This window comes from Tistlia consotensis USBA 355 (genome assembly GCF_900177295.1).
In the GTDB taxonomy this organism is placed as follows: domain Bacteria; phylum Pseudomonadota; class Alphaproteobacteria; order Kiloniellales; family DSM-21159; genus Tistlia; species Tistlia consotensis.
This window is the reverse complement of record NZ_FWZX01000001.1, coordinates 628,039-740,364: the sequence shown is the minus strand read 5'-3', so window position 1 is coordinate 740,364 and position 112,326 is coordinate 628,039. Positions and strand designations below refer to the sequence as shown.

Genomic DNA, 112,326 nt, shown 5'->3' with positions numbered 1-112,326 from the left:
CCGAGGTGGCGATCACCAGGAGGCCGAGGTCCGGCGTCGCGGCGAGCGCCGCGATCCTGGCGATCGAGCTGGTCGCTCCGCTGCCGCTCGGCCTGCGTCTCGACCGGCTCCTGGCCGAGGGTCTCGGGGTCCCGCGCGGACGCGTCGCCGCGCTGCACGACGCGGGCCGCCTGCTGCTGGAGCCGGCCGGGAAGCGGGGCCTCCGGCGGCCCCTGCGCGACCGCCAGGGCGTGACGCTGGATCTCGCCGCCGAGCCGGACGGCGCCGAGATCGCGCGGGCCGCCGCCGGGGCGGCGTGACGAATCGAAAGGGGCCTCACCCGGCGGGGTGAGGCCCTTTCCAGTCACCGGACGTCGGGGTCGGCGGCTAGGCCTTGGTGCCCTTGGCCTCGGTGGTCAGCATGCCGGCCTTGCGGTCGATACCCCATCGGAAGCCCCCGAGCGCGCCGTCGTCGCGCAGCACGCGATGACAGGGGATGACCAGGCTGACCGGGTTGGTGGCACAGGCCCGTGCCACCGCCCGCTGGCCCTTCGGCAGGCCCAGGCGCTCGGCCAGCTCGGCGTAGGTCATGGTCTCGCCGTAGGGAATCGCGACCAGCTCGTTCCAGACCCGGCGCTGGAAGGCGGTGGCCCGGACGTCGAGCGGCAGGTCTAGGTGCGGCGTCTCGCCGGCGATGAAGGCCAGCACCGCCTCGACCGACGGCTTGATCGACAGCTCGTCGTGCTCGATCGAGGCGGCCGAGGGGAACTCCGCCTTCAGCTCGGCGACCAGCCGCCGCTCGTCCTCGCCGAGCGCCAGGAAGCAGAGCCCCTTGGCGGTCGCCGCGACCAGCAGCCGGCCGAGCGGCGAGGGCGTCACGGCATAGACGATGCGCGCGCCGTTGCCGCCCTTGGCGTAGGTCGCCGGCGTCATGCCGAGGCGCCGGGCGCAGTCCTCGTAGACCCGCGAGGAGGAGCCGTAGCCGGCACCGTAGGTCGCCTCGGCGACCCGGCCGTGCTCGCGCAGCTCGGCCCGGAAGCGCGCGCTGCGCCGCGCCTCGGCGTACTCGCGCGGGCTGACGCCGAGCAGCTTCTTGAACAGCCGCTGCAGGTGCCAGGGGCTGAGCGCGACGCGCTCGGCCAGCTCGGCCAGGGTCAGCCGCTCGCTCTCGGGGTCGTCGAGCAGGCGGCAGGCCTCCTCGACCGCGGCGACCTGGCGGGTCGAGGCGCGCCGGTGCTGGGCCGGCTTCGCCTCGGCCGGTCGCGTCCCGACCGGCCGCGCCTCGACGGGGCGGGCCTGGGCCGGGCGGACCTGGGCCGGGCCGCGCCGCTCGCTCGCGTCGTGCCGCCGCGAATCGCGGCTGTCCCGGTCTATGGGCTCTGGGGTCAACAAGCCTGCGTCCATCGTCGCTACTCCGCTCTCTGTCCAGTGCAGGGCGGATCCTGCCGCCCTGGGAAGGTCGCGACTATCCGTTCCTTGCGCAAGCCCGGCGACCGGCGTCCGCACACCCGGCGCGTGCCGGGACCGGAAAGAGCCACCCCGGAAAAGGGTCTGTCACAAAAGCATCATATAAGTGCAAGATAGCCGTTGCGGACGGCCCTTACAGAGGCGGCAAGCCAGTCGCGTCCGGCGACCGGCAAGACCTGCCCGACCGTCCCGCGGGGAAACGACAGGGAGACTTCAGATGTCGCTCCGACACACGTTGCTGGCGGCCGTCGCCGCCGTCGCGATGACCGGCCTGGCCGCCTCGGCCCAGGCCAAGACCGAGATCACCTGGTGGCACGCCATGGGCGGCGAGCTCGGCAAGAAGGTCGAGGAGATCGCGGCCAACTTCAACAAGAGCCAGGACCAGTACGAGCTCAAGGCGATCTACAAGGGCAACTACACCGAGACCATGACCGCGGCCATCGCCGCGTTCCGGGCCGGCCAGCAGCCCGACATCGTCCAGGTCTTCGAGGTCGGCACGGCGACCATGATGGCCGCCAAGGGCGCGGTCTATCCCGTCTACAAGCTGATGAACGACAGCGGCCTGAAGTGGGATCCGAACGCCTTCCTGCCCGCCGTGGTCGGCTACTACACCGACACCGACGGCAACATGCTGTCGATGCCGTTCAACTCCTCGACCCCGGTGCTCTATTACAACAAGGACGCCTTCGAGAAGGCCGGTCTCGACCCGAACAGCCCGCCGAAGACCTGGCAGGAGCTGGCCGCCGACTCGAAGAAGATCATCGACAGCGGCGCCGCGACCTGCGGCTTCACCACCGGCTGGCAGTCCTGGGTGCAGATCGAGAACTTCAGCGCCTGGCACAACATCCCGATCGGCACCAAGTCGAACGGCTTCGGCGGCCTCGACACCCAGCTGACGATCAACTCGCCGCTCGACGTCCGCCACATCGGCGACATGGCCGCCTGGCAGAAGGACGGCATCTTCAAGTACGGCGGCCGCCGCTCCGACTCGGCGCCGCTGTTCTATTCGGGCGAGTGCGCCATGTACATGAACTCGTCGGGCTCCTACGCCGGCGTCAAGGGCAATGCCAAGTTCGCGTTCGGCGTCGGCATGCTGCCCTACTACGACGACGTCAAGGGCGCGCCGCAGAACTCGATCATCGGCGGTGCCACCCTCTGGGTCCTGCAGGGCCACGACAAGGCGGAGTACAAGGGCGTCGCGGCCTTCTTCAACTACCTCTCCTCGCCCGAGGTCCAGGCCGACTGGCACCAGTTCTCCGGCTACCTGCCGATCACCCAGGCGGCCTACGAGCTGACCAAGAAGCAGGGCTTCTACGAGAAGAACCCCGGCACCGACGTCGCCGTGAAGCAGATCACGCTCAACAAGCCGACCGAGAACTCGAAGGGCCTGCGCTTCGGCAACTTCGTCCAGATCCGCGACATCATCAACGAGGAGCTGGAGAACATCTGGGCCGGCAAGAAGTCGGCCAAGCAGGGGCTCGACGACGCGGTCAAGCGCGGCAACGAGCTGCTGCGCCAGTTCGAAGCCGACAACTCCTGATCGGCCGGCCCCGGGGCTAGCGACGGTCGCGTGCCGCCCGCCGTCACGGCGGGCGGCGCCGCCGTCGCTCCCGCCCCGATCCCTTCCCGCACGCACCCGACGGTCCGATGCACAAGCGCGTCACCTTCCGGCACCCGCTGCTGCCGTACCTGCTGGTGCTGCCGCAGCTGGCGATCACCTTCGTCTTCTTCCTCTGGCCGGCCAGCCAGGCGCTCTACTACTCGGTGCTGCGCCAGGATCCCTTCGGCCTGAAGACGAAGTTCGTCGGGCTGCAGAACTTCGAGCGGCTGTTCAGCGACCCGACCTATCTGAATTCCTTCGACGTCACGATCGTCTTCTCGCTCTCGGTGACGCTGTCGGGCATGGCGCTCGGTCTGCTCTTCGCGGTCATGGCCGACCGCGTGGTCAAGGGTGCGGCGACGTACAAGACCCTGCTGATCTGGCCTTACGCCGTGGCCCCGGCGGTCGCTGGCGTGCTCTGGTGGTTCCTGTTCAACCCGACGATCGGCATCCTGGCCTACGCCCTGCGCAGCCTCGGCTACGACTGGAACCACGCGGTCTCCGGCACCGACGCGCTGATCCTGGTCATCGTCGCCTCGACCTGGAAGCAGGTCTCCTACAACTTCCTGTTCTTCCTGGCCGGGCTGCAGGCGATCCCGAAGTCGCTGATCGAGGCGGCGGCGATCGACGGCGCCGGCCCGGCGCGGCGCTTCTGGACCATCGTCTTCCCGCTGCTCTCGCCGACGACCTTCTTCCTGCTGGTCGTCAACATGGTCTACGCCTTCTTCGAGACCTTCGGCGTGGTCCACGCGACGACCAGCGGCGGCCCCGGCCAGGCGACGACGATCCTGGTCTACAAGGTCTTCAACGACGGCTTCATCGGCCTGAACCTCGGCAGCTCGGCGGCGCAGTCGGTGATCCTGATGGTCATCGTCATCTCCCTCACCATGATCCAGTTCCGCTTCATCGAGCGGCGGGTCCAGTACTAGGAGGCGCCGGCGATGGTCGAGAACCGCCCCTGGATGGCCTGGATCACGCACCTGGTGCTGCTCTGCGGCGTGCTGCTGGTCGCCTTTCCGCTCTGGGTCGCCTTCGTCGCCTCGACCCATGCCGGCGGCGACCTGCTGAGCGGCGTCACCCCGCTGCTGCCCGGCGACCGGCTGTTCGAGAACTACCGCACCGTGCTGGGCAGCGGCCTCTCCGCCTCGGGCGGCGTGCCGGTCGGCCTGATGATGTGGAACTCGCTGGTCATGGCGCTGTCGATCGCGGTCGGCAAGATCGCGATCTCGATCATCTCGGCCTACGCCATCGTCTACTTCCGCTTCCCCTTCCGGATGCTCTGCTTCTGGCTGATCTTCGTGACCCTGATGCTGCCGGTCGAGGTGCGCATCCTGCCGACCTTCGAGGTCGTCTCGGACCTGGGGATGCTGAACTCCTACGCCGGCCTGTCGGTGCCGCTGATCGCCAGCGCGACGGCGACCTTCCTGTTCCGGCAGTTCTTCCTGACGGTGCCCGACGAGCTGACCGAGGCGGCGCGGGTCGACGGCGCGGGCCCGCTGCGCTTCTTCCTCGACATCCTGCTGCCGCTCAGCCGCACCAACGTCGCGGCGCTCTTCGTGATCCTCTTCATCTACGGCTGGGTGCAGTACCTCTGGCCGCTGCTCGTCACCACCGACGAGTCCTTCTACACGATCGTCATGGGCATCCAGCGCATGGTCACCGTGGCCGACGCGGAGCCCCAGTGGCATCTGGTCATGGCGACCGCGGTGCTGGCCATGCTGCCGCCGGTGGCGGTCGTCGTCCTCATGCAGGGCCTGTTCGTCAAGGGCCTCGTCGAGACCGAGAAATAGGAAAGCGAGCGATGGCCGAAATCTGCATGCGTGGCGTCCGGAAGCGCTACGGCGATACCCAGGTGATCCACGGCATCGACGTCGAGATCGCCGACGGCGAGTTCATCGTCATCGTCGGTCCCTCGGGCTGCGGCAAGTCCACCCTGCTGCGCATGGTCGCCGGCCTGGAGACGATCACCGAGGGCGAGATCTCGATCGGCGGGCGGGTCGTCAACCAGCTCGAGCCGAAGGAACGGGACATCGCCATGGTGTTCCAGAACTACGCGCTCTATCCGCACATGTCGGTCTTCGACAACATGGCCTACGGCCTGAAGATCGCGCGCACGCCGAAGGACGAGATCCGCGCCCGGGTCGAGGAGGCGGCGAAGCTGCTCGAGCTCGGCGGCCTGCTCGAGCGCAAGCCGCGCCAGCTGTCCGGCGGCCAGCGCCAGCGCGTCGCCATGGGCCGGGCGATCGTGCGCAAGCCGGCGGTCTTCCTGTTCGACGAGCCGCTCAGCAACCTCGACGCCAAGCTGCGCGTGCAGATGCGCCTGGAGATCAAGCAGCTGCAGCGCAAGCTCGGCACGACCTCGCTCTACGTCACCCACGACCAGATCGAGGCGATGACCCTGGCCGACCGCCTGGTCGTCATGAACCAGGGCCGGGCCGAGCAGATCGACACGCCGATGGCGGTCTACAGCGATCCGGCGACGACCTTCGTCGCCGGCTTCATCGGCTCGCCGGCGATGAACTTCCTGGCCGGCACCGTCGAGGCCGACGGACATGGCCTGTTCCTCGGCGGCGACGCGCGAATCTCGGACAAGGGCTCGGACCTGTCCGGCCTCGCCGGGCGGGCGGTGACGCTCGGCGTGCGCCCCGAGCACCTGCTGGCGGTCGGCGAGTCGGAGGCCGAGATCCGGCTTGGCGTCGAGCTGGTCGAGACCCTGGGCGCCGACACCCTGGCGCACGGCCGGCCGGTCGGCGCAGCGGGCACGCCGCTGGGCGATGCCGCGCTGGGCGGCGAGGCGCCGGGCCTGATCACCGTGCGGCTGCCCGGCCTGGCGCCGGTGCGCGAGGGCGAGCGCCTGCCGCTGCGCATGGCCGAGGGCGAACTGCACCTCTTCGACCCCGACAGCGGCCGCCGCATCGCCGACGTCTGAGACGGGCGGCCGGGCCGGCTACTCGGCTGCCGCCGCCCGCCGTTGCGGCGTCGGCCTGCGGCCGCCGACCAGCAGCCAGACCCCGAGCATGACCACGGCGAGGCCGAGCAGGTGGCCGGCGCTCGGCGCCTTGTCACCGGCGACCACCGCCAGCAGCACGCCGAGCATCGGCACGATGTAGGCGTAGAGCGCGGCGAAGTCGGCGCCGGCGCGGCCGAGCAGCAGGTAGTAGAGCAGGAAGGCGAAGCCGATCGAGACCAGGCCGTCGCCGACCGCGCCGAGCAGCGCCAGCTGCGAGGGCAGGCTCTCCGGCGGACCCTCGATGCCGAGCGCCAGCGCGATCATCCAGAGCGCGCCGAAGGCGACCGCCCAGGCGCCGACCGCCAGGGGATCGAGCGTCCGGGTGATGCGCTCGGTGACGACGCCGTTGATCGCGAAGACCAGGCCGCCCGAGGCCATGATCATGGCGCCCCGCACGCTGCTGAGCGCGCCGTCGACGCCGTCCCACAGCAGGAAGATCGCGAGGCCGCCGAGCGCGGTCGCGACGCCGAGGCCGCGGCGGTTGCTGTAGGGGCGGCTGCGCAGCACGAAGGCGGTCAGGAGGAAGGTGAAGACCGGCACGACCGTGCCGACCAGCGCCGCCACGTCGGGGCCCATCTCGGTCTGGCCGTAGACGTCGGAGAGCTGCGGCAGGGCGATCGCCGAGAGGCCCATGGCGGCGAGCGCCAGCGGCCGCTGCCTCAGGGTCGCCAGCAGCGGCCGGCGCAGCGCCGCGACGGCGGCGAGCAGGAAGACCGCCGCCAGGCTGCACATGACGGCCGTGCCGGCGAGCGGCGGCAGGCCATGGTCCGAGTCGGCGATGAACAGGTAGCCGACCGACCAGCAGACCGACAGCACGAGCAGGAACAGGACGTTGACGGCCATCCCGCGGACTCTCCCCCCCCGCGCCAGCCCCCTGGCGCCGCGACCCCGATGCTCCTGCTCTATCAGCGCCCTGTCGCGCCGGCAAGGCTCGCCACGGCGCCGCCCGCGCGGCTATAGGAGCGCCATGCGCGACGCGGGCGGGGCAGGGGCGACGAAGGCGGCGGACTGGCTGCCGCTGGTCCTGCTGCTGGTCGTCGGCACGCTCTGGGGTGCAACCTTCTCGATCGGCAAGATCGCCGTCACCCACGGCATCCCGCCGGCCGCCTACGCCTTCTTCCAGTCGGCCGGCGCCGGCTCGGTGCTGCTGGTTCTGGCCCTGCTGCGCGGCGAGCTGGCACGGCCGCGCGCCGGGCTGCTGCTCTACGGCCTAGTCGCCGGCACCGTCGGGCTGACCCTGCCGAACGTCAACTTCACCGTGGTGATCCAGCACCTCGAGGCCGGCACCATGTCGGTGGTCATCACCCTCTCGCCGCTGGCGACCTACGTCGGCGCCCTATTGCTCGGCATGGAGCGGCGCTCGCTGCCGCGGCTGCTCGGCCTGCTCTGCGGCTTCGCCGGCGCCCTCGTCCTGCTGGTCCCGGGCGCGACCCTGCCGGGGGTCGACCAGAGCGACTGGATCCTGCTCGGCATCCTGACGCCGCTCTGCTACTCGGCCCAGGGCCTCTTCGCCGCCCGCTTCATGCCGCCGGGCGTCGGCTCCCTGCGCCTCGCCCGGCTGATGCTGTTCGGCGCGGCGCTGACCTCCGGCATCGCCATGCTCGCCAGCGATTCGCTCTACGTCCCGCAGGGGCTCGGCGCCGCGGAGATCGCGATGCTGCTGCAGATCGCCGTCTCCTCGATCGCCTACGTCGTCGTCTTCGAGGTGCTGCGCCGGTCCGGGCCGGTGTTCTTCAGCCAGGTCGGCTACGTGGTCACCGTGACCGGCGTGCTGTGGGGCATGGTGATTTTCGGCGAGCGCCCGACCGCGGGCCTGCTGCTTGCCGGCCTGCTGGTGCTCGGCGGCCTGTTCCTGGTCAACCGGCGACCGGCGCGGCCGCCGGCCTGACGACCGGCCCGACCGTGCAGCTGGCCCGGCTCAGCCCGCGTTCTTCTTCACCGTCTGGTCGATCAGCTTCGCCAGGTCGTCGGGCGAGGTCTGGTGGGTCGCGTGGGCCAGGTAGCGCCCGTCCGGGCTCATCAGGAAGATGAAGGAGCTGTGGTCCATCAGGTAGTCGCCCGAGCCCTCCTGCGGGACCTTGCGATAGAACACCCGGTAGGCCTTGGCGGCCTGGGCGACCTGCTGCGGCGTGCCGGTCAGCGCGACCAGCCGGGGATGGAAGCTGGCGGCGTAGGTCTTCATGTGCTCGACCGTGTCGCGCGCGGGATCGATCGTGATGAAGATCGGCGTGACCTGCTTGGCGACCGCCGGATCGCTCTGCGCCAGCTGGTCGAGCGCCTGGGTCATTGCCCAGAGCGCGGTCGGGCAGGCGTCGGGGCAGAAGGTGTAGCCGAAGTAGATCAGCCGGTACTGGCCGGCGAAGTCGTCGCGCGTGCGCGTCTTGCCGTACTGGTCGACCAGGGTGAAGGGCCCGCCGATCGCCGCGGTGCCGCTGCCGGCGCCGCCGTTGACGTCGTAGAAGCGCCAAGCCGCGTAGCCGAGCGCGACGACGGCGACGAGAAGGGCGAAGAGGTAGGTCGTGGTGCGGCGCATGCCGTGAGGTTTAGGCGAGCCGGCCGGCCGGCGCCAGGGGGTCAGCTGTCGCGGCCGCCGGTTTCGGCGCCGCGCCGCAGCAGATGGCGGCCCTCGACGACCTGCCAGGCGGCGAGGGCGGGCAGGCCGAGCAGCAGGTCGCGGACCCGCTTGACCAGGGACAGCGCGAGGCCGGTGCCGGGATCCAGGCCCAGCATGCCGGCGACCAGCAGGTAGCCGCCTTCCTGGGCGCCGAGCCCGCCGGGGATCGCGAAGGCGGCGCTGCGCACCGCGGCGCCCAGGCTCTCCAGGATCAGCGCGTCGACCAGGTCGGCCGGGCGGCCCATGAACCAGAGCGCGAGCCAGGTCTCGCCGGCGCCGAACAGCCAGGACAGGCTGTGCAGCAGGAAGCCCGCGGTCAGGCGCCGGCGGTCGCGGTGCAGCAGGGCGATCGCGTCGTGCAGGCCCTGGGTCCGGCCAAGCGCCTGCCAGCCGGTGCGCCGGGCGATCAGCTCCAGGCCGCGCTCCAGCAGGGCGAACAGCCCGCCGCGCTGGGCCAGCACCAGGCCGGCCAGCAGCACCACGGCGACACCTACGCCGACGACCATCCAGCCGATCCGCTCGTCGTAGCCGTGCCGGACGGCCAGCAGCGCGATGCCGAGCAGGGTGAAGGGCACCTGGGTGATGCCCTCCAGGGTCATGTCGACGACCGCGCCGCCCATCGTGCCGCCAATCGCCGCGCCCTTCTCGTCGCGCGGCGTCGCGCCGTGCAGCGACAGGATGCGGGCGCCGACCAGGCCACTGCCGAGCTGGCCGAGCGGCAGCAGCGCGTCGACCGCCTCGCGGATCCAGCGCGTCCAGAAGAACAGCAGCGGGCCGCCGAGCCGCGGCGAGGGCTGCAGCACCCACCAGCCGAGTGTGGAGAAGACCATCGGGACGAGATGGAACAGGCTGGTCCAGAGCAGCCCCCAGCCCAGGCCGAGCACGGCCCCGGTGACCGCCGCGACGCCCTGGCCGGCGATCAGGGCGATGGCGACCAGCAGGCCGGCCAGGGCGGTGAGCCCGATGCCGAGCCTGATGCGCCGGGCCCGGCGGTCCCGGGCCGGCCCGGGACCGCCTTCCGTCTCTGTCGCCACGCTCGGGCCCCCGCGTCCGCTCAGCCGGCCAGCTCGGCGAAGCCTGCCGGCTGCAGGCCGGCGCGCGCAAGCGCCGCCGCCACCGCCGGCGCGGTCAGGGCGCGCAGCTCGAGCTCGCCTGCGCTGCCGGGCCGCTCGGCGACCGGATGGAAATAGAGCTCAGAGACGCCCTGCCGCGGCACCCGGCCGATCAGCTCGAGGGTCGTCGCCTCGGTCATGCGGCCGGTCGCCGAGAGGCCGAGCAGCCAGTCGTTGTGGGCGAGGCCGGCGCGCCGCAGGCGGCGGCGCATCAGGGCGATCCAGGGGCGCAGGAAGACCGGGCCCGAGGGCTCGGCGGGCAGCCGCAGGGCCTTCATGCCGAACGAGCGTCCGACCTCCAGGATCGTCGCCAGCAGGGTCGGATGCAGGTGGTAGTGGTGGTGGGCGTTGACGTGGTCGAGCGGCAGGCCGGTCGCGGCGAAGGCCTCGAACTGGGCCCGCACCTCGGCCTTCAGCTGGCGCCGCGCCGCCGGGTCGAAGAAGATCCGGACGCCGGCGCCCGCCAGGTTGGTCGGGAAACGCCCGTCCGTCCCGACCAGGGCCGGCACCTGCTCCGGCGGCAGCAGCGGCGCGCCGTCGACGGCGACGACGTGCAGGCCGACCCTCAGCGACGGCAGCCGCCTGGCCCGCGCCACCGCGTCGGCCGCCGCGGGCTCGGCGACCATCAGGCTCGCGGCGCTCAGGATGCCGTCGCGATGGCCGCGCTCGACGGCTTCGTTGACCGCCTCGCTGAGACCGAAATCGTCCGCGGTGACGATCAGCGCCGTCAGGCCTGGTTCTCCCGCTCGCGCAGGAAGTGGAAGAACTCCACGCCCTCGCGCAGGCGCCGCACCATCATCTCGCGGCTGCGCAGCATCTCGCCGGTGATCTCGGCGATCTTGCGCGGCCGGAAGTAGAAGCGCTTGTAGAAGACGGCGAGCGCGTCGAAGATCTCCTGGCGCGACAGCTGCGGGTACTCCAGCGCGCTGACCTGCAGGCCGTGGTCGCTGATCAGGCTGTGGCCCTCGTCGACCAGCCAGCCGTTCTCCTTGGCCTGGCGGTAGAGCTCGGTCCCCGGATAGGCCGCGGCCAGCGAGACCTGGATCGTGTGGGGGTTGATCTCCTTGGCGAAGCGGATCGTCTCCTCGATCGTCTCCTGCGTCTCGCCGGGCAGGCCGATGATGAAGGTGCCGTGGATCGTGATGCCGAGCTTGCGGCAGTCGGCGCTGAAGCGCCGGGCGAACTCCAGGCGCATGCCCTTCCTGATGTTGTGCAGGATCTGCTGGTTGCCGCTCTCGAAGCCGACCAGCAGCAGGCGCAGGCCGTTGTCGCGCATCACCTTCAGCGTCTCGTAGGGCACGTTGGCCTTGGCGTTGCAGGACCAGGTGACGCCCAGCCTGCCGAGCCCGCGGGCGATCTCCTCGACGCGCGGCAGGTCGTCGGTGAAGGTGTCGTCGTCGAAGAAGAACTCCTTGACCTGCGGGAACAGCTTCTTCGCCAGCGCGATCTCCTCGACCACGCTTTCCGGGCTGCGCGTCCGGTAGCGGTGGCCGCCGATGGTCTGCGGCCAGAGGCAGAAGGTGCAGCGCGACTTGCAGCCCCGGCCGGTATAGAGCGACAGGTAGGGGTGCTGCAGGTAGCCGATGAAGTAGTCCTCGATCACCAGGTCGCGCTTGTAGACCTCGGTGACGAAGGGCAGCGCGTCCATGTCGTGGATGATCGCGCGCTCGGGGTTGTGCACCGCCTTGCCGTCGACCTTGTAGCTGAGCCCGTCGATCTCGGCGAGCGGGCGGCCCTCGGCGACCTCCTTGATCGTGTAGTCGAACTCGGCGCGGCCGACGAAGTCGATCGCCTCCGAGGCCAGCACGGAAGGCTCCGGCGAGACCGCGACGTGGGCGCCGACCAGGCCGATCATCAGGGTCGGGTTGGCCTTCTTGAAGGCCTCGGCGACCTTGACGTCCGAGGCGAAGGACGGCGTCGAGGTGTGCAGCACCAGCAGCTCGAAGTCCTTGGCCTGGGGCAGGATCTGCTCGAGCGACAGGTCGCGCGCCGGCGCGTCGATCAGCTTGCTGTCCGGAACCAGGGCGGCCGGCTGGGCCAGCCAGGTCGGGTACCAGAAGGAGCGCACCTCGCGCCGCGCCTGGTAGCGCGAGCCGGCGCCGCCGTCGAAGCCGTCGAACGACGGCGGGTTGAGGAACAGCGTCTTCATCATGGCTTGGAGACCACCGCTTGTGTGTTTTCCTTGGGCTCGACCAGCTGGCCGTGCCCGTCGACGGAGAAGGCCCGCCCCTTCCAGACGACACCCTGTCCGAACAGCCCGGCGGCCCAGACGGCGAAGCCGAGCAGGTCCCGGACCGGGATCAGCCAGGGCCTGCCGACACCGGGAATGCCGAGGGCGCTGCGCACCACATAGTGCAGGCCGAGGCGAAGTGCCAGCGCCAGCAGGGTCAGTGCCGGCAGGGCCAGCGAGAGGCCGGCCGGCAGCGGTCCCGGCAGCAGGGCGCCGGCCAGGTCGGCCAGCAGCGCCAGGGTGATCGGGTAGATCAGGAAGGACAAGGCGAAGCCGGTCGGCTTGACCGAGCGCACGGTGCGCGACCAGCGCAGCTCGTGGCTGAACAGCGCGCCGAAGCTGGGCTCGCGCACCACGTTCTCGACGAGGTAGCGCGACAGCCGGACCTCGTGGCCGTGGGCGGCGGCGAAATGGCCCAGGTAGAAGTCGTCGGCCAGGTAGTGGGCGAGCCGCGGGAAGCCGCCGATCTGCTCCAGCACCTCGCGGCGCACCGCCATGGTCGCGCCGAAGCAGTGGCGCACCGGCGACAGGGCGGCGCCGACCAGGGCGGAGGGCAGGAACCACTCGTTGATCGACAGGCTGGCCAGGCGCGACCACAGGCCGCCCGCCGGCCTGGCGTGATAGAGGCAGGTGACGGCGCCGACCCGCGGCGCCTCGAAGGCGGCGACCACGGCGGCCAGGTAGCCGGGACCGACGTGCATGTCGCTGTCCGCGATGACCAGGAGGTCGTGCTTCGCCAGCGGATAGACGTTGGCGAGGTTGCTGACCTTCAGGTTCGGACCGATCGTCCGGGGGGCGACGACCAGCTGCAGGTCGCGCTCCGGCAGCTCGGCGATCAGCCGCTCGACCAGCGGGATCACCGGGTCGTCGGCGTCGCGCACGCCGAACAGCACCTGATAGGCCGGATAGTCCTGGCAGCAGAAGGAGCGGAGATTCTCGTAGCCGCCCGGCTCCAGCCCGCAGAGCGGCTTCAGGACCGAGACCGGCGGGCAGGCGCCGGGGCGGCCGACGCCGCGGCGCCCGAAGCGGCGGACGCAGACAATCGCCGCCAGCACGTAGGCAAGCGAACAGACGGCCGCGCCGACCGACAGCATCACCAGAGGTTGCACCAGGTAGTGAGCCATTCCGGTCATCCACAGGCAGGCCGCCACTATAGGCCAGCGGCCCGGCCGGCGGTAGGCACCGGCGACTCGCCGGGCGCCTCCTTACAGCATTGTATGGTTTCTTCGGCATACCGCCGACGGCGCTGCGACCTCCTGACGCGTCCTTCCGGGGCACCGCCTGCGCGCGGCCGCCGGAGGATTCCCTCGGCGCGGCGGAGCGGGTAGCTTGCTGCACTGCACTTCACGGGGAGGTAGTTCATGAAAGTCGCCGTGGTCGGTGCCGGGGCCGTCGGCCTGTCGGCAGCCTGGGCTCTGACGCGCCGGGGGCACGAGGTCCTGGTCCTCGATCAGGGCGCGATACCGAATCCGCTCGGTGCCTCGTTCGACGAGCACCGGCTGATCCGGCCGCACTACGGTGCGCTGGACGGCTACGCGGCGCTGGTGCCGGCGGCGCTCGAGGCCTGGCAGCGGCTCTGGGATACGCTCGGCCGCCGCCATCTGGCGCCGAACGGCGCCCTGGCGCTCGGCCTGCCCGGAGACGGCTTCGCGGAGGCGAGCGAGCGCAGCTTCCGGGCGCTGGGCATTCCCTGCGAGCGGGTCGAGGGGCCGGCGCTGGCCGAGCGCTTCCCCTATTTCCGCTGGCAGAGCGGGGTCTGGGCGCTCTATTCGCCGCTCGGCGGCGTGCTCTTCGCCGACCGGATCGTCGGCGGCCTGGCGGACTGGCTGCGCGGCCAGGGCGTGGCCCTGCGTCCGGACAGCCGGGTCGTCGCGCTGGATGCCGGAACCGGCCGCCTGGAGCTCGCCGACGGCGGCCGGGAGCAGGCCGACGCGCTGGTCGTCGCCGGCGGCGCCTGGGCCGGCAAGCTGCTGCCCGAGCTTGCCGGACAGCGGCCGATGCGCCAGATCGTCGCCTTCGTCGAGCCGCCGGCCCGCCTCGCCGAGGCCTGGCGGCGGGCGCCGGCCCTGACCCACCTGGCCTCGGGCCCCTCGGCCTACTGCGCGCCGCCGCTCGACGGCACGCGCCTCAAGTTCGGCCGCGGCGAGCTGCGCCGGCCGGCCGATCCCGACGGCGCGGCGCCGCTCGGCGCCGACGAGCCGGCGGCGGTCTTCGAGCCGTTCCGTCCGCTGCTCGCCGACTTCGACGACTACCGCCTGCTCGGCGGCAAGGTCTGCCGCTATGCGCTCAGCCCGGACGGCGAGCGCTTCCTGCCGCTGGCCCGGGACCGGCTGGTCGCGGTCGCCGGCTGCAGCGGCCACATGTTCAAGTTCGCCGCCCTGATGGGCGAGCGGCTCGCCGAGGCCGCGACCGGCGGGCTCGGCGGCGCCGACTTCGAGGCCTGGGCGCGGGGCGAGGTCCCGGCCGCCGCCTAGCAAGCCGCCGGCGGAACCGCCGGGCAGCCACGTTCCGGTTCCCGCGCGCCCGGCCGGCGATCGGCGGGCGCCGGCGCAAATCCTCCGCAATGTCGCCAGGGCGCCGACCGATTCGCGGCGCGGAGATGGAGTCTGGGGGTGGCCGACCCACCGCCGGAGAGGCGGATGGCGGGCCGGCGCGGGCGGCAGGAGTCGGGAGAGAACGATCATGCGCGACGGCAGAATCCGGTTGCTCGCGTCCACGGGCGCCCTTGCGCTGGCGCTTGTGCTCGCCCCGCTGAACTTCGATTGGCAGGGCTTGACCATCAAGGCCGGGACGGTCCTCGCCGCGGGCGGTGGCGGTGGCGGTGGCGGTGGCGGTGGCGGTGGCGGTGGCGGTGGCGGCGGTGCCGGTGGCGGGAATGGCGGCGGTAACGGCGGTGGCAACGGTGCCAACGGCGACGGCGCGGGACAGGGCGCCGGCGCGGCGAGCGGCCACGGCGCCGCGGGATCTCACGGTCTCGGCAGCGACAGGGGCCGCGCGGCGGCCGATCTCGGCTCGCTCAACGCCTCGCACGCCGCGCCGGAGGCGCTTGCGAACGCGTCGTCCAACTCGGTGGTCGGCCAGCTCGCCGACTACGCCGCCGCCCTGAACCGGGGCGACCTCACGGAGGCTGCGGCGGCGCTCGCCAAGGCGGCCAACAAGGCGCTGACCACGGACACGGTGATGGCGGTGAACAGCAACCTGGCGGCCAGCGGCACCTTGAGCGTCTCGGTCGACCGCAGCGAAGCGGCCGAAGTCTCCGACCTCGCGAACGCCGAGAGGTCCGAGAGCGAGAGCGCCTCGCGGTAGGGGGGCCTGACGGCGCGGTCCGCCGGGACCGGGCGGTCGACCCGCCGCCGTCCCCGGTCGCCGGCCTCGCCCGCTTCCGGAATTGCCCGGCGCGCCCCTCTCGTGTACTGCCTCTCGGCATCTCGCAGGGGAGTCCACGCCATGAGCCAGGCCAGCGCCACGGCCTCGACCCCGGCCGGTGAAACCGGGCTGTCGCCGACCGAGCGGATCTTCGTCGCCCTCGACACCCAGGAGCTGGAGCGGGCCGGCCAGCTGGTCGCGACGCTGCGCGGCAGCGTCGGCGGCTTCAAGGTCGGCAAAGAGCTGTTCACCGCCCAGGGCCCGGACGGCGTGCGCGCCGCGGTCGGCGGCGAGCCGCTGTTCCTCGACCTCAAGTTCCACGACATCCCGAACACCGTGGCCGGCGCCCTGCGCGCGGCGATGCACCTGCGGCCGCGCGTCGTCAACGTCCACGCCTCGGGCGGGCCGGCGATGCTCAAGGCGGCGGTCGAGGCGGTGCGCGAGGCGTCCGAGGACCTGGAGTGCGAACGGCCCTGGCTGATCGCCGTGACGGTGCTGACCAGCCTCGACGACGCCGACCTCGCCGCGGTCGGCCAGGAGGGCCCGACGGAGAGCCAGGTCCTGCGCCTGGCGCGGCTGGCCCAGGACTGCGGTCTCGACGGCGTGGTCTGCTCGCCGCGCGAGATCGTCCCGCTGCGCGCGGCCTGCGGCGCCGACTTCCGGCTCGTCGTGCCGGGCATCCGGCCGGCCTGGTCGGCGAGCGGCGACCAGAAGCGGGTGATGACGCCGGCCCGGGCGATCGAGGCCGGCGCCGACCTGCTGGTCATCGGCCGGCCGATCACCGGCGCCGAGGATCCCGCGGCGGCCGCCCGGCGGATCGCCGGCGAGCTGGCCTGACCGGACCGGGAAGAGACAGCACGGGCCGAAGGTGCTGGAACAGGACGCGTCCGGTCGCCAGATGAGAGGCGGCAGGATCTGCGGAGGGGCTCGGATGGCCGGCAAGGGGGAAGACATCGACTGGAGCCGGGTGGCGCCGCGCCCGGCTGGCGGCCAGCCCCGGCTGAGCTATCGCGAGGTCATGCAGGACGCGCTGGGCCTGCTGCGCCGCCAGCAGACCGAGATCGGCCGCCTGCTGCTGGCGCCGCTGCTGATCGCCTTCGCGGTGCAGACGGTCAATCTCTTCACAGCGCCGAGCCAGGGCCTCGGCCAGCTGTTCGGCGGCCTCGGGCCGATCGCCTTCCTGGTCAGCGTCTACCTCGGCGTCTGGCTCGCCGTCTCGGTGACCCGGCTGGCGCTGTGGGGCCGGGTCGACGGCTACCTGCCGGTCTGGCGCCGCGCCGACTGGCGCTACTTCGGCTACCTGCTGCTGTTCTGGATCGGCTTCGTCACGGTCGCCGTGTTCCTCAGCCTGGTCTTCGGGATCGGCGCCTCCGGGCCGGCCGGCGGCGACATGATGGGCATGATGGCCGGCGCCCTGCAGGCGCTGGCCCTGGCCGGGGCGCTCTGCCTCTACCCCTTCGCCCGCGTCTGGCTGGCCCTGCCGGCGGCGGCGCTCGGCCCGGGCTTCGGGCCCGGCCGGGCCTGGTCGGCCAGCGCCGGCAATGCCGGCACGCTGATCGCGCTGGTGCTGACCCTGATCGGCCTGGTGCTGTTCGGCGGCCTGTTCAACATGATCGTCGTGCTGCCGCTGTCGGGCCTGCTCGGCTCGCCGGTGCCCGGCCTCGCCGCCGCACAGGCGATCAACCTGGCGCTCGGCATGTTCGCGGCGCTGGTCGCCGCGGCGGCGCTCGGCCGCTGCGTCGGAGCGCCGCCAAGAGCGCCGTCGCCTGCCGCCTGATCGCCCGAGACCGGCCGGCCGCTGTCCGCTGGACGCGACTCCCGCGCGCTGGATAGAAGAGAGGGGATCCCGGTACCACCGGGGGCGAGCAACGGGCTTGAGGGGATCGGGGGCGGTGCCCGAACTGGACTGGCAGCGCTACCTGGAACGCCGGGCGCTGGTCTTCGTCGCGCCGCTCCGGGCGATCCAGGCGGTCCTGCTGCTGCTGCTGCTGCGACGCGCCCCGAGGTTGCTGTGGGTCGGGCTGCCGGCCTACCTGCTCGGCGTGCTGTGGCTGCTGTTCCGCGACGACCTCGTCTACCTCGCCGACCGCCCCGGCAGCGTCTTCCTCTGGCCGCTGCTGCTGCTCGCCGGCGATCTCGCCTGCCTCTGGATGCTGGTCGGCTTCGCGACCGGCGTGTCGCGCGGCCTGCTGACCGGCCAGCCGATCGCGGCGCTGCCCCGCTTCGACCGGGCCGAGCTGCGCTGCGCGCTGGCCGGCCTGCCGGCGGTGCTGGCGGCCGGCCTCGTGCTGCTGGTCCTGCGCCTGCCCTTCGCGAACTGGCATCCGATGCTGTTCCTGCTCGGCACGGTCGCGCCGGGCCCCTTCCTCGGCCGGCTGCTGCTGGCCGGGCTGCCGGTCTGCCTGCTGCTGGCCGTCCTGGCGCCCTTGCTGCCGGCCGCGGCGCCACGCTGTGGGCGGTCGCGCGCGGCAGCTGGCCGGCCAACCTGGCGGTCGCCCTGCTCGGCCTCGCGCTCTTCCTGCTCGCGCTGCTGCTGGTCAGCCGGATCAGCCACGGCCTGACCTACGTCGGGTCCCAGCGCCTGCTGATCGCCCTGGCGCTGCCGGCTCTCGCCCTGCTCGGGGTCGCGGTGCTGCAGGCCGGCTTCGCCGTGGTCTTCGCCCGCCGCATCGGCTGGACAAGCGGGCCCGGCGCCGCTACCTGAAGCGTCATGGCGCTCGAAAGCAAGATCTGCGGGGTCTCCGACCGTGCCGCGCTGGCCGCCGCGGCCCGCGGCGGCGCGCGCTGGGTCGGCTTCGTCTTCTTCCCGCCGAGCCCGCGCGCGGTGACCGTCGAGCAGGCCGCGAGCCTGGCCGGCGAGGCGCCGCCGGGGCTCGGCCGCGTCGGCCTGTTCGTCGACCCGGACGACGCCCTGCTGGAACGGGTGCTGGCGGCGGTGCCGCTCGAGCTGCTGCAGCTGCACGGCGACGAGCCACCGAAGCGCGTCGCCGAGATCCGCGGCCGTTTCGGCCGGCCGGTGATGAAGGCGATCAAGGTCGCCCGTCGCGAGGACCTGGAGGTCGTCGAGGCCTACGCCCCGGTGGCCGACCGGCTGCTGTTCGATGCCAAGGCGCCGAAGTCGATGGCCGGCGCGCTGCCCGGCGGCAACGCCCTGTCGTTCGACTGGACGCTGCTCGCCGGCCGGCGCTGGCCGAAGCCCTGGATGCTGTCCGGCGGCCTCAAGGCCGAGAACCTGGAGGAGGCGGTCACGATCAGCGGCGCCCCGGCGGTCGACGTCTCCTCGGGCGTCGAATCGGCGCCGGGCGTCAAGGATCCGGCGCGCATCGCCGCCTTTCTGGAGCTCGCGCGCAGCCTCTGAGGGCACCCCGGGGGCGCCGTTCCGCCGGCCGCTCGCGTTGCTTGCCGGGGCGCTTTGTTGCAGAGTGCCGCCGCTTGAGCGAAGGAGCCCCCCGAAAGGCGATGACCCAGTCCCTCAACACCTACCGTTCCGGCCCCGACGAGACCGGGCACTTCGGCATCTACGGCGGCCGCTTCGTCGCCGAGACGCTGATGCCGCTGATCCTCGAGGTCGAGAAGGCCTATGCCGCGGCGCGCCAGGATCCGAGCTTCCAGGAGGAGTTCGACTGGTACGCCAAGCACTACATCGGCCGGCCGAGCCCGCTCTACTTCGCCGAGCGCCTGACCGAGCACCTCGGCGGCGCCAAGGTCTACTTCAAGCGCGACGAGCTCAACCACACCGGCGCGCACAAGATCAACAACACCCTCGGCCAGATCCTGCTGGCCAGACGCATGGGCAAGACCCGGATCATCGCGGAGACCGGAGCCGGCCAGCACGGCGTCGCGACCGCCACGGTCTGCGCCCGCTTCAACCTGCCCTGCGTCGTCTACATGGGCGCCACCGACATCGAGCGGCAGGCGCCCAACGTGTTCCGCATGAAGCTGCTCGGCGCCGAGGTCGTGCCGGTGACCAGCGGCACCGGGACCCTGAAGGATGCGATGAACGACGCCCTGCGCGACTGGGTCGCCAACGTCGAGAGCACCTTCTACATCATCGGCACGGTGGCCGGCCCGCACCCCTATCCGGCGATGGTCCGCGACTTCCAGTCGGTGATCGGCCGCGAGGTGCGCGAGCAGCTCGCCGAGTTCGAGGGCCCGGGCCGCCTGCCCGACACCCTGGTCGCCTCGATCGGCGGCGGCTCCAATGCCATGGGCCTGTTCCATCCCTTCCTCGACGAGCCGAGCGTCAGGATGGTCGGCGTCGAGGCGGCCGGCCACGGCATCGAGACCGGCGAGCACGCGGCCTCGCTGAACGGCGGCCGGCCCGGGGTGCTGCACGGCAACCGCACCTACCTGCTGCAGACCGACGACGGCCAGATCATCGACGCCTACTCGATCTCGGCCGGCCTCGACTATCCGGGCATCGGTCCCGAGCACGCCTGGCTGCACGACACCGGCCGCGTCGACTACGTCGCGATCACCGACCGCGAGGCGCTCGACGCCTTCCAGCTCTGCACGCGCCTGGAAGGGATCATTCCGGCCCTGGAACCGAGCCACGCCCTGGCCCAGGTCGCCAAGCTGGCCCCGGAGCTGCCGAAGGACCACGTGCTGGTCGTCAACCTCTGCGGCCGCGGCGACAAGGACGTCTTCTCGGTCGCCAAGATCCTGGGGGTCGAGCTGTGACCGCCACCCTGTCCGTGAACGGCGCCGACGGCGGCAGCGCGCAGCGCGCCGGGACGCGCCTCGGCCGTCGCTTCGCCGCCTTGAAGCGCGAGGGCCGCGCCGGCCTGGTCACCTTCGTCACCGCCGGCGATCCCGATCCCGACAGCGCCTTCGAGATCCTCAAGGGCCTGCCGGCGGCCGGCGCCGACGTGATCGAGCTGGGCATGCCCTTCTCCGATCCGATGGCCGACGGCCCGGCGATCCAGGCCGCCGGCCTGCGCGCCCTCAAGGCCGGCATGACCCTGCGCAAGACGCTCGACCTGGTCCGCCGCTTCCGCGAAGGCGACGCCGACACGCCGATCGTGCTGATGGGCTACTACAACCCGATCTACGCGATGGGCGTCGACCGCTTCCTGGCCGAGGCGGTGGGGGCCGGCGTCGACGGCCTGATCATCGTCGACCTGCCGCCCGAGGAGGACGCCGAGCTCTGCCTGCCGGCGCGCGAGGCCGGGCTCGACTGGATCCGCCTAGCGACCCCGACGACCGACGACGCGCGCCTGCCGGTCGTGCTGTCGCGCACCGGCGGCTTCGTCTACTACGTCGCGATCATGGGCATCACCGGCACCCGCTCGGCCGCCGCCGTCGAGGTCGAGAAGGCGGTCCAGCGGCTCAAGCGCCATACCGACCTGCCGATCGCCGTCGGCTTCGGCATCAGGACGCCGGAGCAGGCCGCTGAGATCGCCCGCGCGGCCGACGCCGCCGTCGTCGGCTCGGCGATCGTCGACGTCGTGCGCGGCAACCTCGACGAGGAGAACCGGGCCAAGCCGGGCCTCGCGGCGGCGGTCCACGGCCTGGTCCGCAGCCTCGCCGAGGGCGTCCGGGCCGGGAGGCGCCAGCCCCGATGAACTGGATCACCAACTACGTCCGGCCGAAGATCCGGGCGCTGGTCAGCCGCACCGACATCCCCGACAACCTCTGGGAAAAGTGCCCGGCCTGCGGCCAGATGATCTTCCACCGCGAGCTCGAGGCCAGCCTGCGCGTCTGCCCGAGCTGCGGGCACCACATGCGGATCGGCGCCAAGCGCCGCCTGGAGCTGCTGTTCGACGAGGGCGACTACAGCCTGATCGAGCTGCCCGAGACGATCGCCGACCCGCTGCGCTTCCGCGACCGCGAGCGCTACAGCGAGCGCCTGCGGCGCAGCCGCTCGGCGACCGGCCGGCAGGACGCCCTGCTGGTCGCGCACGGCACGATCGGCGGCAGGAAGGCGGTGGTCGCCGCCTTCGACTTCTCCTTCATGGGCGGCTCGATGGGCATCGCGGTCGGCGAGGGCCTGCTCGCCGCGGCCAAGCTGGCGATCGCCCAGGAGGCGGCCCTCATCGCCGTGCCGGCCTCCGGCGGCGCGCGCATGCAGGAGGGCATCCTGTCCCTGATGCAGATGCCGCGCAGCACCGTCGCCGTCGAGATGGTCAAGGACAAGGGCCTGCCCTACATCGTCCTGCTGACCGACCCGACGACCGGCGGTGTCACCGCCTCCTTCGCCATGCTCGGCGACATCCACATCGCCGAGCCGGGCGCGGTCATCGGCTTCGCCGGCGCGCGGGTCATCGAGGAGACGATCCGCGAGACCCTGCCCGAGGGCTTCCAGCGCGCCGAGTACCTGCTCGACCACGGCATGGTCGACATGGTCGTCGAGCGCAAGGACCTGCCCGAGACCCTGGGCCGGATCCTGCGCCTGCTCGGCGAGCGCCGGCCGGAGGCCGAGGTCGTGCCGCTGCGCCCGTCCGCCGGCGACGAGGCCGGCGAGGCCAAGGCTCGCCAGGAGGCCACGCCGCGCCTGGTCGGCGAGCCCGCCGGCGAGGCGAAGGGCGAGGCGGGCGAGGCGGCCAGGGCCTCGGACAAGCCGGCGGCCGCGAAGACCAAGACTCCTGCCAAGGACGAGCCGGAGCGTGACCCCGCCGAGTGAGCCGGCCGCCAGCGACCGCGTCCTGGCCCGCCTGCTCGCGCTCCATCCCAAGGTCATCGACCTGTCGCTCGGCCGCATCGAGCGGCTGCTGGCGCGCCTCGGCCATCCGGAGCGCCGCCTGCCGCCGGTCGTCCACGTCGCCGGCACCAACGGCAAGGGCTCGCTCATCGCCTACCTGCGCGCGATGCTCGAGGCCGACGGGCGGCGCGTCCAGGTCTACACCTCGCCGCACCTGGCGCGCTTCCACGAGCGCATCCGCCTCGCCGGGGGCCTGATCTCCGAGGCCGACCTGACCGCCCTGCTCGAGGAGTGCGAGGCGGCCAACGGCGGCGCGCCGATCACCTTCTTCGAGATCACCACCGCGGCGGCCTTCCTGGCCTTCAGCCGCGAGCCGGCCGACGTCCTGCTGCTCGAGGTCGGCCTCGGCGGCCGGCTCGACGCGACCAACGTGATCGAGCGGCCGCTGGCGACCTGCATCACGCCGATCTCCCTCGACCACATGCAGTACCTGGGCGACACGCTGGCGGCGATCGCCTTCGAGAAGGCCGGCATCCTGAAGCCCGGCGTGTCCGGCGTGATCGGCCCCCAGCCGCCGGTCGTGCTGGAGACGATCGAGCGCCGGGCCGCGGCGATCGGCGCGCCGCTGACCGTTGTGCAGCGGCACTGGCGCAGCGAGCCGACGCCGGAGGGCTTCGCGCTGTTCGGGCCGCCGGAAGGTCCCCTGGCCGGACGCAGCGACTGGCCGCGGCCGGCCCTGCGCGGCGGCCACCAGGTCGACAACGCCGTGACCGCCCTGGTGCTGGCCGGCACGCTCGGCGCCCTCGCGCCCTCGCCGGCGGCGCGGCGGCGCGGCCTGACCGGCGTCGTCTGGCCGGCGCGCCTGCAGCGGCTGACCCGGGGGCCGCTGGCCGAGGCGCTGCCCGACGGCTGGGAGCTCTGGCTCGACGGCGGCCACAACGCCGCCGCCGGCGAGGTCCTGGCCGCCTCCTTCGCCGACTGGGCCGACCGGCCGCTGCACCTGGTCTACGGCATGCTCAACACCAAGGCCGCCGAGGGCTTCCTCAGGCCGCTCGCGCCCCACGCCGCCGACCTCAAGGGCGTCGCCATCCCCGGCGAGCCGGCGACGCTCAGCGCCGCGGAGGCGACCGCCCACGCCCGCGCCTGCGGCATGACGGCGGAACCCGCGGAGTCGCTCGAGGCGGCCCTGCGCGCCATCGTCTCCGCCGGCGGCCCGCCGTCGCGCATCCTGATCTGCGGCTCGCTCTACCTCGCCGGCCAGGTGCTGCGGCAGAACGGGTAGAATCCTGACGGCATCGTTGCCAGAGCGCTAAGATCACCTCTCCCGCTTGCGGGAGAGGTCGGATCGGCGCTGCCGACCCGGGTGAGGGCAACGGCCGAGGAGCAGCCGAGGATGCCGGCTCCGGGACAGAGCGTCGACACCGCCCGTCGCCTGCGCCGAGACGCCACGATGGTGGAGCGGCGCCTGTGGTACCGCCTGCGCCGGGGCCAGCTCGGCGCCGCCAAGGTCCGGCGCCAGCACCCGCTCGGGCCCTTCGTCGTCGACTTCGCCTGCCTGCAGGCCGGACTGGTCGTCGAGCTCGACGGCGGCCAGCACGCCGGCGATGTCGAGGCCGACGAACGCCGGGCCCGCTACCTGCAGTCGGAGGGCTTTCGCGTCGTCCGGTTCTGGAACCACGAGGTGATCGAGAACATGGAGGGGGTGCTCACGGCGATCGCGGAGGCGTTGGAGGGCCGCTGACAGGCCCGTGCCGCCCCTCACCCGAAACGCTCACGCGTTTCGACCTCTCCCTGAGGGAGAGGTGAGATATGGCGCTGCCCAAAAGCCGGCATTATGCAGCAAACGCACCTTCCGCCCGATAGACCCTAAGTGGTTGAAAATTTTACCATCGGGCCATGGGAGAGCCACACGTCATCTCCGCGCTCATGGACAAGCGCGCCAGGCTGCTTGGCGAGCTGGAAGTCACGCGGGAGAAGCTGGACGTCCTTGAGCGCCAGGTCGCCCACGTAGAGGCCACGCTCGGCATCTTCGGGCACCGGGACGGCAAGCCGGTGAAGGCGATCCGCCCGTACCCCGGCGGCTACTTCAAGCGCGGCGAGCTGGTGCGCCTGATTTTCGATCTTCTGCGCGAGCGCGGCCCGCTGTCCGTCGTCGATCTCCGCGACGCCATCTTGGAGCGCAAGGCGCTCGACCCCGCCTCACCGGCCTACATCGAGGTACGGCGCAAGGTCCTCAAGATGCTGGAGCGGCAGGAGCTGCGCGGTACCGTCCGGCGGTATTGGACGGAGGATGGCGTCGTGCTGTGGAAGCCGAAGCGGTAGGCAGTGCGACGCGGCCTTGCGTGAATCACGCTTGTCCCCTCTACGTTCTCATGCGAGAGGGAGCGCATGGCAGACACCGAGGAAGACCTAGAGGCCCGCGTCCTCGCCAAGCTGGCGGACGGCTACTGGCATTGCCTGATCGATCCGGACGAAGCCAAGCGGGCAGACCAGCTCGTGACGGCCGGAAGGGTCGAGAAGCGAAAGCAGGCGCTGCGGGCTTCCCGGCGCTGTATCGAGTAGTACACGTGCCATATTGTCACAGGTCTTTTGAAAAAACATCGGGAACGGCTTAACTTAATGCCCGTTGACCTGGGCGTACTTTCGTGGTCACACGCACGTCTTAGTAGCGTCGAATCGGTGTGCGAAACACCCGCCGGCGCGTCGGAGCTGTCAAGTGGAAAAGAGGTTTAGCCCTCACTCCTTGTTTGACCTGGCGGGCCGCATGCTGCATATAGCCCGAATAAGCAGCGTTTCGGGACACTCCACGGAGCGCGCGAGGAGGGGTGGTGCAATGGCGAAGCATCAGGGCGTCGTAGGTCGCGGCGAGCCAGTTAAGCGCGATGAGGAGCGGTTTAAGTTCCTCTTCACAAATGGCCGTCCGAGCATTCCGGAGGGCTATAGCGCTCCCCTGGAGACGCGCACGATTCGCGTTTTGATTGGGGAACGTAAGCGGCAGAAAGTGGCCGCGACGAGCTAAAGCGCGTTTCCACCATTGCTTGTTGGACTAGACGCTACACCCTAAAATGGGGTAAGTGGCGTTTATGTCCAACGAAGCATCTCCACACAATCAGCATCTTACTCGGGATTGCCTAGACGAGTGGCTGGGCAATTTTTCCGAATTTAAGTATTATTTCCTCCGCCATTGCCAGATCATGGCAAAGGCTGTTGGTTATTACTTTGATTTTGATGAATCAGCACTGAAGGTGGCCCACGATAATTGGCGGAGCCGCTGCGAGTTGTGGGAAAGCGAGTGGGTCATGTCTGATTCATCTGGACTTTCCCACTTAAAGATGATGGCTATATTGCTATACCAGCTAGCAACAGTGGATTGGGTAAATGATATTTATGAGTATGACCCATCGGCTGATGGCATAATTTTCAATGGAAGCGATTCTGAGAAAGCAGAAGCAAGGCTAGACCTAAATGCAGGACGCGGAACTTACCTCGCATTTCACTTCACAATACACGTTATAAACTGGTTTGAGAGTGTAAGAGACGACAGAAAAGACATTTTTGTCTTTAGAATGACCCCTGAATTATTCCATGACTTGATGGTTTACTTGCTATCTCCCAGACGCGAGGAAATGGCCATATTCCTCGCATTGAAGTGTCTGTACGCCCGAGACTAGCGGGCCCGTTGCCAGTACCCCTTCCACTGCCGCGAAACCGGATGGGCGGCGGCAGCGGCAATCAGCAGCCCGTAGAGCGCCCCATTGGGCTTCCGGCGCGTGTCCTCGCGCCACGCGGCCCCGCCAGCATAGAAGCCGAGATACCGGCCGCTGATGTGGTGGTGCTGGCCCCACTCGGCGCGGCGCAGACGGGAGAAGTAGCTTTCCGCCTGATTGGTGCAGGCGCCGTCATCCGAGAAGGCAATGCTGTGGTTGATGCGGCGGGTCTCGTACCGGGTGTGCAGCTCATCCCAGCTCGGGGCTTCGTCCGCGTGGATCGTGCTGCCCGGCTCGACGCGGGCCAGGATCGACGGCAGGGACTCGCCCTCGCTGCGGAAGACGAACGGCAGCGTCCGGCCGCCACGCTGGCGCATGACGACCACGACGCGGCGCTTGCCGGATTGGTTGGCCTTGAGGCGGAGATCGACGCGATCCTCCTTGCGGTTCTCCGGCCGGACGTAGCCGCCGAAGTAGGCGCCATCAACCTCGACCGTGCCGCTCAGGGTCATGGTCTCGTTCTCGGCAGCCATCGCCTCGCGCAGCTTGTGCGCCAGGACGTAGGCCGTGCGGTACTGCACATCGAGGTCGCGGCCGAGCTGCAGCGCGGACATGCCCTTGGCGGCGTTCACGAAGATCGCGATGGCCAGGAGGTAGTCGCGCACCGGCAGCTTGCGGCTGGCGAAGATCGTCCCGCTGGTGACGCTGAACTGATGGCCGCAAGCCTTGCACTTGAAGATCGGGCGGCTGGCGTACTCGTAGACAGCACAGCAGCCGCAGCGCGGGCAGACGGGGTCGCCATCGGTCGTGGCCCAGCGGATCGCCCGGAATGCGGCCCGAGCCTCTTCCTCGGACATGCGAGCCACCTGGACCACGCTGAGGGTCCGGGCTTTCGCTGAGAGAAGGAAGTGTTGGGTCATTGTCATCGTCTCCAGTGCCTACGCATCAGAGATGATGACGATCTATCACCTTTTCAAGGGCAGAAGCACGCTATATGATGACAAATCGCATCATAGGAGCAGCGACCATGCCAGAAAGGACCGATTGGGAAGCCAAGGCGCGCGGCCTCATCCGCAGCGAGATGGCGCGTCAGGGGATTACCTATTCCCAATTGCAGCAGAAGCTGGAATCAATTGGCGTTCACGAGGATGAACGCAACCTGAGGAACAAGGTCAGCCGTGGAAAATTCACCGCTGCCTTTCTGCTCCAATGCCTAGAAGCGATTGGTACTCGCGAAATGCGCATTGGCTGATTCTCGTCGTCTATCTTGCTTTCATAGCACCGTTCATTTGGTGGTCAGGGGCCAGTCAGCAATACAACCGCGCGTACGAAGATTATGCCGCTGCCAATACACAACAGCGTACTCAGTATGAACTTCAACGCGACTGCCTGCGGCTCAGCGAACCTCAGAAAGCTCTCGATTGCCTTAAACTGAAGGTAGAGGCCAATCGCGAGGCCCAGCGCGCCGAAGAGGATCTGTATGCCCAGAAATCGATGGCTGATTGGACGTATGGCGCCGTCATCGTTGCGGGAAGCGTCGGGCTTATAACGATAGTTCTTACCTTCGTCGGTGTATTGTTTGTGCGAGACACATTGCACGAGACAAAAAGAACTGCCAATGCTGCAGTTGTTTCCATTAAAGAGGCGCGGAAGAACACCCAGAAAGAGATCCGCGCCTATGTTGGCTTTTCGAAAGTAAATTTGGCCCTCCATGATGGAGGGAAATCTGCTAATATTATTGTATCCATTAAAAACTACGGATCTACGCCGGCATACAAAGTAAAATATTTTGCAACTAGCACGGTCTTCAAAGTAGGATCGGAGACTTTCGAGGTTGATAGGGAGCGTGTTAAAAATGTTATTGATATCTTTCTTAATCAAGAGATCTATCATACAATTCCTATAAAGAGTCAATTGCTCTCTATGTTCCTGGGATTCGCAGATAGTAAAACATATAACCTGTATGTTTTTGGCGAAATCAAATATCAAGATGCTTTCAAAGGGCGGAGAACTACACGTTTCCGTTATTGGCTCCCGTTCCACATTGATCGGACTGGCGAGAACGAATTGGTTCCCTGCGAAAAGGGCAACAAGTCCAATTAACGCAAGCGCGGCCCCAGCCGCCTTGGCGAACATCGCCCCGGCCCCTAGCTCATCGTTCCCTCCTTAGCTTGCGGGGTTGGGCCAGAGGCTCGGCGAGGCAGTGCAGCAGCCTTGGTGTGCTTGCTGCATAATGCCGCCAAAAGCAAAACCCCCGCCGAAGCGGGGGCTCGCATCCGATTCTGCTCCGTCCGGAGAGGCCTCAGACGTTGGCCTCGATCCAGGACTGCAGGGCGTTCTTCGGCAGGGCGCCGACCTTGGTCGCGGCGACCTGGCCGTCCTTGAACAGCATCAGGGTCGGGATGCCGCGCACGCCGTAGGTCGCCGGGGTCTTCGGGTTGTCGTCGATGTTCAGCTTGGCGACGACGACCTTGTCGCCGAGCGACGCGGCGATCTCCTCCAGGGCCGGCGCGATCATCTTGCAGGGCCCGCACCACTCCGCCCAGAAATCGACGACAACCGGCTTGTCGGACTCCAGCACGTCAGCCCGGAAGCTGTCGTCGCTGATCTTCGTGGTCGCCATTCTTGCTCTCCTCCAGAACCGTCTACGCGTCTCGGCTCCCGGCTCGCGATCCGGCCCCGCTACCGGGGGCCGACGGGACGTGCCGGCGCGCTTGCATGGTCGAGCGTATATGGTCCGCGGCCCCACGCAAGGTCAAGGCGCGTGGCGGTCGAGCAGCGCGTCCGCGACCGGCATCAGGCGCGGCCCGTCGGTCCAGAGCAGGGCGCAGGCGACCGGCCGGTCGGGGTAGATGCGCCGCAGAATCGCGCGGTAGACCGCCAGTTGCTGGAGGTAGAGCGGCGCCACCGCGGCGGCCTCCGCGGGGGCTGGGCGCTGGGTCTTGAAGTCGAGGACCAGAACCTGTTCCGGCGTGACGCAGAGCCGGTCGATGCGGCCGCTGACCACCTGCGGCCGGCCCCGGGCGTCGGGCACGACGCCGATCACCGGCGCCTCGGCGCGGCTGCCGGGGCCGAACAGCGGCGCCAGCTCCGGCCGCTCCAGCACGCCCAGGGTCGCGGCCAGGATCTCGGCCTGCACCGCCGGCCCGAGGCCGTGCACCGGGGCCGCCAGGAAGCGCTCGGCGGCGGCCCGGCGGCGCCCGGCCGGCAGCTCGGGCAGCGACTGCAGCAGGCGGTGGATCAGCAGGCCGCGGCGAAAGCGGTCCTCGCCGCCCGTGGCGAGCGGCGAGCGCGACGGCGGCTCGGCGGCGGCCGGCCGGGAGGGCGCCAGGGGCTGCGGCGGCTCGGCCTCGGCCGGCGGCGGCTCGCGCAGCCAGTCGGGCAGCACCGCGGCGGCGGCGGCGCCGGCGCTGCGGCGCCGGGACTCGGTCTCGGGCGCGGCGCGCTGGCGGGTCGCGAGGCGCCAGCCCGGCCCGCTCCAGCCCTCCGGCGCCAGCGCCGAGAAGTCGAGGTCGAGCGCCTCGCCGCAGGCCGCCAGCCCGGCCTCGGCCAGCTTGTACCAGCAGTCCTCGGGCGCGCCGCGCCGGCTCTGCCAGCCGCAGAGGTAGAGCCGGTCCTCGGCCCGGGTCATGGCGACGTAGAGCAGCCGCCGGTGCTCCTCGTCCTGGCGCTCGGCGAGGCGGTTGCGGGCCTCCAGCGAGACCGGCTCGCCGAGCTCCTTGCGCGGCAGCCAGAGCGGCAGCGGCGCGCCGGCCGCCTGCTCGAGCCACAGCAGGCGGTCGCGCGGCTGCGGCTTCTGCAGGGTGTCGGGCAGGATGACGATCGGCGCCTGCAGGCCCTTGGCGGCATGGGCGGTCATGACGCGCACCCGGTCCTGGCCCTGCTCCAGGTCGCGCTTGATCTCCTGCTCGCCCTGCTCGACCCAGTGCAGGAAGCCTTCGAGGGAGGGCGTATGCTCGCGCTCGTAGGCGAGGGCGAGGCCGAGGAACTCCTCGATCGGATCGGCGGCCTCCTGGCCGAGGCGGGCGAGCAGCCGGCGCCGGCCGCCCTGCTCCAGCAGCTCGGCATAGAGCTCGTAGGGGGCGACGAAATCGGCGCGCGCCCGCTGCGCCTCGACGAAGGCGAGGGCGCCGGCGCAGTCCGCGTCCTCCGCGGCGGCCCGGCGCAGGCTGTCCCACAGGCTGCCCGGGCGCCGCCAGCAGAGCCGGAACAGCGTCTCCTCGTCGAGGCCGATCAGCGGGCTCTTGAGCAGGCAGGCCAGGGTCAGGTCGTCCTCGGGCAGCAGCAGCACCCGGCCCAGCGCGATCAGGTCCATGACCGCGAGCTGCTCGGACAGCACCATGCGGTCGACGCCGGCGACCGGCACGTCGCGCTGCTTGAGGGCGCGCACCAGCTCCTCGACGAAGGCGTTGCGCCGGCGCACCAGGATCAGCACGTCGCCGGGCCCGACCGGCCGGGCCTTGCTGTCGAGCCAGCCGTCCTGGCCGGGCCCGGTCGCGGCGGGCCGCAGCCAGGCGGCGATGCGCGCGGCGATCAGGCGCGCGAGGCGGGTCTGGGAGGGCACCTGGGCCGAGCGGGCGAGCGGCGGGGCCCAGCCCTCCTCCTCGGCCTCCTCGGGCGTCGGCGCCGGCGGCCAGAGCTCGACCAGCCCGGCCTGGCCGACGCGCACCGGCTCGTGGTCGAGCCAGCGGCCGGCGAGGGCGACGCCGCGATGCACCGCCGGCGGCCGGAAGGTCTCGTCGACCGCCTTCAGCACGGCGTCCGCCGAGCGGAAGGAGTGGGACAGCGCGACCGGCGCCCAGGGCCGCTGCACGGCCTTCACGCGCCCGGCGAAGACGCCTTCCATGCGGCCGAACTCGTGGGGGTCGGCGCGCTGGAAGCCGAAGATCGACTGCTTGGCGTCGCCAACCGCGAAGACCGTGCGCGGCAGGCCCTCGCCGCGCGCCTCGTAGGCGCCCTCGCCGGCGAAGAACTCGCTGGTCAGGCTCTCGATCACCGCCCACTGGTCGGGGTTGGTGTCCTGGGCCTCGTCGACCAGCAGGTGGTCGAGGCCGCCGTCCAGCTTGAACAGCACCCAGGCGGCGAGGCCGGGCCGCGCGAGCAGCGACCGGGTCCTGAGGATCAGGTCCTCGTAGTCGAGCACGGCGTGGTCGGCCTTGCGGCGCTGGTAGCGGGTCAGGATGTCGGCGGCCAGGGTGACCAGGGCGCGCGTCGCCTCGGCCAAGCGGATCGCGTTGAGGCGCTCGCGCAGGATCCGCAGGCGCTCGGCCTCGGCGCCCATGATCTCCGAGAGGCCGGGGAAGGAGGCCTCGGCCTCCTTGGTCGCGAACTTCGCGAAGACCTTGCCGTCGGCGGTGAAGAAGGCGCGCAGATAGCCGGCGAAGCGCTGCGGCCGGCTCTCGACCTCCTCGAGCCAGCGGGCGATCGCCTCGCCCTTGGGGACGTCGCTCTTCTTGCCTTCGAGCAGCGCCCTGGCGCTGAGCCGGAGACCCATCAGGTCCAGGGCCTCGTCGCGGCAGGCCGCCTCCAGCGCCGCCTCGGCGCTCTCGCCCGGCTCGACGCCGAGCGCGGCGGCGACGGCCCGGCCGACGCCCTCGGCCGAGCCGTGCTGCGTCAGCAGGGCCTCGAGCCGGCCGCGTTCCTTGATCAGCTCGCCGAGGACGCTGCGGAAGTCCTCCTCGTTGGCCAGGCCCGTGACGACGGAGAGCGCGTCGAGCAGGCCGTCCCCGTCCGCACCGGCGGCGGCCAGGGTGCCCTCGAAGGCCTCGAACAGCAGCTCCTGCTGGCCGCGCTCGTCGAGCGCGCGGAAGTGCGGCGCGACCCCGGCCTCCAGGGGGAAGCGCGCCAGCAGCGACTGGCAGAAGGCGTGGATCGTCTGGATCTTGAGGCCGCCCGGGGTGTCGAGCACGCGGGCGAAGAGCCGGCGCGCCACGGTCATCTCGCCGGCCTCGGCGGGCCGGCCGAGCAGGCGCCGCAGCCGCTCGGCCAGCGCCTCGTCGTCGAGCGTCGCCCAGTGGCGCAGGCTGTCGGCGAGGCGCTGGCGCATCTCGGCCGCCGCCGCCTTGGTGAAGGTCAGGCAGAGCAGCCGCTCGGGGCGCGCGCGGGCCAGCAGCAGGCGCAGCACCCGGTCGGTCAGCACCCGGGTCTTGCCGGTGCCGGCCGAGGCCCCGACCCAGGCCGAGGCCTCGGGATCGGCGGCCCGCCGCTGGCGCTCGGCTGCGGCGGCGACCAGCCGGTCGGGCTCGGCCGCGCTCATTCGGCCTCGCCTCCGGCGCTCGACCACTCCTTGACCCGCGCCAGGTGGTCGTAGTCGCCGTACTGCGGCAGCCAGCTGCCGCCGCGCGGCCGGGCGTGGTAGGGCGTCCCGGGATCGGCAAAGGCGCGCACCAGCTCCTCCAGGCCGCTCCAGGCCCGCTCGGCGTAGAGATCGACCTTGCCGCTGTGGGCCTTGATCTCGCCGGCCGGATCGCCGCCGCCGAGGCGCCAGACCGCGAGCTCGACGGGCAGGGCCGCCGGCAGGTCCGGGAAGGCGCCGCGTGCCAGCAGCGCCGCCTCCAGCGGCAGCTGCGGCTTGAGGCCGCTCTCCATCTGCCTGGCGGTCGGCGCCTGTCCGGTCTTGTAGTCGATCAGCACCAGGCCGCCGTCGCGGCGCCGCTCGATGCGGTCGGCGCGCGCGGTCAGGCGGAAGCCCTCCGCCCCGATCGCGAGCTCGCCCTTCACCTCGGCGAAGAGGGCGGCGAGCGCCGGCCGGCGGGCCTGCTCGGTCTCGACGATCCAGCGGGCGATGCGCTCGAAGCGCGGCCACCAGAAGGCGCGCACCGCGGGCCGCGCGCGCAGCGGCGCGAAGGCGGCCTCGCCGATCGCCAGCAGCTGCTCCAGGGCGTCGTCCGGCAGGCGCTCCGGCCAGGCCCGGATGAAGGCCTCCAGGGCGTCGTGGATCATGGTGCCGCGGTCGGCCGCGCCGGGATCGGCGTCGATCGCCTCGAGCGGCCGCAGCCCGAGGATGCGGTCGGCGTAGAGCGCGTAGGGATCGCGCATCCAGGTCTCGATGCGGGTCACCGACAGCCGGGTCGGGCGGGCCTCGAGCGGCGGCGTCGGAGCCGGCGGCGGCAGCGGGCGCGCCGCGCGCTGCGGGTGGTCGAGCGCCTCGGCCCAGCCGGCCCAGTCGTTCTCCGGATCGGCGAGGCTGTCCGGCGGCAGGCCGAGCGCCTCCAGCAGGGCGTCGAGGCGCAGCAGCCAGCGCGAGGCGACGGTCGGCGTGCCCTCGACCCGCTCGGCGCGGGTCAGGTAGACGCGCCCGGCACCCAGCGCCTGGACCAGGTCGTGGGCGGCGAGGCCGACGCGCCGCTCCAGCGGCGGCAGGCCGAACTCCCGGCGCATCGGCCGGCTGAGCCAGGGGCCCGGCTCCGATTCGGCCGGCCAGCTGCCCTCGATGAGGCCGCCGAGGACCAGCACGTCGGGCTGCAGCAGCCGTGCCTCGAGCGGCCCCAGGATGGCCAGGCGCGGGTGGCGGTTCCAGCGCGGCCGCACCACCCGGCCGGCGAGCAGCGCCTCCAGGAAGGCCGGATAGCGGCCCGGCTCGACCCGCGCCGCGCCGTCGGCCAGGGCCTCGCGCAGCTCGGCGACGAAGCCGGCCAGGGCCTCGCCGGCCTCGCCGGCCCAGAGCCGGTCCGCGCCCCTGCCGTCCGCGTCGGCGGCGAGGCGCTCGGCGAAGCCGAGGTGGGCGTCGAGCTGCCCGGCCGCTTCCCCGTCGTCGAGAGCCGCCAGGAAGGGCGCGGCCATCCGTTCCAGATCGGAAACGAAAGCGGAGAGCCGGCGGTGGCGCCCGGCCAGGGCGCGGCGCGCCGCCTCGCGCTCCCTGCGCGCCACCTCGCCGTCCCGCCAGCCGTCGAGGGCGGCCCGCAGGCCGTCGAAACCCGGTGCCGGCCGCGGGCCGCGCAGGGCGGTTCGCTCCAGGTCGCGGACCAGGCGGCGGAAGGCGGCCGGGTCCTGGCCGCCGGCCGCCAGCGGATGCTTCAGCGCGGCGAGCAGGCCGAGCGGCGCGCAGCCCTCCGCGGCGAGCGCCGCGGTCAGGCGCAGGAACTGGGCCGGCGGCGTCGCGGCCAGCGGCCGGCCGGCGGAGTCGTCGATCTCGATGCCCCAGCGGCCGAGCGCGGCGGCGACCCGGCGCGCCAGGGCGCGGTCGGGCGTGACCAGGGCGGCGCGGCGGCCCGGCGTCTCCAGGGCCTCGCGCAGGATCAGCGCGACGGCGGAGGCCTCGGCGCCGGCATCGGGCAGGTCGAGGCGGACGACGCCGGCCAGGGCCTCGCGCGCCCGCTCCCGGTCGATCGCGACGATGCGCTCGCGCCAGCGCTCCGCGGCCTCGGCCGGGATCAGCGCCAGCTCGACCAGCTCGGCGCGCAGGGGAGGCGAGTGGGACGGGCTGGCGCCGGACTCCGGGTCGCACCAGTCGGTCACGGCCTCGCGCTCGATGCCCAGGCGCTCGAGCAGCCGCGCCAGGTTGTGCTGCGGATGGCCGGGGTCCTCGCGCACCCGCTCCCAGACCTCGGGCTCGGCGCTGCGGTCGAGGCCGGGCAGCACGACCTCGCCGCCGGGCAGGCGGGCGATGCAGTCGAGCAGCGCCGCCGTCGAGGGGATCGAGCCGGTCGAGCCGGCGGCGATCACCGCGCCGGCCGGCGCCTCGCCGCGCCAGCGCTCGAGCTGCAGCTCGTGCAGCCGGCGCCGGCGCTCCGCCGGGCCGACGCTGCCGAGCTCCTGCTGCAGCGCCGGCAGCGCCTCGCCGACGATCGCCAGGAAGCGCAGCGTGTGCTGCCAGTGCTCGGCATGGGCCTCGGGCACGACCTTCGAGAGGTCCTCGAACCTCAGCCCCTCGGTCTCGACCTCGTCGAGGAACTCGGCGAGGCCCTGGGCGAGGCGCAGGGCCTGGTCGAAGCTCGGCACCTCGAAGCCGCTGCTCCTGCCGCCGCCGCCCTGCCTGTCCTGCGCCACCTCCAGCTCGGCCCAGCGCAGGATCAGCCGGGTCAGCAGCAGCTGGCGGGTCAGCGGTGGCATGACCGGCGGCAGCGCCTCGAAGCCCTCGGCGAGGCGCTCGTCGCCGCTCAGCAGCAGCTCCTCGGCGTCGAGGTCGCCGAGCGGCAGCAGGCTCGGCAGCAGCAGGGCCCGGCCGGCGCTCTCGCGCAGGAAGGCCTCCTGCAGCGCGCGGCAGGCGCGCCGGGTCGGCAGCAGCAGCGTGACGTCGGCCAGGGCCTCGGGGTCGGGAAAGCGGTCGAGCAGGCCGCGCGCCAGGGCATCGACGAAGGGCACCCCCGTCGGAATGGTCGAGACGCGGGGAGCTCCTTCGGTCACCGGCGGGTTCTAGCTCCCATTGCCTTCGTCGCGCCAGCCGCCGAGCTCGAAGGCGAGCTCGCGCTCGACCGCCTTGAGGGCCCGGGGCGTGCCGACATGGTACCAGGCGCCCTCGTGGCGCAGGCCGAACAGGCGCCCGGCCTCGGCCGCCTTGTCCCAGAGGCGGTTGAGCGAGAAGGCCCCCTGCGGCGCGCCTTCGAAGAGCCGCGGGTGCAGCACGTGCAGGCCGGCATAGACGAAGGGCGCCGGCTTGCGCTCCGGCCGGCGGGTCAGGCGCCCGTCGGGCGCCATGCGGAAGTCGCCGAGACCGTCATAGCCGAAGGCGCCGCTGCCCGGCTGCAGCAGCAGCAGGGCGTCCATCCGCTCCGGGTCCCAGGCGGCGGCCAGGCGCTGCAGCGCCGGCTTCGGCCCGTCGAGCCAGACGACGTCGCCGTTGGCGACGAAGAAGGCGGACTCGCCGAGCAGCGGCAGGGCGCGCAGCGTGCCGCCGCCGGTGTCGAGCAGGCTCTCCTCCTCGGAGAACAGGATGTGCGGGCGCGGGCGGCCCTGCAGGTGCGCGCGCAGCTGGTCGCCGAGATAGTGCAGGTTGACCACCGCCTCCTCGACTCCGGCCTCGGCCAGGCGGTCGAGCAGCTGGTCGATCATCGCCACGCCGCGGACCGGGATCAGCGGCTTCGGCCGCTCATCGGTGAGCGGCCGCATGCGCTCGCCGCGGCCGGCCGCCAGCACCATCGCCCGGGTGATCGTCCTGGCCTCGCCGGCCCTGCCGTTCCTGCTCACGCCAGCCTGTCCCTGCTGCCCGTCCACGCTGTCCATCCGTGTCGCCCGTTCGCGCCGCCGCTCGCGCCTCGTCTATGCCGCCTGCTCCGGGGCCGGGACGCGGCGCAGCTCGGGCGGCAGGTGCCGCTCGAACCAGGCGGCGACCGGCGCCAGCTCGGGATGGCTCAGCTCCTCCTCCAGCCAGCGCCAGAGGCGCGGCAGGTGGGCGAGATAGCGCGGCTTGCCGTCGCGCCGGCAGAGCCGGGTGAAGATGCCGATGATCTTGCTGCTGCGCTGGGCGCCGAGCACCCAGTAGGCCGCCTGCAGCGCCGCGCCGTCGAGCTCAGGCAGCGCGGCCCGGTAGTGCGCCAGCAGCTCGGCCGCCAGCCCCTGGTCGACGTCGCGCCGGGCGTCGCGCAGCAGCGAGACCAGATCGTAGGCCGGCGATCCGATCAGGGCGTCCTGGAAGTCGAGCAGGCCGCAGGCGGCGACGCCCTCGCGACCCTTCAGCACCATCAGGTTGTCGACGTGGAAGTCGCGCAGCACCAGGGTCGCGGGCAGGCGCTCGACGACCGGCAGCACGGCGCGCCAGGCCTCGCGGTAGTCCGCCAGCGCCGCCGGATCGGTCGAGTGGCCGGTCACCGCGGGCAGGTACCAGCCGGTCAGCAGCTCGGCCTCGGCCAGGTAGGTGGCCTCGTCGTAGCGCCCGATGCCAGCGCCGAGCTCCGGCCGCCAGGCGCGCTGCAGCGCGACCAGCGTGTCGACGGCGAGGCGGTAGAGCGGCGCCTCGGCGCGGCCGGCCGCGAGCGCCCGGGTGAAGGTCTCGTCGCCCAGGTCCTCGAGCAGCACGAAGCCCTGCTCGCTGTCGTCGGCCAGGATCCGCGGCGCGGACAGGCCGAGGCCGGTCAGGATGCGCGCGAGCCGCACGAAGGTCGCCGGCTTCTCGTGCTCCGGCGGCGCGTCCATCAGCACCGCCCGGCCCTGCCTGCCGACCAGGCGGTCGTAGCGCCGGAACGAGGCGTCGGCAGCCAGCACGCCGCGCTCGGCCTCGCCCCAGCCGGCCTCGGCCAGGAAGCGCTGCAGCGCCGCCTCGCGGGCGCTCACCCGGCCAGCTCCGTCAGGCGCCCGGCCCAGGCCCCGTGCGGCTCCAGGGTCACCCGCCGGCCCGCGCCGGCGTGGGCGAAGCGCAGCACCAGCCGCTCCTCGGGCAGCAGGCCGCCGGCGCGGGACGGCCACTCGATCAGGCTGGCGCCGGCGACCAGCGCCTCCTCCAGGCCGAGCTCCCAGATCTCGCCGGGCCGCTCCAGGCGGTAGAGGTCGAAGTGCCAGACCTCCAGCCCGTCGCGCGGGTAGGTCTGGACCAGGGTGAAGGTCGGGCTCGGGACCTCCTCGCGCGGTCCCGGCAGGGCGTTGATCAGGGCGCGCGCGAAGGCGGTCTTGCCGGCGCCCAGCTCGCCCTCCAGGCAGACCAGGTCGCCCGGCCGCAGCAGCGGCGCCAGGCGCGCGGCCAGGGCCGCCGTCGCCGCCTCGTCGGGCAGCGCCAGGACCATCGGATCGGAAGCGGGGGCGGGGTCGGGCATCGCGGGTGGCGCTGGACGGTCGGACAGCCGGACGGCGGAGGTCATGGAAGGCGGTTCTACACGGGCCGGCCGCGCCCGGGCAACGCCGCCCTGGCGGATCGCGCCACCAGGGCCGCCGGCTGCCTTGCCAAGGCGCCGCCGGCCGGCCATCTTGGCCGCGCACCCCGGCCTCCAGAATCTGCCTTTCCAGGGTTGAGATGACCGAGACACCCCCTCGCACCGACGTCGCCGTGATCGGCGCCGGCCCGGTCGGCCTCTTCGCCGTCTTCGAGTGCGGCATGCTGCAGCTGCGCTGCCACGTCTTCGACGCGCTTGACGCCGCCGGCGGGCAGTGCACCGCGCTCTATCCCGAGAAGCCGATCTACGACATCCCCGGCTACCCGAAGATCCAGGCCGCCGAGCTGGTCGAACGGCTGTTCGAGCAGGCCGCCCCCTTCGAGCCGGCCTACCATCTGGGCGAGCGGGTCGAGCGGCTGGAGGCCTGCAGCCTGGATGGAGCAGACGGCTGGCGCCTGACCTCCTCGAAGGGCACGGTCGTCGAGGCGCGCGCGGTGATCGTCGCCGCCGGGGTCGGGGCCTTCGGCCCGAACCGGCCGCCGCTCGCCGGCATCGAGGCCTACGAGGGCCGGGGCGAGGGCCGCGGCGTGCACTACTTCGTCACCCGGCCGGAGGGCTTCCGCGGCAAGCGCGTCGTCATCGCCGGCGGGGGCGACTCGGCGCTCGACTGGGCGATCATCCTGGCCGAGCTGGCCGACAGGCTCTACGTGGTGCACCGCCGGGAGCGGTTCCGCGGCGCGCCCGAATCGGTCGCCCGGCTGCACGCCCTGGCCGAGGCCGGCAGGATCGAGCTGGTCGTGCCCTTCCAGCTCGACTCGCTGCAGGGCCGTGACGGCGCGCTGGAGGCCGTGGTGGTGCGCGACCTCGACGGCGGGCAGCGGACCCTCGAGGCCGACGTGCTGCTGCCCTTCTTCGGCCTGTCGATGAACCTCGGGCCGATCGCCGAGTGGGGCCTCAACCTCGACCATCACCTGATCGTCGCCGACCCGGCGAGCGGCGCCACCGACAAGCCAGGCATCTACGCGATCGGCGACATCGCGACCTATCCGAACAAGCTGAAGCTGATCCTCTGCGGCTTCTCCGAGGCGGCGATGGCGGCCCATGCGATCCGCAGGCGCCTGCACCCGGACGAGGAGCTGCACTGGGAGTACTCGACGACCCGGGGCGTGCCGGGAGGCTGAGCCGCCATGACGCTCAACATCGGCATCGTCGCCTGCTCGGCCGAGGGGGCCGCGCTCTGCTACCGGACGATCTGCGTCGAGGGGGCCGCGCTGCTCGGCGCCCACGCCCATCCCGAGGTCTCGCTGCACGGCCATTCGCTGGCCGACTACGTCGCCTGCCTGGAGCGCGACGATCTCGACGGCGTCGGCGCGCTGATGCTGTCCTCGGCGGAGAAGCTGGCGAAGGCCGGCGCCGACTTCCTGGTCTGCCCCGACAACACGATCCATCAGGCCCTGCCCCGGATCGAACCGCGCTCGCCGCTGCCCTGGCTGCATATCGCCGATGTCGTCGCCGCCGAGGCCGTGGCGCGCGGCTACCGGCGGCTCGGCATCACCGGCACGCGCTGGCTGGTCGAGAGCGCGGTCTATCCGGAGAAGCTGGCGGCGCGGGGCCTCGCCTGGCTGCGCCCGGAGGAGTCCGAGCGCGCCGAGATCGACCGCATCATCATGGACGAGCTGGTGCAGGGCCGGTTCCGGCCGGAGGCGCGGGCCTATCTGCGGCAGGTGATCGGGCGCCTCGAGGAGGCCGGCTGCGACGCCGTCGTGCTCGGCTGCACCGAGCTGCCGCTGATCGTCGACGACGGCAGCGCGCCGCTGCCGACTCTCGATTCGACGCGCCTGCTGGCGCGGGCGGCGCTGCGGCGAGCCGTCGAGGGGGCCTGAGCCGCCGGCTACTGGCCGGCCAGGCGCTCCGGCTCGCGGGCGACCTGGGGCTTGGCCGGCAGGTGGCAGATCACCTTGGTGCCGAGGTCGACGGCCGACTCCATCTCGATCCAGCCGCCGTGCAGCTCGATCAGGCTCTTGACCAGCGACAGCCCGAGGCCGGCGCCGGGCTGGCGGCCGCGCGAGCCGCTGTAGTCGACGCGCTCGAACTTGCCGAACACCCGGGCCTGGTCCTGCAGCGGGATGCCGATGCCGGTGTCGCTGACCGAGATCCTGACCTCGCCCTCGACCCGCTCGGCGCTGAGCGTGATGGTGCCGCCCTCGGGCGTGAACTTGAAGGCGTTGGACAGCAGGTTGAACAGTGCCTGGGTCATGCGCCGCTCGTCGCACTCCAGGGCGCCGATGTTCTCCGGGCAGTCGAGCACGAGGTCGAGGCCGCGCGCCCGGGCCCGCTCGCGCCAGAGGTTCTGGGCGGCGACCAGCAGGGCATGCAGGTCGACCGGGCTCTGGTCGAGCCTCAGGTAGCCGGCCTCGATCGAGGCGAGGTCCAGGATGTCGTTGATCAGGCCGATCAGGCGCTGCGAGGACTCGACGATCGCCTGGCTGTAGTCGAGCTGCCGCTCGTTGAGCTCGCCGAAGTACTGCTTCTGCAGGATCTCGGCGAAGCCGACGATGGCGTTGAGCGGGGTCCTCAGCTCGTAGGAGATGTTGGCCAGGAACTCGCTCTTCAGGCGGTCGGTCGTCTCCAGGGCGTCGTTGCGGTCGCGCAGCGCGCGCTCGACCATGGTCGAGTCGGTGACGTCGAGGAAGGTGTAGAGGCAGGCGCCGTCGGGCAGCGGCACCTGGGCGAAGTCGATGACCGAGCCGTCGGCGCGCTCGCGCCGTCCGGTGCGCGGCTCGGGCTCGGTGACCCGGCCGACCAGCCGCTCCAGGTATTCCGGCCAGCGCGCCTCGGAGATGTCGTAGAGGTCGCGCGCCGCCAGCACCAGCTCGCGGACGTGCGGCTCGCGGGCCAGCAGCTCGTCGGGCAGGTTCCAGATCCGCTGGAAGGCCGGGTTCGACAGCTTGAGGCGCCCGTCGCCGCCATAGACGGCGACGCCCTCGTAGAGATTGTCGAGCGTCGCGCGCTGGACCTCGAGCAGGGTGTTGTAGGTGCGCTCCAGCTTCAGGGTGTCGGTGACGTCCTCGTAGGTCACCAGCACGCCGCCGAAGGGATGGGGATGCACCGAGACGCGCACCGTCGTGCCGTCCGGCAGGTGCTCCAGCTCCTCGAAGGGCTCGATCAGGGTCTGCAGGCGGCGCAGGTACTGGCGCCGGAACTCGGTGAAGTCGACCTGCTCGGGCAGGCGGCGCTGCTCGCGCAGCCGGTCGAGCACCTCGCCCATGTGCGGTTCGCCGGACAGGAAGGCCTCGTCGAGCTTCCAGAGCCTCAGGTAGGCGGTGTTGTGGAAGCGGACGTGCAGGTCGCCGCCCAGGATCGCGATGCCGACGCCGAGCTTCTCCAGGACCTCGCGCTCGGCCGCGACGTGGCGCGCCAGCTCGCCCTTCATCTCCTCCCAGTCGGTGAGGTCGCGCGCCGTCGCGAGCAGGCCGCCGGCCTCGAGCCGACTCTGGCTGACCTCGAGCAGGCGGCGCTCGCCGTCGATCACGGCATGGAAGCGGGCATGGCTGGTCCCGCCCTCGGCCAGGACGCGCTTGCCGAGCCGCAGGGACTCGCTGAGGTCGCCGCCTTCGAACAGCTCCGCGCTGGCGCCGTTGATGGCCGCGGCGTCGCGCTCGGCGCCGACGGCCCGGCGGTAGGCGCGGTTCGAATAGGTGACGCGCATCGTCTCGTCGCGCGCCCAGATCGGCTGGGGCAGGGCGTCGAGCAGGGCGGCGAGGCGCGAGGCTTCGGCCGCCTGGCGATCGCGCTCGGCGGACAGGGCCTCGTTGCCGGCCTCGCGCTCGGCCGACTCGCGGCCGGCCGCGGCCAGCGCGGCCCCGCTCTCGGCAAGGCGGCGCTCCAGCTCCCCGCTCCGTTCGCCCAGTGCCCGCAACCGGCCGCGCAGCAGCAGGGCGACGGCGAGCAGCACGCAGGCCAGCAGGGCGAGCGCGACAATGACCGGCAGCCCGTCCATCACGTCCCCTGGCCCGCGAGGGCCCGAGCTCCGGGGCGCCTCGCCGTGCCGTGCCTCTGGTGGCCGCTCCGCCTCATGTCCCCAAACACGCCATGGCAGAGGGGGAACGGTAGATAGATCCGTCCGCGTCGGCAAGCGGACGGCCGCCCGGAGGGTTCCGGGCGGCCGTCCGGCCGTCGTCGGGCAGGCCCGGGGTCAGTAGCGGTACTGATCCGTCTTGAAGGGGCCGGCGGTCGGCACGCCGATGTAGTCGGCCTGGTCCTTGGTCAGCTTGCTCAGCTCGGCGCCGAGCTTGGCCAGGTGCAGGGCCGCGACCTTCTCGTCGAGGTGCTTGGGCAGCACGTAGACCTGCTTGTCGTACTGGTTGTTGTTGTTCCAGAGCTCCATCTGCGCCAGCACCTGGTTGGTGAAGGAGGCGCTCATGACGAAGCTCGGGTGGCCCATCGCGTTGCCCAGGTTCACCAGCCGGCCCTCGGACAGCAGGATCATCTTCTTGCCGTCCGGGAACTCGATCTGGTCGACCTGCGGCTTGATGTTGGTCCACTTGAAGTTGCGCAGCCCCTCGACCTGGATCTCGTTGTCGAAGTGGCCGATGTTGCAGACGATCGCCCGGTCCTTCATGGCGCGCATGTGGTCGACCGTGATGATGTCGCGGTTGCCGGTCGCGGTGACGAAGATGTCGGCGCGCGGCGCCGCCGTCTCCATGGAGACCACCTCGTAGCCCTCCATCGCGGCCTGCAGGGCGCAGATCGGGTCGATCTCGCTGACCATCACCCGGCAGCCGGCGCGGCGCAGCGACTCCGCCGAGCCCTTGCCGACGTCGCCGAAGCCCGCGACCATCGCGATCTTGCCGGCCATCATGACGTCGGTCGCGCGGCGGATGCCGTCGACCAGCGACTCGCGGCAGCCGTACTTGTTGTCGAACTTCGACTTGGTGACCGAGTCGTTGACGTTGATCGCCGGGCACTCCAGCGTGCCCTTGCGCGCCATGTCGTAGAGCCGCAGCACGCCGGTCGTGGTCTCCTCGGAGATGCCGCGCACCTGCGCCATGACCTCCTTGTACTCCGGCTTGTGCATGATCGCGGTCAGGTCGCCGCCGTCGTCCAGGATCATGTTCGGGCGCCAGCCGTCCGGGCCCTCGATGGTCTGGACGATGCACCACTCGTACTCCTCCTCGGTCATGCCCTTCCAGGCGAAGACCGGGATGCCGGCCGCGGCGATCGCGGCGGCGGCGTGGTCCTGGGTCGAGAAGATGTTGCAGGACGACCAGCGGATCTCGGCGCCGAGCGCGACCAGCGTCTCGATCAGCACCGCGGTCTGGATCGTCATGTGCAGGCAGCCGGTGATTCGCGCGCCCTTCAGGGGCTGCTTCTCGCCGAACTCCTCGCGCAGGGCCATCAGGCCGGGCATTTCGGTTTCGGCGATCTCGATCTCCATCCGCCCCCAGTTGGCGAGGGAGATGTCCTTGACCTTGTAGTCGGTGAACTCGGCCATACGTCGGGTCCGTCCTGTCGGCTGTTGTTGCGGCTGCGGAGCGGGGCTGGACATAGCAGCCGCCCCGGCCGGTAGCAAGGGTCCGGTCCGGTACGCGCGCCGGCTATTCGGCGGCGCAGACGGCCGCGTCGGGACGGTAGTCGAGGTCGGAGAGCGAGCCGATCGAGGGCCGGGCGCCGCACAGCGGGCAGTCCGGGTCGGCCTTCGCCCGGATCGTCCGGAAGCCGGCCTCCAGGGCGTCGTAGAGCAGCAGCCGCCCGGCCAGGGAGCGGCCGATGCCGAGCAGCTCCTTGACCGCCTCGACCGCCTGCAGGGCGCCCATGGTGCCGGCCAGCGCCCCGAGCACGCCGACGTCGGCGCAGGACTGCTTGGGATCCTCCGGCTGCTCGCCGAACAGGCAGCGGTAGCAGGGGTTCTCGGCGCCGTCGGACCCGTGGCCCCGGTGCGAGCGCAGGGTCGTCAGCTGGCCGTCGAAGCGCATGATCGCCGCCGTGACCAGGCTGCGCCCGGCCAGGTGGCAGGCGTCGTTGGCGAGGTAGCGGGTCGCGAAGTTGTCCGAGCCGTCGCAGACCAGGTCGTAGGCCGAGACCAGGGCCAGGGCGTTGGCGGCGGTCAGCCGCGTGCGGTGCTCCTCGACCCGGACGTCGGGATTGATCGCCTTCAGGCGCCGCGCCGCCGAGGCGACCTTGGGCGCGCCGATCTCGGCCTCGCCGTGGATCACCTGGCGCTGCAGGTTGGAGAGGTCGACCGCGTCGTCGTCGACGACGCCCAGCGTGCCGACCCCGGCCGCCGCGAGATAGAGCAGCAGCGGCGAGCCGAGCCCGCCGGCGCCGATCACCAGCACCCGGCTGTCGAGCAGCTTCGCCTGGCCGGCCTCACCGATCTCCGGCAGCACCAGATGCCGCGCGTAGCGCTCGAGCTCGCCGTCGCTGAAGTCGCGCTCCTCGTCCATGAGGGACAATGTGCCCCCTCGCGGCCTCGATTGCCAGGGGGCGGGCGCGGCGTCAGCCCGGGTATTCCCAGGGCTTCGGATTGGCGGTGAGGAACTGCGCCAATGCCTCGACGGCCTGCTGGGGCAGCGGCTGCTTCTCCTGCCGCGCCGTCATCAGCGGCACCGAGAGCCTGTCGACTTCGGCGAGCCAGTCGGAGATGGCCATCAGCTGATCCTGATCATAGCCCCAGGCGCTCACATCGTTCCGCTGCTGGATGATCTTGCCGGTGATCTCCTGCCAGGCCTCCGGCAGGATGTGCGGGTAGTTGGTCGCGATCAGCACCGCCAGGGCGGTCTGGTCCATGCCGTTGTAGTCGGCGGCGGCATGCTGTTGGAGCCAGGTGATCGCCGGGGTGACCTTGTCGAGCGGAGCCAGGGAGTCCGTCGCAGCCTTCTGCACGAGAGCATAGTCGGCCGCGGGCAGGAGAAAGGTCGAGACCGCGCTGCTGACGGTGCCCATCCAGCTCTGCGCGCGCGCCATCCAGGCGACGAAGAAGTCCGCGTCGAGCGGTGCCGCCTCGCCGAGCGCCTGGTTCATCTCTCCGCGGCGTTGCTCGTACATCTCTCGGTAGGCGTTGCGGGCCGCCGGGGAGAGTGCCAGCAGCAGCAGCGAGGCGCTCTGCCTCAGAGCCCGCGCGCGGGTCTGCTGCTCCCCGAGGACGCCGGTATCCTGCTGGACGGCGGCGACCGCCTCCCGGTAGTTCGCTTCGGCGACCTGGAAGCCGGTCATGGTCGAGACCTGGTTCCTGAAGTCCGCGCCGGTCGCCGCTTCGATCCCGCTGCGCAGCGCGGCGAGCTGGTCCGCGGTCGCCACCGCCTTCTGGCGCAGCGCCTTGGGCAGGTTCGACATTGCCTCGCCGAGCTGCTGCGCGATCTCCTTCCTGGTGAACTGCTCGACCGGCACCGCCTTGTCGCGTAGCGCGAAGACCGCCGCGCCGACCACCTCCAGGCCCCGGAAGCGGTCGGTCTCGTAGAGCTCGTAGGTGGGCTGGTTCCTCTGCAGCAGGTCGACGGCCTGGGTGACGTTGCCGACGAACGCCTGCCCCTGATCGTCCCAGGCCATGCGGGTCGCCAAGCCGAGAACGGTGCCGGTCGGCGGGCCGAAGCGCTGGTTGACGTCGTAGAGCGGCACCAGGGAATCGAGGACCGGCTTCTGCAGGACCTTCGCCGGCCCGATCCGCGTGATCGCGTTGCCGATCTTCTCGGTCAGCGTCGGATCCTGGCCGATGGCATAGACGATGAAGCGCGCCTTGAAGGTCAGCGCCGGGCCCGTCAGCCGCACGAAGATGGCCGGATCGAGACGGCGCAGCGCGACGCCCTGGGCGTCGGGGGAAACGCCGAAGGACCAGTAGGTCTGGCCGTCCTGCGTGACGTCGGGCAGCGTGACGTCGTAGACCTTCTGGCCGTCGCCGTCGGTGCCGGACTCTGCGATCGTCAACCCGATCTGCCTCGCCCTGTCGTCCTGGAAGTTGACGATGTTCCGGTGCGCCTCGTCCCGGAGCGCCCCGAAGTTCGGGTCATAGTGCTCCGTCGCCAGCCAGGCCGGCTTGCTGCCCGGCCGACCCGAGATCAGCCATTTCAGCTTGGCCTGCTTCTGCAGGGCGGTGACGGCGGCATCGACCCCCGCATTGGGGCCGATCACCGCGACGGTCTGGCCTGCGAGCTCCGGACTGGGCTGGCCGACCGAGCCGAAGCGCCGCATGAAGCCGTCCAGGTCCATGACCTGGTCGTCCGCGGTGTAGGAGATCGTGCCGGCCTGGGAGTCGACGAGCCCGGCGGCGAAGCCGGGCACGCGATGCGGTCCGGCGCCGCCGCCGAAGACCACTCTCATCGCCCTGATCCGCTTCGGGTTGGTGGTGTCGCCGGCGCCCGCGTCCTTGTAGCCGATCTCGTAGACGCACAGCCTTGCCCCCTGGGCCAGGTCGAGGGCCGGGGCCGGGCCTCCGCCGGTGTACTTGACACCGCGCTGGATCGGCGCGCCGGCCGCCTCCCTGACCGGAGTGACCGAGACGACCAGGAAGGGGACGCTGCCGTCGAGCGCCACCTGGCTGACCGCGTCCTTGCCGAAGGCGGTCTTCAGGCCGGTCGGCTCGCCGCCCGGCCAGACGATCGGCTGGTTGTCTCCCAGCCCGTCCCGCGCCGCCTCGAAGACCGACGCGTTGCTGGCCAGGAAATCCGCGCGCTTCGTGGCCTCCTGCGTCACCGCCAGACGCTCGGCGAAGCGCGGGTCGACGAGGAACTGGGCGTGGTTGACGATGCCGTCGCCACGCAGCTGCTGGTCCCAGGCGTCCGGCCCGCCCAGGATCGCGATGCGCTGTGCCCAGGAAAGGTCGGCCATCAGCAGGTAGGTCGCGATGCTGTAGCCCCTGCCGATCAGCACCAGGTCGTAGTCGGTGTCGGTGCCGCCGGGGTTCGGGTCGAAGGCCATGGTCTTCCCTCCTCACGCGTCCGATTCGGCCGGGCCGAGCGTCTCGAGCCAGGACTCGAAGCGCTCCAGCGCCGTCTCGTCGAGCTCGGCCGGCGTCTCCGGTTCCGGGCCGGGAGCCGGCGCCGGAGCAGGGGACGGTGCGGGAGCCGGTGCGGGAGCCGGGGCGGGCGCGGGGGCCGGCGCAGGGGCTGGAGCGGGGGCTGGAGCAGGGGCTGGAGCAGGGGCTGGAGCGGGGGCGGGCGCGGGAGCGGGAGCGGGAGCCGGTGCGGGGGCCGGGGCCGGTGCGGGCGCCGGCGCCTGCCAGGCCGCCTCGATCCTTCGGAACTCGGCAGCCAGGCTGTCGATCGTGCGGTCGAGGCTGCCGGCGAAGACGCTGTCGGCTTCGCGCTGGCGGCCGGCGGCAGCGATCATGTCGCCGGCGTTGCCGATCGCCTGGCTGGCCCGCGCCCTCTCGCGCGTCTCGACCGAGTCGAGCGTGCCCTTGACCAGCCCGAGGCTGCTGCGGACCAGACTCAGCTGCGCGTCGAGGGTCTGGGTCAGGGCGGCCCGGCTCGGATAGGTGCCGCCGGCGGCCTCCGCGGCCGAGACGACGGTCGCCGTGAGCGAAGCCAGGGCGCTGGCGATGCTCTGGCTGTCGGCGGCCGTGCGGAACGGCTTGCCGCCGACCGTCACCGCCCCGCTCGCCGTCGCCAGCGCCTTGCCGTCGTTCTCGAGCAGCGTCCGGTAGGTCGCCGCCAGCGTGCTGTCGCCGTTCGCCATGGCCCGGGTCCCGCCTCGTCGCGCCTGAGGAGGAGACGCGTCGGGCGGCGGTGGCGTGACGCGGAAGGGGCGGCGGCTAGGCCGGCTTGATCTCGATGAACCTGCCCGCCAGATGCGTATCGGAGCTGCGTCTCGGCAGGTGGTTGACGGACAGCAGGGCGTCCGCGCCCGTGAGGGCGTTCTCGATCTTCGTATCGCTCAGCCATTTGTTGAGGAGACCGAGCTTGGCGGGGTCCAGCTCATCGAAGGCCGCCGGGGCTTTGGATTGGGCACCCAGCGGCCAGGCTTTCAGCTTGTCCAGGGCCGCAGTGCCCTCGTTGTTGTCGACGACGCCGTCCAATGTCGCCTTCGCCTGAGGGCCCGTCATGGCGGCGAAGGTGTTGAAGACGCTCGAGAAGACCTCCGGGTAGGAGGGGCCACCCATCTGCGCGGCCGAGGCGAAGAGGCGCGGCACGAGCTTGACCCACCAGCTGGCCGGGAAAGCCTTCATCTGCCCGTTCGCCTCGAACAGAGCCTTGAGCTCCCGCACGTCCACGGCCTGCTTGTTGCTGTCGTAGCAAAGCAGCCGGTACGAACCTTCTTCGTACCCGAGAATCACGATCCAGTGCTGCGCATCCGTGTTGGCCTTCGGCATGCCGTCGTCCGGATCGACTGCGATCGGGAAGACCAGGACGGAGCCGAGATCGATCGCCGCCTTCAAGCGTCCGAAGAGGGTCTGGGCGTCTTTGCCGCTGCTCACGAGCCAGGTCTCGAAGAGTTCCTTCGACGACCCCGCTTTCAAGCGCTCGTTCAGTTTCTCGGCCAGCTCGAGCATGTCCTCCGTCGCGAAGATCTCCCCGACATAGCTCATCTTGTTGCCGGGGAAGGCGGCGCTGTCGGCGTCCTTGGCCAGCTGGCGGATCGAGACGCCCGGCTTCTGCAGTTTGCGCGGTGGCGTTGCGTCGAGGATGCCGAGGAAGGTCACCGCATTGTGGAGGGCGTAGATGCCGCAGGTCGGCCCCAGCTGCTGCAGGGGAACGCCCGCCTGATTGGCGATCGTGAAGGTCATGCCCATGACACTCGCCTGCTTGGTCACCCGCACCTCCTTTTCCGCTCGCCGGACACGCGGTCGTCCTGCGTCACGGCGCCCAGACCAGGAGGTCGTCCTCGGCGGCCTCGACCTCCTGGAAGGCGTCGTAGAGGTCGTCGCTGGGCGTGGACTCGACGGCGCCGAGGTCGCTCTCGAACCTGGCGACCAGCCCCCGGAGGCCTTCCAGGAAGGTCGCGTCGGCCTGCGCCTGGCGCCTGGCCGCGGCGAGCAGGTCGGCAGCGTTGCCGAGCGCCTGGCTGGCCCGCTTCTTCTCGCGCGCCTCGACGGCGGTGACCGCGGCCTCGACGAGACCGAGGGCGCTGCCGACCAAGGCGCTCTCGTCGGCGGCCGTCGCCCTGCAGCCGGCCACCGCGTCGGCCGCCGCGACGACCGTCCCGGTCGGCGACTGGAGCGCGCCGGCCACGGTCTGCGCGTCCGCGGCATTGCGGAACGGCTTGCCGCCGATCGTCACGCTGCTGCCGGCGAGCGCCAGCGCCTTGCCGGCGTCGGCGAGGAGCTGGCGATAGGTGCGCGCGAGCGCGCTGTCCTCCTGGGCCATGGAACGCGTCCCCCTGCCGCGGCCTCGACGGCGGCGGCTCGGCATCAGGACGCGTTGTCGAAAACGGCTGTGAAGCCGCGGCGGCAGCCGGCCCCCTCAGCCCGCCTCGGCGGCCTGTCGCTCGTCGAGGCCGTCGCTGGAGGCCCGGCGGCAGAGGTCGGCGACGGTGATCGCGTCGAAGCGGCTCATCATCTCGTTCTGCATCTCGCGCCAGATCGGCCGGACGATGCGCTGGCCGAGCTCGGAGCCGACCGGATCGGCGATCGGGTCGGGCGTGCCCTCGAGCTCGCGCACGATGCGGATGATGTCGCCCAGGCGGATCCTCTCGCCGTCGCGGGCCAGGCGGTAGCCGCCGCGCGGCCCCCGCTGGCCGGTCAGGATGTCGTGGTGCACCAGCTGCTGCAGCACCTGCTCGAGGTAGCGGCGCGGGATGCCCTGGCGCTTGCAGATGTCGGTCGAGCGGACCGGCTCGGATTCGCTGTAGTAGGCGATGTCGACGACCGCCTCGATGGCGAACAGCAGCTTCTTCGACAGCCGGAGCATTCGGGTCTCCCCCGACTCAGCCGCTTCCGTCGGGCGAATGGCCGGTGCTTGTGGCGCCGACGCCGGTCGAGCCGAAGCCGCCGGTGCCGCGCGCTGTTTCCTCCAGCCGATCGGCCGGCCGCCACGCGGCCTGCAGGTAGGGCGCGACGACGAGCTGGGCGATCCGCTCGCCACGCCGTAGCACGAAGGGATCGCGTCCGTGATTGATCAAGATCACCTTGATCTCGCCGCGGTAGTCCGCGTCGATCGTGCCCGGGCTGTTGAGCAGGGTGATGGCGTGACGCAACGCCAGTCCCGAGCGCGGCCTGACCTGGGCCTCGGTGCCGGGCGGCAGGGCGATCGCGAAGCCGGTCGGCACCGCCGCCCAGGCGCCGGGCTCGAGGGTCAGCGGTGCCTCGACCGCGGCCGGCAGGTCGAGCCCGGCCGAGAGCTCGGTGGCGTAGGCCGGCAGGGCCAGGCCCTCGCCGTGCGGCAGCCGCTGGATCGCGACCTCGACCGAGCCGACGGGCCCCCGATGGGTCACGGACGAGGGGCCGTCGGTCATGTCGCTTTGTCTCCCAGGGATTCGGCGATGCGGCGGGCGAGGCGCCGGGCGACCTCGGTCTTGGACAGCACCGGCCAGCTCTCGACGGCCTGCGGGTCGTCGCTGCCGCCGATCAGATGGATCCGGTTGCTGTCGCCGCCGAAGGTGCCGGTGGGCGCCGAGACGTCGTTGGCCAGGATCCAGTCGCAGCCCTTGCGCGCCCGCTTGGCGATCGCCTGCTCGACGAGCCGCTCGGTCTCGGCGGCGAAGCCGACGACCAGCCGCGGGCGCTGCGGGCCGGGCTTCGACAGCGTCGCCAGGATGTCGGGGTTCTCGGCCAGCTCGAGGCGCGGCGGCCCGCCGCCGTCCTTCTTCAGCTTCTGGCCGGCGACGCCGGCGACGCGCCAGTCGGCGACGGCGGCGGCGCAGACCGCGACCTCGACCGGCAGCGCGGCCCGGCAGGCGGCCAGCATCTCCTCGGCCGACTCGACCCGGACGACGCGCGGGCCGGGCGGATCGGCCAGGGCGACCGGCCCGGTCACCAGGGTCGTCTCCGCACCGAGCGCGGCCAGCGCGGCGGCGATCGCGTGGCCCTGCTTGCCCGAGGAGTGGTTCGAGAGATAGCGGACCGGATCGATCGGCTCGCGGGTCGGGCCGCTGGTGACCAGTGCGCGCCGCCCGGCCAGCGGGCGGTCTGCGGCCGCCGCGAAGCAGGCCTCGACGGCGGCGAGGATCTCGGCCGGCTCGGCCATCCGGCCGAAGCCGTACTCGTTGCAGGCCATGGCGCCCTCGTTGGGCCCGACGGTCGCGACGCCGCGCGCCTGCAGCAGGGCGAGGTTGTCGCGCGTCGCCGGGTGCTGCCACATGCGCACGTTCATCGCCGGCGCCGCCAGCACCGGCTTGTCGGTGGCCAGCAGCGCGGTGGTCGCCAGATCGTCGCAGAGGCCGTGGGCCATGCGCGCCAGGATGTCGGCGGTGGCCGGCGCCACGACCAGCAGGTCGGCGTCGCGGCTGAGCTGGATGTGGCCCATCTCGGACTCGTCGGTCAGCGAGAACAGTTCGCCGTAGACCTTGTCCTCGGTCAGCGCCGAGAGCGACAGGGGCGTGACGAACTGCGCGCCGGCACGGGTCAGGATGCAGCGCACCGCGGCACCGCGCTCGCGCAGGCGCCGGATCAGCTCCAGGCACTTGTACGCGGCGATGCCGCCGGCGACGATCAGCAGGATGCGCTTGCCGGCCAGAGGGGACGGCGTCTGCGTGGCTCGGGTGTCCGTCAAGCGGTCGTCTCGCGTGTGGTCGGGCGTTATTTCACTCTATTAACTGGTAAATAGTCCCAAGCGGGCCCGGCGGCAAGCCGCTCCGCTATCGGACCAGCGCTACGGCGGCCAGGGCCAGGGCGGCGCCGGCCAGCGCGCAGGCGGCGAGCGCCAGGCGCGCCGTGCTGCGCCGGCGGTCGAGCGCCGCCAGCACCTCGGGGTGCAGCTTGATCCCCTCGTCGGCGACCTGGCGGGCCGCGGTCTCGAGCTGGCGCAGCAGGTCGGGCAGGCGCTGCAGGCCCTGGACCAGGGTCTCGGCGCCTTCGCGCACGCGCGCCTCGGGCCCGCGGTTGACCCGCACCCATTCGGCGATCAGCGGCTCGGCGAGCAGCCAGATGTTGAGGCTCGGGTCGAGCTGCCGGCTGACCCCCTCGGCCATCAGCATGTTCTTCTGCAGCAGCACGAGCTGCGGCTGCACCGGCATCGAGAAGGATTCGGTCAGGCTCAGCAGCTGGCCGAGCAGCCGGGCGAAGGAGATGCGCTGCAGCGGCCGGCCGAAGATCGGCTCGCAGACCGAGCGCAGGGCCTGGGCGAACAGCTCCTCGGACTGGCCGGGGGGCAGGAAGCCGGCGTCGACGTGGACCTGGGCGAGCCGGCGGTAGTCGCGCGCCAGGGTCGCCAGCAGCATGTCGGCGAGGAAGTAGCGGGTCGTGCGGTCGAGCCGCCCCATGATGCCGAAGTCGACGGCGGCGATCGCCCCGCTCTCGGTGACCATCATGTTGCCGGGGTGCTGGTCGCCGTGGAAGAAGCCGTCGCGGAACACCTGGTTGAAGAAGATCGTCGCCGCGACCTCCAGGATGCGCGGGATGTCCTGGCCGGCGGCGAGCAGGGCGGCGCGGTCGTCCAGCGGGATGCCGGAGACGCGGCTCATGGTCAGCACGCGCCGGCCGGTGCGCTCCCAGTCGACCTCCGGCACGACGTAGCTGTCGTCGCCGGCGAAGTTGCTGGCCAGCTCCGAGGCGGCCGCCGCCTCGAGCCTGAGGTCCATCTCGCAGCGCACGGTCTCGGCGAAGAGGTCGACCAGCTCGACCGGCTTGAGGCGGCGCAGGCGCGGCTGGGCGCGCTCGGCCAGGCGGGCCAGCCAGTAGAACAGGTTGAGGTCGCGCTCGAAGGCGCGCTCGATGCCGGGGCGCAGCACCTTGACCGCGACGGCGCGCGGCTCGGCCTGGCCGTCCGCCAGGTCCTCGTCGCCCGCCGGGCGGGTCAGCGCGAAATGCACCTGGGCGATCGAGGCGGCCGACACCGGCTTCGGGTCGAAGGCCAGGAAGACGGCGTCGAGCGGCCGGCCGAGCTCGCGCTCGATCGCGCGGCGGGCCGCCTCGGTCGGGAAGGGCGGCAGGCGGTCGTGGAGCTGCGCCAGGTCGGCGGCCATGGCCTCGCCGATCAGGTCGGCGCGGGTCGCCAGGAACTGCCCGAGCTTGATGAAGGAGGGGCCGAGCGCGACCAGCGCCCGGGCCAGCTTCTCGCCGGGCCGGCCCGGCACGCCGTGCGGGCCGAGCCGGCGCAGGAAGGCGACCAGGGTCGGGAAGACCTGCAGGTCCTCGACCGCCGCCAGGGCGTCGTGGCGCGCCAGCACCCGGGCGATCCCGAGAAGCCGGAACGGCAGGGCGGCGCTGCGCCAGATCTGCGGCAGGGTCACGGGACCGTTCGCTCTGTTGTTCAGATGCGCCAGGCGGAATGCAGGGCCGCGATGCCGCCCGACAGGTTGGCATAGCGGACCTGCTCCAGGCCGGCGGCGCGGATCCGCTCGACCAGCTCGTCCTGGGGCGGGAAGCGGCGGATCGATTCCACCAGATAGACGTAGGATTCGCGGTCGCGCGCCACGACGCCGCCCAGCCGCGGCAGCACGTTGTCCGACCAGAGGTCGTAGGCGCGGTCGAGGACCGGCAGCACGACCCGGCTGAACTCCAGGCAGAGGAAGCGGCCGCCCGGCTTGAGCACGCGCCGGGCCTCGGCCAGCGCCCGGTCGATGTGGGTCACGTTCCTGAGCCCGAAGGCGATGGTGTAGGCATCGAAGGTGCCGTCCGGCAGCGGCAGCGCCTCGGCATCGCCGCAGACCCAGTCGAGGCCGCCGAGGCGCCCGGAGTCGACGGCGCGGTCGCGGCCGACCTGCAGCATGTCCTCGGTCAGGTCGAGCACGGTCACACTCGCCGCGCCGCCGGTGCGGTCCAGGATCCGGAAGGCGATGTCCCCGGTTCCGCCGGCGACGTCCAGGAAGGCCTCGCCGGCGCGCGGGCGCAGCCGGTCGAGCATGGCGTCCTTCCACAGCCGGTGGATGCCGAGCGACATCAGGTCGTTCATCAGGTCGTAGCGGCCGGCCACCGAGCGGAACACGTCGCGCACCAGTCCCGGCTTGTCGCGGGCGTCGACCTCGCGCTCGCCGAAGGCGACGCGCTCGGCGCCGGCCTCCCTCTCGGCCTTTCCGTCGGAGGGCCCCGCCGTGCCGGTTCCGCCGCGCCGCGGCCGCTGCTCTGCCTTTGCCTTCGTCATGGCGCGGGACGATAGCGCTTGCCCCCTGCTTCGGCTAGCGTGCCGCTCGGCCGGCGCGCCCGCTGCCGGCCGAGCTGCCCGACGGACCTTCCGATGCCCGAGCTGCCCGAAGTCGAAACCGTGTGCCGCGGCCTGAGGCCGGTGCTGGAAGGACGGCGCCTGCGCCGCGTCGAGCAGCGCCGCCCGGACCTGCGCTTTCCCCTGCCGCCGCGCTTCGTCGAGCGCCTGACCGGCCAGCGCCTGACCCGGATCGACCGCCGCGCCAAGTTCATCCTGGCCCAGCTCGAGGGCGGCGAGACGCTGATCTGCCATCTCGGCATGTCGGGCCGCATGCTGCTGGTCGACGACCCGTCGCTGCCGCTCGAGAAGCACGACCACGTCGTGCTCGAGACCGAGGAGGGCCGGCAGGTCCGCTTCAACGACGCCCGGCGCTTCGGCTTCATGGACCTCTGGCCGACCGAGGGGCTGGCCCAGCACCCGATGCTGGCGCCGCTCGGGCCCGAGCCGCTGTCCAACGCCTTCAACGGCCCGGCCCTGGCCGCCGCCCTGGCCGGCCGGATGAGCCCGATCAAGGCGGCGCTGCTCGACCAGCGGGTCGTCGCCGGGCTCGGCAACATCTACGTCTCCGAGGCGCTGTTCCACGCCGGCCTGTCGCCCAGGCGTCTCGCCGCGACGGTGCAGGGCGGGCGGGCCGAGCGCCTGGCCGCGGCGGTGCGCGACGTCCTGACGCGGGCGATCGCCGCCGGCGGCAGCTCGCTGCGCGACTACGTCCAGACCTCGGGCGAGCTCGGCTATTTCCAGCACGCCTGGGCGGTCTACGGCCGCGAGGGCGAGGCCTGTCCGGGCTGCGACTGCGAGCCTGCGCGGAGCGGCGGGATCCGGCGGCTGGTGCAGTCGAACCGCTCGACTTTCTACTGTCCCCGCCGCCAGCGCTAAGCTATCTCTGCCAGTCATGTCGAGCCAGCCGCCCCGCCACTCGCCAGGTCCGGGCCATCGCCTGCGGCGCGGCGCGGTCGTCCTGTCCGCGGCGCTCGCCCTCTCGACGCTCGGTCTCGGTCCGGCGCCGGCGCAGACGGCCACCGCGACCCAGGGGGCCGGCCAGGGTGCCGGCCAGGGTGCCGGGAGCGCCGCGGCCAAGGCCGACCAGCCGCGCTTCTTCGAGGAGCTCGACGACCTGCCGCTGATGGCCGGGCTGCAGGAGATGGAGGAGGCCAACGTCGCCTTCGACAAGCCGGCCGGGCGCATCGGCGAGGTCTACGCCGAGGGCAAGGTGCCGGCCGACAAGGTCCGCGCCTTCTACGGCGAGACCCTGCCGCAGTTCGGCTGGCAGAAGGTCTCCGAGCACCGCTACGAGCGCGACGGCGAGCGGCTGGAGATCGAGGTGAGCGAGGCCAAGGGCGTCACGACGCTGCGCATCTCGCTGTCGCCCATCGACTGATTGCTGGAAGGACGGAGCGACCGGCGCCGCGATCGCGGCGGGCGGCCGCCCGCGAAACCGAGGGAGAGGAAGCCGGATGGCATTCGAGGATATTCTGGTCGAGCGCAAGGGCGCCGTGGGCGTCGTCACCCTGAACCGGCCGAAGGCGCTGAACGCGCTGTGCACGCCCTTGATCGACGAGCTCGGCCAGGCGCTGGCCGAGCTGGAGGCCGACGAGGCGATCCGCTGCATCGTGCTGACCGGCTCGGAGAAGGCCTTCGCCGCCGGCGCCGACATCAAGGAGATGAAGGAGAAGTCCTACGCCGACGTGCTCGACGAGGACTTCATCACCGGCGACTGGGAGGTCGTGGCGCACTGCCGCAAGCCGACCATCGCGGCGGTCGCCGGCTTCGCGCTCGGCGGCGGCTGCGAGGTCGCCATGATGTGCGACATGATCCTGGCGGCCGAGACCGCGCGGTTCGGCCAGCCGGAGATCAAGCTGGGCACGATCCCGGGCGCCGGCGGCACTCAGCGCCTGACCCGCTCGGTCGGCAAGTCGCTGGCCATGTACCTCTGCCTGAGCGGCGACATGATCGACGCCGAGACCGCCCTGCGCGCCGGCCTGGTCGCCAAGGTGCTGCCGGCCGAGGGCTTCCTCGACGAGGTCATGAAGGTCGCCGAGACGATCGCCTCCTACTCCCTGCCGGTGCTGCGGACCTGCAAGGAGGCGGTCAACCGGGCCTACGAGACGACCCTGGCCGAGGGCGTGCTGTTCGAGCGGCGCACCTTCCACGGCACCTTCGCCCTGGAGGACCGCAAGGAGGGCATGGAGGCCTTCGCCGAGAAGCGCAAGCCGAACTTCAAGCACCGCTGAACGGGCGCGCGCCGCGCCGGGGCCCGGCCGATCGCTCCGGGCCCCGCGCGACGCTTGACGGGGCAGGGGCGCATCGCTATAAGGCGCGCCTCCTGCTGAATGGACCGATGGACTAGGACAAGATGGCGAACCATAAGTCCGCCGAGAAGCGCATTCGTCGCAACACCCGGCGCGCCGACATCAACGGGATGCGCCGCTCGCGCATCCGCACCTTCCTCAAGAAGGTCGAGCTGGCGATCGCCGGCGGCGACAAGACAACCGCGCAGGACGCCTTCAAGGTCGCCCAGCCCGAGCTGCATCGCGGCGTGAGCAAGGGCGTCGTGCACCGCAACACCGCGGCGCGCAAGCTGTCGCGGCTGTCCTCGCGCATCAAGGCCATGGCCTGAGCCGCCCGCCCTCTTGCCGAGGGCGCGCAACGGTAGAGTTTCTGGCAGCGCCGTTCCTTGAACGGCGCTGCTTGCTTTTTGTGCAGGCAGCTTGCCCGGGAAAAGTTTTCACAAGAGGCTGACGGGGGAATCGTCCGATTCCGCGGGCCCTTAGCCGAGGGCTTTGAGGTGCGGCGAGAACCGTAATATTTCGTTCGGTTTTTGGTCCAGTTGCCGGCCATCGGCCTGTCGGGTACATTAAATCACCTTGTTAGCCATCTTCGGACGCAACTATTGAATGTTACACTTAAAGATTAAATGCGTCCTTCTTAAAGAAAAAAGCAAAACTTTCTGCGACCAAGGGGGTGGACACTTGACTCATTGCACGGTCTCGCGCTGACTCGGCGGCCCGAGAGCGGCCCCGACTGTTCGTCAGGACGACGGACGGCAGGGGGCCCGCAAGGGTAGGCGCCGGCTTCGATCGGGACGTCAGCGTTCCGGTCCGGGAGGTTCGGGCGTCTTCGTCGATAGCGAAGAGAGGCGGAGACCGCATCTGGCGAGAGGCGGTGCCGCCGGGAACATCCAGGGACGAGGGCAGACTGTGGACGCGACACCAGACGCGAGCGTGCGGACGTTGGCCGGCGAGGACGTGCAGGGAGGTGCACTCGCCGAGCGGTGGGTCCGGGTCAGGAGCCGGCTGCGCGCCGAGGTCGGCGAGGCGGCTTTCAAGAGCTGGCTCAAGCCGCTGGTGCTGATGGGTGTTCGCGACGCCTCGATTCGCCTGGGCGTGCCGTCCCGCTTCATGCGCGACTGGGTGATCGGCAACTACGCCGAGCGGCTGCGCCATCTCTGGAGCGAGGAGGCGCCCGAGGTCCGCGGCGTCGAGGTCGTCGTGCTGCCGCCGAGCGCCGGGCCGTCCACGGCGGCGCGTCCGGCCGCCGCCGGCGCCCAGGGCGATTCCGAGGCCGGCGTCGCGCCGCCGGCCGGCACGGCGTCCGCGGCCGCGATCCAGGCGGCGCGCGCGCAGGATGCCGGAGAGGCGGCGCTCGACGCCCGGGCCCTGGAGATCTCGGCGCCGCTCGATCCGCGCTTCACCTTCGACAACTTCGTGGTCGGCAAGCCGAACGAGCTGGCCTACGCTGCCGCCCGGCGCGTCGCCGAGGCCGAGACCGCGCCCTTCAATCCCCTGTTCCTCTACGGCTCGGTCGGCCTCGGCAAGACCCATCTGATGCATGCCATCGCCTGGCACCTGCGTCTGCACAAGCCCAGGAAGCGGGTCATCTACCTGTCGGCCGAGAAGTTCATGTACCAGTTCGTGCGTGCCCTGCGCACCAAGGACACCATGGCCTTCAAGGAGCAGTTCCGCACGGTCGACGTCCTGATGATCGACGACGTGCAGTTCATCTCCGGCCGCGAGGCGACCCAGGAGGAGTTCTTCCACACCTTCAACGCCCTGGTCGACCACAACCGGCAGGTCGTGATCTCGGCGGACAAGAGCCCCTCGGACCTGGAGGGTGTCGACGAGCGGATGCGCTCGCGCTTCGGCTGGGGCCTGGTCGCCGACATCCACCCGACGACCTACGAGCTGCGCCTCGGCATCCTGCAGGCCAAGGCCGAGCAGGTCGGCGTCACCGTGCCGCTCAAGGTCATCGAGTTCCTGGCCCACAAGATCACCTCGAACGTCCGCGAGCTGGAGGGCGCGCTCAACCGCATCGTCGCCCACGCCACGCTGGTCGGCCGGCCGGTCACCCTGGAGACCACCCAGGAGGTGCTGCACGACCTGCTGCGCGCCTCGGACCGCCGGGTCACCATCGAGGAGATCCAGAAGCGGGTCGCCGAGCACTTCAACATGCGCCTCGCCGACATGACCTCGGCGCGCCGCGCCCGGGCGGTCGCCCGGCCGCGCCAGGTCGCGATGTACCTGGCCAAGCAGCTGACCAGCCGCTCGCTGCCGGAGATCGGCCGCAAGTTCGGCGGCCGCGACCACACCACGGTGATGCACGCGGTGCGCAAGGTCGAGGAGCTGAAGACCAGCGATTCCAGCTTCGCCGAGGACGTCGAGCTGCTGCGCCGCATGCTCGAGGCCTGACGCGGCGGCGCCTCGCCCCCGGCGATGTTGCGGCCGCTCGGGGGCGGCGCCGGCCGGGCCCTCGTGAGCGGGCGGCCGGCGGGTCGCCGCGGCCATGGGCGACGGCCCGAAAAGGCGCGAAAATCCTTACCCTTCAAAGCCGCTATGCTATAGTGCGCCCCCGAATTCCGGTGCCGCCGAGTCGTCGGTGTGCGCTTGCGAAGCCGGGAGCCAGTCCGCATCGCCTTTTCCGATGGGGATCCGAGTTCACCGAGGCGCCTTCCAGCCAGACCGAAGAGTTTCCCGAACGATGAAGCTGACGATCGAACGCGCGGCCCTCCTGCGGTCGCTGGCCCACGTCCAGAGTGTCGTCGAACGGCGCAACACCATCCCGATCCTGTCGAACGTGCTGATCGAGGCACAGGACGGACGGCTCGGCCTGACCGCGACCGACATGGACCTGACGATCGTCGAGCAGACCGACGCCGCGGTCGCGACGCCCGGGGCGACCACGGCGCCGGCGCACACGCTCTACGACATCATCCGCAAGCTGCCGGACGGCGCCGAGGTCGAGCTCTCGACCGGCGGCGACGGCCAGCTGACGCTGCGGGCCGGGCGCTCCAACTTCAACCTCGCCACCCTGCCGCGCGAGGACTTTCCGACCGCCGGCACGACCGACCTGCCGCACTCCTTCGAGCTGCAGGCGCGCGAGGCCAAGCACCTGATCGACCGCACGCGCTTCGCGATCTCGACCGAAGAGACCCGCTACTACCTCAACGGCATCTACCTGCACGCCGCGAAGAGCGGCGAGGTGCCCGTGCTGCGCGCGGTCGCGACCGATGGCCACCGGCTGGCCCGCTTCGAGATGCCGCTGCCGTCGGGCGCCGAGGACATGCCGGGCGTCATCGTGCCGCGCAAGACGGTCAACGAGCTGCGCAAGCTGATCGACGAGGTCGACGGCTCGCTGACCGTGTCGCTGTCGGAGACGCGGATCCGCTTCGCCTTCGGCGCGACGCTGCTGACCTCGAAGCTGATCGACGGCACCTTCCCGGACTACGAGCGGGTCATTCCGACCGGCAACGACAAGATCATGGAGGTCGACTGCAAGTCCTTCGCCGAGGCGGTCGACCGCGTCTCGACGATCTCCAGCGAGAAGAGCCGGGCGGTCAAGATGAGCGTCGCCGAGGGCGCCGTGACCCTGTCGGCGACCAGCCCGGAGAACGGCAGCGCCGAAGAGGACGTCGCGATCAACTACAGCGGCCCGACCATCGAGATCGGCTTCAACTCGCGCTACCTGCTCGACATCGCCGGCCAGATCGAGGGCGACGGCGCCGAGTTCGCCATGGCCGACGCCTCCTCGCCGACCCTGGTGCGCGACGTCACCGACTCCAGCGCGCTCTACGTGCTGATGCCGATGCGGGTCTAGGGCGCGGACGCGCCCCGGCCCCCCGGCGACCGCCCTTGGGAGCGACCGCGACCGCTTTGACCAGCCGCCAGACCGCCCCTCTGTGGCTTCGGCGGGTGGCGCTGACCCGCTTCCGCAACCTGCGGCAGGCGGAGCTGGCGACCGACGCCCGCCCGGTCGTGCTGACCGGCCCGAACGGCGCCGGCAAGACCAACCTGCTCGAGGCAATCTCCCTGCTGACGCCGGGCCGCGGCCTGCGCCGCGCGCCGCTCGCCGAGCTGGAGAGCCGCGAGCCGGCCAACGACGCGAGCGCCGTCGGCTGGGCCGTCGCCGCCGAGCTCGTGACCCCGGACGGGCCGCGCAGCCTCGGCACCGGCAGCGAGCCCGGCGTGCCGGGCAGGTCGGGCGGCGAGGCCGCCGACAAGCGCCTGGTGCGCATCGACGGCGAGCGGGCGAGCAGCCAGCAGGCGCTCGGCGAGCTGCTCTCGGTGGTCTGGCTGACGCCGCAGATGGATCGCCTGTTCCTCGACGGGCCGAGCGCGCGGCGACGCTTCCTTGACCGCCTGGTCTACGGCTTCGATCCGCGCCACGCCGGGCGCCTGACCGCCTACGAGAAGGCGCTGCGCGAGCGCTCGCGCCTGCTCCGTGCCGGCAGCTGGGATCCGGTCTGGGTCGGTGCGCTGGAGGACAGCCTGGCCGAGCGCAGCGTCGCCATCGCCGCGGCGCGCCGCGCGGCCGTCGAGCGCCTGGCCGGTGCCTGCGCGCAGAGCCTCGGCGCCTTCCCGCGTGCGGGCCTGGGCCTCGCCGGCGACGCCGAGACGCGGCTCGGCGAGGCGCCGGCCGTCGAGGTCGAGAGCCGGCTGCGCGAGACCCTGGAGCGCCAGCGCGAGCACGACGCCGAGACCGGCGGCGCCGGCGTCGGCGCGCATCGCGCCGACTTCAGCGTCAGCCACCTGGAGCGCCGCCTGCCGGCGGCGCTCTGCTCGACCGGCGAGCAGAAGGCGCTGCTGATCTCGATCGTCCTGGCGCACGCCCGGCTGATCGCCCTGGAGAAGGGGGCGGCGCCCCTGCTGCTGCTCGACGAGGTCGCCGCGCACCTCGACGAGCCGCGCCGCGAGGCCCTGTTCGAGGAGCTGTTGGCGCTCGGCGCACAGTCCTGGCTGACCGGCACGGACACCGCTCCCTTCGCGCCGCTCGGCGCCGCCGCGCAGCACGTCCTGGTGCAGGAAGGACTGCTCCGCACGCAAGGCTGATTCCACAAGCACTTGGCGTCAGCCGACCCCATATCTGCTAGACTGAGTAGACACCATGACAGACCAGACCCCGACCTCTCCGTCCGACGACCAGGCCGCGAGCGACGCCTACGGCGCCGGCTCGATCAAGGTGCTGCGCGGCCTCGAAGCCGTGCGCAAGCGCCCGGGCATGTACATCGGTGACACCGACGACGGCTCGGGCCTGCACCACATGGTCTACGAGGTCGTCGACAACGCCATCGACGAGGCGCTGGCCGGCTACTGCGACATCGTCGAGGTGACGCTGAACGGCGACGGCTCGGTGACGGTCTGCGACAACGGCCGCGGCATCCCGGTCGACATCCACGAGGAGGAGGGGGTGTCGGCCGCCGAGGTCATCATGACCCAGCTCCACGCCGGCGGTAAGTTCGACCAGAACTCCTACAAGGTCTCCGGCGGCCTGCACGGCGTCGGCGTCTCGGTGGTCAACGCGCTCTCCGAGTGGCTCGAGCTGCGCATCTGGCGCAACGGCAGGGAGCACTGGATGCGCTTCCGCGGCGGCGAGGCCGAGGCGCCGCTCGCGGTGCGCGGCGAGCCGGTCGGCAGGAAGGGCACCGAGATCACCTTCCTGCCCTCGACCGCGATCTTCACGAAGACCGAGTTCGACTTCGCGACCCTGGAGCACCGGCTGCGGGAGCTGGCCTTCCTGAACTCCGGCGTGCGCATCCGCCTGACCGACGCGCGCAAGCCCGAGCCGCTGGTCTGCGACCTGCACTACGAGGGCGGCCTGGTCGCCTTCGTGAAGTACCTGGACCGCAGCAAGCAGAGCCTGATCGACCCGCCGGTCCACATGGTCGCCGAGCGCGACGGCATCACCGTCGAGGTCGCGATGCAGTGGACCGACAGCTACCACGAGACCATGCTCTGCTTTACCAACAACATCCCGCAGCGCGACGGCGGCACCCACCTCGCCGGCTTCCGCGGCGCCCTGACCCGCCAGGTCAACGGCTACGCGACGGAATCGGGCCTCCTGAAGAAGGAGAAGGTGGCGCTGACCGGCGACGACGCGCGCGAGGGCCTGACCTGCGTGCTGTCGGTCAAGGTGCCGGACCCGAAGTTCTCCAGCCAGACCAAGGACAAGCTGGTCTCCTCCGAGGTCCGCCCGGTCGTCGAGTCGATCGTCAACGACAAGCTGCAGCAGTTCTTCGAGGAGAATCCGAACGAGGCGCGCAAGATCGTCGGTAAGGTCGTCGAGGCGGCGACCGCCCGCGAGGCGGCGCGCAAGGCGCGCGAGCTGACCCGGCGCAAGGGCGTGCTCGACGTCGCCTCGCTGCCCGGCAAGCTGGCCGACTGCCAGGAGCGCGATCCGGCGAAGTCCGAGCTGTTCATCGTCGAGGGCGATTCGGCCGGCGGCTCGGCCAAGCAGGGACGCGACCGCAAGTCCCAGGCGATCCTCCCCCTGCGCGGCAAGATCCTCAACGTCGAGCGGGCGCGCTTCGACAAGATGCTGTCGAGCCAGGAGATCGGCACCCTGATCACGGCGCTCGGCACCGGCATCGGCCCCGAGGAGTTCGACCTCTCGAAGCTGCGCTACCACAAGATCGTCATCATGACGGACGCCGACGTCGACGGCAGCCACATCCGCACGCTGCTGCTGACCTTCTTCTTCCGGCAGATGCGCGCGCTGATCGAGGCCGGGCACCTCTACATCGCCCAGCCGCCGCTCTACCGCGCCAAGCGCGGCGACAGCCTGACCTACATGAAGGGCGACCGGGAGATGGAGGAGTACCTGATCGGCTCCGCCATCCGCGAGGCGGTGCTGCGCTTCGCCGGGGCGGACGGCGGGTCCGGCGACCAGCGGGCGGGCGAGGACCTGGCCGACCTGGTGCGCAAGGCGCTGCGCGCCCGCCACCTGATGGACTCGCTGGTCCACAAGGTCGGCTCCTGGGACGTCGTCGAGCAGAGCGCCATCGCCGGCGCGCTCAGCCGGGAGATCCTGGGCGACCCGGCGCGTGCCGCCGAGGCCGCCGAGATCATCGCCCGGCGCCTCGACGCCCTGGCCCCGGAGCACGAGCGGGGCTGGCAGGGCCTGGCCCCGGCCGACGGCGGCCTGCTCTTCACCCGCACTCTGCGCGGCGTGCCGGAGAGCCGGCGCATCGACGCCGCCCTCATCCAGTCCAGCGAGGCGCGCCAGCTCGACGCCATGGCGCGCGACCTGAAGGAGACCTACCTCCGGCCCGCGACCCTGCACGGCAAGGACCGCGAGGCGGCGATCTGGGGACCGGTCAGCCTGGCCGACACGGTGCTCGCCTGGGGCCGCAAGGGCGTCTCGCTGTCGCGCTACAAGGGCCTCGGCGAGATGAACCCCGAGCAGCTCTGGGAGACCACGCTGGATTCCAACGCCCGCTCGCTGCTCAAGGTACGCATCGCCCATGCCGAGGACGCCGACGGCATCTTCGACACCCTGATGGGCGACCTGGTCGAGCCGCGGCGCGACTTCATCCAGACCCATGCCCTCGAGGTCGCCAACCTGGACGTCTAGACGGCCGGCCCGCCCGCGGGGCCTTCTCGTGCCTGCGCGCCACAAGCGCCTTGCAGCGATTCGGCGAGGCCGTCCATGGTTAATCCTCGCTTAACGGGAATGCGCGAGACTCGGCGGGAACCGAGCCTGTGGGGGTGGCGCGAAGGATGTCCTTGGCGGTCGAGGTTCCGGGAAGGCACGACGCCGCGCCTCAGGAGGCGGCGGAGCGCGCGGCCGCGCTGATCGCGGTCGATGCGGCCGGCACGCTGCTGTCGATCAATCCCGCGGCGGCGGCCCTGCTGCGGCTCGACGGGCGCGCGCTGACCGGCCGGCCCGCGACCGACCTGCTCGCCGATCCGGCCGACGGCGGGCTGCTCGAGACGGGCGGGAGCTGCGTCCTGCAGTGCGGCGAGGGGTCGCTGCTGGTCTGCACGCTGCAGGTCGGGCGGATCGAGCTCGACGGCCGGCCGCTGCGGATCGTCACCCTGACCGCGGCGGAGGAGGCGGCCCGCGCCGCCCGCCTCAACGCGCTGCTGCGCTCGGCCCTCGACGAGCTGCCCGAGGCGCTGATCCTGTTCGACGACGACGACCGCCTGATCTACTTCAACCAGGCCTATCGCCGGATCTTTCCCTACATGCCCGGCTTCGACGAGCTGGAGGGCGCGCACTTCCTCGACATCGTCCGGCGCTCGATGGCGGCACCCGGGGTCGTGCAGGACCCGCTCGCCCGCGAGGATCCGGAGGCCTATCTCGCCAAGCGGATCGAGCGGCTGCACCGGCCGCACAAGGGGCCCTTCGAGCAGCGGGTCCGCGAGGGCTGGCACCTGGTCCAGGAGCTGCGCATCCCGGAGATCGGCTTCGTCTCGCTACGCAGCGACATCACCGAGGTCAAGCGGCTGGAGGCCAGCCTGGTCGAGCGCGAGGAGCTGTTCCGCACGCTGGCCGACACCTCGCCGGTCGCCATGGTGCTGACCCGGCTGACCGATGCCCGGGTCGTCTACATCAATCCGAGCGCCTCGGAACTGTTCGGCGTTCCGCTCGCGGAGGCGCCGGACAAGCACGCGCCCGACTTCTACGTCGATCCGGCCGATCGCACGCGCCTGGTCGAGCGCCTCAAGCGCGACGGCGTGGTGCAGGACGCGGAGATCGAGCTCAAGGACGCGCAGGACCACCCCTTCTGGGCGCTGCTCTCGGGCACGGCGACGGTCTACGGCGGCGAGCCGGTGCTGCTCATCTCGATCATCGACATCTCGCACCGCAAGCGCCAGGAGCGTGCCATCGAGGAGGCGAACCGCCAGCTCGCCGAGCTGGCCGAGCGCCTGCGCACGACCGGCGAGGAGGCCAATGCCGCGCGCCTGAGGGCGGAGGAGGCGAGCCGCACGAAGTCGGCCTTCCTGGCAATGATGAGCCACGAGCTGCGCACCCCGCTCAACGCCGTGCTCGGCTTCTCCTCGATCCTGCGCGACCAGCTGTTCGGCGCGATCGACGAGCCGAAGTACGTCGAGTACGCCCAGGACATCTACGAGAGCGGCGCCCACCTGCTGTCGATCATCAACGACATCCTCGATCTGTCGAAGATCGAGGCCGGCAAGATGGAGATCGAGCGCGAGTGGCTCTCGGCCGCCGATCTGGCGCGCTCCTGCCGGACCCTGGTGCGCGGCCTCGCCGACGAGAACGGCGTCGAGATCGACCAGCTGGTCGAGCCGACGGACCTCAAGCTGCACGCCGACCGCCGCGCGGCCAAGCAGATGCTGGTCAACCTGCTGTCGAACGCCTGCAAGTTCACGCCGGCCGGCGGGCAGATCTGGCTGCGCTTCCGGCCGGCCGCCGACGGCGGCGTGCGGGTCGACGTCGCCGACGACGGCATCGGCATGACCGGGGAGGAGATCGCCCGGGCCCTCGAGGCCTTCGGCCAGATCGCCCGCACCGGGGTCAGCCAGAAGGGCACCGGCCTCGGCCTGCCGCTGGTCCAGGGCCTGATCGAGCTGCACGGCGGCCGCCTCGAGGTCTGCAGCCGACCCGGCGAAGGCACGACGGCGACGCTGTACTTCCCGCCGGGCGCCGACTCTCCTCCCGCGAAAGCCTGACCCGTCCCCCGTCCTTCCGGCCTATCCGGCCTTCAGGCGGGCGAAGGCCGCGGCGTCGGTCCAATAGACGACCAGGTCCTCCAGCCCTTCGGCGAGGCTGTCGTAGAAGGCGCGCGCCGCGCGGTTGCCGCGCATCGCCGTCCAGACGAGGTAGCGGCCGTCGCCGGCGGCGGCGCTGCGCGCAGCCGCCTGCAGCAGGGCGCGGCCGACGCCGCGGCGGCGTGCCCACTCGGCGACGAAGAGATCGGCGATGTAGCGGCCGCGCATCCCGTCGCCTGTGTCGTAAATCGGGCAGTGCAGCACGTAGCCCGCCGCACGGCCGTCCAATTCCGCCAGCAGGGTCGCAAAGGCGGCGTCAGGGCCGAAGCCGTCGTTGCGGAAGCGCTCCTCGTCGAGTCCGGGCAGCTCGAGGCCTTCGTGGGCCGACAGTGCCCGGCAGAAGCCGACGATCGTCCCGGCGTCCTCGGGCCGAGCGGCCCGAATGACCAGGGGCATGGTGCCAACTCCAAGATCTATGTTAATCCGGCTCACCCTACACCACATCTCGAAGCATGGCACGCCGTACAGCTCCTCGGGGCACCGCCACTCCGGCCCTGCGCGCCGACATTGAAACCAGCGCCGCCGAGCGGCGGCTTCGCGGGGCGGCGCGCAGCGGCAGTGGCGGTGGCCGCTCGGCCGCGGCGCGCGGCGGCTCGGGCGGCGGCACCGGAAAGCGCGCGGCGGCGAGGCCGCGCGACTGGCGCTGGCTGCGCCGCCTCGCGCTCTGGACCGGTGTCGCGGCGATCTGGGGCGCGGTCGCGCTGGGCGGCCTGCTGGCCTGGTACGCCTACGACCTGCCCTCGGTCTCGGCGCTCGGCGACTACACGCGCAAGCCCAGCATCCGCCTGATCGACGCCGACGGCCGGCCGCTCGCGGCCTTCGGAGACCTCTACGGCGACACCATCCCGGTCGCCGACCTGCCGGCCTACCTGCCGCAGGCGGTCATGGCGGTGGAGGACCGGCGCTTCTACAGCCACTTCGGCATCGACCCCTGGGGCATCCTGCGCGCCCTGGTCGCCGACGTGATGGCCGGCCAGCTGCGCGAGGGCGGCTCGACCATCACCCAGCAGCTCGCCAAGAACCTGTTCCTGACCCCGGACCGCACGATCAAGCGCAAGGTCCAGGAGATGATGCTGGCGATCTGGCTGGAGACCAAGCTCAGCAAGGACCGCATCCTCTCGCTCTACCTCAACCGGGTCTATCTGGGCGCCGGCACCTACGGCGTCGACGCCGCGGCGCATCGCTATTTCGGCAAGTCGGCGCGCGAGGTCGGGCTCTACGAGGCGGCGATGATCGCCGGCCTCCTGAAGGCGCCGTCGCGCTACAACCCGGCGAACGATCCCGATCTCGCCCATCGCCGGGCCTCGACCGTGCTGCACTCGATGGCCGAGGCCGGCTTCATCACCGAGGCGGAGGCCGAGCGGGCGATCCGCGAGCGCAAGCGCGGCCAGCCCCAGGTCGCCGACCGCGGCCGCTACTTCGCCGACTGGGCGCTGAGCCGCGTCGCCGAGGAGGCCGGGCCGCTGGAGGGCGACGTCGTCGTCTCGACGACGCTCGATTCGCGCGTCCAGCGCATCGCCGAGGAGGAGACCGCGAAGCTGCTCGACGGCGCGGCCAGGAAGGCGGGCGCCGGCCAGGCGGCGGTCGTGGTGATGGGCCCCGACGGCGCGGTCAAGGCGATGGTCGGCGGCCGCAGCTACGGCGACAGCCAGTTCAACCGCGCGGTCCAGGCGCTGCGCCAGCCCGGCTCGTCCTTCAAGCCCTTCGTCTATCTCGCCGCCCTCGAGTCCGGCATGACGCCGGACAGCCCGGTGCTCGACGCGCCGATCGAGTTCAAGACGCCGAACGGCGTCTGGCGGCCGTCCAACTTCACCGACAAGTACCGCGGCACCGTCACCCTGCGCGAGGCCCTGGCGCGCTCGCTCAACACGCCGGCCGTGCGGCTCGCCGAGAGCGTCGGCGTCGACAAGGTCGCGGCGGTCGCCCACCGCATGGGCATCACGACGCCGCTCGCCGAGAACCTCAGCCTGGCGCTGGGCAGCTCCGAGGTCAGCGTGCTCGACATGGCCACCGCCTACAGCGTGCTGGCCAACGGCGGCGACGGCGTGCTGCCCTACGGCGTCTCGCGCATCGAGAGCGCCGACGGCCAGCTGATCTACGACCGTCACGGCGGCGGCCTCGGCCGGGTGATTCCGCCGGCGGTGCAGGCGAGCATGGTCGACATGATGCAGTCGGCTGTGGCCTGGGGCACGGCGCGCCACGCCGATCCCGGCCGCCCGGCCGCCGCCAAGACCGGGACCAGCCAGGACTTCCGCGACGCCTGGTTCGTCGGCTTCACCGCCGACTGGACCGTCGCGGTCTGGCTCGGCAACGACGACGGCAAGCCGATGGACGGTGTCACCGGCGGCAGCCTGCCGGCGCAGCTCTGGCGCGCCATCATGACGCGCATCTCCGCGGGCCTCCCGCCGCGGCCGCTGGTCTACGCCGCGGCGGTGCCGAGCGGCGCCGGGCGGGCCGGCGAAGCGCCGGCGAGCGATCAGGGCGGCGGCGGGCCGGGGCTGCTGGAGAACCTGATCGAGCGGCTGACCGGCTCGGGCGGCGGCACGGCGCAGCCGCGCTCGGACGGCGCGGGCCGGAGGCTCACCAAGCCCGGCAACGACCGCTGAGCCGGGCGCGCCGGGGCGGCCCCGCCGGCGGCGCTACTCCGCCAGCACCACGCCCTCGCGCCGCGGATCGGCGCCGCCGTCGTAGACGCCTTCGACCCGCCGGATCGTGTGCAGGCCGCTGACCAGCGGCCGCAGCCGGACCTCGTGGCCGCGTGCGGTCAGCGCCTGGACGTCCCCGCTCAGCGCCGTGCCGGCCTCCAGGTCGGTGACGCCGTTTCGGTTGACGACGTGGGGCAGGGCGACGGCCTGCTGGGCGGTCAGGTGCCAGTCGATCAGGGCGATCAGGTCCTGCAGCACGTAGCCGATGATCGCACTGCCGCCCGGCGAGCCGGTCGCCGCGAAGAAGCGCCCCTCGTCGTCGAAGACGATGGTCGGCGACATCGAGCTGCGCGGCCGCTTGCCCGGCTCGACCCGGTTGGCGACCGCCACCTCGTCGACCTGGGGCACGAAGGAGAAGTCGGTCAGCTGGTTGTTCAGGATGAAGCCGTCGACCATCAGGCGCGAGCCGAAGGCGTTCTCGACCGACGAGGTCATCGAGACGACGTTCCCGGCCGCGTCGACGACCACGAAATGGGTCGTCGAGGGCGGCTCGTACTGGCGCGTGACGGCGGCCTTCTGCTTGATCTGGCCGGGCTCGGCGACGCCCAGGCTGTGGCTGCGCTCGACCAGGGCGGCCCGCTTGCGCAGGTAGGTCTTGTCGAGCAGCCGCGCGACCGGCACCGGCACGAAGTCGCTGTCGGCGACGTAGGCGTTGCGGTCGGCGAAGGCGAGGCGCCCGGCCTCGGCCATCAGGTGGACCGCGTCCAGGGAATTCGGCGCCTCCTTGCCCAGCTGGAAGTTCTCCAGGATGCCGAGCATCTGCAGCACCGCGATGCCGCCGGAGGTCGGCGGCGGCATGCCGCAGACCTTGTAGGACCGGTAGCCGCTGCACAGAGGATCGCGTTCCCTGGCCTGGTAGCCGGCGAGATCCGCCGCGGTCATGCGTCCGGGATCGCCGGGTGCGGCCCGCACCGTCTTCACGATGTCCTCGGCGATGCGGCCCTTGTAGAAGGCGTCGGCGCCGCCGCCGGCCAGCGCTTCCAGGGTCTCGGCGTAGGGCTCGTTGACCAGCCGGTCGCCGGCCTGCTTGGGCGAGCCGTCGGGCCGGTAGAAGTAGGTCTTCGGCGTGTCGAAACGGTTCAGGTAGGGGTCCTCGGCGATCTCCATGGCCAGGCGCGGCGAGACCTGGAAGCCCTCGCGGGCGAGCGCGATCGCCGGCTGGAACAGGCCGGCCCAGGGCAGCTTGCCGTGGTTGCGATGGGCCAGCTCGAGCAGCCGCGGCACGCCGGGCACGCCGACCGCAAGGCCGCCGACGACCGCCTCGTAGAAGTCCATCGGCGTGCCGTCCGCGTGCAGGAACTGGTCCGGGCTGTCCGCGGCCGGTGCCGTCTCGCGCCCGTCGTAGGCGTGCAGCTTCTGCGCCGCGGCGTCCCAGTAGAGCAGGAAGGCGCCGCCGCCGATGCCCGACGACTGTGGCTCGACCAGGCCCAGCATCGCCTGGATCGCGACCGCCGCGTCCATCGCGCTGCCGCCCTGCCTGAGGATCGCCATGCCGGCCTCGGCGGCGCGGGGATTGGCCGCGGCCACCATGCCGGCAGCCAGCTTGCCGCTGCGGGCGGACGCCGGTGCCGCGTCGAGGCACAGCGGCGCGAGGGCGAGCAGGAGGAGCAGCAGGAAACGGTGGGCCATCGGGACTCCCTGGCAGGGGCCCCGGGCGGATCAGGTGGGGGCCAGCCTCTTGCAGAGCGACATGCTCTCGACATGGTGCCCGTGGCTCTGGAGCAGGGCAACCAGCCAGGCCGGGCGCTGCTCGCCCTCCACGACCGGCAGGCAGGTGTGGATCGCCCGGCAGCCGAGTCGCCCGGCCTCGGCCTCCAGCGCCTGGACGATCATCTCGGCGACGCCGCGCCGGTCGAGCAGCTCGAAGGCGAGTAGGTGGCTGACCATGAGCACCCAGCCGTGCACGATGTCCGGCAGGCAGTGGAAGGCGACCAGCCCGATGATCACGCCGCTCTCGTTCTCGACCGTGAGGATCGAGCGCCGCGGATCGGAATGTCCGTCGCCGACGAAGGCTTCCGCGAAGGCCGTCCAGACCTCGAGGGTCGTCTCCGGAAGGGCGTTGCGCACCAGCGGGTAGGCCAGGAACGCACGCTCCCGCGTCAAGGGCCGGGTCGTGAAGCTGCGCACGGGTGTCTTTCCAGTCACGGGGATCGCTTCTGTCAGGGGCGTCATGGTTTCTTGGGCACTTCTTATCGTTCTTCCGCTACGCAGGCCCGTCGCCGGAAAGGGACGGCCTTTGGAGCATGCCGCGTCGCGCCAGCCGCCGGCCTTGACCTACGTCAAACGGTCGCTGCTGGCATGCAGCCGACGTCTCGATTTCACGCGGCGCAGGTGGTAATGTGCGGAAAGCCGAATGCGTGGCCGGCCTTCGGGGCCGGAGCACAACCCAACGGTGGTGGGATGCACCAGACACTTTCTCCTTTCGATATCAGCAGGATCCGCGGCCTGGCGCCGGCCCAGGAACGTGCCGGCGCCGAGAAGGAGTCGCCCTGCGGGGCCTGTTCCGTGCGTCACCTGACCTTCTGCGCCCCGCTCGGCGAGGAAGAGCTGAACCACGTCACGCGGATCGTGCAGAACGTCGAGCTGCATCCGGGCGATCCGCTGTTCGACGAGGGCGAGGAAGCGACCAACATCTACTCGGTCACCGCCGGCGCCATGAAGGTCTACAAGCTGCTGCCCGACGGCCGCCGCCAGATCATCGGCTTCCTGTTCTCCGGCGACTTCCTGGGCCTCGCCGACGACGAGGTCTACGCCTACAGCGCCGAGGCGATCATCCATTCGACGCTCTGCCGCTTTCCGCGGCGCAAGCTGGAGGCGCTGCTCGAGCGCTATCCGCGCATGGAGCGGCGCCTGCTCGGCATGGCCAGCCACGAGCTCGCCGCCGCCCAGGAGCAGATGCTGCTGCTCGGCCGCAAGACCGCCCGCGAGAAGATCGCGAGCTTCCTGCTGCTGCTCGGCCAGCGGGCGGCGCAGCGCGGGCAGACGGCCAATCCGGTCTCGGTGCCGATGAGCCGGAACGACATCGGCGACTACCTGGGCCTGACCACCGAGACGGTCAGCCGCACCTTCACCCAGCTGCGCCAGGGCAAGCTGATCGCCCTGCTGCCGGCCGGGCGCGTCGACCTGCTCGACGTCGAGGCACTGCGCGAGATCGCCGAAGGCAACTGAAACGACGACAAGGGAGGCCTGCGCTTCGGTGCCGGCCGCCCGCGTTGCGCCGCCGCGGGCGGCGCGCTAATGCTGTCCGCCCTGCAGCGCAGCATGAGGAGGCCGCCGTGGTCGAGTACGGGGGAGCCGCCAAGCCGACGCCCGCAATGACGCCGAACCGGATCCGCGCCCGCAAGGGCGGCGAACCGATCGTCTGCCTGACCGCCTACGACTTCCCGACGGCCAGGCGCCTGGACCCGCTGGTCGACCTGCTGCTGGTCGGCGATTCCATGGCCAACGTGGTCTATGGCTTCGACACGACCCATGGCGTCACCCTCGACATGATGATCGCCCACGGCGGCGCCGTCGCGCGCGCCGCCGCCCACGCCTGCGTCGTCGTCGACCTGCCCTTCGGCTGGTACCAGGAGTCGCGCGAGCAGGCGATGCGCAGCGCCGTCCGGGTGATCCGCGAGACCGGCTGCGCCGCGGTCAAGCTGGAAGGCGGGCGCGAGATGGCCGAGACCATCGCCTTCCTGGTCGAGCGCGGCATCCCGGTGATGGGGCATGTCGGCCTGAAGCCGCAGATGATCCGCTCGATGGGCGGCTTCCGCACCCAGGGCAAGACGCCGGGCGAGGCCGAGGCGGTGATCGAGGACACCCGGGCCGTCGACGCCGCCGGCGCCTTCGCGATCGTCATCGAAGGCACGGTCGAGGAGGTCGCGGCCGAGGCGACGCGGGTCGCCGCCGCGCCGACCATCGGCATCGGTGCCTCGGCCTCCTGCGACGGCCAGGTCCTGGTCACGCCCGACATGGCCGGCCTGACGGTCGGCCACGTGCCGCGCTTCGTGAAGCGCTACGCCGAGCTCGGCGAGGCGCTGGAGCGCGCCGCCGCCGACTACGCCGAGGAGGTGCGCCAGCGCCGCTTCCCCGGCGATGGTCAGGTCGTGCGCCTCGCCAAGCCATGAGATGGGCGGCCAGGAGTCGGATGGACGTGACGGGCGGCCGGCCGTGAGCGGCCTCGCGATCGCCCGCGACGTGGCGGCGCTGCGCGGGCAGGTCGCCGGCTGGCGGCGCGCCGGCGAGACCGTCGGCCTGGTGCCGACCATGGGCGCGCTGCACGAGGGCCACCTGACCCTGGTACGCCGCGCCAAGGAGCGCTGCGACCGGGCGGTCGCGACGATCTTCGTCAATCCCAAGCAGTTCGACCGCAAGGAAGACCTGGAGAGCTATCCGCGCAGCGAGGCCGAGGACGTGCGGCTGCTCGAATCGGTCGGCTGCGACCTGCTGTTCGCGCCGCTCGACGTCGCGGTCATCTACCCGCCCGGCTTCGTCACCAGGGTCTCGGTCGCCGGGTTGTCGGCCTGCCTCGACGGGCTGCACCGGCCCGGCCACTTCGACGGCGTCACGACGGTGGTCAGCAAGCTGCTGCTCCAGGCCCTGCCCGACGTCGCCTTCTTCGGCGAGAAGGACTTCCAGCAGCAGACCATCGTGCGGCGCATGGCCCGCGACCTGGACATTCCGGTCGAGATCGCGGCGGTGCCGACGGTGCGCGAGGCCGACGGCCTCGCCATGTCGTCGAGGAACCGCCTGCTGACGCCGGAGCAGCGCGCCCTGGCGCCGCTGCTCGCCCGGGTGCTGAACGAGACCGCCGAGGCCATCGCCGTCGACCCGACCGCCGAGGCCGCGCCCTTCATCGCCCAGGCGCGCCTGAGGCTGGGCCGCGGCGGCTTCGACAAGATCGACTACGTCGAGCTGCGCGCCGCCGACGACCTGGGCGAGCTCGCCAGCCTGGAGCGCCCCGGCCGCCTGCTCGCCGCCGCCTGGCTGGGCCGCACCCGGCTCATCGACAACGTCGCGGTAGGGTAGGGAGCGCCGGTCGGGCTGCCGGTCGGGCCGGTGACCAGCAGGATGCCGTGCGGCCGCTCGACGACCTCCAGGAAGCGGTCGCGGGTCGCGTCGTCGAAACCCAGGGCCGCGAAGTCGAGCTCGATGCCGCCGCGGTCGAGCAGGCGCAGCACGACGCTCTCGCCGCGCACCGCCGGCAGGATCGAGACGCGCACGTCGACCGTGCGCCCGCGCACCGCCAGGTCGAGCCGGCCGTCCTGGGGCAGGCGCCGCTCGCCGATGTCCAGCCGCGCCATGATCTTGAGCCGCGAGACCACGGCGAGGTGCAGGGCCAGCGGCTGGCTGTCCAGCTCGACCAGCACGCCGTCGATGCGCAGGCGCACCAAGAGGGCCCTGTCGGTCGGCTCCAGGTGGATGTCCGAGGCGCCGGCCTCGACCGCCTCGGCGAGCCAGCGGTTGACCAGGCGGATGACCGGCGCGTCGCTCGCCAGATCGCGCAGCCGCTCGGCGTCCTCGGCGCGCAGCGCCGCCTCGGCGGCCGTGTCGGCGGCGCCCCCGCCCCCCGCTTCCGCCTCGAGAGCGGCGTCGCCGTAGAGCCGCTCCAGCGCCCGCTCGATGTCGCCGGCGACCGCGACCCGGCGCAGCACCGGCCGCCCGAGCGCATAGGCGACGGCCTCCGCCGCCGCGTCGTCGAGCGGATCGGCCATGGCCAGCGCCAAGCCCCCGGCCTCCTCGGCCAGCGGCAGCACCCGCGCCTCCCTGAGGAAGCGCGCGCTCAGCCGCTCCTCGTGCAGCGGGCCGGCGGGAAAGGCCTCGGCGGCGACCTGCGGCAAGCCGAGCAGCTCGGCGAAGCGCGCCGCCAGCTCGGTCTCGGCGATCAGCCCGAGCCGGGTCAGCACCCGGTCGAGCCGCTCGCCGGTCTCGGCCTGCAGATGCCGCGCCCGCCCCGCCGCCGCCCGGTCGATCCGGCCGTCGGCGACCAGGCCGTCCAGCAGGTCGCCGGGCACTACGGATAGCGTCGGCTCGCGTGCATGCATGCAGCCTTCTCCTGCGTCCTCGTCGTTTAGCCTACTGTGCCACTTCAACACTTTCGTGCGCGAATTGTTAGCCCCACCGGGCTTCCCAATGCTCCCGTCCAGGAGCTATTCCCGGTAGGAAATGCGCATCAACCCCCAAATCACAGATTTTCTAAAGACTTGAGCATCTTTGGGATACGTCACCCGCACCTCTTCATCACTAACCCAGCGAACATCAATCTCCCTCCGACCGCGCATGGAGAAAAAATAATCATCTCCGATTTCTCCAATTTTCGCATCTGGTAGTAATGAGATGCTTGTTGCAAAATCTGTTGTTGCACTGCAATCGGACACAGCAACAACTGCTGCGGTGACACCCCCTGGCGACACTACTTTCTTAACTATCTCTTCTCGACATTGTCCTCCCCATATGAGCTGAGATCGCAGGAAGCTCGCTGACGATTACCCCAAAACCACACCGACAGATAGCGCCACCCAAAGAGCGATCGCTATTCTCATCCCTCATGTCCCATATCTGAACCAGTCGATGCCTCGCCCGAAGGTATAGGCGACGGCTTCGGCCGCCGCGTCGTCGAGCGAATCGGCCATGGCCAGCGCCAAGCCCTGGGCCTCCTCGGCCAGTGGCAGCTTCTGCATCTCGGCGAAGCGCGGGGAGGACTTCGGCAGCGACCTGCGACAGCCCCAGTAGCTCGACAGGTGTCTACCCACCCGACCCCATCGAAGCTCTTGTCAACGCTGTAGCAATCGCATCCTCGGGAACAAGGACCACATTCGACTTGTAACCCAGACCCGATTCGCTACCACCTCTCAAGTAAAAGCAAATGTTCTCGGGGCTCCGACGAAGATCAAAAGCGGCTTGCGGTGGCTTGTCTTGCAGACGTTCCTTGTCGGCAACGTTTACGAAAATGTAGTAGGTGATCCTCCCGCTCGAAAGTTCATCCTGTCTCTGAATCGGGTCGATTTCCTGTAGACCAAGCCGCACGCCACGCCAAAAAACATAGGAGAACGATATAGTAAGGCGATCGTCTGGTCGGTTGCAGAGGAAAGCTGTGTTACCGAGATTGTATAAATGCTCCATTGCAAACTGAGACAGATTCGTCGCGCTCGTGAACTCGATCTTAAGCAACAGCCGATGCGGTTTCACTGTTCCGGTGAGTGATTGTCCGCTTCGTTCCAGGTCACTGCTGTTCACCATGCCAAGTACCGGGCTGGCCGCGGGTCCAGGCATCTCATCCTGATCGTACCAATCCACGGCTTGCACCGAAACGAAGGCAAGGTCATCAGGTGTGTTGGCGGTGGCACATCCGCTGAAGAGCGTTGCAATCAGTGCCACCGTACAGGCAACACCCAATTTCGTGATCCTCATTTCGTACAAGCTCCCGGCGTCATGCACGCAAGATCAATATTAGCATGATTCAAGTCAATATTCTTGAATGTCGTTGCAAGTCGTTGAGGGCCAGATCCCCAGTCTCCACCAATAACGGCGATGAAATTGACAAAACTTCCTGCACCCCCCACTGCATTGAAGTCGGTCCACGTACCAGCGTTCGCAGCGACATCAGCATAGTTCGGCCGAATCCAACTCACCGGATCTACCGTGATCAACGAGTCTACCCGATGCCCAGCGGCAACAACAGATGCAGCTGTATCACCACCATAGCTATGACCGCTTACCGTAACCGCTCCGCCGTAGGAATCGATCCAAGAGGCGAGCGCACCACCTTGATCCCATGTGAAGTAGGCAGCGCCTGCTTCAGGATTGCTCTGGATGTAGTCATTGTAAGCCGTATAGGCTGGCCCGTTGATCGTGTGGTCGAAAAATCCACCGACAAAAGCCGTGGCCCCCTTCCCTGAGTGCGACAGCGTCGGTTCACCACCGCGGCTGTCGGCACCTGCGTGACTAGCCAGGTACGTGAAAGCCCCGCTCGCAGCACCGTTCTGGAACTTTCCACCACCGATCAGTGCCGTTGTGCCGCCAACGGCAGCCGAGGCGGCAATCCCAGCGCCAAAATCACCCTTCGTTGCTACATCTGCATAGTGCCCGGCGACGACGCTGAAGCCTGCGGAAAGAGCGGCCGTCTTGAAGTCCCCGCCTGTGGCCTCCGCCAGTGCACCCCGGAAAGCGGCGTTCGCGACAACACGCTGCAGGAGCTGATCCTTGGGGAAGGCGTCGCCGATGCCGTAGGTGACGCCGGCGCTGATGCCGCCCAGGATCGCGCCCTTCGGCCCGCCGGTGATGCCGCCCACGACCACGCCGCTGACGACCGCGGCCTGGGTCGCGTTGAGCAGGCCCGTGCCGATCGCGAGCGAGCCGCCGGCCGGGCCCAGGACCGCCGTCAGGCCCACGGCCAGGGCGACCTGGGCGATCTGGTTCTGCTGGACGATCTCGATGCCCTTGCTGATGATCGCGACGTGCGGCTCGATGATCGTCTTCTCGACGACGTGGACCACCGCCGAGACGATGCTCTTCACGATGTGCTTGAAGAAGCCGAAGAAGAAGCCGGTCGGGTCGGTGTAGGCGAGCGGGTTGTTGAGGACGTAGCTGTAGGCGTTGAAGGCCTGGGAGTTGGTCAGGTCCTGGATCGCGATGTCGGCCGACAGGAAGCGGCCGATCTGCGCGTCGTAGAGCCGGCCGTTCATGTGCACGAGCGCGACCTCCTCCAGGTGCTCGTGCTGGGTGAAGCCCCGGTTGGTCAGGCTGGTGATCGTCTCCTGCGGGTCGTCCGTGCCGTCGGTAAAGCGCCGCTTGCCCCAGGCGTCGTAGCTCAGCCGCTCGACGACCTGGCCCGCCTCGTCGGTGATGACCGAGATCGAGCCCAGGTTGTCGGCCTGGAAGTAGCGGGTCATGGTCGAGATCGTCGTGGTCCCGCCGCCGCCCGCCTCCTCGATCTCGTAGAGCGTCGCCACCGTGCTGCCGCCGGCGTGGATCAGCGCCTCGTAGCGCGCGAGACCGGTGACCGCGTCGACGGTCTTCTCCAGGTGCGCACTGGCCGAGAGGCCGATGTAGTAGGTCATCGCGCCGGGCGCCGACTGGGTCACCCGCTGGTGCTCCGGGCCGTAGCCGAAGATCAGCGTCTGGCCGTTGCGCTCGACCGTCGCCGGCTGGTCGAAGGCCGTCCAGGTCATCACCCGGCCGTTGCCGGAGAGCATGTTGCCCTTGGCGTCGTAGCTGAAGCTGGTGGTCAACGTGCCGCTGATCGAGGCGACCGCATGGGGCAGCGCGCCGCCGGCCGGCGCGTAGGAGTAGGTGCCTACGTCCGACTTGTAGGTGATGTTGCCGACCGCGTCGTAGTCGACCGTCTCTGATCGTGACCTCGGCCTCTTTGCCGATGCCCTCGGCTGGCGTGGGCCGGCGCTGCCTCGAACGTCCCCTTAGCGCCGCGCGATCGGCGCGACCTCCTGCATCTCGGCGTCCCAGGGGAAGAGGATCCAGGTGTCCTGGCTGACCTCGGTGACGTAGCTGTCGACCAGCGGCCGGCCGGCCGGCTTGGCGTAGACCGTGGCGAAGTGCGCCTTGGGCAGCATCTCGCGGACCTTGCGGTAGGTCTTGCCGGTGTCGACCAGGTCGTCGACCACGACCCAGCCCTCGCCGTCGCCGGGCACGCCCTTCAGCACCGTCAGCTCGCCCTGCTTCTTGTCGTCGTAGCTGGCGATGCAGATCGTGTCGATCGTGCGGATCTCCAGCTCGCGGGCGACCACCGCGGCCGGCACCAGGCCGCCGCGGGTGATCGCGACGACGCCCTGGAAGGGCCCCCGCTCCATCAGCCGCCAGGCCAGGGCCCTGGAGTCGCGGTGCAGCTCCCACCAGGAGACGGGGAAGGTCTTGGTGAAGGGATGGTCGCTCATCGGGCCCTCGTGCGCTGTTCGACCAGGGCTCTAGCCGAGCCGGGCCATCGCCGCAAGCCGGCGCGCGCTCTTCAGGCCGCCGCGTCCCCGCCGGGCGCCAGGGCGCAGAACTCGCGCTCGGCGGCGGTCACCGAGCGGCGGCGGTGGCGCAGCAGCGAGAAGCGCCGCGACGGCAGCGCCAGGTCGAGCGCGACCAGCGTGCCGGCCTTGAGCGCCGCCCCGGCGACCAGGCGGGACATCACCGAGGCGCCGCCTCCCGCCTCGACGGCGGCGCGCACCGCCTCGTTGGAGGGGAACTCGAAGGCGACCGGCAGGGCCTCCGGCGCCAGGCCGGCGGCCGCGGCGGCGGCCTCCAGCGCGGCGCGGGTGCCGGAGCCGCGCTCGCGGATCACCCAGTCGGTCGCGGCGAAGTCGAGCGGCCCTGCCGGCGTCGCCCTCGCCCAGGGATGGCCCGCGCCGACCACCAGGACCAGCTCGTCCTCGGCGACCGGCCGGGCCTCGAGCTCCGGCCCGTCGACCTCGCCCTCGACGAAGCCGAGGTCGGCGACGCCCTCGCGCACCCAGCCGGCGACCGTCTCGGTGTTGCCGATGCGGACCTCGAGGGCGATGTCGGGGAAGCGCGCGCGGTAGCGCTGCATCAGCGGCGGCAGCCAGTAGTTGCCGACGGTCTGGCTGGCGGCCAGGGAGAGCGAGCCGCGCTTGAGGCCGGCGAGGTCGGCGAGGGCGGTCTCCGCCGAGGCGGCACGGGCCAGGACGGCGCGGGCCTCCTCCAGGAAGATCCGCCCGGCCTCGGTCAGCACGATGCGGCGGCCGACCCGGTCGAACAGCCGGGTCTGGTAGCGGGCTTCCAGCGCGGCGACGGCGGCGCTGGTCGCCGACTGGGTCAGGCTGAGGTCGCGGGCCGCCCGGGTGACGTGCTCGCGCTCGGCGACGGCGACGAAGATGCGCAGCTGCTCCAGCGTCATCCCGGCTTCATAGCACGACCTCGACCAGCAGCAGGCTGAAGCTGGCGATGAACAGGAAGGCGCCGAGGCCGAGCAGCGCCGGCCTGAGGCCCTTCTCGCGCAGCTTGCGGAAGTCGGTCGCGAGGCCCATGGCGGCCAGCGCCATCGACAGCAGGAAGGTCGTGACCGGCACGATCACCGACTTCGCCTCGGCCGGCACGGTGACCAGGCTGTTCAGCACGACCATGGCGATGAAGCCGAAGGCGAACCAGGGGATCGGCGCGCGCGCGTGGCTGTGGCCCCGATCGCCCTGGGCACCGCCCGCGGCGCGGGCCCGGCGGGCGGCCAGCAGGCCGAGGCCCAGCACGACCGGCGCCAGCATCATCACGCGCGACAGCTTGGCGACCGTGCCGAACTGGCCGGAGGCGGGGCCGTTCTGGAAGGCCGCGGCGACGACCTGCGCGATCTCGTGGATCGAGGAGCCGGCCCAGAGGCCGAAGGCCTGCGGGTCGAGGTGCAGCAGGCCCGGCAGCAGCGGATAGGCGAACATCGCGACGGTGCCGAACAGCGTGACGCAGGCGACGGCGTAGGCGACGTCCTCGTCGGAGGCGCCGGTCACGGTGTTGGTCGCGATCACCGCCGAGGCGCCGCAGATCGAGGTGCCGGCGGCGATCAGCTCGGCCAGCTTGCGCTCGACGCCGAGCCGGCGGCCGGCCCAGGTCGTGAAGACGAAGGTCGAGAACAGCACGACGACGATGACCGCGATGCCCGGCGCGCCGACCTCGGCGACCTGCGCTGCGGTCAGCTGCAGGCCGAGCAGGATGATTGCGAGGCGCAGGATGCGGCGCAGGGTGAAGGCGATGCCGGCCTTGGCGCGTCCGGGGGTCCCGACCAGGTTGTGGAAGGCCATGCCGACCAGCGTCGCCAGGATCAGCGGGCTGAGCGTCCCGATCACCGGCAGGCGGTGCAGCCCGAAGGCGAGCGCCGCCACCAGCCCGGTCAGGACGAGGCCCGGCGCGATGCCGGCGAGGCCGCCGAGCGGCGGGACCTTCTGGGACTGCTCTCGGGCGATCGCGGACATCTCTTCTCTCCTGCTGCGTCGCGGCAGGACGGTTTTCTCTCCTGCGGCTCGCCGGGAGAATGACAGCGCCGGAACAATCGATCCAACGCATGTTATTTGTCAAATCGTTCGATAAAAACGAACGGTATGGCTTTTGAGAGATCTCGGCCGGTCGCCGGCTGCCTCAGGAGATCGTCTCGGGCAGCGCGACCATGCGCACGCCGTTGATCCGCCAGCTGCCGTCCGGCTGCCGCTCCATCAGATAGAGCGCCAGCGCGGCCTTGCCGTCGGCGCCGACGAAATAGACCTCCTGCACCGCCTTGCCGTCCTCCAGGCTGAGCTTGCGGAACTCGACCTCGAGCGGCCGGTAGACCGCCGGATAGCCGGCGCGCACCATCTCCATGAAGGTCGCGGCGTTGCCGAAGCGGGCCTGGATGCCGGGCGAGGCGTAGGAAAAGGCCGCGCCGCCGTCGTCGCGCCTGAAGGCGTCGAGCTGCTGGCCGATGACCGCGCGGATCGCCTCGGCGTCCTGGGCGCGGGCCGGCGCCGCGGCGAGCAGGCCGGCGACCAGCAGCAGGATGGGCAGCAGCAGGACGGGCGACCGCGGGACGGGCAGGGCGGCGTGGCCGGGCAGGGAGCGGGGATTGGCCATGGCTGGACTCCGTGCTTTCTCCTAATACTGTGGCCGGCCGGACGCGCGACCAGTCCGGCAGCGCTACGCAGGACGAAAGGATCCGGATGCTGCAGAGCCTCATGGCCTATCGCGGAATGGCCACCGCGCCGCATCACCTGGCCGCCCAGGCCGGCCTCTCGGTGCTGCGCGAGGGCGGCAACGCGGTCGAGGCGATGGTCGCCATGGCCTCGACGATCGCCGTCGTCTACCCGCACATGAACGGGCTCGGCGGCGACGGCTTCTGGCTGATCGCGGCGCCCGGCAAGGCGCCGGTCGCGATCGAGGCCTGCGGCACGGCGGCGGCGGCGGCGACCCCGGCGCTCTACGAAGGCCACGCGGCGGTGCCGACGCGCGGGCCCCTGGCCGCCAACACCGTCGCCGGCGCGGTCGACGGCTGGCGCGTCGCGCTGGAGGTCTCGAAGGGCTGGGGCGGCCGCCTGCCGCTGGGCCGCCTGCTCGAGGAGGCGCTCTGGCACGCCCGCGAGGGCGTCGCCGTGACCGAGAGCCAGGCGCGCCTGACCCTCGGCAAGCTGGACGAGCTGCTCGGCCTTCCCGGCTTCGCCGAGACCTTCCTGCTCGACGGCCGCCCGCCGGCGCCGGGCGAGCGCCTGCGCCAGCCGGGGCTGGCGGCGACGCTCGAGCGCCTGGCCGAGGCCGGGCTCGACGACTTCTACCGCGGCGAGCTCGCGGCGGCGATCGGCGCCGGCCTGCAGGCCGCCGGCAGCCCGGTCGCCGCGGCCGACCTCGCCGGCTATCGCGCCCGGCGGGTCGCGCCGCTCACGGTCGAGCTGGCCGCCGGCCGGCTGCACAACCTGCCGCCGCCGACCCAGGGCCTCGCCTCGCTGGCGATCCTGGCGCTCTACGAGCGGATGGCCGCCGAGGCGCCGGAGGGCTTCGACTTCCTGCACCGGCTGGTGGAGGCGACCAAGCGCGCCTTCCTGATCCGCGACCGCGTCGTCGGCGATCCCGAGGCGATGACCGAGGACCCGGCGGCCTGCCTGACCGACGCGGCGCTGGATGCCGAGCTGGCTGCGATCGACCGGCGCCGGGCCGCGCCCTGGCCACAGCCCCTGCCGGGCGAGGGCGACACCATCTGGATGGGCGCGATCGACGGCGAAGGCCGGGCGGTCAGCTTCATTCAGAGCCTCTACTGGGAGTTCGGCTCGGGCGTCACCCTGGCCGACCTCGGCCTGGTCTGGCAGAACCGCGGCGCCGCCTTCCAGCTGCAGCCCGGCTCGCCGCGCAGCCTGGTGCCGGGGCGGCGGCCCTTCCACACCCTGAACCCGGCGCTGGCACGCCTCTCGGACGGCTCGACCCTGGTCTACGGCTGCATGGGCGGCGAAGGCCAGCCGCAGACCCAGGCCGCGGTCTTCGCCCGCCACGCGCTGCACGGCATCGGCCTGCAGCGTGCGGTCAGCCGGCCGCGCTGGCTGCTCGGCCGGACCTGGGGCGCGGAATCGGTGACACTGAAGCTCGAGAGCCGCTTCGACCCGGCGCTGATCGAGGCGCTGGCCGCGGCCGGCCATGCGGTCGAGCCGGTCGGCGCCTACGACGAGGTGATGGGCCACGCCGGCGCGATCCGGCTCTATCCCGACGGCCGCCTGGAGGGCGCCGCGGACCCGCGCAGCGACGGCTCGGTGGCCGGGTTCTGAAGCGGGGGGCGTGGGGGGCGGGCCCGGCCCTACTTGAACTCGATCTCGACGAAGACGAACTCGCCCTCGTTGGGATTGAAGACGTCGTGCTCGACGCCGGCCTGCTTGAAGTAGGAGACGCCGGGGGTCAGCTCGGCGAAGCTCGCCTTGCCCTCGGCGTCGACCAGCTTCAGCCGGCCCGGGGTCATCGGCACGACCACGTAGTCGTAGTCGTGCCGGTGCCAGCCGGTCGCCGCGCCCGGCGCGAAGCGCCACTCGGTGACGCGGGTCCGCTCGTTGTCGACCTGGACCGTCGGGACCGCCGCCTTGCCGGGCTCAGCCATGGTGCGCTCAGCGGACGTAAACGTGGACCTCGCCGACGGTCGCCGACGGGTTGGTCACGGAGGACAGCGAGACGCGGTCGGCCGGCAGGCCCATGTTGGTCAGCGAGCGCAGCACCTTCTCGGCGTTCTGCCGGGTCGTCTGGGCGGCCAGGTTGACCTCGCCGGCCGGACCGCTGCCCGGCGCCACCGCGACCAGGTCGAAGCCGGCGTTGGGCTTGCGCTCGAGCGCCGCGCTGACCGCCGAGAAGAGGGCCGGCTCGTAGTCGACGTTCTGGCGGTCGAAGCGGATCACGACCAGCGGGCGGACGCGGCCGACCAGGGGGGCGGCGCCCTGCGGCGGCGGCGGCGGCGGCACGCCGTAGGCCCGGTTGGCCAGGGAGACGCCGACGTACTCGCCGTTCTTGATCGCGACCGAGGTCGCGGTCAGGTTGGCGCGCTCGGTCGAGAGGTAGGCGCTCTGGCGGGCGACGTCCTCGCTCAGCTCGCTCTGCAGCCGGTCGACCAGCACGACGGTCTGGTTGGTCTCGTCCTCCAGGACCGCGAGCTGGCGGTGGTCCTCGTCGACCGCGCCGGAGATGCGCAGGGTCGCGGGGATCGCCTGCAGCAGGTAGGCGCCGAGCGTCGCCGAGCCGTCGACCTCGTTCGACAGGGCGTTCATCGAGTTGATCGAGGAATCGACCTGGGAGAGCTCCTTCTGGGCCTGCCGCCAGTCCTTGACCAGCTCGGGGTTGCCGGGCGTGGTGCCGACGGTCAGCCGCGCGTTCATGCGGCCCTTGAGCTCGTGATAGGCGGCCGCGCCCTGGCGGGAGGTCTGGCGCAGCGTCTGCAGCTTGTTGTTCTCGTCGATGATCTGGCTCTGCAGGGTCTTCAGCTGGTCGCGCAGCTCGTCGACCCGGTCGCCGACCGCGGTGCCGGTCGAGCGGCCCGGCGTCACGCCGGGGGGCACGAAGGTGCTGGTGCCGAGCGCGAGCCCGCTGTCGCCGACGCTGCCGCTGCCGAACAGCGAGGGCATCATCGCCTCGTCGCTGAACGAGCAGGCGCAGAGCGCCAGAAGCATGCCGAATGCCAGGACGCGGCTAAGACCCGTCATGTGTTCCTTCCGCCCCGAACCGCCCGACTTTTGCCCCCCGCGTCGTTGCATGCGCCACATTCCTTGCGAAGATCACGGAGTCGGGCTGTCTCCCGCTTGGCGGAGACTAACGAATGACTGGAGTCCGGACAAGGCGCATTTCCCCCTGTCATCCGCAGGACTCTTTCGAAGACTCAAGGGCTTCGCAGGTCCCTCTTAAGAATCTGCTAAGCCTGGAAGGCGGACTGCGGCGGCGTCTCGCGCGAGCGGTGCAGGCGCCCTGCCGAGACTGCTTGCCTCGACCGCCGGCTTTTGCTAGACAACCGCCCTCGCGGCGCCCGGTCGGGTCCGCAGCCTCTTCAAAGCGCCCGTAGCTCAACTGGATAGAGCATCTGACTACGGATCAGAAGGTTAGGAGTTCGAATCTTCTCGGGCGCGCCACTTTTCTTTCCGACAGACCTGAAGCCTGACGCCGGACGAGGCCGATGGACCTGACCGCCCTGCGGGCGCACGCGCATCAGACCCTCCGCGACGCGGCGATTCCCGAGCTGCCGAACCGCTACAGCGGCAAGGTGCGCGAGAGCTACGACCTGCCCGACGGCCGGCGCATCCTGATCGCGACCGACCGGATCAGCGCCTTCGACCGCATCCTCGCGGCGATCCCCTTCAAGGGCCAGGTGCTGACCCAGAGCGCGCGCTTCTGGTTCGAGGCGACGCGCGACCTCTGCCCCAACCACGTGCTCGACTATCCCGACCCGAACGTCGTGGTCGGCCGGCGCCTCGACATTCTGCCGGTCGAGGTCGTCGTGCGCGGCTACCTGGCCGGCACCACCGGCACCTCGATCCTGACGCTCTACAAGGCCGGCCGGCGCGAGATGTACGGCCTGACCTTCCCGGACGGCCTGAGGCCCAACGAGAAGCTGCCCGAGCCGGTCATCACGCCGACCAGCAAGGCCGAGGCCGGCGCCCACGACGAGCCGCTGAGCCCGGCGGAGATCCTGGAGCGCGGCCTGCTGACCGAGGCGCAGTGGCGGCAGCTCTCGGCCTATGCCCTGGCGCTCTTCGCGCGCGGCCAGGCGCTCTCGGCGGAGCGCGGCCTGATCCTGGCCGACACCAAGTACGAGTTCGGCACCGACGCCGAGGGCCGCATCGTGCTGGCCGACGAGATCCACACGCCGGACAGCAGCCGCTACTGGCTGGCCGACAGCTACCCGGCGCGCTTCGCGGCCGGCGAGCGGCCGGAGTCCTTCGACAAGGACTTCGTGCGCAGCTGGGTCGCCGAGCGCTGCGACCCCTATCGCGACCCGATCCCCGAGATCCCGGCCGAGCTGATCCTGCAGACCGCCGAGGTCTACATCCGGGCCTTCGAGACGATCACCGGCGAGGCCTTCGCCTTCCCGGCGGACGAGCGGCCGGTCCTCGAGCGCGTCCGGGCCAACCTCGCGCCCTATTTCAGCCGGCCCTGACGCCGGCGGCGCGCTTCAGTACAGCACGGCCAGGAAGGGCGGCAGCTCGAGCAGCGAGGCGCCGAGCTGGCCGGCCAGCGCGGCATCGGCCTCGGCCGGCGCGTCGAGCGGCAGGCTGCCGCTGACCTCGCGGCCGGCCAGCGCCGGATCGGCGATCAGCAGGCGGCCGCGCCGGTGCCGGTTCAGTGCGGCCACGACCTCGGCGAGGGGCCGCTTGTCGACGACGAGGCGGCCCTGCTGCCAGGCCGTCGCCTGCGCCGGGTCGACCGGCTCCAGGGTTTCGGTCTCGCCGTCGGCGGGGATGGTCAGCCGCTCGCCGGGCCCGACGACCACGGCCGCGGCCTCCGGCTCGCCGTGGCGCGCGACCCGGACCAGATCCTCCAGCACCGTGATCCGGGCCGCCTCGTCGTCGAGCTGCAGCTCGAAGCGCGTGCCCTCGGCGCGCACCTCCAGACCGTCGGCCTCGACGACGAAGGGGGCGGCGGCGCCCGTCTCGGCCCCTGCCTCCGTCTTGGCCTTCGCCTTGACGACGGTGAAGGCGGCCGAGCCCGCGAGCAGCCGCAGATGCCGGCCGCCGGCCGCCGGCTCGACCGCGATCGCGCTGTTGGCGTCCAGCACGACGCTGCTGCCGTCGGCCAGCGCGATGCTGCGCGTCTCGCCGGGGCCGGTGCGGTAGTCGGCGCTGAGCGCGACCAGCGGATCGCCGAGATAGAAGCGGGCGAGGCCGAGCAGCAGGAGCAGGGCCAGCGCCGCCGCCAGCCAGCCGACCCACCGCCGCCGGCGAGGCCTGTCCGCGCCCGCGTCCGGGCGCGGCGGCGCCTTCGACAGGGTCCCGGCCTCGAGCGCCGCCGTGCGCAGCAGGCGCCAGATCCGGTCGACGTCCCGATAGGCGGCGCGGTGGGCGGGCGCGGCGGCACGCCACGCCTCGCACTGTTCCTGCAGCCGGGCGCGCTGCGCGGGGCTCAGGGCCGGATCGGACAGGCGGACGATCCAGTCCGCGGCCTGCCGCTCGCTCGTCTGCTCGTCCGCGGCCATCCGCGCCTCGTCGCTCACCCCGCCGCTCCCGTCCGGATCGTCACCGTGGGCAAGAGATATACCCTTCCGTCCGCGCCGGTCACCGCGACCGAATCATCGAGGCCCGCGGCTTTCGCGGGAATTTGATGACTCGATACGGCCCGTCCCGGCCTAGCGTTGTCGGCACGAGGGGCCGACAGGCCCCGGCTCGAGGCAGGCGCTCAGGGAGGAGGCATCCGATGCTCACGAAGAAGATTCGCGCGGTCGCCGTCGGTGTGCTGGCGAGCACCGCGCTGCTGCTCGCCCCGGTCGCGAGCCGGGCCGCGGAACTGCTGTGGTACGGCCAGTCCGCCTTCCGGATCACGACCCCGGGCGGCAAGGTCATCGTCATCGACCCCTTCATCACCAAGACCCCCGTGCCCCCCGCCGATCTCAAGGACCTCTCGAAGGTCGGGCCGGTCGACCTGATCCTGGTGACCCACGGTCATTTCGACCATACGGCCGACGTCGCCGCGCTCGCCAGGATGACCGGCGCCAAGGTCGCCATGAATGCCGACATGGGCACCGTCTACCAGCAGCTGGGGCTCGTTCCCGGCGACCAGCTGATCCGTTTCAACAAGGGCGGGCCGATCCAGCCGCTCGGCGACGGCATCACCGTCACGATGGTCCACGCGGAGCACAGCTCGACCGTGGTCTACGAAGGCAAGAGCCATCCGGGCGGCGAGCCCTGCGGCTACATCGTCCGGATGGAGGACGGCAAGACCTTCTACCATGCCGGCGACACCGACGTGTTCGGCGACATGGCCTGGATCGGCTCCTACTACCATCCGGACGTCGCCTTCCTGCCGGTCGGCGGGCACTTCACCATGGATCCGGCCCACGCCGCCTATGCCGAGCGCGAGCTGATCAAGGCGCCGGTCGTGGTGCCGATGCACTACGGCACCTTCCCGCCGCTCAAGGGCACGCCGGAGCAGTTCGAGCAGGCGCTCGGCGGCTTCGAGGCCGAGGTCGTCGTCATGAAGCCGGGCGAGACGCGCGCGTTCTGAGCTAGATCGTTCCGCTCCAGAGCCGGCCGGCGGTCGCGTCGACCGCAGCCATGGCCGCGGCCCCGAGCCGTCGGGCCGGCCCGTCGCGCAGCCGGGCGAAGTCGCGGCCGTCCTCGTGCTGGGTCCAGGGCCAGTCGCTGCCCCAGACCAGCCGGCCCGGCCCGAGCCGCTCCGCCAGGGCGTCGAGGTAGGGCTCGGTCGGCACGCCGCCGCAGCGGTAGGGCCCGGAGAGCTTGACCCAGGCCGGGCCCGCCGGCCCGCTGTCGAGCAGGCGGCGGAAGCCCGGGTCGGCGAGGCCCCGCGCCGGATCCGGCCGGCCGTAGTGGTCGACCACCAGCCGGTCGACGCCGGCCCGCTCCAGGCGGTCGAGCAGCCGCGGCAGGGCGCCCCCCCGGCAGTGCAGCTCCAGGTGCAGGCCGAGCCCCGCGGCGCGGCGCGCGAGCCCGACCTCTGCCGCGGTCAGGCCGAGCTCGGCGGGGCGCTCCAGGATGTTCAGCCGCAGGCCGACGACGCCGCGCGCCCGGAGCTCGGCCAGTGCCGGCTCCGGGCAGTCCGGCTCGACCACCGCGACGCCGCGGAAGCGCGCCGGCAGCGCCGCCAGCGCCCGCAGGAGGAAGCGGTTGTCGCTGCCGAGGAACGACGGCTGGACCAGCAGCGCGCGGCCGATGCCGACGGCGTCGAGCAGCGCCAGGTAGTCGGCGACGGGCGCCGGCCGCCGCGGCGTGTAGCGCCGCCCGCTGGCGAGCGGGCCCGAGAGATCGAAGACATGGGCGTGGGCATCGAGCGGCTCCGCCGTCGCTTCCCCGCCCTCGCCAGCCCGTTCCGAGGTCACCTTGCCCGTCAGCTCCATCGCCTCCGCCGTCGCCGGCGGCCCGGCGGGCAGCAGGCTGTTGCACGGCGCACGATAATCCTCTAGTCCTATAGAGGAATAAAGAACCAGAGGAAAGCCCGTGCACGCCAGCCTGTCTGTCGCCTCGGACCCGCGCCTGCCGATCTACCGCCAGCTCTCAGACCTGCTGCGCAGCCGGATCGAGCAGGGCCACTGGGCGCCGGGCAGCCGCATTCCGCCGGAGAGCGAGCTTGCCGAGCAGACCGGCGCGGCGCTGGGCACCGTGCGCCGGGCGATCGAGGTCCTGGTCGACGACGGCCTGCTGACCCGCCAGCAGGGCCGCGGCACCTTCGTGCGCAAGGCCGACTTCTCGAACTCGCTGTTCCGCTTCTTCCGCATGACCGGTGAGGACGGCGCGCTGCTGATGCCCCAGGGCCGGATCCTGGCGCGCCGCCTGGCGCCCCTGCCGGCGGCCGTCGCCGAGCGCCTGTCGCTGCGGCCCGGCGCCGAGGGACTCTGTCTCGACCGGCTGCGGCTGGTCGGCGACAAGCCGGCGCTGCTCGAGTGCATCTGGCTGGAGGCCGGCCGCTTCGCGGCGCTGGCCGAGCTGCCGCTCGAGGACTTCGGCGACCTGCTCTACCCGCTCTACGAGCGCGCCTGCGGCGCGGTCGTCGCCCGGGCGACCGAGCTGCTGACGGTCGGCAGCGCCGGCGCCGTCACCGCCGAGCGCCTCGGCATCGCGCCCGGCGCGGCGGTCGTGGTCGTCGACCGCCTGGCCTACGGCTACGACGGCCGGCCGATGGAGTGGCGGCGCTCCTGGGGCGCCGCCGACAAGTTCGCCTACTCGATCGAGATCCGCTGAAGCCGCGAGCTCGCCAAAGACCCAAGGGGAGGACCATTCCGATGCATCGCCTGTTTGCCCTGGCCGCCGGCCTGACCTTGTTCGCCACCGCGGCCGCGGCCGAGCCGATCGAGGTGCGGATCGCCAGCCACGTCTCGGAGCTGGCGCCGGAGTACGCGCAGTCGGTGCTGTTCGCCAAGAAGGTCGAGGAGCGGCTGCCCGGCCAGTTCGAGTTCAAGATCTTCCCGGGCGGCCAGCTCGGCAAGGAATCGGCGCTGATCGACGGCGTCCAGCTCGGCGTGATCGAGATGGTCGACGTCGCCTCGGGTGTGCTCAAGCTCGATTCCAAGCTCGGCCTGTTCGACCTGCCCTGGCTGTTCGACAGCCGCGAGCACGTCGAGCGCGCCATGGCCAAGGGGCTGGAGGAGGCGGTGCGCCGGCGCATCGAGAGCAAGGCCGACGTCAAGGTCATCGGCATCTATGAGAACGGCTTCCGCCACGTCATCGACAGTCGCAACCCGATCGTCGAGCCGGCCGACATGGCCGGCATGAAGGTCCGCATCTCGGGCGGCAAGTTCCGCCAGGGCGTCTTCGAATCGCTCGGCGCGGTGCCGGCCAAGGTCGCCTGGGGCGAGACCTTCACGGCCATGCAGACCGGCGTCGTCGACGGTGCCGAGGCGGCGATCTACGGCTTCTACGAGCAGAAGATGCAGGAGGTGCAGAAGTACCTCTCGCTGACCAAGCACGTTTACACGCCGAGCTTCCTGATGGCCTCCAAGAGCTTCTTCGACCGCCTCACCCAGGAGCAGCAGAAGGTGTTCATCGAGGTCGGCCGCGAGATCACCGAGCAGAGCTACCGGGACGCCGCCGCGCTCGAGGACAGGTATCTGGCCGACATGAAGGGCTCGATCGCGGTCAACGAGGTCGACCTGCCGGCCTTCCAGCAGGCGACCCGGCCGGTCTACCAGAGCTACATCGAGGCCAACGGCAAGGACTGGATCGACCTCGTCGACGCCGCGCGGTGATCCGGAAGCGGGCGGCGGCGCCTGCCGCTGCCGCTCCGGCGGAGGTCCGGGCATGACCGATCCTCGCGAGAGCCTGCCGACGGCGGCCGGGCCGCGGCCGAGCGGCGGCCGGCTGCTGCGTGCGCTCGACCGGCTGGTCGGCGCCGTCGCCGGGCTCTGCGTCGCGGCCACGGCGGTCGCCGTCTGCCTCAACGTCTTCTACCGCTACGTCCTGGCCTCCGGCCTGGTCTGGGCCGACGAGCTGCCGGGCTTTCTGCTGGTCTGGATCGCCTTCCTCGGCGCCTATCTGGCGGCGCGCGACGACGGCCACATCGCCTTCGACCTGCTCGTCGCCAAGTTGCCGCGGCCGCTGAGCGGCCTGCTCTCCGCCCTGGTCGAGCTGTCGGTCGCCGGCTTCGCGCTGCTCATGGTCTGGCTCTCGCTCGCCATGATCCGCCGGGTCGGCTGGCGCGAGATCGAGACCCTGCCGCTGCCCCAGGGCCTGTTCATGGCGGTGCTGCCGGTCGCCTTCGCCCTCATCGCCTTGGCCCTGGCGCTGCGCGCGGGCTTCCGGCTGCGCCACGGCGGGAGGGTCTGAGGGATGGCCGGCTTCGTCCTCTTCCTGCTGCTCGGCCTGATCCTGCTCGGCGTGCCGGTCGGCTTCGCCCTCATGATGACCGCGGCGGCCGCGATGGCGGCCTCGGGCGTCAACCTGCTGGTCCTGCCGGTGCAGATGTTCTCGGGCAGCAAGTCGATCGTGCTGCTGGCGATCCCGCTGTTCATCCTGATGGGCGAGCTGATGAGCGCGACCTCGATTTCCGAGCGCCTGATCGCCGTCGCCTACGCGCTGGTCGGCTGGATCCGCGGCGGGCTCAGCCACGTCAACGTGCTGACCTCGATGTTCATGGCCGAGATGTCGGGCTCGGCGGTCGCCGACGCGGCGGTGATGTCGAAGATCTTCGTGCCGGAGATGGAGCGGCACGGCTACCCGCGCAGCTTCGCCGGCGCGCTCACCGCGGTCTCGGCGACCCTCGGCATCATCATCCCGCCGTCGATCCCGATGGTGCTCTACGGCGTCACCACCAACACCTCGATCCGCGACCTCTTCGTCGCCGGAATCGTGCCCGGCCTGATCCTGGGCGGTGCCTTCATGGCGGCCTCCTGGCTGTTCGCCCTGAAGGAAGGCCATCCGCGCGCCAACCGCTTCGAGGCGCCGGCGCTGGGCAGGGCGCTCTGGCGCGCCGCCGTGCCGCTGCTGATCCCGGTGCTGGTGGTCGGCGGCCTGATCGTCGGCGTCTACACGCCGACCGAGGCGGCGGGCATCGGCGTGCTGATCGCGCTCGCCTTCGGCTTCCTGCTGTCGCGCGACCTGACCCTGGCCCGGCTCGGCGGCATCCTGACCGCGACGGCGCGCCAGACCGCGGTGGTCATGATGATCGTCGCCGGCTCGGCGGTGCTCGGCCAGTACCTCGCCAACGAGCAGCTGCCGCAGAAGATCGCCGGCATGCTCGGCGGCGTCACCGACGTCTGGGTCGTCGAGCTGCTGCTGATCAACCTGTTCCTGCTGGTGCTCGGCATGTTCCTGCACGCCAGCGCTGCGATCATCGTGGTCGTGCCGCTGCTGATGCCGCTGGCCCGGCAGCTCGGCATCGATCCCGTGCACTTCGGCGTGATCGTCTGCCTCAACCTCGGCATCGGCCAGCAGACGCCGCCGGTCGCCTCGGTGCTCCTGACCGTCTGCTCGACCACCGGGCTCAAGATCGAGCAGGTCATGGCCTACGGTAAGTGGTTCATCGCCGTGATGTTCCTGGTGCTGCTGCTGGTCACCTACCTGCCCTGGACAGCGCTCTGGTGGCGCTGAGCGCGGAGCGGCGCGATCGGCGGCCGGCCTGGAGCTAGGCCTAGCCCCCAGGCCTAGCTCCAGGCCTCGCGCCAGGCCTGGAGCATCAGCGCCGTCCAGAGCGGGTACTGGCCCTCGACCCGGCCGGCCAGGTGGTCGGTCCAGAGCGCGCGCACCGGGGCGGGATCGAGCAGGCCCTCTCCGGCCAGGCGCCGCTCGTCGAGCAGCGCCTCGGCCCAGTCGCGCAGGGGGCCCCTCAGCCAGCCGCCGATCGGCACCGAGAAGCCCTGCTTGGGCCGCTCGATCAGGCGCGCCGGCAGGTGGCGGCGCAGGACCTGGCGCAGCAGCCACTTGCCGCGGCCGCCGCGCAGCTTGAAGCGCGGCGCCAGCGCCCAGGCGAACTCGACGACCCGGGCGTCGAGCAGCGGCACGCGCACCTCCAGCCCGACCGCCATCGAGGCGCGGTCGACCTTGGCCAGCACGTCGCCCGGCAGGTAGGTCGTCAGGTCGAGCAGCTGCATGCGCGCCAGCGGGTCCGGGAAGCGCTCGGCGAGATCGGAGGCGTCGAGCAGGCTCGGCGCCTCGGCGCCGGCCGGCAGGCCGAGCAGGGCCGCCGGGTCGTCCCACTGGCTGACCGTGCGGCGGTACAGCTCCTGCAGGTCGGGCGCGCTGAGGGCGCGGGTCAGCTTGCGGACCCGGTCGGCGGCTTGGCCGCCGGCCCGTTGCCAGAGCGCGTTCGGCAGGCTGCCGAGCGCGCCGGCGGCGGCCTGGCGCAAGGGCAGGGGCCAGCGGCCGATGCGCCGGCCCCAGAGATGCCGGTTGTAGCCGGCGAAGAGCTCGTCGCCGCCGTCGCCGGACAGCGCGACGGTCACCGACTGCCGGGTCAGGGCCGAGACCAGGAAGGTCGGGATCTGCGAGGGATCGGCGAAGGGCTCGTCGTAGAGCCGCGGCAGCTCCGGCACGACCGCCAGGGCATCCTCGGCCTGGACGTAGAGCTCTGTGTGCTCGCTGCCCAGGTGCCTGGCGACGGCCCGGGCGTGCGGCGCCTCGTCGAAGCCGGCCTCTGAGAAGCCGATGGTGAAGGTGCGCGCCGGCCGGCCGGTCGCCGCCTGCATCAGCGCGACGACGGTCGAGGAGTCGACGCCGCCGGACAGGAAGGCGCCGAGCGGCACGTCGGCCATGGTCTGGCCGGCAACCGCGTCCTTGAGCAGCACCTCCAGGCGGTCGACCGCCTCGTGCCGCGACAGGGTCATCGGCCGGCGCTGGCCGGCCTCGGCGATTGCCAGGGCGTCCCAGTAGCACTCCAGCCGCGGCTCCTCGCCGCCGGCGACGCTGAGGATGTGGCCGGGCAGCAGCTTGCGCACGCCGGCATAGGCGGTGTGCGGCGCCGGCAGGTAGGCGAAGCGCAGGTAGGCGGCCAGCGCCGGGCGGTCGAGCGCCGGCTCGAAGCCGGGATCGGCGCGCAGCGCCTTCAACTCCGAGCCGAAGCGCAGCACGCCGTCCTGCAGCGTCCAGTAGAGCGGCTTGACTCCCAGCTGGTCGCGGACCAGGTAGAGCCGCCGCTCGCGCCGGTCCCAGAGCGCGCAGGCGAAGATCCCGTTGAGCCGCTCGGCGGTGCGCCGCACGCCCCAGTGGGCGCAGGCCTCGAGCAGCACCTCGGCGTCGCAATGGCCCCTGAAGCGCGCGCCCTCCGCCTCCAGCTCGCGGCGCAGGACCAGGTGGTTGTAGATCTCGCCGTTGTAGGTCAGGACCCAGCGGCCGTCCTCCGAGACCATCGGCTGGCGGCCGGCGTCGGAGAGGTCGATGATCGCCAGGCGCCGGTGGCCGAAGCCGAGCCCGGCCTCGGGCTGCAGCCAGAGGTCCTGGCCGTCGGGCCCGCGGTGGGCGAGGGCCGCGGTCATCGCCTCGACGCGGCCGCGCAGCTCCGCCTCGCGCGCGCCGCCCGCGCTGAACAGTCCGGCAATACCACACACGGGAAAGTGGCACCCTCGCCTGTGGGGGAGCCGCCGGGCGCGCGTGCGCCGGCGGCCCCGGCTATTCGGCGGCGTCGGCCCGCCGCGTCGGGATCGTGAAGCCGGCCGCCGTGGCGTCCTTGTAGAAGGTGCGGACCGTCTCGAGGCTGTACTCGAAGAGGTCCTTGCCGATCAGGTCGAGCTTGGCCAGGACGTCGTGGCTGACCGTGATGATGTGACAGCCGGCCTCGTCGGCGTGATAGATGTTGAGGATCTCGCGCGGGCTCGCCCACAGCAGCTCGGCCTTGGGCTTGTGGGCGAGGATGCGCGCCGCCTCGGCCATCATCGGCACGGGATCGATGCCGCTGTCGGCGATGCGGCCGGCGAAGACCGAGACGATGGCCGGCGTGTCGGGCGACAGCACGGCGGCGACCTCCTCGACCTGCTCCAGGGTGAAGAGCGCGGTGACGTTGAGCTCGACGCCCTGCTCGGCGAGGCTCTTGAGCAGCGGCGCCGTCGTCTCGCCCTTGGTGTTCATCACCGGGATCTTGACGTTGACGTGCTCGCCCCAGGTCGCGATCTCCAGGGCCTGGGCCTCCATCGACGGCAGGTCGTCGGCGAAGACCTCGAAGGAGATCGGCCGGTCGGGGATCGCCGCGATCACCTGCTTGGCATAGGCCACGTAGTCGGTGACCCCGGCCTTCTTGACCAGCGAGGGATTGGTCGTGAAGCCCTTGATCAGCGGGTTCTGCGCCAGCTTCTTCATGCTCTCGAAGTCGGCGCCGTCGGCGAAGATCTTGACCTTGAGCGATTCGATGGCCGGCATCACGGCGGTTCCCTGGAAAAGGCGGATCGATGCGGCGGACCCCGGGGGGCGAGGCCGGCGCGGCGGACCCGAGATATAGTCCCGCCGGCGGGCCCGATGCAAGGAAGCGGCCGGCCCTCCGGCCGGGTTCAGGCCGCGTTCAGGCCCGGCGGCCGCGCCACGCCGGCAGCACCAGGACGACGGCCAGGGCAGAGCAGATCAGCAGCAGCGCGCCGACCTCGCGCAGGCCGACCGGCTCGCCGAGCAGCAGCGCGCCGGAGAACACGCCGACGACCGGAACCGCCAGGGTGCCGATCGCGGCGACCGGCGCCGGCAGCAGGCGCACCGTGTACATGAAGGCCCAGAAGCAATAGATCATCGGCACCGAGACGGCGTAGGCGATGGCCGCGAGGTTGACCGGGGCGATGTCGGCCGGCCAGGGGTCGAGGCCGCCGGCGGCGAGGCCGGCGAGGCCGATCGCCAGGGCGCCGGCCAGCTGCTGCCAGCCGGCCAGCGTCGTCGTCGCGATGGTCCAGCGGAAGCGCTTGAGCAGCACCGTGCCGAGGCCCCAGGAGACCGCCGCCAGGACCATGAAGCCGGCGCCCAGCGGTGCCGTCCGGAAGACCACGAGGTCGGGGCCGACCAGCACCGCGAGGCCGGCGAGGCCGAGCAGCAGGCCGTAGACGCGGGTCGCCGTCAGCCGCTCGCCGAGGATCGGCACGGCGAAGAGCGAGGCCCAGAGCGGCATGGTGAAGGCCAGGATCGCGGCGCGGCCGGCCGGCATCAGCAGCACGCCGAAGGCCGAGCAGAGGTGCCAGCCGACGACGTTGAACAGGGCGCAGAGCAGCAGCGGCCCGACCTGGCTGCGCGGCACCGCCAGGCGCTCGCGGCCGAGCCGGGCGATGGTCAGCAGCCCGAGCCCGCCGACGCCGGCGCTGAGCAGCCGGAAGTCCCAGACCGACAGCACGCCGACCGACAGCTTGATGGCCGGCCAGTTGACGCCCCAGAACAGCGTGATCGAGGCGAGCAGCAGGTAGCCGAGCCGGCCGTCTCTGCCGTCCCCGCTCACGCGGGGCCGCCGCGCTCGGCGAGCTTCGCCAGCAGCGCGCGCTTCTCCTCGGCCGTCAGGATCAGCCAGTCGCGGATCTCGTCGAGGGTGCGTCGGCAGCCGAGGCAGAGGCCGGTCGTGTCGTCGATCTGGCAGACCGAGATGCAGGGCGAGGGCACCGAGGTGTCGAAGACCCGGGCGGCGCGCCGGCGGCGGCGGCGCTCGCGCCGCTCCTCGCGGGTCAGGCCGTCGTCGTCCCCTGCGTCGTCGGAAAGGGCTGACTCTGTCATGCTGGCCGCTCTATAGCGGAGGCGGGCACGCACTGCCTAGGCCGAGCGCGCGGGCTCATGCCAGCCATGCCGGCCGGCGAGGGGCGGCGGGAAGAGGAGAGGGATGATCCGACGACTGCGGCTGGCCAGCGGACTGGTACTGTTCGCCTACGTCACGTTGCATCTCTTCAATCACGCGCTCGGCCTGGTCTCGCTCGGCACCGCCCAGGACGCCCTGACCGTGATCAGCCGGTTCTGGGGCAGCCGGCCCGGCACCCTGCTGCTCTACGGCGCGCTGCTGGTGCACGCCCTGCTGGCCTTCTGGGCGCTCTACGTGCGGCGGCGCTTCCGCGAGATGAGCGCGGCCGAGTGGGCGCAGCTGGTGCTCGGCTTCCTGATTCCGCCGCTGCTCGCCGCCCACGTCCTCGGCACGCGCGCGATCGGCGGGATCTTCGGCATCGACACCGGCTACCGCTACGTCCTGGCGATCTACTTCGAGCTGTCGCCGGGCCAGGGCCTGCGCCAGTTCCTCGGCCTGCTCGCCGCCTGGCTGCACGGCTGCCTGGGCCTGCACCTCTGGCTGCGCTTCAAGCCGGGCTACGCGCGCTGGGCGCCCTGGCTGCTGGCGCTCGCAGTGCTGCTGCCGACCCTGGCGGCGACCGGCGCCCTCAGCGCCGGCCGCTCGGTCGTCGACTGGCTCGAGGAGCCCGCCAACGCCGCCGCCTGGATCTCGCTGCAGGAGACCATCCAGGACCCGCAGAAGCTCGCCGTGCTGGGCCGCCTGGAGCGCGGCCTGCTGGGCGGCTTCGCGCTGCTGCTGCTGGCGACCCTGGCGGCACGCCTGCTGCGCCGCTGGTGGGAGCATCGCGGCGGCCGCGTCGCGCTGACCTATCCCGGCGGCCGGCGGGTCACCGCGCCGCGCGGCACGACGATCCTCGAGGCCAGCCGCCTCGCCGGCATTCCGCACGCCTCGCTGTGCGGCGGCCGCGGCCGCTGCTCGACCTGCCGGGTGCGCATCGGCCAGGGCCTCGAGACGCTGGCGCCGGCGGACGAGGCCGAGCAGCGGGTGCTGGCCCGGGTCGGCGCCGCGCCCAACGTGCGCCTGGCCTGCCAGACCCGGCCGCAGGGCGACCTGGAGGTGACGCCGCTGCTGCCGCCCAACGTGACGCCGCGCGAGGCCCAGGCGCGGCCCGGCTACCTGCAGGGCCAGGAGCGCGAGATCGTCGTGCTGTTCGCCGACCTGCGCAGCTTCACGCGCTTCTCGGAGAGCCGCCTGCCCTACGACGTGGTCTTCCTGCTCAACCGCTACTTCAGCGCCATGGGCACCGCGGTCGAGCGGGCCGGCGGCCGGGTCGACAAGTTCATCGGCGACGGGGTCATGGCGCTGTTCGGGGTCGAGGGCACGGCCGAGGCCGGCTGCCGCCAGGCCCTGGAGGCGGCGCAGGCCATGGCCAGGCGGCTGGCCGAGATGAACGAGCACCTGGCCGACACCATCGGCGGCCGCCTGACCATGGGCATCGGCATCCACGTCGGGCCGGCGATCGTCGGCGAGATGGGCTACGGCCAGGCGGTGTCGCTGACCGCGATCGGCGACACGGTCAACGCTGCCAGCCGGCTCGAGGCGCTGACCAAGGACTTCGGCGCCGAGCTGGTGGTCTCCGAGGAGGTCGTGCGGCGCAGCGGCCTGCCGCTGCGCGGCGAGCGTCGCGAGGTCAGCCTGCGCGGCCGCGAGACGACGCTGGCCGTGGTCGTGGTCGAACGCATCGCCGAGCCGGCAGAGCCGGCCGGAGCCCCGGCCGGCTAGCCGGAATCACGCTCTGCCGCCGGCCGGCCTTTCGGGTCAGCCGAGCAGCCAGGCGCGCGCCTGCCCGGCCTCGGCGGCCGGGAAGATCCGGACCTCGGCGGGCAGCAGGAAGCCGAGGGCATGGACGGCCTGGCCGATCCACGCCACGTCGGTGACCAGGGCGATGCGGTCCCAGCGCGACAGGTGGCCCAGGCCGACCTTGAGGTCCTCCCACAGGGCGCCCGGGTCGAAGCCGGTGAAGTCCTCGCCGATCCGGTAGTAGAGACGGACCTTCTGGTGGCCGGCGAGGGCCCGCTCGACGGCCGGCTCCAGGACGGTCTCGTAGTCCTTGCGCGTCACCTGCCCGTGGCAGGCCAGGGCGACGACGCCGTCGGGAAAGCCGCTCAGTGTCTCGATCATCGGGTCCTCCTTGCCGGCATCAGGCCTGTCCGGCCCTGCCGGCCTTCTGCGGTTCGGCCTCGGCCTCGGCGACGTGGCGCTTGACGGCGATGAAGCTGTCCGGGCTGACCGACATCGAGTCGATGCCGCAGCCGACCAGGAACTCGGCGAACTCGGGATGGTCGCTCGGCGCCTGGCCGCACAGGCCGACCTTGGCGCCGGCCTTGTGGGCCTCGCCGATCACCGAGCGGATCATCCACTTCACCGCCGCGTCCTGCTCGTCGAACAGCTCGGCCAGGGCCTCGGAGTCGCGGTCGACGCCGAGCGTCAGCTGGGTCAGGTCGTTGCTGCCGATCGAGAAGCCGTCGAAGCGCTCGGCGAAGTCCCCGGCCAGGATCACGTTCGAGGGGATCTCGCACATGACGTAGACCTCGAGGCCGTCCTCGCCGCGCTTCAGGCCGTTCTCGGCCATCACCGCCAGCACGCGGTCGGCCTCCCTGGTCGAGCGGCAGAAGGGAATCATGACGATGACGTTCTTCAGGCCGATCTCCTGGCGCAGGCGGCGGATCGCCCGGCATTCCAGGGCGAAGCCCTCGCGGTAGCGCGGCGAGTAGTAGCGCGAGGCGCCGCGGAACCCGAGCATCGGGTTCTCCTCCTTCGGCTCGAACTGGGCGCCGCCGATCAGGTTGGCGTACTCGTTGGTCTTGAAGTCGCTCATCCGCACGATCACCGGTGCCGGATGGTGGGCCGCGGCGATGCGGGCGAGCGCCCGGGCGAGACGGTCGACGAAGTACTCCGTGCGATCGCCGTAGCCGGCGGTCAGCGCATCGACCCGCGCCCGGGCCTCCGGGTCCTCGAGCTCGCCGTAGCGGACCAGCGCCATGGGGTGGACCTTGATCTGATTGTTGATCACGAACTCCATGCGCGCCAGGCCGACGCCGTCGCACGGCAGGCGCCACCAGCGGAAGGCGGCGGCCGGGTTGGCGAGATTGAGCATGACCTTGGTGCGGGTCGCCGGGATCGCCGCGAGGTCGAGCTCCTCGACCGAGAAGTCGGCCGTCCCCTCGTAGACGAAGCCCTCGTCGCCCTCGGCGCAGGACACCGTGACTTCCTGCTCGTCGTGCAGCAGCCGCGTCGCGTCGCCGGTGCCGACCACGGCCGGCAGGCCGAGCTCGCGGCTGACGATCGCGGCATGGGAGGTGCGGCCGCCGTGGTCGGTGACGATCGCCGCGGCGCGCTTCATGATCGGCACCCAGTCCGGGTCGGTCGTCGAGGTCACGAGGACCGAGCCCTCGACGAAGCGTGCGATGTCGTGGGCGCTCTCGATGACGCAGACCTTCCCGGCGACCACCGCGTCGCCGATGCTGAGGCCCTTGGCCAGCCGCCGGCCCGTCTTGCCGATCCGGTAGCTCTTGAGCGCGCCGGCCTCGCGGCGCGACTGCACCGTCTCCGGGCGGGCCTGGACGATGAACAGCTCGCCGCTCTCGCCGTCCCTTGCCCATTCCATGTCCATCGGACAGCCGTAGTGCGCCTCGATCGTGCAGGCCCAGCGCGACAGCGTCAGGATCTCGGCATCGTCGAGCACGAAGGCGGCGCGCTCGGCCTTCGAGGTCGGCACGTTCCTGGTCGGGCTGTCGGCCTCGCTGGTGTAGATCATCTTGCGCGCCTTCTCGCCGCGCTTCTTCTCGATGATCGGCGTCAGCGAGGCGTCCGCGAGCAGCGGCTTGAAGACCTCGTACTCGTCCGGGTCGACGGCGCCCTGCACGACGTTCTCGCCCAGGCCCCAGGCGGCGTTGATCAGCACCAGCCGCTCGAAGCCGGTCTCGGTGTCAATCGAGAACATCACCCCGGCCCCGCCGAGGTCGGAACGCACCATGGCCTGGACGCCGACCGAGAGCGCCAGCTTCATGTGGTCGAAGCCCTTGGCCTGGCGGTAGCTGATCGCCCGGTCGGTGAACAGCGAGGCGTAGCAGCGCCGGCAGGCCGCGAGCAGGGCGCGCTCGCCGCGGATGTTGAGATAGGTCTCCTGCTGGCCGGCGAAGCTGGCGTCGGGCAGGTCCTCGGCCGTGGCGCTCGAGCGCACGGCGACGTCGGCGTCGTCGCGGCCGCGGCGACGGCAGAGCTCGCGGTAGGCCGCACGGATCGCCTCGGCCAGTTCCTCGGGCCATTCGCCGCGCAGGAAGGCGCGCCGGATCGCCTGGCCGGTCTCGGCCAGCGTCGCCTTGCCGGCCTCCAGATCGCCGAGCGCGCCGGCGATGGTCCGCTCCAGGCCGTTCGCCTCGACGAAGCGGCGATAGGCCTCCGCGCTGGTCGCGAAGCCCGGCGGCACCTTCACGCCCTTGGCGCCCAGCTCGCCGACCATCTCGCCGAGCGAGGCGTTCTTGCCGCCGACCCGCGGCACGTCGCGGCGCCGCAGCGCCTCGAACCAGATCACCCAGGCACCGTCGCTCTCGACCATCTTCTCCCGCTCCCGGGCGCCGGCGGGCGCCCTGTTGCCTTCAGTTCTGTCCCCTGAGTCGGAAATGGGGCTCGAACGAGCCGATCAGGTCCAGCCAGTCCTCCATGAGCCGCGTCATAAGGAAGCGGTCCCGGACCGTCTGCCGCGCCCGGCGGCCCAGGCGGTGCCGCAGCTCGGCGTCCTGCAGCAGCTGGACGATGCGCCCGGCCGCCTGCTCGACGCTCTCGACCAGGAAGCCGTTCACGCCGTCCTCGATCTGGTGGCGGATGCCGCCGACCCGGCCGCCGATCACCGGCGTGCCCTTCCACATGGCCTCGGTCACGGTCAGGCCGAAGCCTTCGCGGAGCGACTTCTGCAGCACGACCGCCGCGCGCCGCTGCAGGGCGTTGACCAGCGCGGAGTCCTGGACCGACAGGATGCGGATGCGCTCCTCGCGGCAGCTGCAGAGCGACTCGAAGATCTCCTGGCCCTCGGGATCGTCGGTGGCGACGTTGCCGACCAGCACCAGGGTCGCCTCGACCTCGCGCCGGGCCAGGCGGAAGGCGTCGATCACGCCCTGCGGGTCCTTCCAGCGGTCGAAGCGCGAGACCTGGACGACCAGCGGCAGGTCGGTCGGGATGTCGTAGTGCTGCAGCCGGTCGTCGATCTCCGCCTCAGACAGCGCCTTGTTGGTCGTCGAGAAGGGATTGATCGCCGGCATGACGAAGCGTTGCGGCGGTCCGATCGGCTGGGCGTACTCGGGCAGCGACAGCACGACGGCGTCGTACTGCTCGATGAAGGCGCTGAGGTAGGACCACAGCCCGGGGTGCGGGTCCGACAGGTCGACGTGGCAGCGCCAGACCCAGGGCGCCTTCTTGCGGAAGAACCGCACCAGCGGCAGCGGCTGCGGGTCGTGGACGACGATCAGGTCGTGGTCCAGGTGCATCCGGGCGGCATTCTCGAAGACGACCTCCTCGTAGATGTCGCGCTTGAGGTCGCTGAGGTTGATCTCGCCGCCCTGCAGGGCGTTGTGCATCTTCTTGGTGATGCTGAAGAAGTCCGGCCGGCCCTGGAGCACGCGCCAGCCGGCGTGGATGCCGGCCCCGTTCATCAGCAGGGTCAGGGACGAGAGGATCTCCGCGACCCCGCCGCCGTAGTAGGTCGAGTTGACGTTGACGACGTGCAGGTCGCGCAGCGCCGCCGCCTTGGCGAGGATGCGGGTGACCGCCTCGGGGCCGATCAGCGGCAGGTAGTCCTCGACCGAGGTCAGCGTGAAGGCCGAGTCCTGCCCTGCCGGCAGGCCGCGCCCGCCGGGCGCGGCGTCCTGCCGGGCTGCGTCCGCGTCCATGGCTCAGTCCCTCCCCGCCGGCTCGGGCGGCCCTGCCGCGGGCCCGGCGATCGTCCTGCGCTCCTCGCGCAGCCGGCTCTGGACGGCCTGCCAGGCGGCCGCCTCGACCTGCGCCCTCGGCAGGCCTCGGCAGAACTGGCCGCAGCGCTCGACCGCGGCGCGGAAGGCGACCGCGTGAGAGATGTCCAGGCGGCGCAGATGCCTGTAGAGGGCGGCCGCGGCGCGCTGCCCCGCCGCCCTGTCTGGTTGTGCCATCCTCCGGCTCCCGCCGCTGCCCCCGGAACCCAGGCTTACGCCACCCCGGCGCGCATCACATTGATCTGTTTCAATCCGGCCTGGCCCGGGGGGCGCCGCGCCGGACGACCGGCGCGTGCGGTCATCGGTCACTCCCCGATCGCGCGGGCGCCGGGAAAATGGCTCTGCCGGCGCGCCGGGCGAGCGGCTAGACTTCGCCGATGGAAGGCGACTTCGGGGAGCGGGCGGCGCAGGGCGCCCGGCCTCGGCCGGGAACCGCCGGTCGGAGCCGACGCAGGGCGACGCAGGGCGGGCGCGGTCCGTGGTGAGCGGGCCGCGGCGGGTCGCCACGCTGGTGCCGAGCGCGACCGAGATCGTCGCGGCCCTGGGCTTCGCCGACCGGCTGGTCGCGCGCAGCCACGAATGCGATTTCCCGCCCGAGATCCGGAGCCTGCCGGCGGTGACGCGCTCGCGCCTGCAGCCCGAGGCGAGCTCGGCCGAGATCGACGGCGCGGTCCGCGGCCTGCTCCAGGAGGCCGCGGCGCTCTACGACCTCGATCTCGAGCGGCTCGCCGACCTGCGGCCGGACCTGATCGTCACCCAGGACCAGTGCGAGGTCTGCGCCGTGTCGCTGGCCGAGGTCGAGCAGGCCGCGGCGGCGCTCGAGGTCGCCGCGCGCATCGTCAGCCTCCGGCCCGCCGGCCTCGCCGAGGTCTGGAGCGACATCCGCCGGGTCGCCGAGGCGCTCGGCGCCGGCGAGCGCGGCGAGCGCCTGGTGCGCGCCCTGGTCGCCCGCATCGAGGCGATCTCCGAGCGCGCCGAGCAGCAGGGCTGGCGACCCGGCGTGGTCTGCCTGGAGTGGCTCGACCCGCTGATGGGCGCCGGCAACTGGATGCCGGAGCTGGTCGCCCTGGCCGGCGGCCGGGACCTGGCCGGCGAGGCCGGCCACCAGTCGACCTACCTGGACTGGGAGCGGCTGCGCGCCCTCGATCCCGAGGTCATCGTGCTGATGCCCTGCGGCTTCGACCTGGAGCAGACCCGCCGCGAGGCGCCGACGCTGGCCGCCCGGCCGGGCTGGAGCGAGCTGCAGGCCGTCGCGCGCGGCCGGGTCGCGCTCTGCGACGGCAGCCGCTTCTTCAACCGGCCCGGTCCGCGCCTCGCCGAATCGCTGGAGATCCTGGCGGAGATCCTGCATCCGCAGGCCTTCGGCTTCGGCCATCAGGGCGATGGCTGGGAGCGGCTGCCGCCGCCTGCCTGAGCGGCCCTCCGGCCGCGCCCCGGCCGGCCGCGTGCGGATCGCCGCCAAAGCCGCCGCTGGAGCCGCCGCTGGATCCATTGCCGGGGCGTCGGGGTTTGAATGCCGGTCTCCGGCCGCTAGATTGCCGGTCGTCGCGCCCGGCGGTCCCGCCGCTCGGGCTCCGGACCCGCCGAGACTTCCAGGACCAACCGCACCCAGGTCTGTCATGCGATTTCTGCCGCTGCTGCTCGCCGGCCTCCTGCTCCTCGCTCCCGCCGGGCCGGCCTCGGCCCAGCTGTCCGGCGCCCCGGCGGCCACGGGGGCGGCCACGGGGGCGGCCACGGGGGCGGCCCCGGGGGCAGGCTCGGCGACGGCAAGCGGCGGTGGCCAGGCCTCCGACGGCGGAGCGGCCGCGGACCAGGGCGGCCAGTCGCCGGCCGAACTCGCCGACCGGCAGCTCAGGACACTGATCGACACGCTGCAGGACCCCCAGGCGCGCCAGCAGCTGATCGACAACCTGCAGGCCCTGCTGAAGGCCAACCAGCAGCAGGCCGAGGCCGCCAAGCAGGACCACAGGACCTTCGGTGCCGAGGCGCTGGAGGCGGTGGTCGGCGGCATGAGCAGTCTGTCGGCGCAGCTGGTCGACGCCGCGCGCACCCTGGGTCAGCTGCCCGCCGAGCTGGCCGCCGGCGTCCGGTCGCTCGAGCGGCCGGAAGCGCAGCGGCGCTTCCTGGAGGTCTCGGTCACGCTGCTGGCGATCGCCATCGGCGGCCTGCTGGTCGAGTTCCTGGTCGGGCGCCTGCTCGCGGCGCCGCGCCGGACCCTCGACGACAGGCCGGCCGAAAGCTGGGCCCTGCGGCTGCTCTACCTGGTGCTGCGGCTGCTGCTCGACCTGGTGCCGATCCTCGCCTTCGCGGCGACGACCTACGGCATCCTGACGCTGGCCGACACGACGCGCTCGACCGACGTCGTGGCGCTGGCCTTCATCAACGCCAACGTGATGGACCGGGCGGTGCGGCTGATCGGCCGGGTCCTGCTGGTGCCGCAGAACCGCAACCAGCGCCTGCTGCCGATCGAGGACGAGACGGCGCACTATCTCTACGTCTGGCTGCGGCGGCTCTCGTTCGTCGGCATCTACGGCTTCATGGCGACCCAGATGGCGCTGACCCTGGGCCTCGAGCCCTCGGCCCAGGGGCTGCTGGTCAACCTGCTGGCCCTGCTGATGGCCGCCATGCTGATCATGTTCGTGCTGCAGCAGCGCAAGGAGGTCGCCCACTGGCTGCGCGGCCAGCATCCGCGCCGCGGCGCCCTGGCCAACCTGCGCGCCCGCCTGTCCGAGATCTGGCACGTGCTGGCGATCATCTACATCGCCGGCTGCTGGTTCATCTTCGTACTGAACATCCAGGGCGGCTTCTCCTTCCTGGCCCGGGCGACGATCCTGACCCTGCTGATCGTCGCCGGCGCGCGCGTCGCCATGCAGCTGCTCGGCGAGGCCGTCGAGCGCGGCTTCCGGCTCGACGAGGAGACCCGGCAGCGCTTCCCGCTGCTGCAGGAGCGGGCCAACCGCTACCTGCCGGTGCTGCGCGCCATCCTGTTCGGCGGCATCGGCCTGCTGGCGCTGCTGCTGCTGCTCGAGGTCTGGGGCGCCTCGCCCTTCGCCTGGCTGGTCAGCGATCCCGGCCGGGCCTTCGTCGGCCAGGTCGTCAAGATCGTCCTGGTCGTCGCCGGCAGCTTCGTCGTCTGGGAGCTGACCTCCTCGCTGATCGAATCCTACCTGCGCGGCCAGCCGGGCGGGCGCAGCGCGCGCACCACGACGCTGCTCGGGCTGTTCCAGAACGCGCTGAGGATCGTGCTCGCCGTGCTGGTCGTGCTGGTCGTGCTCTCCGAGGTCGGGCTCGACATCGCGCCGCTGCTGGCCGGCGCCGGCGTCGTCGGGCTGGCCATCGGCTTCGGCGCCCAGACCCTGGTCAAGGACGTCATCACCGGCATCTTCATGCTGATGGAGAACACCATCGCGGTCGGCGACGTGGTGGAGATCGGCGGGCATTCGGGGGTCGTCGAGCAGATCTCGATCCGAACTGCGCACCTGCGCGACCTCGAGGGCCGGGTCCACGTCATCCCGTTCAGCGACGTCACCACCGTGACCAACTACGGCCGCGGCTTCGCCTACGCCCTGATCGACATGGGCGTCGCCTACCGCGAGGACGTCGACGAGGTGATCGCCGTGCTCAAGGAGGTCGCTGCCGAGCTGCGCCAGGACGAGGAGTTCAAGGGCGTCATCGTCGACGACCTGGAGGTGCTCGGCCTCGACTCCTTCGGCGATTCGGCGATCGTCGTGCGCGTCCGCCTGAAGACCACGCCGCTGATGCAGTGGTCGGTCAAGCGCGCCTACAACAAGCGCATCAAGAAGGCCTTCGACGAGAAGGGCATCGAGATCCCCTTCCCGCACCAGACCATCTACTTCGGCGTCGACAAGGACGGTTCGGCGCCGCCGCTCCACCTGGTGCGCGAGGCCGCGCCGCTGGCGCCCGAGGCTGTCGACGACGAGGAGGGCGAGGCCGACGGCGAGGACCTGTCCGACCGCCCGAAGCGGCGCTCACGCGCCCGCCGGCGCACCCAGGACCTGCCCGACCCCGAGACGGACGACTAGGCGCGGATCTGCCGAGCGCTCCGAGGCGACCGGGCGCCCTTGACCTCTTTCGGCCCTTGTTGTACCAATCGGTCAAATATTATCCATTCGGTACAGACGCACAGGAGTCCGCCATGTCGAGCCGTCCGCCGCTGCCGCCCTATTCGCCCGAGACCGCCGCCCAGAAGACGCGCCTGGCGGAGGATGCCTGGAACTCGCGCGACCCGGAGCGCGTCTCGCTCGCCTACAGCGAGGACAGCCGCTGGCGGAACCGCGCCGAGTTCTTCTCGGGCCGGCCGGCGATCGTCGCCTTCCTGACCCGCAAGTGGGCGCGCGAGCTGGACTACCGCCTGATCAAGGAGCTCTGGGCGCAGCACGACGACCGCATCGCCGTGCGCTTCGTCTACGAGTGGCACGACGACTCCGGCCAGTGGTTCCGCAGCCACGGCAACGAGCTGTGGGAATTCGACGCGGCCGGCCTGATGCGCCGGCGCGAGGCCAGCATCAACGACCGGCCGCTGGCCGAAGCCGAGCGGCTGTTCCACTGGCCGCTCGGGCCCCGGCCGGCCGGCCATCCGGGCCTGACGGAGCTCGGTCTCTAGGGTATGGCGCGCACGGTCGCCGAGCGCTCCGACACCCTGCCGGCGCTCGCCGAGGTGTTCCGAGAGCACGGCTACGAGGGCGCCAGCCTGACGCTGATCGGCGAGGCGACCGGGCTCGGCAAGGGCAGCCTCTATCACTTCTTCCCGGGCGGGAAGCAGGAGATGGCCGCGGCCGTGCTGGCCGAGATCGACGGCTGGTTCGAGCGCGAGATCTTCGCGCCGCTGCGCAGTGCCCAGCCGCCGGCGGCCGGCATCGCGGCGATGTTCGACGGCGTCGAGGCCTATTTCCGCTCGGGCCGGCGCGTCTGCCTGGTCGGCGCCTTCGCCCTCGGCGACGCGCGCGACCGCTTCGCGGAGCCGGTGCGCGGCTACTTCTCGCGCTGGATCAAGGCGCTGGCCACCGCCCTGACGCGCGAGGGCCATGAGGTCGCGGAGGCGCGGCGCCTCGCCGAGGGCGCGGTCGCCGGCATCCAGGGCGCCATCGTGCTGGCGCGCGCGCTCGACGATCCGCGCGTCTTCGCCCGGTGCCTCGACGCGCTGCGCGACGCGCTCGGCGGCCCGGGCGGCGGCCCGGGCGGCGGCGGCTCCGAAGGCCGCCGGCCGCCGGCCTGACGCCACCCGGGCGGCTCCCGGGCATCGGGGCCGCTCTGCACGCTTGGCACCGGCAGCGGCAGCGGCTATGGCTTGCCGGCCTTCCGAATCCTGGACTGGGAGCCCCGATGTCCTGGGCCCTGCTGCTGGCCTTGCTGAGCCTCGCGATCTGGTGTGTGCTGCTGACCGCGCGCGGCGGCTTCTGGCGCCTTTCCGAGCGTCTCGGCCGCGCGGTCGAACCGGCCGCCTGGCCGGCCGTCGTGGCGGTCGTGCCGGCGCGCAACGAGGCCGAGGTGGTCGGCGAGGCGGTGGCGACCCTGCTGGCCCAGGACTACCCCGGTCCGTTCCGGGTGATCCTGGTCGACGACCACAGCGACGACGGCACCGCCGAGGCGGCGCTGGCGGCCGCAGACGGTGACGAGCGCCTGACCGTGGTGCCCGCGGCCGCCCTGCCGCCGGGCTGGACCGGCAAGCTCTGGGCCCAGCACCAGGGCCTGCTGGCGGCACGCGAGGCGGCGCCCGAGGCGGCCTGGCTCTGGCTCACCGATGCCGACATCGCCCACCCGCCCGGCCTGCTGCGCCGCCTGGTCGCCAAGGGCGAGGCCGAGGACCGCGACCTGGTCTCGCTGATGGTCCGCCTGCGCTGCCGGACCTTCTGGGAGCGGCTGCTGGTGCCGCCCTTCGTCTACTTCTTCGCCAAGCTCTTCCCCTTCGCCTGGATCGCCGACGACAGCTTCGGGACCTCCGGCGCGGCCGGCGGCTGCATGCTGGTGCGGCGCCTCGCGCTGGAGAACGCCGGTGGCCTGGCGCCGATCCGCGCCGCGCTGATCGACGACTGCAGCCTCGCGCGCCGCCTGCGCCGCTACGGCCGGCCCGGCGGCCGGGGGCGCCTGTGGCTCGGCCACGGGCCCGAATCGGTCAGCCTGCGCGGCTACGACGACCTCGGCGGGATCTGGCGCATGGTCCGGCGCAGCGCCTACGAGCAGCTGCGCCGCTCGCCCCTGATCCTGGCCGGCACGGTCGTCGGCATGGTGCTGACCTATCTGGTGCCGCCGCTGCTGGTGCTGACCGCCGGCTGGCACGGCGACGGCCCGGCCGCGGCGCTCGGCGCCCTGGTCTGGGCGGCCATGGCCGCCTCGCTGCTGCCCGCGCTCCGGCTCTACGGCCTGCCCTGGCTCTGGGCCCCGGTGCTGCCGCTGGCGGCGCTGCTCTACACCGCCATGACCGTCGATTCCGGCCTGGTCCACCGGCAGGGCCGAGGCGGCACCTGGAAGGGCCGCCACCAGGCCGCCGCGGCCGAGACCCGGCACGACGCGGGCGGCGGGCTCGAGACGCCCTCGGGCAAGGGCGCCGGCGACGAGAACTTCCCGGTCGGCTCGCTGCTGATCGAGAAGGCGCTGCGGCCGACGGTCATGGCCTACTACGCCGTTGCCCGGGCGACCGACGACATCGCCGACAACCCCGGGCTCGCGCCCCTGGACAAGATCGCCCGCCTGGAGCGTTTCCAGGCCGCGCTGGAGGGCCGGCTCGACGGCGCCGAGGTCGCGACCGCGGTGCGCGCGCGCGCGGCGCTGCAGGCCGCCGGAGTGCCGGTCGAGCACGCCCGGCGGCTCTGCGAGGCCTTCAAGCGCGACGCGGTCAAGCTGCGCTACGACGACTGGGACGACCTGATGGGCTACTGCGCCGACTCGGCCAACCCCGTCGGCCGCTTCCTGCTCGACCTGCACAGGGAGGACCGGTCCGACTTTCCGGCCTCGGACGCCCTCTGCAGCGCGCTGCAGGTGATCAACCACCTGCAGGACTGCCAGAAGGACTACCGGGCGCTCGACCGGGTCTACCTGCCCGGCGACTGGATGGCCGGCGAGGCGGTGACCGTCGAGGATCTCGACGCGCCCCGCGCCGGGCCCGGCCTGCGCCGGGTGCTCGACCGCTGCCTGGCCGGCGTCGACGAACTGCTGGTCGAGGCCCGGCCGCTGCCCTGGCGCCTGCGCTCCACGCGCCTCGCCCTGGAATCGGCGGCGATCCTCGGGCTCGCCGAGGTGCTGACCCGCGAGCTCAAGGCGCGCGATCCGCTGGCCGAGCGGGTCGAGCTGTCGAAGCCGGCGATGCTCTGGCACGGCGGCGGGGCGGCGCTGGCCTGCCTGATCGGCCGCACGCTCGGCCGGCGGCCGGCGGGCACGGAGCGCACGGCATGACCGAGGCCGCGACCATGAGCGCCGAGGCGGCCGCCGCCTACGCCGAGGCGATGGTCCGCCGGTCCGGCACCTCCTTCTTCTGGGGCATGCGGGCGCTGCCGGAGGAGCGGCGGCGCGCGATGTACGCCGTCTACGCCTTCTGCCGGGTCGTCGACGACATCGCCGACGAGCCGGGCGATCCGGCGGTCCAGCAGGCCCGCCTCGACGAGTGGCGCAGGGAGCTCGACCGGCTCTATGCCGGCGGTGCGCCGCGCGATCCCATCGCCCGCGCGCTGCAGCCGGCGATCCGCCGCTACGACCTGCCCAAGGCCGAGTTCGAGGCGCTCATCGCCGGCATGGAGATGGACCTGCACAAGCAGAACGTCGCGCCGACGATGGCCGAGCTGCTGCTCTACTGCCGGCGCGTCGCCGGCGCGGTCGGCCTGCTGTCGATCCGCTGCTTCGGCGCCCTCGACTCCGGCCGGGGCGCGCGCGAGGCCGAGCAGCTGGCGATCGTGCTCGGCGAGGCGCTGCAGCTGACCAACATCCTGCGCGACCTCGGCGAGGATGCGGCCGACGGCCGGCTCTACCTGCCGGCCGAGCTGCTGCAGCGCCACGGCATCGCCTCGCGCGATCCCGAGGCGGTGCTCGACGATCCCCGGCTGCCGGCGGTCTGCGGCGACCTCGCGGCGCTGGCGCAGGGGCGCTACGCCGAGGCGCGGAAGCTGATCGACCGCTGCGACCGCAGCCGCCTGAAGCCCGCGATCCTGATGATGGCCAGCTACGAGCCGCTGCTGCACCGCATGCAGGCCGAGGGCTGGCGCGAGCCGCGCCGCCGGATCTCGCTGCCGAAATGGCGCAAGCTGCTGCTGCTGCGCCACCTGGTCTTCTGATGGCCCCGGGCGGCGCGGCGGGGACGGTCCACGTCGTCGGCGCCGGGCTGGCCGGGCTGGCGGCTGCCCTGGCGCTGAGCCGGGCCGGGCGCCGCGTCGTCGTGCACGAGGCCGCCGGCCAGGCCGGCGGGCGCTGCCGCTCCTACTTCGACAGGGCGCTGGGCTGCCGCATCGACAACGGCAACCACCTGCTGATGGCGGCCAACCATGCCGCCCTCGGCTACCTCGAGGAGGTCGGCGCCGGCGGCAGCCTGACCGGGCCCGAGGTGCCGCTCTTCCCCTTCCTCGACCTCGCCAGCGGCGAGCGCTGGACGCTGCGACCGAACGCCGGCCGCCTGGGCTGGTGGATCCTGGTCCCGGGACGCCGGGTGCCCGGCAGCCGGCCGCTCGACTACCTCAAGGCGCTCGGCCTGCTGCGCGCAGGGCCCGAGGCGACGGTCATGGCGGTGCTCGGGCCCGGGCCGCTGATGGAGCGCCTCTGGCGGCCGCTGGTCGTCGCCGCGCTGAACGCCCAGCCGGAGATCGCGGCCGCCAGCCTGCTGCTGCCGGTGCTGCTCGAGACCTTCGGTCGCGGCGGCCGCTGGTGCCGGCCGCTGATCGCCCGCGAGGGGCTCGGCGAGTCCTTCGTCGAGCCGGCGCTGGCGACCTTGCGGCAGCGCGGCGTCGCGGTCGGCTTCGGCCGGCGCCTGCGGGCGATCGAGCGCCAGGGCGGCCGGGTCGCCGGCCTGGACTTTCCCGAGGGGCCGGTCCCGCTCGGTCCCGGCGACAGCCTGGTGCTCGCGGTGCCGGCGCCGGTCGCCGAGAGCCTGCTGCCCGGCCTGGCGGTGCCGCAGGGCAGCTCGGCGATCGTCAATGCCCACTTCCGGCTCGACGGGCCGGCGCAGCTGCCCGGCGGGGCGCCGCTGACCGGCCTGATCGGCGGCACGGCCGACTGGGTCTTCCTGCGCCGGACTGCCGAGGGCGCCACGGTCGCCAGCGTCACCGTCAGCGCCGCCGACGCCCTGGCCGAGCAGCCGGCCGAGGCGCTGCTGCCGCGGCTCTGGCGCGACACCGCGGCGGCGCTCGGCCTCGGCGATGCCCCGGCGCCGGCCGGCCGCATCGTCAAGGAGAAGCGCGCGACCTTCCTGCAGACGCCGGCCGAGGTCGCGAAGCGGCCCGGCTGCCGGACGGCCTGGGACAACCTGCGGCTGGCCGGCGACTGGACCGACACCGGCCTGCCGGCAACCATCGAGGGCGCGATCCGCTCCGGACGTGCAGCCGCTGCAACCCTGCTTCCGGCACCTTGACAAGCGCGTGAGACGGGGCCTAATGCCCTGGAATCCCGCCCGAAGGCTCTTTCCTTACAAGCGCCGACCCGCTATTACGCAGTTGCAACATGCTGGACCGCGCGCCCCTCTTCGACCGCCTGGACACGCTGATCACCGACGCCTCCCAGGCGCTCGGCGCGATGCAGCGCGAGGACGGCCACTGGGTCTTCGAATTCGAGGCCGACGTCACGATTCCGGCCGAGTACGTGCTGATGCAGCACTACCTCGACGAGATCGACGAGGACGAGCAGCGCCGGATCGGCAACTATCTCAGGGCCAACCAGGGCGACGACGGCGGCTGGCCGCTGTTCCCAGGCCACTACGCCGACATCTCGGCGACGGTGAAGGCCTACTACGCCCTGAAGCTGATCGGCGACGATCCGGCCGAGCCGCACATGCGCCGGGCCCGCGCCCTGATCCTGTCGCGCGGCGGCGCGGCCGCCGCCAACGTCTTCACCCGGATCGCCCTGGCGCTGTTCGAGCAGGTGCCCTGGCGTGCCGTGCCGGTGATGCCGATCGAGATCATGCTGCTGCCGGAGTGGTCGCCCTTCACCATGTCGAAGGTCAGCTA

General features: G+C 71.8%; 101 protein-coding genes, 1 tRNA gene and 1 pseudogene (2 of these 103 cut by a window edge). 54 read left to right on the top strand and 49 right to left on the bottom strand.

Features of this window, described 5'->3' with window-relative positions:
* Positions 1-299: the end of a DUF1062 domain-containing protein gene (locus B9O00_RS03395; protein WP_085120995.1), read on the top strand. 334 nt of this gene lie to the left of the window's left edge; 299 of the gene's 633 nt are visible here — the last part of the coding sequence; the start codon falls outside the window, past its left edge; the stop codon is at positions 297-299.
* Between the two features lie 67 nt (positions 300-366).
* On the opposite strand, the gene B9O00_RS03390 is transcribed toward B9O00_RS03395, so the two are convergent.
* Entirely contained in the window at positions 367-1,368 is a 1,002-nt protein-coding gene (locus B9O00_RS03390; RefSeq protein WP_085120994.1) for a methylated-DNA--[protein]-cysteine S-methyltransferase, read from the bottom strand.
* A gap of 295 nt (positions 1,369-1,663) precedes the next feature.
* Between B9O00_RS03390 and ugpB the strand changes: the two genes are divergently transcribed.
* The 4 genes from ugpB to B9O00_RS03370 all read left to right on the top strand — a co-directional run bounded on the left by ugpB (position 1,664) and on the right by B9O00_RS03370 (position 5,975).
* Positions 1,664-2,986, top strand: coding sequence for a sn-glycerol-3-phosphate ABC transporter substrate-binding protein UgpB (gene ugpB / locus B9O00_RS03385; protein ID WP_085120993.1), 1,323 nt, complete (start codon positions 1,664-1,666; stop codon positions 2,984-2,986).
* Positions 2,987-3,093: 107 nt separating this feature from the next.
* Positions 3,094-3,975 (top strand): sn-glycerol-3-phosphate ABC transporter permease UgpA, encoded by an 882-nt coding sequence (ugpA, locus tag B9O00_RS03380; RefSeq protein ID WP_085120992.1) that lies wholly within the window; start codon positions 3,094-3,096, stop codon positions 3,973-3,975.
* Positions 3,976-3,987: 12 nt separating this feature from the next.
* Positions 3,988-4,836 carry a sn-glycerol-3-phosphate ABC transporter permease UgpE gene (gene ugpE / locus B9O00_RS03375; protein WP_085120991.1) on the top strand — a complete coding sequence of 283 codons (849 nt, stop codon included), beginning with the start codon at positions 3,988-3,990 and terminating at the stop codon, positions 4,834-4,836.
* An 11-nt stretch (positions 4,837-4,847) separates the two neighbouring features.
* Positions 4,848-5,975 carry a sn-glycerol-3-phosphate import ATP-binding protein UgpC gene (locus B9O00_RS03370; protein ID WP_085120990.1) on the top strand — a complete coding sequence of 376 codons (1,128 nt, stop codon included), beginning with the start codon at positions 4,848-4,850 and terminating at the stop codon, positions 5,973-5,975.
* Positions 5,976-5,993: 18 nt separating this feature from the next.
* Here the strand turns inward: B9O00_RS03370 and B9O00_RS03365 are convergent, their stop codons facing one another.
* A complete protein-coding gene (locus tag B9O00_RS03365) occupies positions 5,994-6,899 on the bottom strand; it encodes a DMT family transporter (RefSeq protein ID WP_085120989.1) in 906 nt (301 codons plus the stop codon).
* Between the two features lie 124 nt (positions 6,900-7,023).
* On the opposite strand from B9O00_RS03365, the gene B9O00_RS03360 reads away from it, so the two are divergent.
* Complete coding sequence (locus tag B9O00_RS03360) at positions 7,024-7,944, top strand: DMT family transporter (RefSeq protein WP_085120988.1); 921 nt, start codon at positions 7,024-7,026, stop codon at positions 7,942-7,944.
* Between the two features lie 30 nt (positions 7,945-7,974).
* On the opposite strand, the gene B9O00_RS03355 is transcribed toward B9O00_RS03360, so the two are convergent.
* Genes B9O00_RS03355 through hpnI form a run of 5 tightly spaced genes read right to left on the bottom strand, consistent with a single transcriptional unit; the run spans position 7,975 to position 13,136 of the window.
* Positions 7,975-8,589 carry an SCO family protein gene (locus B9O00_RS03355; RefSeq protein ID WP_085120987.1) on the bottom strand — a complete coding sequence of 205 codons (615 nt, stop codon included), beginning with the start codon at positions 8,587-8,589 and terminating at the stop codon, positions 7,975-7,977.
* 41 nt (positions 8,590-8,630) lie between these two features.
* Positions 8,631-9,704, bottom strand: coding sequence for a lysylphosphatidylglycerol synthase domain-containing protein (locus B9O00_RS03350; protein ID WP_159460079.1), 1,074 nt, complete (start codon positions 9,702-9,704; stop codon positions 8,631-8,633).
* Positions 9,705-9,724: 20 nt separating this feature from the next.
* Positions 9,725-10,501 (bottom strand): hopanoid biosynthesis-associated protein HpnK, encoded by a 777-nt coding sequence (gene hpnK, locus B9O00_RS03345; RefSeq protein ID WP_235017035.1) that lies wholly within the window; start codon positions 10,499-10,501, stop codon positions 9,725-9,727.
* Between the two features lie 8 nt (positions 10,502-10,509).
* Positions 10,510-11,934, bottom strand: a complete 1,425-nt coding sequence (gene hpnJ / locus B9O00_RS03340) for a hopanoid biosynthesis associated radical SAM protein HpnJ (protein ID WP_200808378.1) — start codon at positions 11,932-11,934, stop codon at positions 10,510-10,512.
* Positions 11,931-13,136 carry a bacteriohopanetetrol glucosamine biosynthesis glycosyltransferase HpnI gene (gene hpnI, locus B9O00_RS03335; RefSeq protein WP_159460078.1) on the bottom strand — a complete coding sequence of 402 codons (1,206 nt, stop codon included), beginning with the start codon at positions 13,134-13,136 and terminating at the stop codon, positions 11,931-11,933. The genes hpnJ and hpnI overlap by 4 nt, the downstream gene beginning before the upstream one ends.
* Before the next feature lie 237 nt (positions 13,137-13,373).
* Here hpnI and B9O00_RS03330 point away from each other — a divergent pair, with 237 nt between their 5' ends.
* The 14 genes from B9O00_RS03330 (at position 13,374) to B9O00_RS32305 (ending at position 25,689) form a co-directional block, all read left to right on the top strand.
* Complete coding sequence (locus B9O00_RS03330) at positions 13,374-14,486, top strand: FAD-dependent oxidoreductase (protein ID WP_085120983.1); 1,113 nt, start codon at positions 13,374-13,376, stop codon at positions 14,484-14,486.
* A gap of 208 nt (positions 14,487-14,694) precedes the next feature.
* Positions 14,695-15,318 carry a hypothetical protein gene (locus B9O00_RS32315; protein WP_143596132.1) on the top strand — a complete coding sequence of 208 codons (624 nt, stop codon included), beginning with the start codon at positions 14,695-14,697 and terminating at the stop codon, positions 15,316-15,318.
* A gap of 141 nt (positions 15,319-15,459) precedes the next feature.
* Entirely contained in the window at positions 15,460-16,215 is a 756-nt protein-coding gene (gene pyrF / locus B9O00_RS03320) for an orotidine-5'-phosphate decarboxylase (RefSeq protein ID WP_085120981.1), read from the top strand.
* A 94-nt stretch (positions 16,216-16,309) separates the two neighbouring features.
* Positions 16,310-17,155 (top strand): hypothetical protein, encoded by an 846-nt coding sequence (locus tag B9O00_RS03315; protein WP_085120980.1) that lies wholly within the window; start codon positions 16,310-16,312, stop codon positions 17,153-17,155.
* 115 nt (positions 17,156-17,270) lie between these two features.
* On the top strand, positions 17,271-17,939 hold the full coding sequence (locus B9O00_RS03310) for a hypothetical protein (protein WP_085120979.1): 669 nt from the start codon (positions 17,271-17,273) through the stop codon (positions 17,937-17,939).
* A gap of 149 nt (positions 17,940-18,088) precedes the next feature.
* Positions 18,089-18,736: a phosphoribosylanthranilate isomerase gene (locus B9O00_RS03305; RefSeq protein WP_085120978.1), complete on the top strand. Its 648-nt coding sequence runs from the start codon at positions 18,089-18,091 to the stop codon at positions 18,734-18,736.
* A gap of 101 nt (positions 18,737-18,837) precedes the next feature.
* Positions 18,838-20,058 carry a tryptophan synthase subunit beta gene (gene trpB / locus B9O00_RS03300; RefSeq protein ID WP_085120977.1) on the top strand — a complete coding sequence of 407 codons (1,221 nt, stop codon included), beginning with the start codon at positions 18,838-18,840 and terminating at the stop codon, positions 20,056-20,058.
* Positions 20,055-20,942: a tryptophan synthase subunit alpha gene (gene trpA, locus B9O00_RS03295; RefSeq protein WP_200808377.1), complete on the top strand. Its 888-nt coding sequence runs from the start codon at positions 20,055-20,057 to the stop codon at positions 20,940-20,942. Before trpB ends, trpA begins: the two co-directional genes overlap by 4 nt.
* On the top strand, positions 20,939-22,000 hold the full coding sequence (gene accD / locus B9O00_RS03290; protein WP_085120976.1) for an acetyl-CoA carboxylase, carboxyltransferase subunit beta: 1,062 nt from the start codon (positions 20,939-20,941) through the stop codon (positions 21,998-22,000). The genes trpA and accD overlap by 4 nt, the downstream gene beginning before the upstream one ends.
* On the top strand, positions 21,984-23,300 hold the full coding sequence (locus tag B9O00_RS03285; RefSeq protein ID WP_089229540.1) for a bifunctional folylpolyglutamate synthase/dihydrofolate synthase: 1,317 nt from the start codon (positions 21,984-21,986) through the stop codon (positions 23,298-23,300). The genes accD and B9O00_RS03285 overlap by 17 nt, the downstream gene beginning before the upstream one ends.
* 111 nt (positions 23,301-23,411) lie before the next feature.
* Entirely contained in the window at positions 23,412-23,759 is a 348-nt protein-coding gene (locus B9O00_RS32310) for an endonuclease domain-containing protein (RefSeq protein ID WP_089229539.1), read from the top strand.
* Positions 23,760-23,944: 185 nt separating this feature from the next.
* A complete protein-coding gene (locus B9O00_RS03275) occupies positions 23,945-24,340 on the top strand; it encodes a hypothetical protein (RefSeq protein WP_085120975.1) in 396 nt (131 codons plus the stop codon).
* A gap of 66 nt (positions 24,341-24,406) precedes the next feature.
* Positions 24,407-24,580: a hypothetical protein gene (locus B9O00_RS32955; RefSeq protein WP_159460077.1), complete on the top strand. Its 174-nt coding sequence runs from the start codon at positions 24,407-24,409 to the stop codon at positions 24,578-24,580.
* A gap of 521 nt (positions 24,581-25,101) precedes the next feature.
* A complete protein-coding gene (locus B9O00_RS32305) occupies positions 25,102-25,689 on the top strand; it encodes a hypothetical protein (RefSeq protein WP_143596131.1) in 588 nt (195 codons plus the stop codon).
* On the opposite strand, the gene B9O00_RS03270 is transcribed toward B9O00_RS32305, so the two are convergent.
* Positions 25,686-26,645 carry an IS1595 family transposase gene (locus tag B9O00_RS03270; protein WP_085120974.1) on the bottom strand — a complete coding sequence of 320 codons (960 nt, stop codon included), beginning with the start codon at positions 26,643-26,645 and terminating at the stop codon, positions 25,686-25,688. The two genes, B9O00_RS32305 and B9O00_RS03270, sit on opposite strands and share 4 nt — an antisense overlap.
* 107 nt (positions 26,646-26,752) lie before the next feature.
* On the opposite strand from B9O00_RS03270, the gene B9O00_RS03265 reads away from it, so the two are divergent.
* Complete coding sequence (locus B9O00_RS03265) at positions 26,753-26,977, top strand: DUF6471 domain-containing protein (protein WP_085120973.1); 225 nt, start codon at positions 26,753-26,755, stop codon at positions 26,975-26,977.
* The gene (locus B9O00_RS32300; RefSeq protein WP_143596130.1) at positions 26,935-27,828 is read left to right on the top strand and encodes a DUF8453 domain-containing protein; all 894 of its coding nucleotides are present in this window, start codon (positions 26,935-26,937) and stop codon (positions 27,826-27,828) included. Before B9O00_RS03265 ends, B9O00_RS32300 begins: the two co-directional genes overlap by 43 nt.
* Positions 27,829-28,027: 199 nt before the next feature.
* Here B9O00_RS32300 and trxA read toward each other — a convergent pair whose 3' ends face one another.
* The 6 genes from trxA to tsaE form a co-directional block, all read right to left on the bottom strand.
* Positions 28,028-28,348 (bottom strand): thioredoxin TrxA, encoded by a 321-nt coding sequence (gene trxA, locus B9O00_RS03255; protein WP_085120971.1) that lies wholly within the window; start codon positions 28,346-28,348, stop codon positions 28,028-28,030.
* Positions 28,349-28,480: 132 nt separating this feature from the next.
* Entirely contained in the window at positions 28,481-31,981 is a 3,501-nt protein-coding gene (addA, locus tag B9O00_RS03250) for a double-strand break repair helicase AddA (protein WP_085120970.1), read from the bottom strand.
* Positions 31,978-35,070: a double-strand break repair protein AddB gene (addB, locus tag B9O00_RS03245; protein ID WP_085120969.1), complete on the bottom strand. Its 3,093-nt coding sequence runs from the start codon at positions 35,068-35,070 to the stop codon at positions 31,978-31,980. The genes addA and addB overlap by 4 nt, the downstream gene beginning before the upstream one ends.
* 9 nt (positions 35,071-35,079) lie before the next feature.
* A complete protein-coding gene (locus B9O00_RS03240) occupies positions 35,080-35,850 on the bottom strand; it encodes a nucleotidyltransferase family protein (RefSeq protein ID WP_322111161.1) in 771 nt (256 codons plus the stop codon).
* 72 nt (positions 35,851-35,922) lie between these two features.
* Positions 35,923-36,933, bottom strand: coding sequence for an aminoglycoside phosphotransferase family protein (locus tag B9O00_RS03235; RefSeq protein WP_085120967.1), 1,011 nt, complete (start codon positions 36,931-36,933; stop codon positions 35,923-35,925).
* On the bottom strand, positions 36,930-37,409 hold the full coding sequence (tsaE, locus tag B9O00_RS03230) for a tRNA (adenosine(37)-N6)-threonylcarbamoyltransferase complex ATPase subunit type 1 TsaE (protein WP_437123419.1): 480 nt from the start codon (positions 37,407-37,409) through the stop codon (positions 36,930-36,932). The genes B9O00_RS03235 and tsaE overlap by 4 nt, the downstream gene beginning before the upstream one ends.
* A 197-nt stretch (positions 37,410-37,606) precedes the next feature.
* On the opposite strand from tsaE, the gene B9O00_RS03225 reads away from it, so the two are divergent.
* Positions 37,607-38,647, top strand: coding sequence for an NAD(P)/FAD-dependent oxidoreductase (locus B9O00_RS03225; RefSeq protein WP_085120965.1), 1,041 nt, complete (start codon positions 37,607-37,609; stop codon positions 38,645-38,647).
* Positions 38,648-38,653: 6 nt separating this feature from the next.
* On the top strand, positions 38,654-39,349 hold the full coding sequence (locus tag B9O00_RS03220) for an aspartate/glutamate racemase family protein (RefSeq protein WP_085120964.1): 696 nt from the start codon (positions 38,654-38,656) through the stop codon (positions 39,347-39,349).
* Positions 39,350-39,357: 8 nt separating this feature from the next.
* On the opposite strand, the gene B9O00_RS03215 is transcribed toward B9O00_RS03220, so the two are convergent.
* The 12 genes from B9O00_RS03215 to B9O00_RS03160 form a co-directional block, all read right to left on the bottom strand.
* Entirely contained in the window at positions 39,358-41,466 is a 2,109-nt protein-coding gene (locus tag B9O00_RS03215) for a sensor histidine kinase (protein ID WP_085120963.1), read from the bottom strand.
* A 195-nt stretch (positions 41,467-41,661) separates the two neighbouring features.
* Positions 41,662-42,960: an adenosylhomocysteinase gene (ahcY, locus tag B9O00_RS03210; protein ID WP_085120962.1), complete on the bottom strand. Its 1,299-nt coding sequence runs from the start codon at positions 42,958-42,960 to the stop codon at positions 41,662-41,664.
* Positions 42,961-43,063: 103 nt separating this feature from the next.
* On the bottom strand, positions 43,064-43,912 hold the full coding sequence (locus B9O00_RS03205; protein ID WP_085120961.1) for a HesA/MoeB/ThiF family protein: 849 nt from the start codon (positions 43,910-43,912) through the stop codon (positions 43,064-43,066).
* 52 nt (positions 43,913-43,964) lie between these two features.
* A complete protein-coding gene (locus B9O00_RS03200; protein ID WP_085120960.1) occupies positions 43,965-46,379 on the bottom strand; it encodes a hypothetical protein in 2,415 nt (804 codons plus the stop codon).
* Between the two features lie 12 nt (positions 46,380-46,391).
* Complete coding sequence (locus B9O00_RS32950) at positions 46,392-47,138, bottom strand: lipoprotein Hlp (protein WP_159460076.1); 747 nt, start codon at positions 47,136-47,138, stop codon at positions 46,392-46,394.
* A gap of 76 nt (positions 47,139-47,214) precedes the next feature.
* The gene (locus tag B9O00_RS03190) at positions 47,215-48,213 is read right to left on the bottom strand and encodes a hypothetical protein (RefSeq protein ID WP_143596129.1); all 999 of its coding nucleotides are present in this window, start codon (positions 48,211-48,213) and stop codon (positions 47,215-47,217) included.
* A gap of 43 nt (positions 48,214-48,256) precedes the next feature.
* Entirely contained in the window at positions 48,257-48,766 is a 510-nt protein-coding gene (locus tag B9O00_RS03185) for a hypothetical protein (RefSeq protein ID WP_085120958.1), read from the bottom strand.
* A gap of 96 nt (positions 48,767-48,862) precedes the next feature.
* Positions 48,863-49,309, bottom strand: coding sequence for an RrF2 family transcriptional regulator (locus B9O00_RS03180; protein ID WP_085120957.1), 447 nt, complete (start codon positions 49,307-49,309; stop codon positions 48,863-48,865).
* Positions 49,310-49,325: 16 nt separating this feature from the next.
* Positions 49,326-49,853 (bottom strand): dUTP diphosphatase, encoded by a 528-nt coding sequence (gene dut / locus B9O00_RS03175; RefSeq protein WP_085120956.1) that lies wholly within the window; start codon positions 49,851-49,853, stop codon positions 49,326-49,328.
* A complete protein-coding gene (gene coaBC / locus B9O00_RS03170) occupies positions 49,850-51,109 on the bottom strand; it encodes a bifunctional phosphopantothenoylcysteine decarboxylase/phosphopantothenate--cysteine ligase CoaBC (protein WP_085120955.1) in 1,260 nt (419 codons plus the stop codon). The genes dut and coaBC overlap by 4 nt, the downstream gene beginning before the upstream one ends.
* A gap of 85 nt (positions 51,110-51,194) precedes the next feature.
* The gene (ubiB, locus tag B9O00_RS03165) at positions 51,195-52,787 is read right to left on the bottom strand and encodes a 2-polyprenylphenol 6-hydroxylase (RefSeq protein ID WP_218822771.1); all 1,593 of its coding nucleotides are present in this window, start codon (positions 52,785-52,787) and stop codon (positions 51,195-51,197) included.
* 20 nt (positions 52,788-52,807) lie between these two features.
* Positions 52,808-53,638, bottom strand: coding sequence for a class I SAM-dependent methyltransferase (locus tag B9O00_RS03160; RefSeq protein ID WP_085120954.1), 831 nt, complete (start codon positions 53,636-53,638; stop codon positions 52,808-52,810).
* 93 nt (positions 53,639-53,731) lie between these two features.
* Here B9O00_RS03160 and mutM point away from each other — a divergent pair, with 93 nt between their 5' ends.
* From mutM to B9O00_RS03115, 9 genes are all read left to right on the top strand, one after another.
* On the top strand, positions 53,732-54,574 hold the full coding sequence (gene mutM / locus B9O00_RS03155) for a bifunctional DNA-formamidopyrimidine glycosylase/DNA-(apurinic or apyrimidinic site) lyase (RefSeq protein WP_085120953.1): 843 nt from the start codon (positions 53,732-53,734) through the stop codon (positions 54,572-54,574).
* 16 nt (positions 54,575-54,590) lie between these two features.
* Positions 54,591-55,076 (top strand): hypothetical protein, encoded by a 486-nt coding sequence (locus tag B9O00_RS03150; protein ID WP_085120952.1) that lies wholly within the window; start codon positions 54,591-54,593, stop codon positions 55,074-55,076.
* Between the two features lie 76 nt (positions 55,077-55,152).
* Positions 55,153-55,929 carry an enoyl-CoA hydratase gene (locus B9O00_RS03145; RefSeq protein WP_085120951.1) on the top strand — a complete coding sequence of 259 codons (777 nt, stop codon included), beginning with the start codon at positions 55,153-55,155 and terminating at the stop codon, positions 55,927-55,929.
* A gap of 122 nt (positions 55,930-56,051) precedes the next feature.
* Positions 56,052-56,315: a 30S ribosomal protein S20 gene (gene rpsT / locus B9O00_RS03140; RefSeq protein ID WP_085120950.1), complete on the top strand. Its 264-nt coding sequence runs from the start codon at positions 56,052-56,054 to the stop codon at positions 56,313-56,315.
* A gap of 628 nt (positions 56,316-56,943) precedes the next feature.
* Positions 56,944-58,383, top strand: a complete 1,440-nt coding sequence (gene dnaA, locus B9O00_RS03135; RefSeq protein WP_089229554.1) for a chromosomal replication initiator protein DnaA — start codon at positions 56,944-56,946, stop codon at positions 58,381-58,383.
* A gap of 289 nt (positions 58,384-58,672) precedes the next feature.
* Positions 58,673-59,788, top strand: coding sequence for a DNA polymerase III subunit beta (gene dnaN / locus B9O00_RS03130; protein WP_085120948.1), 1,116 nt, complete (start codon positions 58,673-58,675; stop codon positions 59,786-59,788).
* 95 nt (positions 59,789-59,883) lie between these two features.
* Positions 59,884-61,020 (top strand): DNA replication/repair protein RecF, encoded by a 1,137-nt coding sequence (gene recF, locus B9O00_RS03125; RefSeq protein WP_235017020.1) that lies wholly within the window; start codon positions 59,884-59,886, stop codon positions 61,018-61,020.
* Positions 61,021-61,075: 55 nt separating this feature from the next.
* Positions 61,076-63,541: a DNA topoisomerase (ATP-hydrolyzing) subunit B gene (gene gyrB, locus B9O00_RS03120; RefSeq protein ID WP_085120946.1), complete on the top strand. Its 2,466-nt coding sequence runs from the start codon at positions 61,076-61,078 to the stop codon at positions 63,539-63,541.
* A 152-nt stretch (positions 63,542-63,693) separates the two neighbouring features.
* Complete coding sequence (locus B9O00_RS03115; protein ID WP_085120945.1) at positions 63,694-65,607, top strand: sensor histidine kinase; 1,914 nt, start codon at positions 63,694-63,696, stop codon at positions 65,605-65,607.
* A 21-nt stretch (positions 65,608-65,628) separates the two neighbouring features.
* Here the strand turns inward: B9O00_RS03115 and B9O00_RS03110 are convergent, their stop codons facing one another.
* Positions 65,629-66,102 (bottom strand): GNAT family N-acetyltransferase, encoded by a 474-nt coding sequence (locus B9O00_RS03110; RefSeq protein ID WP_159460075.1) that lies wholly within the window; start codon positions 66,100-66,102, stop codon positions 65,629-65,631.
* A gap of 56 nt (positions 66,103-66,158) precedes the next feature.
* Between B9O00_RS03110 and B9O00_RS03105 the strand changes: the two genes are divergently transcribed.
* Positions 66,159-68,312, top strand: a complete 2,154-nt coding sequence (locus B9O00_RS03105) for a transglycosylase domain-containing protein (protein ID WP_085120943.1) — start codon at positions 66,159-66,161, stop codon at positions 68,310-68,312.
* A 33-nt stretch (positions 68,313-68,345) separates the two neighbouring features.
* Here the strand turns inward: B9O00_RS03105 and ggt are convergent, their stop codons facing one another.
* Positions 68,346-70,040 carry a gamma-glutamyltransferase gene (gene ggt / locus B9O00_RS03100; RefSeq protein ID WP_085120942.1) on the bottom strand — a complete coding sequence of 565 codons (1,695 nt, stop codon included), beginning with the start codon at positions 70,038-70,040 and terminating at the stop codon, positions 68,346-68,348.
* 30 nt (positions 70,041-70,070) lie between these two features.
* Positions 70,071-70,556: a GNAT family N-acetyltransferase gene (locus B9O00_RS03095; protein WP_143596127.1), complete on the bottom strand. Its 486-nt coding sequence runs from the start codon at positions 70,554-70,556 to the stop codon at positions 70,071-70,073.
* Between the two features lie 360 nt (positions 70,557-70,916).
* Here B9O00_RS03095 and B9O00_RS03090 point away from each other — a divergent pair, with 360 nt between their 5' ends.
* The 3 genes from B9O00_RS03090 (at position 70,917) to panC (ending at position 73,424) form a co-directional block, all read left to right on the top strand.
* Complete coding sequence (locus B9O00_RS03090) at positions 70,917-71,579, top strand: cyclic nucleotide-binding domain-containing protein (protein WP_218822770.1); 663 nt, start codon at positions 70,917-70,919, stop codon at positions 71,577-71,579.
* Between the two features lie 146 nt (positions 71,580-71,725).
* Positions 71,726-72,523 (top strand): 3-methyl-2-oxobutanoate hydroxymethyltransferase, encoded by a 798-nt coding sequence (panB, locus tag B9O00_RS03085; protein WP_085120939.1) that lies wholly within the window; start codon positions 71,726-71,728, stop codon positions 72,521-72,523.
* 43 nt (positions 72,524-72,566) lie between these two features.
* Positions 72,567-73,424, top strand: coding sequence for a pantoate--beta-alanine ligase (gene panC / locus B9O00_RS33650; protein ID WP_235017019.1), 858 nt, complete (start codon positions 72,567-72,569; stop codon positions 73,422-73,424).
* A gap of 26 nt (positions 73,425-73,450) precedes the next feature.
* On the opposite strand, the pseudogene B9O00_RS03075 reads toward panC, so the two are convergent.
* The 8 genes and pseudogenes from B9O00_RS03075 to B9O00_RS03045 all read right to left on the bottom strand — a co-directional run.
* A pseudogene (locus tag B9O00_RS03075) lies at positions 73,451-74,440 on the bottom strand (GspE/PulE family protein); the annotation flags it as partial.
* 501 nt (positions 74,441-74,941) lie between these two features.
* Entirely contained in the window at positions 74,942-75,148 is a 207-nt protein-coding gene (locus B9O00_RS03070; protein ID WP_085120936.1) for a hypothetical protein, read from the bottom strand.
* Positions 75,141-75,806: a hypothetical protein gene (locus B9O00_RS32295; RefSeq protein WP_143596126.1), complete on the bottom strand. Its 666-nt coding sequence runs from the start codon at positions 75,804-75,806 to the stop codon at positions 75,141-75,143. The genes B9O00_RS03070 and B9O00_RS32295 overlap by 8 nt, the downstream gene beginning before the upstream one ends.
* Positions 75,803-77,626: an RHS repeat-associated core domain-containing protein gene (locus B9O00_RS03065; protein ID WP_085120935.1), complete on the bottom strand. Its 1,824-nt coding sequence runs from the start codon at positions 77,624-77,626 to the stop codon at positions 75,803-75,805. The genes B9O00_RS32295 and B9O00_RS03065 overlap by 4 nt, the downstream gene beginning before the upstream one ends.
* Positions 77,627-77,812: 186 nt before the next feature.
* A complete protein-coding gene (gene gpt, locus B9O00_RS03060) occupies positions 77,813-78,286 on the bottom strand; it encodes a xanthine phosphoribosyltransferase (RefSeq protein WP_085120934.1) in 474 nt (157 codons plus the stop codon).
* A 71-nt stretch (positions 78,287-78,357) separates the two neighbouring features.
* Positions 78,358-79,251 carry a LysR family transcriptional regulator gene (locus B9O00_RS03055; RefSeq protein WP_085120933.1) on the bottom strand — a complete coding sequence of 298 codons (894 nt, stop codon included), beginning with the start codon at positions 79,249-79,251 and terminating at the stop codon, positions 78,358-78,360.
* A 7-nt stretch (positions 79,252-79,258) separates the two neighbouring features.
* Positions 79,259-80,311: a YeiH family protein gene (locus B9O00_RS03050; protein WP_085120932.1), complete on the bottom strand. Its 1,053-nt coding sequence runs from the start codon at positions 80,309-80,311 to the stop codon at positions 79,259-79,261.
* 163 nt (positions 80,312-80,474) lie between these two features.
* Entirely contained in the window at positions 80,475-80,942 is a 468-nt protein-coding gene (locus B9O00_RS03045; RefSeq protein WP_085120931.1) for a DUF4864 domain-containing protein, read from the bottom strand.
* 86 nt (positions 80,943-81,028) lie between these two features.
* Between B9O00_RS03045 and B9O00_RS03040 the strand changes: the two genes are divergently transcribed.
* Complete coding sequence (locus tag B9O00_RS03040) at positions 81,029-82,615, top strand: gamma-glutamyltransferase family protein (RefSeq protein WP_085120930.1); 1,587 nt, start codon at positions 81,029-81,031, stop codon at positions 82,613-82,615.
* A 29-nt stretch (positions 82,616-82,644) separates the two neighbouring features.
* On the opposite strand, the gene B9O00_RS03035 is transcribed toward B9O00_RS03040, so the two are convergent.
* Together B9O00_RS03035 and B9O00_RS03030 are read right to left on the bottom strand one after the other, a co-directional pair.
* On the bottom strand, positions 82,645-82,938 hold the full coding sequence (locus tag B9O00_RS03035) for a cupin domain-containing protein (RefSeq protein ID WP_085120929.1): 294 nt from the start codon (positions 82,936-82,938) through the stop codon (positions 82,645-82,647).
* Between the two features lie 7 nt (positions 82,939-82,945).
* The gene (locus B9O00_RS03030) at positions 82,946-84,028 is read right to left on the bottom strand and encodes a hypothetical protein (protein ID WP_089229536.1); all 1,083 of its coding nucleotides are present in this window, start codon (positions 84,026-84,028) and stop codon (positions 82,946-82,948) included.
* Positions 84,029-84,371: 343 nt separating this feature from the next.
* Here B9O00_RS03030 and B9O00_RS03025 point away from each other — a divergent pair.
* Positions 84,372-84,448 (top strand) — tRNA-Arg (locus B9O00_RS03025).
* A 44-nt stretch (positions 84,449-84,492) separates the two neighbouring features.
* Positions 84,493-85,473: a phosphoribosylaminoimidazolesuccinocarboxamide synthase gene (locus B9O00_RS03020; RefSeq protein WP_085120927.1), complete on the top strand. Its 981-nt coding sequence runs from the start codon at positions 84,493-84,495 to the stop codon at positions 85,471-85,473.
* 15 nt (positions 85,474-85,488) lie between these two features.
* Here the strand turns inward: B9O00_RS03020 and B9O00_RS03015 are convergent, their stop codons facing one another.
* Positions 85,489-86,526 (bottom strand): FecR family protein, encoded by a 1,038-nt coding sequence (locus B9O00_RS03015; protein ID WP_085120926.1) that lies wholly within the window; start codon positions 86,524-86,526, stop codon positions 85,489-85,491.
* A gap of 200 nt (positions 86,527-86,726) precedes the next feature.
* Here B9O00_RS03015 and B9O00_RS03010 point away from each other — a divergent pair, with 200 nt between their 5' ends.
* On the top strand, positions 86,727-87,533 hold the full coding sequence (locus tag B9O00_RS03010) for a metal-dependent hydrolase (RefSeq protein WP_085120925.1): 807 nt from the start codon (positions 86,727-86,729) through the stop codon (positions 87,531-87,533).
* Between the two features lies 1 nt (position 87,534).
* Here the strand turns inward: B9O00_RS03010 and B9O00_RS03005 are convergent, their stop codons facing one another.
* The gene (locus tag B9O00_RS03005) at positions 87,535-88,383 is read right to left on the bottom strand and encodes an amidohydrolase family protein (protein ID WP_085120924.1); all 849 of its coding nucleotides are present in this window, start codon (positions 88,381-88,383) and stop codon (positions 87,535-87,537) included.
* A gap of 100 nt (positions 88,384-88,483) precedes the next feature.
* Here B9O00_RS03005 and B9O00_RS03000 point away from each other — a divergent pair, with 100 nt between their 5' ends.
* The 4 genes from B9O00_RS03000 to B9O00_RS02985 are packed head-to-tail and all read left to right on the top strand — an operon-like array spanning position 88,484 to position 92,068.
* The gene (locus B9O00_RS03000) at positions 88,484-89,224 is read left to right on the top strand and encodes a GntR family transcriptional regulator (RefSeq protein ID WP_235017018.1); all 741 of its coding nucleotides are present in this window, start codon (positions 88,484-88,486) and stop codon (positions 89,222-89,224) included.
* A 41-nt stretch (positions 89,225-89,265) separates the two neighbouring features.
* Positions 89,266-90,228 carry a TRAP transporter substrate-binding protein gene (locus B9O00_RS02995; RefSeq protein WP_085120923.1) on the top strand — a complete coding sequence of 321 codons (963 nt, stop codon included), beginning with the start codon at positions 89,266-89,268 and terminating at the stop codon, positions 90,226-90,228.
* A 52-nt stretch (positions 90,229-90,280) separates the two neighbouring features.
* The gene (locus tag B9O00_RS02990) at positions 90,281-90,805 is read left to right on the top strand and encodes a TRAP transporter small permease (RefSeq protein ID WP_200808376.1); all 525 of its coding nucleotides are present in this window, start codon (positions 90,281-90,283) and stop codon (positions 90,803-90,805) included.
* 3 nt (positions 90,806-90,808) lie between these two features.
* Positions 90,809-92,068 (top strand): TRAP transporter large permease, encoded by a 1,260-nt coding sequence (locus B9O00_RS02985; protein WP_085120922.1) that lies wholly within the window; start codon positions 90,809-90,811, stop codon positions 92,066-92,068.
* Between the two features lie 53 nt (positions 92,069-92,121).
* Here B9O00_RS02985 and asnB read toward each other — a convergent pair whose 3' ends face one another.
* The 4 genes from asnB to B9O00_RS34100 form a co-directional block, all read right to left on the bottom strand.
* Positions 92,122-94,020: an asparagine synthase (glutamine-hydrolyzing) gene (asnB, locus tag B9O00_RS02980; protein WP_085120921.1), complete on the bottom strand. Its 1,899-nt coding sequence runs from the start codon at positions 94,018-94,020 to the stop codon at positions 92,122-92,124.
* A gap of 61 nt (positions 94,021-94,081) precedes the next feature.
* Positions 94,082-94,825 carry a transaldolase gene (locus B9O00_RS02975; RefSeq protein WP_085120920.1) on the bottom strand — a complete coding sequence of 248 codons (744 nt, stop codon included), beginning with the start codon at positions 94,823-94,825 and terminating at the stop codon, positions 94,082-94,084.
* A 139-nt stretch (positions 94,826-94,964) separates the two neighbouring features.
* Positions 94,965-95,873: a DMT family transporter gene (locus B9O00_RS02970; RefSeq protein WP_085120919.1), complete on the bottom strand. Its 909-nt coding sequence runs from the start codon at positions 95,871-95,873 to the stop codon at positions 94,965-94,967.
* Positions 95,870-96,142 (bottom strand): DUF1289 domain-containing protein, encoded by a 273-nt coding sequence (locus B9O00_RS34100; RefSeq protein WP_085120918.1) that lies wholly within the window; start codon positions 96,140-96,142, stop codon positions 95,870-95,872. Before B9O00_RS34100 ends, B9O00_RS02970 begins: the two co-directional genes overlap by 4 nt.
* A gap of 103 nt (positions 96,143-96,245) precedes the next feature.
* On the opposite strand from B9O00_RS34100, the gene B9O00_RS02960 reads away from it, so the two are divergent.
* Positions 96,246-97,925: an adenylate/guanylate cyclase domain-containing protein gene (locus B9O00_RS02960; protein WP_085120917.1), complete on the top strand. Its 1,680-nt coding sequence runs from the start codon at positions 96,246-96,248 to the stop codon at positions 97,923-97,925.
* 36 nt (positions 97,926-97,961) lie between these two features.
* On the opposite strand, the gene B9O00_RS02955 is transcribed toward B9O00_RS02960, so the two are convergent.
* From B9O00_RS02955 to B9O00_RS02940, 4 genes are read right to left on the bottom strand one after another with little or no spacing between them, the layout of a single operon-like run.
* The gene (locus B9O00_RS02955) at positions 97,962-98,324 is read right to left on the bottom strand and encodes a SpoIIAA family protein (RefSeq protein WP_085120916.1); all 363 of its coding nucleotides are present in this window, start codon (positions 98,322-98,324) and stop codon (positions 97,962-97,964) included.
* A 19-nt stretch (positions 98,325-98,343) separates the two neighbouring features.
* Complete coding sequence (gene ppsA / locus B9O00_RS02950) at positions 98,344-100,761, bottom strand: phosphoenolpyruvate synthase (protein ID WP_085120915.1); 2,418 nt, start codon at positions 100,759-100,761, stop codon at positions 98,344-98,346.
* Positions 100,762-100,801: 40 nt separating this feature from the next.
* Positions 100,802-102,088 (bottom strand): glycosyltransferase, encoded by a 1,287-nt coding sequence (locus B9O00_RS02945; protein ID WP_085120914.1) that lies wholly within the window; start codon positions 102,086-102,088, stop codon positions 100,802-100,804.
* A 3-nt stretch (positions 102,089-102,091) separates the two neighbouring features.
* Complete coding sequence (locus B9O00_RS02940) at positions 102,092-102,343, bottom strand: hypothetical protein (protein WP_085120913.1); 252 nt, start codon at positions 102,341-102,343, stop codon at positions 102,092-102,094.
* 304 nt (positions 102,344-102,647) lie between these two features.
* Between B9O00_RS02940 and B9O00_RS02935 the strand changes: the two genes are divergently transcribed.
* The 8 genes from B9O00_RS02935 to shc all read left to right on the top strand — a co-directional run.
* Positions 102,648-103,580, top strand: coding sequence for a cobalamin-binding protein (locus B9O00_RS02935; protein WP_085121083.1), 933 nt, complete (start codon positions 102,648-102,650; stop codon positions 103,578-103,580).
* Between the two features lie 205 nt (positions 103,581-103,785).
* Positions 103,786-106,209 carry a mechanosensitive ion channel domain-containing protein gene (locus B9O00_RS02930; protein WP_085120912.1) on the top strand — a complete coding sequence of 808 codons (2,424 nt, stop codon included), beginning with the start codon at positions 103,786-103,788 and terminating at the stop codon, positions 106,207-106,209.
* Between the two features lie 113 nt (positions 106,210-106,322).
* Positions 106,323-106,790, top strand: a complete 468-nt coding sequence (locus B9O00_RS02925; RefSeq protein ID WP_085120911.1) for a nuclear transport factor 2 family protein — start codon at positions 106,323-106,325, stop codon at positions 106,788-106,790.
* Between the two features lie 3 nt (positions 106,791-106,793).
* Positions 106,794-107,402 carry a TetR/AcrR family transcriptional regulator gene (locus tag B9O00_RS02920; protein ID WP_085120910.1) on the top strand — a complete coding sequence of 203 codons (609 nt, stop codon included), beginning with the start codon at positions 106,794-106,796 and terminating at the stop codon, positions 107,400-107,402.
* A 107-nt stretch (positions 107,403-107,509) separates the two neighbouring features.
* Positions 107,510-109,576: a squalene synthase HpnC gene (gene hpnC, locus B9O00_RS33640; RefSeq protein WP_085120909.1), complete on the top strand. Its 2,067-nt coding sequence runs from the start codon at positions 107,510-107,512 to the stop codon at positions 109,574-109,576.
* Positions 109,573-110,448 (top strand): presqualene diphosphate synthase HpnD, encoded by an 876-nt coding sequence (gene hpnD, locus B9O00_RS02910; protein ID WP_089229534.1) that lies wholly within the window; start codon positions 109,573-109,575, stop codon positions 110,446-110,448. Before hpnC ends, hpnD begins: the two co-directional genes overlap by 4 nt.
* On the top strand, positions 110,448-111,734 hold the full coding sequence (gene hpnE / locus B9O00_RS02905) for a hydroxysqualene dehydroxylase HpnE (RefSeq protein ID WP_085120908.1): 1,287 nt from the start codon (positions 110,448-110,450) through the stop codon (positions 111,732-111,734). Before hpnD ends, hpnE begins: the two co-directional genes overlap by 1 nt.
* 89 nt (positions 111,735-111,823) lie before the next feature.
* Positions 111,824-112,326, top strand: the 5' end (the start) of a protein-coding gene (gene shc, locus B9O00_RS02900; protein WP_085120907.1) for a squalene--hopene cyclase. The gene runs 1,426 nt beyond the window's last position; 503 of the gene's 1,929 nt are visible here — the first part of the coding sequence; it begins with the start codon at positions 111,824-111,826; its stop codon lies beyond the right edge, outside the window.

Bases quoted from the DNA above. Each gene is read 5' to 3' on its own strand.
- hpnJ (WP_200808378.1), bottom strand. From the start codon at position 11,934: ATGATGAAGACGCTGTTCCTCAACCCGCCGTCGTTCGACGGCTTCGAC.
- hpnE (WP_085120908.1), top strand. From the start codon at position 110,448: ATGGCCCCGGGCGGCGCGGCGGGGACGGTCCACGTCGTCGGCGCCGGG.
- ugpA (WP_085120992.1), top strand. From the start codon at position 3,094: ATGCACAAGCGCGTCACCTTCCGGCACCCGCTGCTGCCGTACCTGCTG.
- B9O00_RS03020 (WP_085120927.1), top strand. From the start codon at position 84,493: ATGGACCTGACCGCCCTGCGGGCGCACGCGCATCAGACCCTCCGCGAC.
- trpB (WP_085120977.1), top strand. From the start codon at position 18,838: ATGACCCAGTCCCTCAACACCTACCGTTCCGGCCCCGACGAGACCGGG.
- ahcY (WP_085120962.1), bottom strand. From the start codon at position 42,960: ATGGCCGAGTTCACCGACTACAAGGTCAAGGACATCTCCCTCGCCAAC.
- gpt (WP_085120934.1), bottom strand. From the start codon at position 78,286: ATGAGCGACCATCCCTTCACCAAGACCTTCCCCGTCTCCTGGTGGGAG.
- dut (WP_085120956.1), bottom strand. From the start codon at position 49,853: ATGACCGACGGCCCCTCGTCCGTGACCCATCGGGGGCCCGTCGGCTCG.
- B9O00_RS03150 (WP_085120952.1), top strand. From the start codon at position 54,591: ATGTCGAGCCAGCCGCCCCGCCACTCGCCAGGTCCGGGCCATCGCCTG.
- B9O00_RS02940 (WP_085120913.1), bottom strand. From the start codon at position 102,343: ATGGCACAACCAGACAGGGCGGCGGGGCAGCGCGCCGCGGCCGCCCTC.
- B9O00_RS34100 (WP_085120918.1), bottom strand. From the start codon at position 96,142: ATGACAGAGTCAGCCCTTTCCGACGACGCAGGGGACGACGACGGCCTG.
- B9O00_RS03030 (WP_089229536.1), bottom strand. From the start codon at position 84,028: ATGACGGGTCTTAGCCGCGTCCTGGCATTCGGCATGCTTCTGGCGCTC.
- dnaN (WP_085120948.1), top strand. From the start codon at position 58,673: ATGAAGCTGACGATCGAACGCGCGGCCCTCCTGCGGTCGCTGGCCCAC.
- gyrB (WP_085120946.1), top strand. From the start codon at position 61,076: ATGACAGACCAGACCCCGACCTCTCCGTCCGACGACCAGGCCGCGAGC.
- B9O00_RS03205 (WP_085120961.1), bottom strand. From the start codon at position 43,912: ATGGACGAGGAGCGCGACTTCAGCGACGGCGAGCTCGAGCGCTACGCG.
- pyrF (WP_085120981.1), top strand. From the start codon at position 15,460: ATGAGCCAGGCCAGCGCCACGGCCTCGACCCCGGCCGGTGAAACCGGG.
- B9O00_RS03160 (WP_085120954.1), bottom strand. From the start codon at position 53,638: ATGACGAAGGCAAAGGCAGAGCAGCGGCCGCGGCGCGGCGGAACCGGC.
- B9O00_RS02995 (WP_085120923.1), top strand. From the start codon at position 89,266: ATGCATCGCCTGTTTGCCCTGGCCGCCGGCCTGACCTTGTTCGCCACC.
- B9O00_RS02920 (WP_085120910.1), top strand. From the start codon at position 106,794: ATGGCGCGCACGGTCGCCGAGCGCTCCGACACCCTGCCGGCGCTCGCC.
- rpsT (WP_085120950.1), top strand. From the start codon at position 56,052: ATGGCGAACCATAAGTCCGCCGAGAAGCGCATTCGTCGCAACACCCGG.
- ugpE (WP_085120991.1), top strand. From the start codon at position 3,988: ATGGTCGAGAACCGCCCCTGGATGGCCTGGATCACGCACCTGGTGCTG.
- B9O00_RS03330 (WP_085120983.1), top strand. From the start codon at position 13,374: ATGAAAGTCGCCGTGGTCGGTGCCGGGGCCGTCGGCCTGTCGGCAGCC.
- B9O00_RS03110 (WP_159460075.1), bottom strand. From the start codon at position 66,102: ATGCCCCTGGTCATTCGGGCCGCTCGGCCCGAGGACGCCGGGACGATC.
- B9O00_RS03265 (WP_085120973.1), top strand. From the start codon at position 26,753: ATGCCAGAAAGGACCGATTGGGAAGCCAAGGCGCGCGGCCTCATCCGC.
- B9O00_RS03215 (WP_085120963.1), bottom strand. From the start codon at position 41,466: ATGGACGGGCTGCCGGTCATTGTCGCGCTCGCCCTGCTGGCCTGCGTG.
- B9O00_RS02990 (WP_200808376.1), top strand. From the start codon at position 90,281: ATGACCGATCCTCGCGAGAGCCTGCCGACGGCGGCCGGGCCGCGGCCG.
- B9O00_RS02985 (WP_085120922.1), top strand. From the start codon at position 90,809: ATGGCCGGCTTCGTCCTCTTCCTGCTGCTCGGCCTGATCCTGCTCGGC.
- ppsA (WP_085120915.1), bottom strand. From the start codon at position 100,761: ATGGTCGAGAGCGACGGTGCCTGGGTGATCTGGTTCGAGGCGCTGCGG.
- B9O00_RS03200 (WP_085120960.1), bottom strand. From the start codon at position 46,379: ATGGCCTTCGACCCGAACCCCGGCGGCACCGACACCGACTACGACCTG.
- B9O00_RS03370 (WP_085120990.1), top strand. From the start codon at position 4,848: ATGGCCGAAATCTGCATGCGTGGCGTCCGGAAGCGCTACGGCGATACC.
- B9O00_RS03185 (WP_085120958.1), bottom strand. From the start codon at position 48,766: ATGGCCCAGGAGGACAGCGCGCTCGCGCGCACCTATCGCCAGCTCCTC.
- B9O00_RS03305 (WP_085120978.1), top strand. From the start codon at position 18,089: ATGGCGCTCGAAAGCAAGATCTGCGGGGTCTCCGACCGTGCCGCGCTG.
- B9O00_RS03035 (WP_085120929.1), bottom strand. From the start codon at position 82,938: ATGGCTGAGCCCGGCAAGGCGGCGGTCCCGACGGTCCAGGTCGACAAC.
- B9O00_RS03040 (WP_085120930.1), top strand. From the start codon at position 81,029: ATGCTGCAGAGCCTCATGGCCTATCGCGGAATGGCCACCGCGCCGCAT.
- mutM (WP_085120953.1), top strand. From the start codon at position 53,732: ATGCCCGAGCTGCCCGAAGTCGAAACCGTGTGCCGCGGCCTGAGGCCG.
- B9O00_RS02960 (WP_085120917.1), top strand. From the start codon at position 96,246: ATGATCCGACGACTGCGGCTGGCCAGCGGACTGGTACTGTTCGCCTAC.
- B9O00_RS03010 (WP_085120925.1), top strand. From the start codon at position 86,727: ATGCTCACGAAGAAGATTCGCGCGGTCGCCGTCGGTGTGCTGGCGAGC.
- B9O00_RS03005 (WP_085120924.1), bottom strand. From the start codon at position 88,383: ATGGAGCTGACGGGCAAGGTGACCTCGGAACGGGCTGGCGAGGGCGGG.
- B9O00_RS32955 (WP_159460077.1), top strand. From the start codon at position 24,407: ATGGCAGACACCGAGGAAGACCTAGAGGCCCGCGTCCTCGCCAAGCTG.
- B9O00_RS02945 (WP_085120914.1), bottom strand. From the start codon at position 102,088: ATGGACGCGGACGCAGCCCGGCAGGACGCCGCGCCCGGCGGGCGCGGC.
- B9O00_RS03055 (WP_085120933.1), bottom strand. From the start codon at position 79,251: ATGACGCTGGAGCAGCTGCGCATCTTCGTCGCCGTCGCCGAGCGCGAG.
- B9O00_RS32300 (WP_143596130.1), top strand. From the start codon at position 26,935: ATGCCTAGAAGCGATTGGTACTCGCGAAATGCGCATTGGCTGATTCTC.
- B9O00_RS03145 (WP_085120951.1), top strand. From the start codon at position 55,153: ATGGCATTCGAGGATATTCTGGTCGAGCGCAAGGGCGCCGTGGGCGTC.
- trxA (WP_085120971.1), bottom strand. From the start codon at position 28,348: ATGGCGACCACGAAGATCAGCGACGACAGCTTCCGGGCTGACGTGCTG.
- B9O00_RS03315 (WP_085120980.1), top strand. From the start codon at position 16,310: ATGGCCGGCAAGGGGGAAGACATCGACTGGAGCCGGGTGGCGCCGCGC.
- panB (WP_085120939.1), top strand. From the start codon at position 71,726: ATGACGCCGAACCGGATCCGCGCCCGCAAGGGCGGCGAACCGATCGTC.
- B9O00_RS32305 (WP_143596131.1), top strand. From the start codon at position 25,102: ATGTCCAACGAAGCATCTCCACACAATCAGCATCTTACTCGGGATTGC.
- B9O00_RS03180 (WP_085120957.1), bottom strand. From the start codon at position 49,309: ATGCTCCGGCTGTCGAAGAAGCTGCTGTTCGCCATCGAGGCGGTCGTC.
- B9O00_RS03365 (WP_085120989.1), bottom strand. From the start codon at position 6,899: ATGGCCGTCAACGTCCTGTTCCTGCTCGTGCTGTCGGTCTGCTGGTCG.
- ggt (WP_085120942.1), bottom strand. From the start codon at position 70,040: ATGGCCCACCGTTTCCTGCTGCTCCTCCTGCTCGCCCTCGCGCCGCTG.
- B9O00_RS02930 (WP_085120912.1), top strand. From the start codon at position 103,786: ATGCGATTTCTGCCGCTGCTGCTCGCCGGCCTCCTGCTCCTCGCTCCC.
- ugpB (WP_085120993.1), top strand. From the start codon at position 1,664: ATGTCGCTCCGACACACGTTGCTGGCGGCCGTCGCCGCCGTCGCGATG.
- tsaE (WP_437123419.1), bottom strand. From the start codon at position 37,409: ATGCCCGACCCCGCCCCCGCTTCCGATCCGATGGTCCTGGCGCTGCCC.
- hpnI (WP_159460078.1), bottom strand. From the start codon at position 13,136: ATGGCTCACTACCTGGTGCAACCTCTGGTGATGCTGTCGGTCGGCGCG.
- B9O00_RS32310 (WP_089229539.1), top strand. From the start codon at position 23,412: ATGCCGGCTCCGGGACAGAGCGTCGACACCGCCCGTCGCCTGCGCCGA.
- B9O00_RS03105 (WP_085120943.1), top strand. From the start codon at position 66,159: ATGGCACGCCGTACAGCTCCTCGGGGCACCGCCACTCCGGCCCTGCGC.
- accD (WP_085120976.1), top strand. From the start codon at position 20,939: ATGAACTGGATCACCAACTACGTCCGGCCGAAGATCCGGGCGCTGGTC.
- B9O00_RS03355 (WP_085120987.1), bottom strand. From the start codon at position 8,589: ATGCGCCGCACCACGACCTACCTCTTCGCCCTTCTCGTCGCCGTCGTC.
- hpnD (WP_089229534.1), top strand. From the start codon at position 109,573: ATGACCGAGGCCGCGACCATGAGCGCCGAGGCGGCCGCCGCCTACGCC.
- B9O00_RS02975 (WP_085120920.1), bottom strand. From the start codon at position 94,825: ATGCCGGCCATCGAATCGCTCAAGGTCAAGATCTTCGCCGACGGCGCC.
- B9O00_RS32950 (WP_159460076.1), bottom strand. From the start codon at position 47,138: ATGGCGAACGGCGACAGCACGCTGGCGGCGACCTACCGGACGCTGCTC.
- hpnC (WP_085120909.1), top strand. From the start codon at position 107,510: ATGTCCTGGGCCCTGCTGCTGGCCTTGCTGAGCCTCGCGATCTGGTGT.
- B9O00_RS03220 (WP_085120964.1), top strand. From the start codon at position 38,654: ATGACGCTCAACATCGGCATCGTCGCCTGCTCGGCCGAGGGGGCCGCG.
- addA (WP_085120970.1), bottom strand. From the start codon at position 31,981: ATGAGCGCGGCCGAGCCCGACCGGCTGGTCGCCGCCGCAGCCGAGCGC.
- B9O00_RS03275 (WP_085120975.1), top strand. From the start codon at position 23,945: ATGGACAAGCGCGCCAGGCTGCTTGGCGAGCTGGAAGTCACGCGGGAG.
- B9O00_RS03045 (WP_085120931.1), bottom strand. From the start codon at position 80,942: ATGGCCAATCCCCGCTCCCTGCCCGGCCACGCCGCCCTGCCCGTCCCG.
- B9O00_RS03050 (WP_085120932.1), bottom strand. From the start codon at position 80,311: ATGTCCGCGATCGCCCGAGAGCAGTCCCAGAAGGTCCCGCCGCTCGGC.
- B9O00_RS32315 (WP_143596132.1), top strand. From the start codon at position 14,695: ATGCGCGACGGCAGAATCCGGTTGCTCGCGTCCACGGGCGCCCTTGCG.
- B9O00_RS32295 (WP_143596126.1), bottom strand. From the start codon at position 75,806: ATGAGGATCACGAAATTGGGTGTTGCCTGTACGGTGGCACTGATTGCA.
- B9O00_RS02955 (WP_085120916.1), bottom strand. From the start codon at position 98,324: ATGATCGAGACACTGAGCGGCTTTCCCGACGGCGTCGTCGCCCTGGCC.
- B9O00_RS02925 (WP_085120911.1), top strand. From the start codon at position 106,323: ATGTCGAGCCGTCCGCCGCTGCCGCCCTATTCGCCCGAGACCGCCGCC.
- B9O00_RS03225 (WP_085120965.1), top strand. From the start codon at position 37,607: ATGACCGAGACACCCCCTCGCACCGACGTCGCCGTGATCGGCGCCGGC.
- B9O00_RS03360 (WP_085120988.1), top strand. From the start codon at position 7,024: ATGCGCGACGCGGGCGGGGCAGGGGCGACGAAGGCGGCGGACTGGCTG.
- B9O00_RS03270 (WP_085120974.1), bottom strand. From the start codon at position 26,645: ATGACCCAACACTTCCTTCTCTCAGCGAAAGCCCGGACCCTCAGCGTG.